The sequence below is a fragment of the uncultured Nostoc sp. genome (assembly GCF_964247315.1).
Classification (GTDB): domain Bacteria; phylum Cyanobacteriota; class Cyanobacteriia; order Cyanobacteriales; family Nostocaceae; genus Nostoc.
On record NZ_CAXTTT010000006.1, the window covers coordinates 1 to 99,963 of the forward strand.

The 99,963-nt window shown below is 41.3% G+C and carries 82 protein-coding genes, 3 tRNA genes and 4 pseudogenes; 53 read left to right on the top strand and 36 right to left on the bottom strand.

Going from position 1 to position 99,963, the window contains the following annotated elements; all coding sequences use genetic code 11:
- Nucleotides 1-920: FecR domain-containing protein (locus ACFE93_RS03300; protein ID WP_375472008.1), on the bottom strand; the 920-nt coding region annotated here is incomplete at its 3' end.
- A gap of 676 nt (nucleotides 921-1,596) precedes the next feature.
- Between ACFE93_RS03300 and ACFE93_RS03305 the strand changes: the two genes are divergently transcribed.
- Nucleotides 1,597-2,898: a hypothetical protein gene (locus ACFE93_RS03305; RefSeq protein ID WP_375472085.1), complete on the top strand. Its 1,302-nt coding sequence runs from the start codon at nucleotides 1,597-1,599 to the stop codon at nucleotides 2,896-2,898.
- 55 nt (nucleotides 2,899-2,953) lie between these two features.
- Here the strand turns inward: ACFE93_RS03305 and ACFE93_RS03310 are convergent, their stop codons facing one another.
- On the bottom strand, nucleotides 2,954-3,775 hold the full coding sequence (locus ACFE93_RS03310) for a sulfurtransferase (RefSeq protein ID WP_375472009.1): 822 nt from the start codon (nucleotides 3,773-3,775) through the stop codon (nucleotides 2,954-2,956).
- Nucleotides 3,776-3,891: 116 nt separating this feature from the next.
- Here ACFE93_RS03310 and ACFE93_RS03315 point away from each other — a divergent pair, with 116 nt between their 5' ends.
- The 4 genes from ACFE93_RS03315 (at nucleotide 3,892) to ACFE93_RS03330 (ending at nucleotide 8,680) form a co-directional block, all read left to right on the top strand.
- Complete coding sequence (locus ACFE93_RS03315; protein WP_375472010.1) at nucleotides 3,892-4,815, top strand: tRNA (5-methylaminomethyl-2-thiouridine)(34)-methyltransferase MnmD; 924 nt, start codon at nucleotides 3,892-3,894, stop codon at nucleotides 4,813-4,815.
- A gap of 504 nt (nucleotides 4,816-5,319) precedes the next feature.
- Nucleotides 5,320-6,564, top strand: coding sequence for an HD domain-containing phosphohydrolase (locus ACFE93_RS03320; protein ID WP_375472011.1), 1,245 nt, complete (start codon nucleotides 5,320-5,322; stop codon nucleotides 6,562-6,564).
- Between the two features lie 202 nt (nucleotides 6,565-6,766).
- The gene (gene glmU / locus ACFE93_RS03325) at nucleotides 6,767-8,146 is read left to right on the top strand and encodes a bifunctional UDP-N-acetylglucosamine diphosphorylase/glucosamine-1-phosphate N-acetyltransferase GlmU (RefSeq protein WP_375472012.1); all 1,380 of its coding nucleotides are present in this window, start codon (nucleotides 6,767-6,769) and stop codon (nucleotides 8,144-8,146) included.
- Nucleotides 8,147-8,257: 111 nt separating this feature from the next.
- Nucleotides 8,258-8,680, top strand: a complete 423-nt coding sequence (locus ACFE93_RS03330) for a DUF29 family protein (RefSeq protein ID WP_375472013.1) — start codon at nucleotides 8,258-8,260, stop codon at nucleotides 8,678-8,680.
- Here ACFE93_RS03330 and ACFE93_RS03335 read toward each other — a convergent pair.
- On the bottom strand, nucleotides 8,671-9,624 hold the full coding sequence (locus ACFE93_RS03335; protein ID WP_375472014.1) for an isoaspartyl peptidase/L-asparaginase: 954 nt from the start codon (nucleotides 9,622-9,624) through the stop codon (nucleotides 8,671-8,673). The two genes, ACFE93_RS03330 and ACFE93_RS03335, sit on opposite strands and share 10 nt — an antisense overlap.
- The gene (locus tag ACFE93_RS03340; protein ID WP_094350216.1) at nucleotides 9,624-9,818 is read right to left on the bottom strand and encodes a DUF2256 domain-containing protein; all 195 of its coding nucleotides are present in this window, start codon (nucleotides 9,816-9,818) and stop codon (nucleotides 9,624-9,626) included. The genes ACFE93_RS03335 and ACFE93_RS03340 overlap by 1 nt, the downstream gene beginning before the upstream one ends.
- Nucleotides 9,819-10,740: 922 nt before the next feature.
- On the opposite strand from ACFE93_RS03340, the gene ACFE93_RS03345 reads away from it, so the two are divergent.
- Together ACFE93_RS03345 and ACFE93_RS03350 are read left to right on the top strand one after the other, a co-directional pair.
- On the top strand, nucleotides 10,741-10,947 hold the full coding sequence (locus ACFE93_RS03345; protein ID WP_375472015.1) for a hypothetical protein: 207 nt from the start codon (nucleotides 10,741-10,743) through the stop codon (nucleotides 10,945-10,947).
- Between the two features lie 107 nt (nucleotides 10,948-11,054).
- A complete protein-coding gene (locus ACFE93_RS03350) occupies nucleotides 11,055-11,303 on the top strand; it encodes a hypothetical protein (protein WP_375472016.1) in 249 nt (82 codons plus the stop codon).
- A gap of 1,160 nt (nucleotides 11,304-12,463) precedes the next feature.
- On the opposite strand, the gene ACFE93_RS03355 is transcribed toward ACFE93_RS03350, so the two are convergent.
- The 5 genes from ACFE93_RS03355 to ACFE93_RS03375 all read right to left on the bottom strand — a co-directional run bounded on the left by ACFE93_RS03355 (nucleotide 12,464) and on the right by ACFE93_RS03375 (nucleotide 25,492).
- Nucleotides 12,464-13,324: a PEP-CTERM sorting domain-containing protein gene (locus tag ACFE93_RS03355; RefSeq protein WP_375472017.1), complete on the bottom strand. Its 861-nt coding sequence runs from the start codon at nucleotides 13,322-13,324 to the stop codon at nucleotides 12,464-12,466.
- A 758-nt stretch (nucleotides 13,325-14,082) separates the two neighbouring features.
- Complete coding sequence (locus ACFE93_RS03360) at nucleotides 14,083-17,139, bottom strand: hypothetical protein (RefSeq protein ID WP_375472018.1); 3,057 nt, start codon at nucleotides 17,137-17,139, stop codon at nucleotides 14,083-14,085.
- A 30-nt stretch (nucleotides 17,140-17,169) separates the two neighbouring features.
- Nucleotides 17,170-19,917, bottom strand: coding sequence for a tubulin-like doman-containing protein (locus tag ACFE93_RS03365; RefSeq protein WP_375472019.1), 2,748 nt, complete (start codon nucleotides 19,915-19,917; stop codon nucleotides 17,170-17,172).
- Between the two features lie 20 nt (nucleotides 19,918-19,937).
- Entirely contained in the window at nucleotides 19,938-21,710 is a 1,773-nt protein-coding gene (locus ACFE93_RS03370; RefSeq protein ID WP_375472020.1) for a VWA domain-containing protein, read from the bottom strand.
- 860 nt (nucleotides 21,711-22,570) lie between these two features.
- Nucleotides 22,571-25,492 carry a GAF domain-containing protein gene (locus tag ACFE93_RS03375; RefSeq protein WP_375472021.1) on the bottom strand — a complete coding sequence of 974 codons (2,922 nt, stop codon included), beginning with the start codon at nucleotides 25,490-25,492 and terminating at the stop codon, nucleotides 22,571-22,573.
- Nucleotides 25,493-25,625: 133 nt separating this feature from the next.
- Here ACFE93_RS03375 and ACFE93_RS03380 point away from each other — a divergent pair, with 133 nt between their 5' ends.
- Both ACFE93_RS03380 and ACFE93_RS03385 read left to right on the top strand, forming a co-directional pair.
- Nucleotides 25,626-26,000, top strand: a complete 375-nt coding sequence (locus ACFE93_RS03380; protein WP_375472022.1) for a hypothetical protein — start codon at nucleotides 25,626-25,628, stop codon at nucleotides 25,998-26,000.
- Between the two features lie 14 nt (nucleotides 26,001-26,014).
- Entirely contained in the window at nucleotides 26,015-27,175 is a 1,161-nt protein-coding gene (locus ACFE93_RS03385; protein WP_375472023.1) for a quinone-dependent dihydroorotate dehydrogenase, read from the top strand.
- A 136-nt stretch (nucleotides 27,176-27,311) separates the two neighbouring features.
- Here ACFE93_RS03385 and ACFE93_RS03390 read toward each other — a convergent pair whose 3' ends face one another.
- Entirely contained in the window at nucleotides 27,312-28,037 is a 726-nt protein-coding gene (locus ACFE93_RS03390) for a hypothetical protein (RefSeq protein WP_375472024.1), read from the bottom strand.
- Between the two features lie 561 nt (nucleotides 28,038-28,598).
- On the opposite strand from ACFE93_RS03390, the gene ACFE93_RS03395 reads away from it, so the two are divergent.
- The 5 genes from ACFE93_RS03395 to ACFE93_RS03415 all read left to right on the top strand — a co-directional run bounded on the left by ACFE93_RS03395 (nucleotide 28,599) and on the right by ACFE93_RS03415 (nucleotide 31,070).
- A tRNA-OTHER gene (locus ACFE93_RS03395) sits at nucleotides 28,599-28,728 on the top strand.
- A 44-nt stretch (nucleotides 28,729-28,772) separates the two neighbouring features.
- Nucleotides 28,773-28,899 (top strand) — tRNA-OTHER (locus ACFE93_RS03400).
- 53 nt (nucleotides 28,900-28,952) lie between these two features.
- Nucleotides 28,953-29,078 (top strand) — tRNA-OTHER (locus tag ACFE93_RS03405).
- 37 nt (nucleotides 29,079-29,115) lie between these two features.
- Complete coding sequence (locus ACFE93_RS03410; protein WP_375472025.1) at nucleotides 29,116-30,717, top strand: TROVE domain-containing protein; 1,602 nt, start codon at nucleotides 29,116-29,118, stop codon at nucleotides 30,715-30,717.
- Between the two features lie 230 nt (nucleotides 30,718-30,947).
- A complete protein-coding gene (locus ACFE93_RS03415) occupies nucleotides 30,948-31,070 on the top strand; it encodes a hypothetical protein (protein WP_375472026.1) in 123 nt (40 codons plus the stop codon).
- On the opposite strand, the gene ACFE93_RS03420 is transcribed toward ACFE93_RS03415, so the two are convergent.
- On the bottom strand, nucleotides 31,063-31,914 hold the full coding sequence (locus tag ACFE93_RS03420; RefSeq protein ID WP_375472027.1) for a peptidoglycan-binding protein: 852 nt from the start codon (nucleotides 31,912-31,914) through the stop codon (nucleotides 31,063-31,065). The genes ACFE93_RS03415 and ACFE93_RS03420 overlap by 8 nt on opposite strands.
- Nucleotides 31,915-32,149: 235 nt before the next feature.
- Here ACFE93_RS03420 and ACFE93_RS03425 point away from each other — a divergent pair, with 235 nt between their 5' ends.
- Nucleotides 32,150-34,477, top strand: a complete 2,328-nt coding sequence (locus ACFE93_RS03425; protein WP_375472028.1) for an NB-ARC domain-containing protein — start codon at nucleotides 32,150-32,152, stop codon at nucleotides 34,475-34,477.
- Nucleotides 34,478-34,806: 329 nt separating this feature from the next.
- Entirely contained in the window at nucleotides 34,807-36,153 is a 1,347-nt protein-coding gene (gene gorA, locus ACFE93_RS03430) for a glutathione-disulfide reductase (protein WP_375472029.1), read from the top strand.
- Nucleotides 36,154-36,347: 194 nt separating this feature from the next.
- On the opposite strand, the gene ACFE93_RS03435 is transcribed toward gorA, so the two are convergent.
- Nucleotides 36,348-38,720 carry a CHASE2 domain-containing protein gene (locus tag ACFE93_RS03435; RefSeq protein WP_375472030.1) on the bottom strand — a complete coding sequence of 791 codons (2,373 nt, stop codon included), beginning with the start codon at nucleotides 38,718-38,720 and terminating at the stop codon, nucleotides 36,348-36,350.
- Nucleotides 38,721-39,206: 486 nt separating this feature from the next.
- On the opposite strand from ACFE93_RS03435, the gene ACFE93_RS03440 reads away from it, so the two are divergent.
- From ACFE93_RS03440 to ACFE93_RS03460, 5 genes are all read left to right on the top strand, one after another.
- Nucleotides 39,207-39,335: a hypothetical protein gene (locus ACFE93_RS03440; RefSeq protein WP_375472031.1), complete on the top strand. Its 129-nt coding sequence runs from the start codon at nucleotides 39,207-39,209 to the stop codon at nucleotides 39,333-39,335.
- 124 nt (nucleotides 39,336-39,459) lie between these two features.
- Entirely contained in the window at nucleotides 39,460-39,981 is a 522-nt protein-coding gene (locus ACFE93_RS03445) for an NYN domain-containing protein (protein ID WP_041565194.1), read from the top strand.
- 91 nt (nucleotides 39,982-40,072) lie between these two features.
- A complete protein-coding gene (locus ACFE93_RS03450; RefSeq protein WP_375472032.1) occupies nucleotides 40,073-41,677 on the top strand; it encodes a 2-isopropylmalate synthase in 1,605 nt (534 codons plus the stop codon).
- 74 nt (nucleotides 41,678-41,751) lie between these two features.
- Nucleotides 41,752-42,048 carry a hypothetical protein gene (locus ACFE93_RS03455; protein ID WP_375472033.1) on the top strand — a complete coding sequence of 99 codons (297 nt, stop codon included), beginning with the start codon at nucleotides 41,752-41,754 and terminating at the stop codon, nucleotides 42,046-42,048.
- Between the two features lie 59 nt (nucleotides 42,049-42,107).
- Nucleotides 42,108-42,377 (top strand): GNAT family N-acetyltransferase, encoded by a 270-nt coding sequence (locus ACFE93_RS03460; protein WP_375472034.1) that lies wholly within the window; start codon nucleotides 42,108-42,110, stop codon nucleotides 42,375-42,377.
- 261 nt (nucleotides 42,378-42,638) lie between these two features.
- Here ACFE93_RS03460 and ACFE93_RS03465 read toward each other — a convergent pair whose 3' ends face one another.
- Nucleotides 42,639-43,850: an alpha/beta hydrolase family protein gene (locus ACFE93_RS03465; RefSeq protein ID WP_375472035.1), complete on the bottom strand. Its 1,212-nt coding sequence runs from the start codon at nucleotides 43,848-43,850 to the stop codon at nucleotides 42,639-42,641.
- Nucleotides 43,851-44,005: 155 nt separating this feature from the next.
- Here ACFE93_RS03465 and ACFE93_RS03470 point away from each other — a divergent pair.
- From ACFE93_RS03470 to ACFE93_RS03500, 7 genes and pseudogenes are all read left to right on the top strand, one after another.
- Nucleotides 44,006-44,278, top strand: a pseudogene (locus ACFE93_RS03470) (IS701 family transposase); the annotation flags it as partial.
- 838 nt (nucleotides 44,279-45,116) lie between these two features.
- Nucleotides 45,117-45,779 carry a SnoaL-like polyketide cyclase gene (locus ACFE93_RS03475; protein ID WP_375472036.1) on the top strand — a complete coding sequence of 221 codons (663 nt, stop codon included), beginning with the start codon at nucleotides 45,117-45,119 and terminating at the stop codon, nucleotides 45,777-45,779.
- 673 nt (nucleotides 45,780-46,452) lie between these two features.
- The gene (locus ACFE93_RS03480) at nucleotides 46,453-46,848 is read left to right on the top strand and encodes a hypothetical protein (RefSeq protein ID WP_334825908.1); all 396 of its coding nucleotides are present in this window, start codon (nucleotides 46,453-46,455) and stop codon (nucleotides 46,846-46,848) included.
- 331 nt (nucleotides 46,849-47,179) lie between these two features.
- On the top strand, nucleotides 47,180-47,341 hold the full coding sequence (locus tag ACFE93_RS03485) for a hypothetical protein (protein WP_375472037.1): 162 nt from the start codon (nucleotides 47,180-47,182) through the stop codon (nucleotides 47,339-47,341).
- Between the two features lie 190 nt (nucleotides 47,342-47,531).
- The gene (locus ACFE93_RS03490) at nucleotides 47,532-48,518 is read left to right on the top strand and encodes a hypothetical protein (protein WP_375472038.1); all 987 of its coding nucleotides are present in this window, start codon (nucleotides 47,532-47,534) and stop codon (nucleotides 48,516-48,518) included.
- An 83-nt stretch (nucleotides 48,519-48,601) separates the two neighbouring features.
- Nucleotides 48,602-49,108, top strand: coding sequence for a DUF4365 domain-containing protein (locus ACFE93_RS03495; RefSeq protein ID WP_375472039.1), 507 nt, complete (start codon nucleotides 48,602-48,604; stop codon nucleotides 49,106-49,108).
- Nucleotides 49,105-49,656 carry a hypothetical protein gene (locus ACFE93_RS03500; RefSeq protein WP_375472040.1) on the top strand — a complete coding sequence of 184 codons (552 nt, stop codon included), beginning with the start codon at nucleotides 49,105-49,107 and terminating at the stop codon, nucleotides 49,654-49,656. Before ACFE93_RS03495 ends, ACFE93_RS03500 begins: the two co-directional genes overlap by 4 nt.
- Before the next feature lie 34 nt (nucleotides 49,657-49,690).
- Here ACFE93_RS03500 and ACFE93_RS03505 read toward each other — a convergent pair whose 3' ends face one another.
- Complete coding sequence (locus ACFE93_RS03505) at nucleotides 49,691-52,183, bottom strand: HEAT repeat domain-containing protein (RefSeq protein WP_375472041.1); 2,493 nt, start codon at nucleotides 52,181-52,183, stop codon at nucleotides 49,691-49,693.
- A gap of 173 nt (nucleotides 52,184-52,356) precedes the next feature.
- Nucleotides 52,357-52,794 (bottom strand): GNAT family N-acetyltransferase, encoded by a 438-nt coding sequence (locus ACFE93_RS03510; protein ID WP_334985624.1) that lies wholly within the window; start codon nucleotides 52,792-52,794, stop codon nucleotides 52,357-52,359.
- Between the two features lie 118 nt (nucleotides 52,795-52,912).
- Between ACFE93_RS03510 and ACFE93_RS03515 the strand changes: the two genes are divergently transcribed.
- Both ACFE93_RS03515 and ACFE93_RS03520 read left to right on the top strand, forming a co-directional pair.
- Nucleotides 52,913-54,358 carry a RecQ family ATP-dependent DNA helicase gene (locus tag ACFE93_RS03515; protein WP_375472042.1) on the top strand — a complete coding sequence of 482 codons (1,446 nt, stop codon included), beginning with the start codon at nucleotides 52,913-52,915 and terminating at the stop codon, nucleotides 54,356-54,358.
- A 596-nt stretch (nucleotides 54,359-54,954) separates the two neighbouring features.
- Nucleotides 54,955-56,841, top strand: coding sequence for a S9 family peptidase (locus tag ACFE93_RS03520; protein ID WP_375472043.1), 1,887 nt, complete (start codon nucleotides 54,955-54,957; stop codon nucleotides 56,839-56,841).
- Between the two features lie 175 nt (nucleotides 56,842-57,016).
- On the opposite strand, the gene ACFE93_RS03525 is transcribed toward ACFE93_RS03520, so the two are convergent.
- Nucleotides 57,017-58,042: a tetratricopeptide repeat protein gene (locus ACFE93_RS03525; protein ID WP_375472044.1), complete on the bottom strand. Its 1,026-nt coding sequence runs from the start codon at nucleotides 58,040-58,042 to the stop codon at nucleotides 57,017-57,019.
- 262 nt (nucleotides 58,043-58,304) lie between these two features.
- Complete coding sequence (locus ACFE93_RS03530; protein ID WP_375472045.1) at nucleotides 58,305-58,787, bottom strand: surface-adhesin E family protein; 483 nt, start codon at nucleotides 58,785-58,787, stop codon at nucleotides 58,305-58,307.
- 73 nt (nucleotides 58,788-58,860) lie between these two features.
- Between ACFE93_RS03530 and ACFE93_RS03535 the strand changes: the two genes are divergently transcribed.
- Complete coding sequence (locus tag ACFE93_RS03535) at nucleotides 58,861-59,073, top strand: hypothetical protein (protein WP_375472046.1); 213 nt, start codon at nucleotides 58,861-58,863, stop codon at nucleotides 59,071-59,073.
- On the opposite strand, the gene ACFE93_RS03540 is transcribed toward ACFE93_RS03535, so the two are convergent.
- From ACFE93_RS03540 to pheS, 6 genes are all read right to left on the bottom strand, one after another.
- Nucleotides 59,056-59,397, bottom strand: a complete 342-nt coding sequence (locus ACFE93_RS03540; protein ID WP_375472047.1) for a DUF4926 domain-containing protein — start codon at nucleotides 59,395-59,397, stop codon at nucleotides 59,056-59,058. The genes ACFE93_RS03535 and ACFE93_RS03540 overlap by 18 nt on opposite strands.
- Entirely contained in the window at nucleotides 59,394-59,726 is a 333-nt protein-coding gene (locus tag ACFE93_RS03545) for a DUF6883 domain-containing protein (protein ID WP_375472048.1), read from the bottom strand. The genes ACFE93_RS03540 and ACFE93_RS03545 overlap by 4 nt, the downstream gene beginning before the upstream one ends.
- Before the next feature lie 124 nt (nucleotides 59,727-59,850).
- Nucleotides 59,851-60,426 carry a Uma2 family endonuclease gene (locus ACFE93_RS03550; RefSeq protein ID WP_375472049.1) on the bottom strand — a complete coding sequence of 192 codons (576 nt, stop codon included), beginning with the start codon at nucleotides 60,424-60,426 and terminating at the stop codon, nucleotides 59,851-59,853.
- A gap of 171 nt (nucleotides 60,427-60,597) precedes the next feature.
- Complete coding sequence (locus tag ACFE93_RS03555) at nucleotides 60,598-60,774, bottom strand: type II toxin-antitoxin system YafQ family toxin (protein WP_375472050.1); 177 nt, start codon at nucleotides 60,772-60,774, stop codon at nucleotides 60,598-60,600.
- Entirely contained in the window at nucleotides 60,771-60,986 is a 216-nt protein-coding gene (locus ACFE93_RS03560; protein WP_375472051.1) for a hypothetical protein, read from the bottom strand. Before ACFE93_RS03560 ends, ACFE93_RS03555 begins: the two co-directional genes overlap by 4 nt.
- A gap of 44 nt (nucleotides 60,987-61,030) precedes the next feature.
- A complete protein-coding gene (gene pheS / locus ACFE93_RS03565; protein ID WP_375472052.1) occupies nucleotides 61,031-62,023 on the bottom strand; it encodes a phenylalanine--tRNA ligase subunit alpha in 993 nt (330 codons plus the stop codon).
- Nucleotides 62,024-62,379: 356 nt separating this feature from the next.
- Here pheS and surE point away from each other — a divergent pair, with 356 nt between their 5' ends.
- Complete coding sequence (gene surE, locus ACFE93_RS03570; protein WP_375472086.1) at nucleotides 62,380-63,186, top strand: 5'/3'-nucleotidase SurE; 807 nt, start codon at nucleotides 62,380-62,382, stop codon at nucleotides 63,184-63,186.
- 144 nt (nucleotides 63,187-63,330) lie between these two features.
- Here the strand turns inward: surE and ACFE93_RS03575 are convergent, their stop codons facing one another.
- The gene (locus ACFE93_RS03575) at nucleotides 63,331-63,465 is read right to left on the bottom strand and encodes a hypothetical protein (RefSeq protein ID WP_292870888.1); all 135 of its coding nucleotides are present in this window, start codon (nucleotides 63,463-63,465) and stop codon (nucleotides 63,331-63,333) included.
- On the opposite strand from ACFE93_RS03575, the gene ACFE93_RS03580 reads away from it, so the two are divergent.
- The 9 genes and pseudogenes from ACFE93_RS03580 to ACFE93_RS03620 all read left to right on the top strand — a co-directional run bounded on the left by ACFE93_RS03580 (nucleotide 63,464) and on the right by ACFE93_RS03620 (nucleotide 72,795).
- Nucleotides 63,464-64,360 (top strand): MBL fold metallo-hydrolase, encoded by an 897-nt coding sequence (locus ACFE93_RS03580; protein WP_292870886.1) that lies wholly within the window; start codon nucleotides 63,464-63,466, stop codon nucleotides 64,358-64,360. The two genes, ACFE93_RS03575 and ACFE93_RS03580, sit on opposite strands and share 2 nt — an antisense overlap.
- Before the next feature lie 105 nt (nucleotides 64,361-64,465).
- Complete coding sequence (locus ACFE93_RS03585; protein ID WP_292870884.1) at nucleotides 64,466-64,720, top strand: hypothetical protein; 255 nt, start codon at nucleotides 64,466-64,468, stop codon at nucleotides 64,718-64,720.
- A 132-nt stretch (nucleotides 64,721-64,852) separates the two neighbouring features.
- A complete protein-coding gene (locus tag ACFE93_RS03590) occupies nucleotides 64,853-65,917 on the top strand; it encodes a bifunctional riboflavin kinase/FAD synthetase (RefSeq protein ID WP_375472053.1) in 1,065 nt (354 codons plus the stop codon).
- Nucleotides 65,918-65,943: 26 nt separating this feature from the next.
- Nucleotides 65,944-66,948: an AAA family ATPase gene (locus tag ACFE93_RS03595; protein WP_375472054.1), complete on the top strand. Its 1,005-nt coding sequence runs from the start codon at nucleotides 65,944-65,946 to the stop codon at nucleotides 66,946-66,948.
- A gap of 433 nt (nucleotides 66,949-67,381) precedes the next feature.
- Nucleotides 67,382-67,618: pseudogene (locus tag ACFE93_RS03600) on the top strand (hypothetical protein).
- Between the two features lie 10 nt (nucleotides 67,619-67,628).
- Complete coding sequence (locus tag ACFE93_RS03605) at nucleotides 67,629-67,814, top strand: hypothetical protein (protein WP_375472055.1); 186 nt, start codon at nucleotides 67,629-67,631, stop codon at nucleotides 67,812-67,814.
- Between the two features lie 362 nt (nucleotides 67,815-68,176).
- Nucleotides 68,177-68,734: a cytochrome C gene (locus ACFE93_RS03610; RefSeq protein ID WP_375472056.1), complete on the top strand. Its 558-nt coding sequence runs from the start codon at nucleotides 68,177-68,179 to the stop codon at nucleotides 68,732-68,734.
- 286 nt (nucleotides 68,735-69,020) lie between these two features.
- Entirely contained in the window at nucleotides 69,021-71,813 is a 2,793-nt protein-coding gene (gene secA, locus ACFE93_RS03615) for a preprotein translocase subunit SecA (protein WP_375472057.1), read from the top strand.
- 106 nt (nucleotides 71,814-71,919) lie between these two features.
- Nucleotides 71,920-72,795: a hypothetical protein gene (locus ACFE93_RS03620; RefSeq protein ID WP_375472058.1), complete on the top strand. Its 876-nt coding sequence runs from the start codon at nucleotides 71,920-71,922 to the stop codon at nucleotides 72,793-72,795.
- A 24-nt stretch (nucleotides 72,796-72,819) separates the two neighbouring features.
- Here ACFE93_RS03620 and ACFE93_RS03625 read toward each other — a convergent pair whose 3' ends face one another.
- Complete coding sequence (locus ACFE93_RS03625) at nucleotides 72,820-73,758, bottom strand: hypothetical protein (protein ID WP_375472059.1); 939 nt, start codon at nucleotides 73,756-73,758, stop codon at nucleotides 72,820-72,822.
- Between the two features lie 152 nt (nucleotides 73,759-73,910).
- On the opposite strand from ACFE93_RS03625, the gene ACFE93_RS03630 reads away from it, so the two are divergent.
- The 4 genes from ACFE93_RS03630 to ACFE93_RS03645 all read left to right on the top strand — a co-directional run bounded on the left by ACFE93_RS03630 (nucleotide 73,911) and on the right by ACFE93_RS03645 (nucleotide 81,172).
- On the top strand, nucleotides 73,911-74,369 hold the full coding sequence (locus tag ACFE93_RS03630; protein WP_375472060.1) for an aspartyl protease: 459 nt from the start codon (nucleotides 73,911-73,913) through the stop codon (nucleotides 74,367-74,369).
- Nucleotides 74,370-74,725: 356 nt separating this feature from the next.
- Nucleotides 74,726-74,812, top strand: a complete 87-nt coding sequence (locus ACFE93_RS03635) for a DUF3800 domain-containing protein (protein WP_375472087.1) — start codon at nucleotides 74,726-74,728, stop codon at nucleotides 74,810-74,812.
- Nucleotides 74,784-75,419 carry a DUF3800 domain-containing protein gene (locus tag ACFE93_RS03640; protein ID WP_375472061.1) on the top strand — a complete coding sequence of 212 codons (636 nt, stop codon included), beginning with the start codon at nucleotides 74,784-74,786 and terminating at the stop codon, nucleotides 75,417-75,419. The genes ACFE93_RS03635 and ACFE93_RS03640 overlap by 29 nt, the downstream gene beginning before the upstream one ends.
- Before the next feature lie 239 nt (nucleotides 75,420-75,658).
- Entirely contained in the window at nucleotides 75,659-81,172 is a 5,514-nt protein-coding gene (locus ACFE93_RS03645; RefSeq protein ID WP_375472062.1) for an AAA family ATPase, read from the top strand.
- A 106-nt stretch (nucleotides 81,173-81,278) separates the two neighbouring features.
- Here the strand turns inward: ACFE93_RS03645 and ACFE93_RS03650 are convergent, their stop codons facing one another.
- The 4 genes from ACFE93_RS03650 to ACFE93_RS03665 all read right to left on the bottom strand — a co-directional run bounded on the left by ACFE93_RS03650 (nucleotide 81,279) and on the right by ACFE93_RS03665 (nucleotide 86,636).
- The gene (locus tag ACFE93_RS03650; protein WP_375472063.1) at nucleotides 81,279-83,819 is read right to left on the bottom strand and encodes a penicillin acylase family protein; all 2,541 of its coding nucleotides are present in this window, start codon (nucleotides 83,817-83,819) and stop codon (nucleotides 81,279-81,281) included.
- A 126-nt stretch (nucleotides 83,820-83,945) separates the two neighbouring features.
- Nucleotides 83,946-84,776: an ABC transporter permease gene (locus ACFE93_RS03655; RefSeq protein ID WP_375472064.1), complete on the bottom strand. Its 831-nt coding sequence runs from the start codon at nucleotides 84,774-84,776 to the stop codon at nucleotides 83,946-83,948.
- A 52-nt stretch (nucleotides 84,777-84,828) separates the two neighbouring features.
- Complete coding sequence (locus ACFE93_RS03660; RefSeq protein ID WP_375472065.1) at nucleotides 84,829-85,581, bottom strand: ABC transporter permease; 753 nt, start codon at nucleotides 85,579-85,581, stop codon at nucleotides 84,829-84,831.
- 62 nt (nucleotides 85,582-85,643) lie between these two features.
- Nucleotides 85,644-86,636, bottom strand: coding sequence for an ATP-binding cassette domain-containing protein (locus ACFE93_RS03665; RefSeq protein ID WP_375472066.1), 993 nt, complete (start codon nucleotides 86,634-86,636; stop codon nucleotides 85,644-85,646).
- A gap of 137 nt (nucleotides 86,637-86,773) precedes the next feature.
- Here ACFE93_RS03665 and ACFE93_RS03670 point away from each other — a divergent pair, with 137 nt between their 5' ends.
- The gene (locus ACFE93_RS03670) at nucleotides 86,774-87,661 is read left to right on the top strand and encodes a VOC family protein (protein ID WP_375472067.1); all 888 of its coding nucleotides are present in this window, start codon (nucleotides 86,774-86,776) and stop codon (nucleotides 87,659-87,661) included.
- 103 nt (nucleotides 87,662-87,764) lie between these two features.
- Here the strand turns inward: ACFE93_RS03670 and ACFE93_RS03675 are convergent.
- Nucleotides 87,765-88,116 (bottom strand): annotated as a pseudogene (locus ACFE93_RS03675) (transposase); the annotation flags it as partial.
- A gap of 140 nt (nucleotides 88,117-88,256) precedes the next feature.
- On the opposite strand from ACFE93_RS03675, the gene ACFE93_RS03680 reads away from it, so the two are divergent.
- The 5 genes from ACFE93_RS03680 to ACFE93_RS03700 all read left to right on the top strand — a co-directional run bounded on the left by ACFE93_RS03680 (nucleotide 88,257) and on the right by ACFE93_RS03700 (nucleotide 92,308).
- Entirely contained in the window at nucleotides 88,257-88,547 is a 291-nt protein-coding gene (locus ACFE93_RS03680; protein ID WP_375472068.1) for an NAD(P)H-dependent oxidoreductase, read from the top strand.
- Between the two features lie 53 nt (nucleotides 88,548-88,600).
- A complete protein-coding gene (locus ACFE93_RS03685; protein WP_375472069.1) occupies nucleotides 88,601-88,900 on the top strand; it encodes an HNH endonuclease signature motif containing protein in 300 nt (99 codons plus the stop codon).
- Nucleotides 88,901-89,027: 127 nt separating this feature from the next.
- Nucleotides 89,028-89,768 carry an RNA methyltransferase gene (locus ACFE93_RS03690; RefSeq protein WP_375472070.1) on the top strand — a complete coding sequence of 247 codons (741 nt, stop codon included), beginning with the start codon at nucleotides 89,028-89,030 and terminating at the stop codon, nucleotides 89,766-89,768.
- Between the two features lie 173 nt (nucleotides 89,769-89,941).
- Entirely contained in the window at nucleotides 89,942-91,516 is a 1,575-nt protein-coding gene (locus ACFE93_RS03695) for a serine hydrolase (RefSeq protein ID WP_375472071.1), read from the top strand.
- Between the two features lie 147 nt (nucleotides 91,517-91,663).
- The gene (locus ACFE93_RS03700) at nucleotides 91,664-92,308 is read left to right on the top strand and encodes a hypothetical protein (protein WP_375472072.1); all 645 of its coding nucleotides are present in this window, start codon (nucleotides 91,664-91,666) and stop codon (nucleotides 92,306-92,308) included.
- Here the strand turns inward: ACFE93_RS03700 and ACFE93_RS03705 are convergent.
- On the bottom strand, nucleotides 92,300-93,253 hold the full coding sequence (locus ACFE93_RS03705) for a DNA-methyltransferase (protein ID WP_375472073.1): 954 nt from the start codon (nucleotides 93,251-93,253) through the stop codon (nucleotides 92,300-92,302). The genes ACFE93_RS03700 and ACFE93_RS03705 overlap by 9 nt on opposite strands.
- 101 nt (nucleotides 93,254-93,354) lie before the next feature.
- Nucleotides 93,355-94,473, bottom strand: coding sequence for a DNA-processing protein DprA (gene dprA, locus ACFE93_RS03710; RefSeq protein ID WP_375472074.1), 1,119 nt, complete (start codon nucleotides 94,471-94,473; stop codon nucleotides 93,355-93,357).
- A gap of 295 nt (nucleotides 94,474-94,768) precedes the next feature.
- Between dprA and ACFE93_RS03715 the strand changes: the two genes are divergently transcribed.
- Entirely contained in the window at nucleotides 94,769-95,848 is a 1,080-nt protein-coding gene (locus tag ACFE93_RS03715; protein WP_375472075.1) for an alpha/beta hydrolase, read from the top strand.
- Nucleotides 95,849-95,945: 97 nt separating this feature from the next.
- Here ACFE93_RS03715 and ACFE93_RS03720 read toward each other — a convergent pair whose 3' ends face one another.
- The 3 genes from ACFE93_RS03720 to ACFE93_RS03730 form a co-directional block, all read right to left on the bottom strand.
- A complete protein-coding gene (locus tag ACFE93_RS03720) occupies nucleotides 95,946-96,635 on the bottom strand; it encodes a YdcF family protein (RefSeq protein ID WP_375472076.1) in 690 nt (229 codons plus the stop codon).
- Nucleotides 96,635-97,291 carry a DUF2301 domain-containing membrane protein gene (locus tag ACFE93_RS03725; RefSeq protein ID WP_375472077.1) on the bottom strand — a complete coding sequence of 219 codons (657 nt, stop codon included), beginning with the start codon at nucleotides 97,289-97,291 and terminating at the stop codon, nucleotides 96,635-96,637. Before ACFE93_RS03725 ends, ACFE93_RS03720 begins: the two co-directional genes overlap by 1 nt.
- A gap of 331 nt (nucleotides 97,292-97,622) precedes the next feature.
- Entirely contained in the window at nucleotides 97,623-98,426 is an 804-nt protein-coding gene (locus tag ACFE93_RS03730) for an S-adenosyl-l-methionine hydroxide adenosyltransferase family protein (RefSeq protein WP_375472078.1), read from the bottom strand.
- A 108-nt stretch (nucleotides 98,427-98,534) separates the two neighbouring features.
- On the opposite strand from ACFE93_RS03730, the gene ACFE93_RS03735 reads away from it, so the two are divergent.
- A complete protein-coding gene (locus ACFE93_RS03735) occupies nucleotides 98,535-98,690 on the top strand; it encodes a hypothetical protein (protein WP_375472079.1) in 156 nt (51 codons plus the stop codon).
- Between the two features lie 824 nt (nucleotides 98,691-99,514).
- Here the strand turns inward: ACFE93_RS03735 and ACFE93_RS03740 are convergent.
- Nucleotides 99,515-99,963 (bottom strand): annotated as a pseudogene (locus ACFE93_RS03740) (hypothetical protein); the annotation flags it as partial.

The following is a 99,963-nucleotide window of genomic DNA, read 5'->3' on the forward strand; positions in this document are numbered from 1 at the left end:
GGTGTTGGTTCTGTTGAGGTTACGGGTGTTGGATTTGTTGGAGTTACAGGTGTTGGATTTGTTGGAGTTACAGGTGTTGTCTCAGATGAGGTGTTTGATGTTGTCTCAGATGAGGTGTTTGATGTTGTCTCAGATGAGGTATTCGATGTTGTCTCAGTTGGGCTATTTGAAGGACTAGGAGTTAGCTTCATTTCAAATACTCCCTCGCCTTTTATCGGTGGCTGTGCTTCCAAAGCCGCAGCAGTTTCGGCTTGAACACTGGTGATTGCAGGATCGGGTGTAGGCACAGGACTCTGCCTGTTCAAATCAAGTTCCCGAACCATCTGGCTCGTTTCATAAAAATTTCTTAGATCAAAATCATATAATTTCTGAAATTCCCCTTTAATTAGAATTATCATCTGCCCTGCTTCCAGCACCTTAGTTTCACCTTCCTTGTTAGAAACTTCAATGCCACTATTTGTCAGCGCACCCACAATCGTGGTGTCTGTTTGTTGGTCGTAGCGTACAAATAATGCTGAACCACGAATTGCTGCTGCTGCACTTGGTGTTTGTATACGTGTTTGCCCCTTTCCTGGTGGGATGAGCAACAACACAGTCCCCTTTGTCAGTTTAAAGTCACGAGTCTTCGGCAAAAATTGAAATAACGCCTGTTCTCCAACTCGTGCCAAAGAGCCATCATTAAAACGCAAATCCGCTAGGGAAGCTCGACCAGTTGACAACCCGTCCCCAGGAGTCATTGCATCTAATTTGCGTGCAGGACGTTTCTTCAATTTATCTTTGGGTATCAGTTGTACGATATTGCGGAGGTTCTGAATCTCTGCTCGCGTTAGAGGAGTTATAGCGCTTACCCGATTTGGCAGAGGCAGTACTATAACTCCCCATAAACCAATCACTAATAATGGAAACGATTTATAAAACATAGTTTGATAAATTTTGACCTTCAACTAATATGATAAAAATTAAAGTTTAAGCTAAGGCTAATTGTTGTAAGAGTTTTTTTAAGTAAATTATTTTAAATTTTAATTTAGATTTAATGCATAAAATAGATAATAAGTGAAATAAATGTCTCATCTTTTATTTTTGAAAAAACTCAGTACACATCTATTCTCTTTTTTCGTATCCACCTGTTCCTTATCTATGCAAGCAAGTTCATGAATCAAATTGGATTACTATATGATGTATTTTTGTTGATTTAAGTTTTCCTTCCAAGACTGAAATTGTATGCAATAAAGTCTATAGCAGATTTAAAATTTAGTATTTGATAGAAATAATTAAATGATAAGTACATTACATATAATCCTTTATAATCAGTTCAGCCAGAGGGTCATTAATTATAGGAAACAATAACTTGCTAAGGATTTGTTGTGAAATTATCCACTGGCTGTATTTCACTAAATTTAAGCAGCAATGTTATCGGAGCCTCTCAGTTTTACAAAAAATCTGGGAAAAATCCGAAAAGCAGCAATTGTAGTTTGTAGTTTCAGTATATACCTACAAAGCGAAAATAGATGCAATCAACTGTATCTTTGTAGTCGGAACTTCTGATACAGCTTGTGGGTCTACATTTGCCAAACGCAATCAATGCGATCTAACCAGATGCGACTCAAGAACTGGAAAAATTTGTTTTTTTGTATTTTGTTAACGTTCAGTGGTGGAACCTGGTGTTGCATTAGAGTAAATGCGACAGAATCTGCAATTACAGATGTTTGGCATCCTAATAATTTAGCAACTACACAGGTAACTCATGAGCAGTTATGTCATAAATTGGAGCAAAAGGCAATTAACTCTTTGTGCAAGCTGTCGAGTGAGTCACGTACTTTAGATTCTCGGATGCCGTTAAATCTGGTACAGCAAACACCAGAAACTACTCAAATCCCAGATAAAACCGAAGAACCTACAGATACTCAAAATCAAAATGACCCGCCACAGCTAGAATCGCAGCCAAATAATGTGCCCATATCTCCTTCAGACTCAAAAGAGCAACTATTAAATTTACCTGAGATAGAGTATTCCCAAAGGCTAGAGAGGTTGATAGAACTCCTACGATCGCCAAAACAACCGTTTGAATCTAATAGCGGCGAATTAGGGTTACGGGTGCGGTTACGACCTCTAGAACAACAGCTACCACCACCGACAGAACAACCCGTACCTAAATTTATTAAACCTATCGGCTATCTACAAGGACGTGTCGGCTACTTCCAAACGAGTAACATTTTTTCCTCAAATGATAGTCCCATAGAAGATGGTTTAATTATTTCTGGACTGACACTAGCCTCTACATATTTTCCTTTGGGATCTAAGACTTTTGTAAATGGCTCAATTGATGGCAATCTGATTCGTTATATAAATCAGTCAGAATATCATTACAACCAAGTGAGATTCAATCTCAGTATTTACCAGCAGCTATCCCAACGAATGTTTGGAGAAATCAGTTGGAGCAATCAACAGTTATTTTATGCCAACAGCAGCGATCGCTTCGATAGCTTCAAAGCAGGCGATCGCTTTTTAAATGAAAATTCCCTACAACTGTCTTTGGGACGCCGAGATCCCTTAACTTCAAGATTAACCCTAGATAGCTTCTACCAATTGAGTGTAAATTTTGCTGACCCCCAAAGTCGTAATCGGATAATCAATTCCTTTTGGGTATCTCTGAACTACTACTTGCAAAAGCCTCTTCAGGTTGGTATTGACTACCAAATGAATTTATCAGACTTTACACAGCGCGATCGAGAAGACGAATTTTATCGGCTATTCGGACACTTAAATTACCAAATATCCGACACCATTAATATGAATATGGAGGCTGGAGTAAGTTTAGGTAGTTCAACCGCCGAAAACATTGATTTTGATGGCTGGTTCTTCACTATTAATTACAGTTTCCAATTAGGTAGGTTTTGAAATTTGTCATTTGTCCTTTGTTAAAAATCAATGCCCAATGCCCAATACCCAATGACTATAAATAAGAAATCCAATCACTCCAGCTACCAGCATAAAGTTTACCCTTAGTAATACTAGCTAATTCTAAAGAAAGTAAATTCACACAAGCAGTAACGCCAGAACCGCAATATACCAATATTTCTTCGGCTGTTTCTAGCTTTTCCCACCGACGGCGTTGTTCTTCTTGAGAAAGTAGGTAGCCGGAAGAGTCTGTAACTTCTTGCCAGGGATAGTTGACTGCACCGGAAATATGTCCGGCAATTCGATCGATTGGCTCTCGTTCGCCTCGGTAGCGATCGCTCTCTCTTGAATCTACCAATGCTACCTCGTGGTTATCTTTCCGGTTTTTTACCTCTGTAATATCTACTACCTTTTCTGTTTGTACTTGAGCGACAAACGTACCCATTCGGGGAGGAGGAATAACATCTGTAACAGAATACCCAGCTTTTTGCCATCCAGCCAAACCTCCATCTAGTACTGCTACTTGCTCGTGTCCTAGATAGCGCAACAGCCACCATAGACGAGCTGCAAAGGCAAAGCGCGAATCATCATAAACGACAACTAAACTTTTTTGGTAATTTACCCCAATCGTCGCCAATTTGTTAGCTATATCATTAGGGTTAGGTAAAGGATGTCTCCCGCCATGCTTACCCACTGGACTGGAAAGATCCTGATTCAAATCTAGGTAATACGATCCTTCTATATGACTTGTCTGGTACTGTTGTTGTCCTAGTTGTGGATCGGCTAAAGAAAAGCGACAATCCACAATAACGACTTGCGGATCTTTCAGATGTTCAAACAGCCAAGCTGATGAAACAATAAATTGAGGATTGGGCATGGGGCATGGAGCATTGGGTAAAACAGTTCCTTTTTGCCTAATACTGAATAAATAAGTTTTATTTATTACTCAGTATTAATGAAAGGTATCGGTCATTATTTAGTTTTTTTGTTAAGATGTCAAACTTAGAAAATTTTACACCTAAGTTAACAGCAGATGGTTCTTTCACCTTTGTCTCTCAAGAGTTTGGTGAATCCTTTCACAGCCATTGTGGAGCGCAGCAGGAAAGTTTTTGCAAGTTTGTGGAACCTACTCAACTGGCTATAGCAGCGCAAAAACCAGTCTTGCGACTATTGGATGTTTGTTATGGTCTAGGATATAACACAGCTGCTGCTTTGCAAACAATTTGGGCAGTGAATCCTGGTTGTTGTGTTGAAGTAATCGGTTTAGAACTGAATCCAGCAGTGCCACAAGCGGCGATCGCTCATCATTTGTTCGACAATTGGAACTGTAACTATATTGAAATTTTAAAAAAGCTAGCTTTTGAGCATCAAGTACAAACACCTTGCCTGAAAGCGAAACTACTAATTGGCGATGCTAGAACTACGATAACGCTAGTACGTCAGTTGGGCTTCTGGGCAGATGTAATTTTCCTCGATCCCTTTTCACCACCACAGTGTCCTCAATTATGGACTGTTGAATTTATTAAACAGATGTCATTGTGCTTACATCCAGATGGTTTATTAGCCACCTATTCTTGTGCTGCTGCTGTACGCACAGCACTTTTGTCTGCTGGCTTAGTGATATCTTCTACCCCACCCGTAGGAAGGCGATCGCCTGGTACCGTGGCAACACATTCTAAAAATGCTGAGTCTAAAGACCACTTTCCACTCACTACCCTCTCAGAAGTTGAAAAAGAACACTTGCTAACTCGTGCTGCTATTCCCTATCGCGATCCTCAATTGAGCGATCCAACCGAAGTCATAGTCAGGCGGCGACAACAAGAGCAACAAACCTCTTGCCTGGAACCTGCTTCCCATTGGCGAAAAAGGTGGCTATTGGGAACACAAGTTAGGGATTTTATAAGAACTAGTTTGTAGTTTGATTGCAATATCATACAATATGCTACGCCTATGGACTACAAGCCTAATTCAACGAGTTTTTACGAGCCGAATAGCTTATCTATATGTTAGTATACAATATTACATATTGTTTAACAGTACTGGAGTATTGCTATAACTCGGGTAAAAACATTTATATCTAAGTGATTACTATAAAAACTTGAAACTCAAAATCCGATATCTCAATATAAAGGAGTTAATTATAACGCTTTCTGACGCCACAAGGCGAAAAAATCTCCGTAAAAAACCTGATTTAACATTTGTGAGAATTTATCATACTGGAATTAGAAGCAAAAAATTTGACAACAAGATCCACCTTGTTCGTAACATAAAACATACATGCTGCGAAAAATTCCGAGCGGCAGCTTGACATCATGCATAATAATCCATATCGAAACTCTGACTCAGATACAGTCAAATCTTAAATTTGTTTTTAAAATCTGACACTGTTAACTAACTTGTGCAAAAACTTGGAGTGCCTTTGTGATTCAATGGAAATCCAACCATACAGGCTTTACAGAAAAAATTGTTAATGGGGCAAACCCCATTAGCACAATGAAGAGTATCGGTTCAAATCATGCCGTGGAATCGCAAAATGCGGAGGGTTATTCTTTAGGCTTATCTCAAGGATATCTTATGCTTGAAGATAGGCAAGCAATGTCTTCTTGGATAAAATCTGATGTTAATTGTGGTGATGATTCATTGGTCTCTAAAACACTACAAGCCAAAGGTTCTAAAGTGAATGGGTTTGATTTAGATCCGCCGAAGATTTTAGTAGTTGATGATCATGCCGCCAGTCGGATGACTGCTGTTGCCCTCTTGGGGATGGAAGGATACGAAGTAATTGAGGCGGACAGTGGTTCTATTGTTGTTGGATTGGTAACTCAAAAACAACCAGATTTGATTTTGCTGGATGTAATGATGCCAGGAATGGATGGATTTGAAGTGTGCCAATTGCTTAAACAGGATGAGCAGACTAGGTTAATCCCAGTAATTTTTATTACAGCGTTAAATGACAGGCGATCGCGCATTCGGGGAATTGAAGTTGGGGCAGATGATTTTCTCACCAAACCCTTTGATCGGGTAGAACTAGCGGCGCGTGTAAAGTCCTTGGTGCAGCAGAAGCGTCTGAACGAAGATTTAGACCATGCTGAACAAGTACTATTTTCTATTGCCATGTCCATTGAAAGCCGCGATCCCAATACAGGCAACCATTGCGAACGTCTAGTAAAACTGGGACAAGTTTTTGGTGAATACCTCAACCTCTCACGCTATCAAATTCGAGATTTGATGTGGGGTGGTTATCTCCACGATATCGGTAAGGTAGGTATTCCCGATGCTGTGCTGCTAAAAAAAGGCAAACTCACCCCCGAAGATTGGCAAATTATGCAGCGGCACGTTTTGATTGGAGAAAAAATCTGCCAACCACTACGGAGTATGCGCGGTGTAATTCCGATTATTCGTCATCACCACGAACGCTGGGATGGCTCAGGCTACCCCGATGGACTCAAGGGGGATGATATTCCCTACCTAGCGCAAGTATTTCAGTTAATTGATATTTACGATGCCCTAACCAGCGAACGACCTTACAAAAGAGCTTTTACTTCAGCAGAAGCCCTTTTAGTGATGCAAGAAGAAAGTGATTCCGGTTGGCGTAATCCGAAACTAATGCAGCAATTTACAGAGTTTATTTGCTCTTGTCAACAAAAAGGGAAAAGTGGGGAATAGGGAGTAATGATTTGTAGCTGCTGTAATAAACGCTAATTTGCATTATCATAATCTCTGCTTTTTATGAGCGAAGTTATACGGGCTCCTGAATTCTGACTCCTTTGATATTTTCAGTCTTTTATAATTAGCTGGTATGATTTGAGCCGAGATTTTAAAGTACCAACAGCATTAATCACAATTCACTGATAGCTGATAGCTAATTATGGTAGTTGTAGCAATTCTAGCGGCAGGACGCGGCACACGGATGAAATCACGCTTACCCAAGGTTTTACATTCTTTGGGTGGGCGGTCGCTAATAGAGAGAGTTCTCGAATGTGTAGAACCACTTTCGCCCTCACGGCGAATCGTGATTGTGGGATATCAATCCGAGGAAGTGCAAGCCGCCATGCATTCAATTCCCAGTTTGGAGTTTGTTGAACAGACTGTGCAATTGGGGACAGGTCATGCTATCCAGCAATTACTTCCTCACTTGGAAAATTACACTGGAGATTTGCTGGTACTTAACGGCGATTTACCGTTAATACGCAGCGAAACTCTTAAGCAGATGTTACAAACTCATGTCCGAAATCAAAACTCTGCCACTATTCTCACCTCGCACCTACCTGACCCCACAGGCTACGGGCGCGTTTTTTGTAACGATGAAAATATTGTGCAGCAAATGGTCGAACACAAGGATTGTACGGCTGCTCAAAGACAAAATCAGCGGATTAACGCTGGAGTTTACTGCTTTCGCTGGCCAGATTTGGCAAAGGTGCTTCCCCATCTCCAGGCAAACAATGCCCAAAAAGAATACTATCTTACCGATGCCGTGACTCAGGTGGGCCAAGTAATGGCAGTGGATGTGGAAGATTACCAAGAAATTCTCGGCATCAACGATCGCTTGCAACTAGCAACAGCATACGAAATTTTGCAAAAACGAGTCAAGGAAAAATGGATGCTGGCGGGTGTGACCCTCATCGACCCCACAAGCATCACCATTGATGAAACAGTGGAATTGCAGCTGGATGTAATTATTGAACCCCAAACTCACCTGCGGGGAAATACAGTGATTCAAACAGGAAGTCACATTGGGCCGGGAAGTTTAATTGAAAATAGCCAGTTGGCTGAAAATGTCACGGTGCAGTATTCAGTGGTGACAGATAGCACTGTGCAGGCGGGAAGCCGAATTGGCCCTTATGCTCATTTGCGCGGTCAGGTAGAAGTGGGTGCTGGTTGCTGTGTGGGGAATTTTGTGGAATTGAAAAATACGCAGTTAGGCGATCGCACAAATGCTAAACATTTGTCGTATATAGGTGATAGCGTTGTTGGCAATCAGGTGAATATTGGTGCCGGTACAATTACTGCCAATTATGACGGCGTGAAAAAACACCGTACAAAAATAGGCGATCGGACAAAAACGGGTTCCAATAGCGTTTTAGTGGCTCCACTCACCTTGGGAGATGATGTCTATATTGCTGCTGGTTCCACTATTACAGAAGATGTGCCTGATGATTCTCTGGTAATTGCCCGTAGTCGTCAGGTGGTGAAACCAGCTTGGCGTAGGAAAAGTGTTGACAATAAAACCACAGATCAACATAAATAATTCATCGGTGTTAATCGCGGTTGATTTGTGGTTTGAGAGCATAAACCAGGATTTTTGCGAGTTGTCTAATCTAGCTAGATTAGTGGTAAAGCCAAAATCTCAACATATAACATGGAAGAACTGCTAGAACTTAGGCAATTTCTAGAACAAGGCAAAATCCATGAGGCGCTGCTGTTGGTGGATGAGTTAGAAGAAATGAGCCTCAGTGACAAAATCAATAAAATTGATAGTTATGGTGTGATTCTGCTCATCCATTTAATTAAACAAAAGTCCGAAAAACGTTCTACTCGCTCTTGGGATGTTTCAATAGAAAATACAGTGCGTGAAATCAACAAAATAAACAAGCGCCGCAAATCCGGTGGCTTTTACTTGAATCAAGCAGAATTACTCGATATTCTGGAACAAGGATATCAAGTGGCACTGAAAAGAGCGGCGCTAGAAGCTTTTGAGGGGCGTTATGAAGCCGAAGAATTAGCTGCAATGGTTGACCAGCAAGAAACTTTAGCCGAAGCCCTGAAACTGATTCAACAATAGCCGATCAGTTCGTTGCCAGTCCATTCCAAAGTATCACCAATTTTTTCGCCGTCGTGGTAGGCAGCGAGTAAGATTTCACTAGTTTTTCCCCAAGCGATCGCTCCACTAGCATCTAAGGCGATCGCTCCCAAATCGCGTTTGTTCTCGTGCGCTTCCCCAAAGGATCGCTGCATGGCCTCCTTCAGTGACATCCCATCAGTGACACGCACTACAATCCGTGCAGCTAAACACTCATCGATGATATCTTCGCCAATGCCAGTACAGCTAACACCAGCATTACTAGTAGCATAATTACCTGCTGGCATCGCCGAATCACTTACCCTGCCAATCCGCTCAAATCCCTTACCACCAGTAGAAGTGCCAGCAGCTAGCTTACCAGATGCATCTAAAGCTACTACACCGATGGTACCGCGTCCGGCATTGCTGGTTTCTAGCAGTTCGGGTTCTGCTACCACGCCAGCCATTATGCTTTTAAAATTATCCTGACGCTCTTGTATCCACTCTTGTAACCGCAAATCAGTTAAAGCGTTATAGCTGGGAATTTGCATTTCCCGCGCCAACTCAGCCGATCCGAAATCTGATAGCACTCGGTCTGGCGAGCTTTGTAAAAATTGCGCTAAATCAATAGGATTTTTCACCCGCGAGATATTAATCACACCACTAAACCGCCCTGATGCACCATCCATCAGGGAAGCACTCATACGAATTTGTCCATCAGATTGCAATACTGAACCAGTACCAGCATTAAAGCGGGGGTTGTCTTCGAGCATTTGGCAACCCTGCACCACAGCCTCTGAGGCAGTTGCTCCTGACAATAGTAGAGAATAAACTTCTTCTATTACTGTATGCAGCGATCGGCGCACCGCCTCTAATCCGCCTTTACCGTGGAGAGAACTACCAGCCCCTCCATGAATAATTAATTTAGGTTGCACCTGTAACTCCATTAATCTCTTGCGCTATTTGCGTCTGTATTGCGGTTGGTTTCATTTTGAGCTTCAGAACGGCGACGACGACAACGTTCTGAGCAATATTTCACATCGTCCCAGCAATCTTGCCACTTTTTACGCCATGTGAAAGGACGTTGACATACCGGACAGATTTTTGTAGGTAGGTCAGATTTAGAACGAACACGTCCCATATAAATACTGTGTAAATGAGAATTTCATTTCCGAAGGAGATGGAAGATAATTATAACCAGTTTGCTACGAAGGCAGGATATATTCAACGAACAAATATATTGTCAATCTATCCTTAGACCTATTTGCAACATCTCTGCTAAAACAAGAGAGGCTTTGAATCTTACTATCCTGCTCTTTTAGGGACTTGCAAAAATAAATTATCCCAAATTATTTCTAGATTTGTAGAGGCGCAAGGACTTGCATTGGTGTCAACTTAAGGTTAAAGCTTTTATTATCTCGCTTTCTATCGGAGACTGGGAATGCCTAATGGGAGGCAGCATTTCCAGTCTCCGATAGGCAATGAGATTTTAAAGGAATTTTAGTTAGCTTAAGTTGACTGATACCAATGAAGGCCATGAAACACCCCTGACGGGTTAGGGCAAGGCTGTTTCATTGCCTAAAAGGTGCTGATTTACAAGCGTTTCAAGCAAACAAATCAGGTGAATAAAAAATCTGATTGCACCAGAAAATGGTGATGCCTCCAGCAAGGTTTCGCTAACGCACTGAAATTGACTCTTTGAGATAGTAATTTTTCGATTACTAACTTCCCCATCCTTAATAGATCGAATGAAACAGCCCTGGAGTTTAGGGGGATTAAAAACCCTAAAGTCATATCAAAATACTTTTAAAACAATCTCTAAATACTAGAGGTTGAAAATAGCTTGATAATACATAGCAAAGTACTTTTCAAACCATTTATAAATATTAAATACTGTAAATAACTTGATAGTAGAATGTTTTTTCTTTTTTAAAATAAAATTTACGTAAAACTACTATTCATTGAATTCTAATAGTGCTATTCTTTGTATGTCACTAAAAAACAAGTTGTAGTGGCACGACAACAAACAAGTTGACCTTACTAATTCTTAGGAAAGTAAAATCATGATTATCAACGATCTTTCTCATGTAGAAACCGTTCTTGAAAATGAAAATGTTCAAGGTGGAATAGCTTTTGCAGATGCTAATTCAAAAGCATTTGCTTATGGTAAAAACATCGCTATCACCAGCATTACCACTAGCACCGTTGCTGTCTCCAAGAAATACAGCCTATCTGCTAGTACCGGTTCATCTAGTTCTGCTGCCGGCTAAATATGCCTTAGTACCACAGTGTACTACAGTGCATTTTAGATAGAAAAATTGCTGAAAGTTTTCAAAAACTTTCAGCAATACATTCGTTTTTCAAAGAGAGCTTTTTTATGGAACGATTAAGAATTTCCGATCTCAGTTTTTGTGAAGATGAAGTTTCCGATCTTAGTCAAGTACAAGGGGGAGTTGCATCTGCTTACGCACGTAGTTATTCTACTGCTAACAAGAGCAGTTATAAAGTAGGCAAATACACTATTGAAGGTATTGTTGCAGGTGCTCTTGGTGGCGCTCTTGCTGGCGCTATTACTGATGGTGATAAGGCTATTGCATCTGCCAATACATCGGCAACAGTTTCCTAAAGCTGGCATAACCAAATTGTAGGAAGCTTTTATGGGCGATGTCCATAAAAGCTTGTTAGGAATATTTTTATACCTCTATCTTATACCACATATAGCAGTATAAGACAGTAGGTAAAAGCGACACTTCGGTGTTGCTCAATGACTATGCTTGTTTTTGAGTTCAAAGCTTATGAAAAGTTAGCCCAGATAACAGCAGTAGATAATGCAATTCTGACTGTAAAATTCATTTGAAATAGCTGTATTTTGCTATAGATAAATGTTAAAAATGCAGCTAAAAATGATTTGCATAAATATTTAATTCATTCTGCTGTATTTGCAGCTAACTTTTCTTTTGCTAATGAATTTAACTCAATGGCAATTGCCAGTGCAGAATGAGCATGGTCTTTTATCTCTCAGTTTTATGACAACTGTAAAAAGAGTACTCTGGGCTTAAAACGATATTTACAGTATCTTGGCATTAGTTCCGTACTTGAGTTGAGTATTTTGGGAAAGTTTTTTTAAGTCATTGTTGCGTTAAACCCATAATATACAAGCCAGAAATGCTCATAGTTGCAGTGAAATTGTCAAGATTACACTATCCACTAGAACACACGTTTGTAAGTGTGTTTGTGTAATCAATAGGGACGAAAACACATCTATAAAGTGTGATTCATTCAGTCGAAACCAAATAATTGGGAGATGACTGGCTTATACAGAGTAATCGATAAAGACTAAGTTCGCACTTTAATCCCTTAGAGATGACAAATTCATTGTTATAGCTATTTATTTGCATTTCTTTAATGCTTGCTTGTCAGGGTGCAAAATTACAAAATCATTTGCATACCTAATGACTTGGGGTTTCTATAAATGCCATTTCCCCTTAATTTTTATTTTTCAGGGAAGACGCTTTTTATAGCAGTTCTCGTTTATGTGAGTTACACCCGTAGTGGTATGGCAAGCCATACCCTTACACTTGTGATATAAAGTTGTGTAACGCATCTGAATAGGAACCGCTATATTATGGTTTCTAAACTGTGCAGAGCAATATTAGCCAAAAGTACAGAGAATAGAGTAGTTTTGGTCTGACTTATCAGTGTCTTTTAGCCAGTTCACTTTTACGATGGATTAATGTGACTTTGCTTTCGCTATCCATTACCTGAATTTTCCTCAGTGCAAACATACTAAACAGACCTTAAATCCTTATTAACCAACAACGCAGCCGAAGAAGCTCTTTTACGCTTGCGTATCGAGACAGCACCAAACATAGTGCAACTAAACAGCGAACCTAGAATTGTTGAGGGTTCTGGGACAGTATATACGCTCACCTGATTACTTTTAGATTCTATTAATAATAAACGAGTTGACTTATCGAAAGTACGGGAATATTTACCCTTAAAGCTAGTCGAAGCAGATTCCTTTGTTGCGCCAAAAGATTTATCAATAGATGAATCAAGAGTTATGTTACTACTCGGTTCAAATACAAAAGCATCATTGTTACCTATAGTTGATAAATTTCCAGAAATCTTGAAAGAGTCTAAAAGCTCAAGAGTCTCGCTGTCGTATAACTCATATAAGAACTCTCCACTAGCATTTGCACGTTCAGTCAGTGCATCATCAATGGATGTTTTAAGGTTAAATAAGCCACTGAAATCAAAAGAAAACTCTTTGTCTTTGTCTACTATAAAATCATAACCGATAATCCCAGCCAAGCTTTTCGCCGACCCTGTATAGACATCACCCTTACCTTCAGCTTGGCTCAAGGACAAATTGGAGGCAGAGTTGTTTGTATCGATATTAAACTTAGCCTCAGCGTTAGCATCAGCAGTTACTTGGCCACGTCCACTTGTGCTAATTGCTTTAGTCTCAGTATCAATGAAAGTCCTAACATCTAAAGTGTTGCTACTAAAGTTGTTGATGTTGAATGTTGACTCAGAACGTGCAAAGGTAGCAGCTTGGCTCGGTAAGGTAGCCAATATCGAAGTAGCGATCGCTGGAGTAGCTAGTGCAAAAAAACGATTGACAAATTTGATGTACTTTTTCATACAAGTTTCCATTTTTCTTTTTATGATGATAGTGTTGTAAATTTGCCATACTTACTGACTCCTTACTAATGAGCAGGAGTAAAATATAGGCAAGTAGGATGAACAACTTGGGAAATTCTCAAGCTGGTTTTGTCTTATGCAGAAGAAACCTTCTATATAAAAACGAATACTTTTTTACCGTTTATACATTAAAACTAAGTAATAACCATATCAGTAATTTACTTATATTTTCTGTACATTCGGTAATTCCTTACATACTTATACTAGCCGTGCATCGATTATATCGTTGTAAAGTTTGAGTAAAAAGGAGAGTTTTTTTATTGGTATTTACGTAAGGATTTAGATAGGCAGAAGTTTACATAAGTGATGTTGATGCCAGAGCATCCTTTAATGGCAAGCAAGTCACTGGAAAATCAAGCGACGATCGCCTGTACCAATTGTCGAAGTCAAAATTGGTAGCAATATGGTTTGGTTAAGGTGCATAGTCTAAAGATCGTCCTTAGTGCCTCTTAAAAAGCTACAGTGTACACACAAGTCCTAAAAACCTAGCTTGATAAGACTTTTCTTGTTCCCAGTCAGAACTGGGAATGCATTCATTGAGTCTATGACTTAATATCTGACTGGAGGCACAAGGTCTTGCACCCCTACGTTCGCGGAGCGTCCCGCAGAGATGGGATATTTTTTTACTGGAAGCCGTTTAGGGGTTGGGTTAGGTCGTATATTAAGTTTCCAGAGAAGTAAAAAAGGTGATTGAATGCCTAATTCAGAGGGTTATAGTCTGAAAGTAGACGATCCAAAAGCTTACGTTCGTAAAGATTTAAATATGAGGCCGATGTTCCGAATTCCTGTAGTTTATGGTAGATAAAATCACGTTCAAATGTTTCAAGGCGTTTTTCTAAGTCTCCATAGAGTTCCTGAAGGGTAAACTCAGTTGCTAAAGCTAAGGCAATTTGTTCTCGGTCTTTACCAAGTGACCGACTCTTAAATTGATAATCGCCTTGAGAATGCTGGGATAGTAGCCCAAGAGCGATCGCTAACAGTAGGGTTTGATAAGCTAGTTTTAATTCTCTACCAGAACCAATTTCTTCTGGGATTAAATCGGGAATGTTTTCGTCTGGCTCGATTTGTTCGCTCTGAGTCCGTTCGTAGCAGTCTCGATAATACTCAATTTGACTAAGAAAATAAGCCGGAAAACCCAACGAACGAGTCAAAATACACAATCGCTGCTCATCTTCAGCTACCAAAGCGGTTAAAGTACGACTAAATCGACTGTAAAATGCAAAAATTTGTTCTTTATCTTTTGCTCCCACCCAGAGGGTAATCTCCCGTTGAGAGGTTGGGTTTAAGTTAGTGTCAATATCTTGAATTCGCAGTAACAAATTAGCGTTATCATAAAGTTGATTCAAACGCAAATTAGCTGTATTAGCGGCAATTAAATCTGATTGCTTTAATACTTCGCCAATAGACAAATTACCCAATTGCTCGAATTGCTGGCGAGCAAAGGGCATAAGTTGGTTCTGAAATTCTTCAGCAGAAATTTTCCACGAGTGAGAACGGCTAACCTGTTGTTGAGTAAACTTTTCAGTTGGTAATGTGGAAAGGAAACTTTGGTAATAAGTATCAATATCCGCATCAGTGAGAACTGTAAGCCGAATTTCGGAGAACTTTGTTGTAGCTCGATCGCGTTGAGCAACTAAATTATTGTATATCTCAGAGAAATCGGACAGAGTTTGACGTAAGGTTTCAGTTCTTTGTTTAGCTGTTTTAATCAAATAATTTAACGCCTCGACACGGAGATTTTGGGCGTATAAATCGTATTCTAACTTTAATTGTTCATTATAACTGCGACGCAATTCTACAGCGGTTGCTTTAATAGTGCTTTCTAGGCGTTTAATTTGTTTCTGAACCTTCTGAATCCGATCGCGAATATTAGTGCTGTACTTGAGCCAAACGATACCTAAGTAAGTCAAAATTGTTACCGCAGTCCAAAGCAGATAAGTAACTAAGTTAGCCCAAAACTTTTGCAAAAATAGCCATAGTGTTGATTGGCTGAAAATTCCGGTCAGAATTAGCAAGGCTAATAAAGCAGCAGTAGCCAAGGTAGGATAAACGATCAGATACTGCGATCGAAAACGGTTTTCTTCTGTTAGTAGTTCATCTAAGTTATCTGTGGCTTTTTCGAGTTGATTTTCAATAGCCGTTAAGTGGTTCTGAGCTACAGCGATCGCAGCTTCGGCTTGTTCACGAGCACGAGCGATCGCCGTAAAGCGAATTTGTCGAGCTTGTTCGATTTCGGCATTTAACGCTTGACGGTACTCAGCAATTGCCGTTTCTAACTGTTTCTGAGTTGTTTGTAGCTCTTGCAGTTGTTCTTCAGATTTTCTTTCAGCTAAAATATCTTGTAATTGTTGCTGCCGCAATTTTAAGGACACAACTTGGTTGAGTAGCTTTTGGGTGGCTTCTTTATCAATTGTTACCTGCAATCTTGAGTCGAGAAATGCTTCAGCCGCACGCAGTTCTGTAACCAGATTCTGGGATTGATCGCCTACGGCATCCGTTTGCAGTTCCAAATACAAAAAGGTCAATATGTTTAATAGCCTAGTTGCTTCATGCAAGCCTCTAGGTGTAGCATCAGCATAGCGATTAATGGTGCGGTCTAAGAAGACGGTTAGTGTTGCCTGTAATTGTTTGCAACAATTTTCCAGCGTGCGCTTATAGGAAAGTAGCTCTTTATTTTCAAATTGCCGATAAGCACGCTGTAATTCCATCCCATATTCCTGAGCCTGGCCAGCACGCATCTCAAGGCGCGGATTAAAATCTTGCCAAACTGGTTTGCCGTTGTCTCTTTCTAATCCGAGAAAAGCATTACTGAAATCTTCGCTGAGTATAAATCCTTTGGCATCTAACAGGCATTTGCGAATTGCCTCTGGAGTAAATTCTGCTTTCGGTAAAAACTGCTCGATCATAATATCAGCAGCTAAGGCAGCACTCAAACGGTTAATAGTTGTTTCTCCTGCGAAAAACAGTTCTCCATAACCAAATGAACTATAGGCGGGTATTTTTCCCCGCACTTTTTGGGCACCAATCAATAAGCCACTGGTTTCCGGTTCCACAGTGAGAAAACCTGCCAAAGCATCAGCATAACTAGGTAAATTATCCCTTAGTCCCCCAATTCGCTCGTCCATCAGCCAGCAGTTATCAAAAGGTGCTGCTTTTTGGGCACCTGTAATTACAACTCCAGTGGTCATTTTGTAATCTAACTCTTTCAGGAGCGTGTAAGCAGCGCCGTAATCAGCAGTTGTAACTTGGGTAAATAACCCTGGCAGTAGCAATAAAGCTTCTAGGCTGTAAGGAACATCTATAAAGTACTTAGAAAATAGCCAACGAATTAAGCGCACTATGTCAAAAACTACTGCCCTAGCAAATTGATTGCTGAGTGACAGCATGAGATATATTCGATGGTTGCTGCTGATTTTCACTCCTTGGCGTTTCGCAGCGATCGCTTCTTTTGATTGACTAGCCGTTTTCAGTAATTCAATCAGTGCAGTTTGCAGTTCGCCAGTCGCGTCGCTGAACTGGGTACGAATTTTGGAGACATAAGCTTGTTTACTATGAGTTTGAGCAAGATCAAAACTCATGTCAGCAAATTGATCTAACTCGCCACTAAATCCAAAAGCTTGACCATCCCAAGTTAAGGTATAAGTTTGAATTAAACAGCTTTCGGCGGCTGGAAATTCTTGTAGTTGCCGTTTAATGGCTGCACAAAAAGCGGCACTGTGAGGATCGAGTGCAAGTAAAATAGTTGGTTTTGGCATGGGGACACTCTCAGAGTGCAAACTATGGGGCTAAATAATCACATCTATATCTTCCAGGTAAGCTTCAATTTCCTGGATTTCCATTTCTACCTGTTCTTGAATCTGGGCATCAACCTTGCCTCCCTTTAAAACCTGATTGAGGTGATTGATGTAGTTTTGCAAAGTAAATTTGGCTTTGTCTTGGTCTTCATGGGTAATACGCTCAACTTTGTTAGCAATTTCCTTGACTAGAGGTAAATTACTTTTGAAAGTTTTAAATGCTGACTTGCGATCGCCTCCCAATGGCAAAACTCCGCCTTCTAATCTTTTCGCTTGTTCTGTAGAAACGAAATATTTCTTACCCTGATTGACAACTAATTTATACGGATCGGGTGCTAGGGCTAAAGCAAACCAACGCAACGCCCCACCGTCGTCTTCTGGAGGAATTAAATTAGCTAAGTTTGTCCAATTGCGATGCAGATGCTTAAAGACTTTATTGGGATCTAGGTAAGCTGACTCCATATCCCTCATGCCGTTGAACGCAAATAAGGGAACACCAATTTCGACTCGAAACAGCATCACCTTATGAGGTTCGCCTGTCGGTACAAAAGAAGGATTATTATTTCCTCTAGGCAAGCGACTAGAAAGAGGCGGATTGCTAAAAACTGTATTGTTACTCTCTACTCCGTAGTAATAAAATTCTGTGATTAGGTGCTGCTGTTGAATGGGAATTTCCGATACTTCATACTGCCAGAGAGGAACTGCAAGTTTGCCAAGTTGTTGCAAATCTTGCCCTGCATCTTCGGGATTGCTATCTGTTAAAACCTCCTCCACAGTCATACTGGTGAGAGGATAGTAAGCTTCATCGACAAATCTCAGAATTTCAATCTCGACATCTTCAGCTTTTTTCTCAGACCAATTCGTTAAAGTTTGAGACTGTTCTCGATGCCAACGGATAAAATCTTCGCCAGTAACTTTGGGGCGTTTTGATTGCAGATTGATGCGCTGAATGGTGTGAATAAAAGGATTATCGTTACTTCCTTGACGGTTGACCTCGTGATAACTCTGTTCTAAATCTCGATAAACTTTATCTAAGTTGCTATGTAAACGTTGGCATTTTTCCTGGATTTCTTCTACCTTAGTCCGCAATACACCATAGAGTTCAGCCGCTTTATCACACCGTTTCCAATGTAAATAAGTCTTCCACTTTTGATCAGCCCGTTCTTTGTATCTCTGGCAAGCAGCTTGAATAGTGTTTTTATTTGGGAACCAAGTTTCTGCGGCTTCTTTAATTTTTTCTTCTTGTGGTTCTAATTTCAAAGCATTGAAACTAGATTGTGCCTCTTGTGACTTGCGTTGCACATTTTGCTGTAATTCATCTAATTGTTGGGAAAGTTTGCTCAAAAAGTCCAAAACATAAGCTAGTCCATTGGGACGGTTAAGACCGCGTTCCCAGAAAGTTGCGATCGCAGCAGTTGCAGTTTGCTCTAAGCGATGAAAATTCAATCCCAATTCTTGAGCCGTCCGTTGTTCAAATTGATCTAACTGCCGTTTGTAAAGTTCTTTGATTGTCGCCAAAGCTGTGCGATCGTGACGGATTTCGCCAATTCTAAATTCGGGTTTCATCTGTCCGCCGCGATCGCTTTCAGTCAACGCATTCAAGACAGTAGTAGCGTCTGCTAACTTGCAATCTTCTAAAAACCGGGCGATGTCGCTTTCTAAATCGATTGCTGGGGTAGATGCCATTAACTCATTCTTCAGCAAGCTTTGAGCATCCTCTAATTTCATCCGCTCGTATTGCTGTACTGGCAGAGTCAGGGTAGCAAAGCCAAAACTACAGTAATTTATATTGCGTCCTCGAACTTTTTCACCAGTTGCCAGATAAGCGCGAATGTTATCAGCAACGTTAGCAGCGTCTAGACCGATTTGAGAACCAATTTGGATGTACAAGCCATCTGCAACTAAATTTTGCAAATCGTCTGGACGACCGACTACGGTTCCATTTTTGTTAACCCCGTCAATTAAAAATACAGCATCAAAAGGAGGGCGATCGGCTTTGATTTTTCTGATACCATAATCAATCTCAATACTATTAGATGGTGACAATCCCCAAAAGTATTCGATTTCCTTAAGAGCACCGTAAGCATTAGACTTGACCAAGTGAGTTTGGGGAATATTGGCAAACACTCTGGGTAAAACAAATACCCCCGTAATGTTGGAAAAATTATTCAGATGTTGCCGTGTTAAAAAAGCCGCATCTAAGAATGTGCCACTGCCCGTCCCACCAGCCAAACTGCCAACAATAAAAACTTCGACACCATCCCGACTGGAAACTTGAAAGTTATCTGTAAATGTTTGTTTGCTGGTGCGAATTTCGCGGACAGAATTAATTGCTTGAGCAATTAAAGCGTCAATATCGCCTACTTTCGCAAATAAGGCGAGCCGTCCCCGGGCCCGAATCTGTCCAGCACCACTGATCAGGCTGGCTGCTGGAATGTCCCTAGGCCACCATTCCGCGATGTGGTCGTTACGTGTTAGGGGTAGGGGATTGGCAACAGAAATTGCATAAAGTTCATTAGGTTCTAAGAAAACCTTAGTGCCATCAGGTGATTTTTCTCGTTCTTGGATATTTTCGGTAGTATCAATCGAAATAAAACGAATAACTTCTGGTACTGAGCCGTAAACATCTATGAATCGCTTTTTAAGTTTGAGTACGACTTCATAACCCGTTCCTCCTAACCCGATAACAACGGTAGGTCGAAAAACAACCGTGGGACGCACAACCGTGGGACTTAACATTCACTTTCCTGTGATATTATTCAAAAGTTTGTCTGCCCACTGCTTGGCTCAGAGGGCCTTTGGTGTTCAATCCAGTTAAACTGCAACTTAACATTGCCAATCTGGATGATGTCCTCGTTGTAGAGTTCATCTGTATTTATCTTTTTAGTATTGACAAAAATTACACCTTTCAAACACCGCAAATCTATATTTTTTTTACCTGCCCGCCAAACTGTGACTAACTCAGCATCAGAATCTGTAGCCACAATGGCTGGTATCAAATCACTCAGGCATACTCTACCCTTCTGTAGGTGAGTGAGACTAATCTCTTCGTCTTCCAATGATTGTGGCAGTGGTTCTAGCACTACCAATGCTCCTTCTAAACGGTTGCGGTTGCGGAAATCTTCGACTAATTCCAAGGGCGTTTTGCGTTGAATCAAGCAAACTACTATCAGGGCAATTAACAACATCAACAGCCCTAAAAGCAACCAAATAACTATTTTTCGTCCCAATGGGAGCAAAATATGTAGATGAACTTCCGCACTGACAGGACTAGCAATTGAGTTATCTGGGGTCAGGACTAGGGTGAAAGTGCGATCGCCTTCAAAATTGCTATCAGCAACCTGCAACTGCACAGGAATACTAGTTTCTCCTGGTTGTAAGGATATAGCTGCTGAAGGTTCTGCTACAGAAATCTTTCTGGAATTGCCTTGCAACTGTAAGCTGGCTGTTCCAGATATATTAGTGCGAACTACCAAAGTTTGGGTTTCAGTGGTTTTGCCTACCTCTGTTGAGCCAAAATCTATTTTTGTAGGTTGTATTTGTAGTTTCGACTGAATGGTTAAAGGTAGGTCAATTTTAATTGGTGCGATCGCTTGGTCTGTGCCGATCAACACCAAGCGCAAGCTACTAGCGCCCCCCTTTGCCTGTGCTGGTATCTGTAAACGCACGGGAATGACTGTTGCTTGATTAGCAACTAAGTCAATGGTGCGATCGGGTGAAATTAAGCGAATACCACTTTGCTGAGGGTCTTCCAGTTGTAAACTTACCTTAGCATTGACATTACTGATGCTATTAATTTTGAGCGGTTCAGTAGTTGCTCCTGGCAATACTGGCAGTAAATTGGTAGTGGGTAGATTAACATCAAGCTTGGGCTTAATTAGCGCTGGTCGGATATTTTGAGCCAGTTGGTTCAGCTGAACTCCTCCAGGATCTCGCAATACTTGCCCCTTACCGCAAAGTGCTGGATTGTTAGCAAAGTCATTCAGTTGCTTTTCGTGTTCTTTTAATCCTAAAGACACAAAAAATATGTAGGGCTTGCATTGTTGCTCACGTAGAAACTGGGTATTCCCAGGAATAGAAACGGGATTAGGAATACCACGCACATCTTCTAATCCGTCCGTCAGAAATACGATACTGACAGTACGACCAAGAGCGTTAGCACGTTTATTTAACAGGGCAGAATGTTGCAAAGCCTTTTGCACAGCTTTACCTGTATGAGTACGCACACCCTCAGCTTGAAGTGAGCTAATTATTTGCTTGAGTTTACCTCTGTCTGGATTACTGTTAATAGTGATATCATTGGCGTTTAGTGTGACATCTCGAGCAAAGCTATAAATAGTAACCGTATCGCCTAATCTAGCCGTATTAACAAATTCAGTAATAGAACTTTTGACTGGTTCAAAAATGTTTTTCGTTCCACCTACACCACGCATTGAAGCAGAAGTATCTACTACTAAAATCCAGTCAATTCCCCCTTTCCTAGTTATCTGAGCCGATGCACTACACAAGTTAGAAATTGATATTATAGCCAAAAAAATAATGCTTCGGACTGAACCAAATTTCAACCAATGCTTGAAGTATCTAAAGCTCATTGATAGATTCCTCCAGACATATAAATTTTATATTGGTTTTCTTCTAAGCTGTAGCTTAAGAGTTGAAATTTAATCCTCTTGATGCTTGTAAATATTTTGTAGCATCTATAAAATTATTTTTGCTGTAAACTTAAAATCCATAAAATGACAGTTATAATTTGATGCACTGATTCCATCTCATTAGCTAAAAAAATTAGGCTTAAGCTGCTATTGCCATTCCAAAATTAATATAAAACTTTGATTAAATATGTAAAAGCAATATGCAATTTCAAAAATTAATATTGATTTAATCATTCATGCAAAGTATTAAATATTGTTCTAATATTTAACCAATAATTAAATACTGACCAATTGCTAGAACTTTCCAGATTATTAATATTTACAAACGTAATTAATAGAAAACTTTTGCCAAAGTTGTCCAGTTAATTATTTTTGTTCGGAATTAAAATTAATAATAGTGCTAATCAGCGTTTTATCAAGTTATATGTTAACTACTATTTAAAAAAATGTCACGTATTTTTCAGATATTCAAGTTATCAAAAGCTACCTGTTGAACTCTTTATAGACTCAGTAAATATATACAAAATAGTTGAGATAATTGCCAATATAATTTTATATTTACGTTTAATTAGCCTTGACAGTGACAAAGATAAATTGTTAAAGCTTGTAGTTATAGCAGTTCTCGTACAAGTAAGTAATTAACCACAGCACATCTGTACTAATCTTCTCTGTGGGAATGCGAAGCGCATCTGCGTTTAAATTTCAACCCTTCATTCGCCGCGATTTTAGGCAAAGTTGTACTAAGAATCATGAACAGCTAACGGCAACAACAAGCGACTGACTACCCGATTATCTGGTAACTGATAGAAATTCAACTCTCCTCCTAGTTCTTGCATGAGGTTTTGGCAGATCACCAGATGTAAAGCTGGTGGTTGGTCGAGGTTGGAAGGAGTAAGCACATCTTTAGGTATATTTTGATATAGTTCTGTGAGTAGCTGTGGTTCGATCGCACCATTATATGTGATCGATAATTCTAGCGATGTCTGATGTTCAGCCCCTTCACTTGTAGAAGAATACTTTATATCTGAGGGTTTTGACGCATCTAAACGGCGACACCAAATATCAATTCTGCTGCAGGTTTGAGAACGGTTACAGGCAGTAACCAATAATTCATGGATAACTAATTCTATTTTGACAATATCACCAGCGATCGCCATTGCAGATTGAGCGCTGGAGGTAGGAACGCCTCTAACTAATGAAGAATTCTTGGGCGCTTCTTGCTCATCAATTGATTGTCCCAAACCATGTACCCCAATCCACAGCTTTTGTTGTTTGAGTAAATTTTCAATCCGTTCGAGCGCTCGCTTTAGTAAACTGGCTATGGACATAGTTTCCCAACTAATATGTAGCTGCCAGTTCTCAAGTTTTAGCATTCCACTCATAGAGGTGGCTGTATGATCTAACTGCCGCAGTAATAGCTGGTAGCGCATCTGAGTCAGTTCATTTGCAGGAATGCCCAAATCGTGTATTTGTTTAAGGGAGTGCGCTGTTATTCTTTGAATTTCCTCTAGGCGACGATGTTTGTACCAATTAAGTTGTCGTAATTCTTGGGTTGTAGATTCTAAAAGTCGGGTAATTTGCTTTTCACGACGCCACCAGGCTAATTGAGAAATCAGAGTTGCTGTTGCACTCAGGTTTTGTTCTGACCAGCGACGCTCTTGATAGTCTACAAGTAACACTACACCAGTGGTTTCATAATCAGCAGTTGTACGTAATGCCATTACCAAAATTTGACTTTTGTCTGGAACATTCAACCATTTCCGCGTTTCTGGAGGTAAATTATCCACCTTCAAAGTCAGGTAACTCTCTGTAGCAAGTGCCCACTGAATTAAGGCTTCAGCCTGGATAGAAATAGATGCATCAGAAAAAATCCCAAATTGGCTATTGTCAATCACTCCAGGGATAATTTCTGCCCAACTTTCACCAGGTGCCCAGGATAGCATTAGCGCTAAGGGACAACCCAAAATTGATGCTATTTGTTCGAGAGATGCACCTTCTAAATGCTTTTTTTTGACCTCAATGCTGTTCTGGGATTGTGTCAGGATGCGTAAGCATTGCTCAAATGCCTGGGAAGTTTTTTGCTGCTGAGTGGTGCGGTTATGTAATTGCCACTGACGAACAATTACACCAATCTGTTGACTGACAGCCCACAGCAATTCCTTTTCTAGAGTTGTCCAAGAACGATGGCTTTCATGAGTAATCAGCAAAAGTGCTGCTGGTATATGCTCATGAGTGCATTTACAAACAAGTAGCGATCGCACATTATTCTCTAACAACGAGGGTCGCCAATTAAAAAAGCGTAAATCTTCATCTAAGTTCTCAATTTCCACCGCTTGAGTTGAACTTTCCAAAAGCTGCCCATCTAATTCTTTGAGAGTATGCAGGGTAAATGTCAACGGTCGGCGATTATGAGGCTGACTTTGATAAGTAAATTGATAATTCTTCTGCTCAGAGTCATACTGCAACAGTAAAAAGCGAGTAGCACCTAATCGAGCTAAAACTCTTTTAGCACAACTATGTAAAGTTATCTGAAGGTCATGTTCGCTATAGATACCTTGGGCAACTTGGCTAGTCAGTTGAGCATCCTCTTGAATCTGTTTAATAGTGCTTTCCATGCTTTCGGTAGGTGTAACTAGGGAGATTAAACCAGCAACACCCTGGACAAAATTTTTGTCTGTGTCCGTCCAGATGCGAGGTTCATTGCTTTCCACCGCCAGAAAACCGACTAAGTTCTTTTGCCAGATAATCGGAGCTGCTAGGAGCGATCGCACCTTCAAGCGTTCCAGCAATTTAGCTGTAAAATGGCTTTTTAAAGAACTGCGGGCATCACCAATCGAGACTATTTGGTTAACTGCCAAAGCATAATAAAAATCGCTCAACTCCTGTACAGTCATTCCCGCTGCTTGCTGACTGCTAGAATTGCGATCCATTTTGACCAGCTGATTGCTCATTCGACACCAAAAGTAGCGCCCTTCTCGCTCAAACCAGTAAACATTTGTCCGGTTGGGGGAGACAAATTTATGAGTTGCTTGCACCGCTATTTCAAGTCTTTGATTCAGGTTGCTGAGGGTGCGTAAATTTTCTAGCAATTCTAATAATGGCTCGTCGGTTCGCCTGGTTTGCTTTTGGTGCTTATGCATTTCATTTTGATAAAGCACTGCCCCTAGTTCACCTAAAACCATCATCAAACGTGCTTTTGCTTCTCCTGTCAGTAGGTAGCCCCAGCGTTCTGAACCCAATAACAGCAAGCCCAAGCAACGGTCTTTGTAGCGAATTGGTAAAATAATCGTTCCTTGGATGTGGAATTTTTCGGCAATTTTTCGCCATTCGGCGGCACGGATTTCAGTTTGCAAATCAGCTACGCCCAAAGGATGCTGTTCAATTACTACTTGTTCTAATAAATCTCCAGGACTTAGAACAACTCTTTGGCGTAAAAAGCTCATGTCACGATCGGGTGTAATGCCTCCTTTGCCGAATAATATGTGATTCAAGCGATCGTAAAGAGCAATCCAAATCAGTTTGTAGTCAAACTCTTCTTTGAGATAAGAAATAGTAGTTTCAATCAGAACGTCAACATCATCTTCTTCTCTGAGGCTCTGGAGGACGCGCCCCAAAGAGAGGATCTGCTGTTCGGCGGCTATAGGTTTTTGCGGCTGCCCCATCTGATTTATTGGTTAACATAACTTGTAATATATAAGATGCCCAGAAAAGCACCCTGAGTAATATTGCCACAGGTGTTTGCTAAAAATTGTAGGTAACAGGTTCGTTAAAGTTAAATTATGGAGTGCTAGGGAAATGGGCGAAACTCCTTCTGATGCTCAAGAGGAGCAGAGACAAGTCTCAGAGGAAAAGCGAGAGTCTGCTGAAGATACCAGGCTCTCGCAAGAGGATGAGCGAGAGTCTGCTGAAGATACCAGGCTCTCACAAGAGGAGCAGCGACAGCTGGCTGAAGAAATGAGAAATTATGCCGAACAAACCCGGCTGCTTGCTGAAGAAATGAGAAATTATGCCGAAGAAATGCGGCAGATTGCTGAACAAATGCGGCTATCTAAAGAAGAACTCCGACAAGCTAAAGAGGAAGCACGGCAAACTAAAGAGGAACTCCGTCAAGCTAAAGAAGAACTCCGACGAGCTAAAGAGGAAACGCGGCAGTTTACCGAATTCGCGTAGTTTTAAGGATTGAAATGGATATTTATCAACTTGCGATTCGTCCGCTTTTGTTCAATGTGGTAAAAACCGATTCAGAGTGGTTACACCAGCAGACGATTCGCAGTTTTAATTGGCTATCGCAAACCCCTGCTAGTTGGATAAACCAACGCCTAAAGCAGTCTTTATGTCTGTACGATTCCCGCCTAGAACAAAATTTGTTTGGGCTAAACTTCCCAAATCCTGTAGGGTTAGCAGCTGGCTTCGACAAGGATGGAGTAGCTGCTGGCATTTGGTCTAACCTGGGTTTTGGCTTTGCAGAACTAGGAACTGTAACTTTTCACGCACAGCCAGGAAATCCGCCTCCCCGTTTGTTTCGCTTACCGTTGGATAAAGCTGCTCTCAATCGGATGGGCTTTAATAACAGTGGTGCAGCAGTAATGGCGGCACGTTTGGCACAAGAAAAGCATGAGTTAACCCGATCCATACCCATAGGAATAAATTTGGGTAAATCTAAAGTAACTCCCCTAGAAGCAGCCGCACAGGATTATCTCGATAGTTTTCATTTACTCAAAGATTTGGGAGACTATTTTGTTGTTAATGTCTCTTCTCCCAATACACCAGGGTTGCGATCGCTCCAAGATGCTTCTATGCTCAGTGCCATCTTAGATTTATTACAACAAGAAAATACTACACATAAACCAATTTTTGTCAAGATAGCCCCAGATTTAGATTGGGTTGCGATCGCTGACATTATAACTCTTGCTAAAACCTACCAACTGGCGGGAATTATCGCCACTAACACCACGATCGGCCGTGATGGACTGAAAACCCAGGTGATTGACCAAACTGGCAAATCACCCCAGGATGAGGCTGGCGGAATTAGTGGTGAACCATTACGCGATCGCTCCACTGAGGTAATTCGTTTTATTTGGCAGCAAACTCAAGGACAAATCCCGATTATTGGCGTGGGTGGCATCTTTTCTCCTGAAGATGCTTGGGAGAAAATTACTGCTGGTGCTAGCTTGATTCAGGTTTATACAGGCTGGATTTACGAAGGCCCAATGATGGTACGCCGAATTCTAGCAGGTTTACTTTCCAAGCTAGAACAAAGCGGATTAAATTCCATCAATGATGCTGTAGGTTTAGAATTCAAAAATCAACGAAGGCAGGAGGCAGGAGGCAGAAGGCAGGAGTAAGACTGTCCGTACTCTAGAACTGTTGCGACCAGAGGGAGCAAGGGTTTAAGACAACAGCACTAAACTCTTGTTCAGGGCAGCCAAATAATTCTCGGTCGAATAAAGGGATAATTTCCCCTCCTGCCTCTTGCCTCCTTCAAACTTCTTTCTCCACTGGGAAAAACTCCTTAGTTTTTTCCGAGTATGACCAGGCAATACCATCAGGGTCTTTGCTACGACTCCACTCAGGAAACTCTGGATCGTTTCGCCGTTTATAAACCGTGCTGGAATAGACATTTAGCCGTTTAGCAAGCTCAGATTGAATGAGAGAGCCAAAAATTAACTGTTTTTCCAGCGATAGTTTAGCTTCCTCATGGGTTTGCTGTGGGAGTGATTCGGTTTCTGGTTCTTCCTCCTGTGTGGTTGGTGGTGGTGCTAGGAGCGATCGCGCTGTTTTAGTAACTGGTTGAGCCGGAAGTTCTTTAACAGGCTCACTACTATCAAGAATATTGCCGAGAATGCTGGCAGTTATAAAGTAATAAGACTGCCCTGCCTCTTCAGAGTTGACTATACTGGCACCAAATTCCGAGGCTTTAGTATCCAAGTAGCGTTTTGCCGTTGTTCCAGGAAAATTGCCTCTGATTGCCAAGTCCATTGGCGTCAGTCTGCCCTGATTTTCACGAACCAATTGATGAAAAATTGGGTTAACTCGCACAGTCCACTGTTGCCATTGATATTCCTGCCAAAGCTTGAAGGCAATTACCAGCACAATTACCGCCAGTAAAATTCTCCAAGTGGTAACTAGGAAAATAATCAAAAACGAGATGGGCAAAAGTAGAACGAGAAAAGCCTTACCGTTACCTTCTATGGATTTCTCACTCATGCCGATTTTTGCCAAGTGAATTTTGGGAAATAATATTATTATATTGGCAAAAATTGAGACACTTTTTTGTATCTTTTGGCAAAGTTACGGCAAATTTTTCGGCAAAATCTTTACTCAATAGGTGTTATAGGTTTATCAACCTTCTGCTTATCTAATATCGTTCTGCGATCGCACAAAAGTTTTTTGCCAGAGAAAATAAGAGGGTTGTGATGAGAGCGATCGCCATACATCTCGGATAATCTGCTCCCGAAATTCTGAGCAATGGCTTGCTTGTACTCCTCAGACTTTTCTTTCCACAGCAATAATCCTAAATTGGTTTGTCAGACCCTTGACAATCGATATTACATGTACTACATTAATAATACAAGTCAACTTTCACTAGGAAGTTAACTTTCAGCAGTAGCGAATAGCTCAAATGGCAGAGCGCCTACCTTGCCCGGAAGGGCGGACGTATTGAGGGTTATCGCATATAACTAAAACACCCTCGATCAAACTTCTGGAGGTGTAGGTAAAAATCCTACTTCGTTACAGCAAATTTAATGCTGAGTTTTGAATTTATATGTGGTGGGTAGCTCAGTGGATAGAGCGCCTAAATATCCTTATTCACACCTTGCCTGAAAAGGCCGACGAATAGAGGGTTATCGCCTGCCAAGCGGGAGGTCGCGGGTTCAATTCCCGCTCCACTACACCAATTAATTTTAGATTTTGGATTGAATTTAAATTCAAAATTTTCATGTGGCGGGTAGCTCAGAGGTAGAGCGCTAAACATCCTTGTTCACCCCTTGCCTGCAAAGGCCGACGAATTAGGGTTATCGATTAGGGTTCGAGAGGTCGCGGGTTCAAATCCCGCTCCGCTACACCAAATAATTTTGGATTAAATTTAAAATCCAAAATCCAAAATCCAAAATTTTTATGTGGCAGATAGCTCAGTTGGTAGAGCGCCGAAAAACATCCTTGTTCACACCTTGCCTGAAAAGGCCGACGAATTAGGGTTATCGCCTCTTAAGCCGGATGTCGCAGGTTCGATTCCTGCTCTGCCACCTTTCATTTTTGCCCGCAAGGGCCGGGAGATGAAACGATGAATTACAATTTTTTTACTAAAAAGAAGACAACTACACCTCAAAATCAACCTATCCCCGGACGAGAAGCAGAAATGGTTCAGGGACGTTCCGGCGGCTGGATGTTTGATGCTGGTATTTGGAAAATGCTGCGCCGTTGTTTGTTGGTTGGCACAGCAAAAAGCACTTACTACGCTGGTAAACAGGAATTAACTGAGGATTTTGTGACAGTTGTCAGACAAGCTGTTGCCGAAAATCCTGGACGTGTCGCAGAAGAAATTCTTTATGCTAGCGATGGACGCGCCATCAATAACAGTGCGCCTATCTTGGCTTTAGTGTTGCTATCAATGGGTGAAGCACCAGAAGCAAAACAGGCGTTTGGTGAAATTTTCCCGCAAGTTGTCCGCACTGGTAGCCACTTCTACGAATGGTTGAACTACACCAAATCTCTGCGGGGATTTGGCAAAGTAGTGCGGGAAGCTGGTAAAAGTTGGCTTTCACGGGAAGATGTCAAGAGTTTAGCTTATCAATTGTTGAAATATCAACAGCGTCAAGGCTTCTCCCACCGGGATGCGTTGCGGTTATTCCATGTAAAACCGCCTACAGAAAATCACCGTCAACTATTTGAGTGGGTAGTCAGAGGCTGGGAAGAATTGCCAGCAGATATCCCCTCAGAAGCGTTGGCGCAGATTTGGTGGTATGAGTGGCTGAAGCGGAATCCAACTCAAACTCATGAAGCTATTTCCCAAGGACGCTTAACCCACGAAATGGCTGCACCTGTGGGCAAAATGGATCGGGAAGCTTGGCATCTACTATTTCAGGAAATGCCAATAGGTGCAATGTTGCGTAACTTGGGTTCTTTGACTGAACTGGGTGTGTTGCAAACAGATGAAAGCGCTAATTTGCAGCAAGTGGAAGCAGTTCTTAATCGCAGAGAACATCTGCGTAAAGGTCGCATCCATCCAATTGATGTTTTGAAAGCACTCAAAACTTATCAATCTGGTGGAACATTAGGACGCAGTAAGAAAACTTGGAACCCAGTTCCTCGAGTTGTGGACATTTTAGAAAAGGCGGTTGAACTGTCTTTTGGTGTTGTGCAACCCACAGGTAAAGTGTTCATGCACGCCGTGGACGTTTCTGGTTCTATGGGTAGCATGGTTGCAGATATGGGACTGACTTGCTGTGAAATTGCCACTACAATGGCACTGGTGACAGCAAAAGCAGAGAAAAACTACATGATTCGTGGTTTTGCTACCGAATTCCGGGAATTAAGTATCACTGCCAAAGATAGTTTTAGTTCTGCGGTTCGCAAAGCTAGCAATCAAAATTTCGGTGGAACGGATGCATCGGTAGCTTATGACTGGATGATTAAGAACAAGTTTAAAGCTGATGTAGTCTGCTTTTGGACTGACTCGGAAAGCTGGGCTGGGTATAAGCATCCAAGTCAAGCACTGAAGGAGTACCGCAAAAAGGTAAATCCCAACGTCAAGGCGGCGTATGTCACCTTGACACCTTACCAAATTACTTTGGTAGATCCTGAAGACTCGCTGTCTTGGGATTTGGCAGGGTTCGACCCAGGTACGCCTCGGATCATCCAGATGCTGGCTACGGGTGAATTGTAGATATTGCTGAAGGGTAAAGAATGAAACACTTTATCCTTCATACTTAATGGCGGGTTATCCTTGTTCGCAACTTGCCTTTCGGGGCCGAAGAATTTAGGATTATCGGTTACGTCTCCACCATTGTGGGGATTAGCGGGTTCAATCCCCGCACCCGCCTTTGTTTTTGATTTTTACCTCACGCAAAGAAGAAGGCGATTTAATTTTTGAATGGTCGTTTTTCTATTTCAGCGATGGGTAAGAGTAGCGTGTCTTCGATGTGCGTAGGCGCAGCCCGTCGTAGACAACGCAAACATTTGACACAGAATAACATAGCGATCGCTCATCATATATTCAACTATCGAATGGTTAATTAAATAATCCCCCCATGAAATTGATAATTGGTTTCCAAAAGATACCAGTTAACACATAGGGAGCGTATTGTAAAAGCGGTAAGCTTGGCTGCTTCGACGGCTTTAACGGTAAACACTCCAAGAGAAAAGGCACTATACAGGTAAGTCCATAAGCAGTTGCTAAGGCTCTTTTCCATTCAGGATCATCACCTGCGATCGGGCTACAGTAAATACCCAGCATAATGAAAGAGATCATTAAAAACTGCTCCCAGAAAAACCAGGATTGAGGTGGTAGAAAATAAACTAACTGGAGAAAGCTGTTGTTCTCTATTTTTTGTCGCATTCCCAAAAGTACAGCCCAAGTTGCAGCTCCAACAATACCATCATCTTTCAGTCCATAAGTTCTTTGAAAGCGTTTAACGCCTCTTTCAGTTTCACGACTAAAATACCCGTCGGGTTCTTTTTTGAAAAATCCTTCTTCATGGAGAATAATTTGCAGTTCCTTAACTGCATCCTGTATTTTTGGAGACATACTTTTTTGATTGCAGTAAAGCCTTGGGTAGAAAAGGCAAGCCCAACTTAATGGCCCAACGATTCCATCTACCTGAAGATTATTGGCTTTTTGAAAATTTATTACAGCCTCTTCTGTTTCTAAGTCAAATTTACCACTAATATCTGAGAGAAAACCCTGGGCTTGCAGTCGCTCTTGCAGTTCATTTATTGATTCCTGTGCAGAGTTGGGCGAAAAGCCTCGGTATAATATAGGACGTTTATTGAATACACAGACTTGTTTTTCTTCTGGAAAATAACGCCGGGATTGTTTTAGTCCAAACAAGAGGTTTAGAAAGCTAAGTATTTTATTTGTCATAGTTTTATTGAGTAATTTGTGAAAAAATAACCTGGCACAGTTTTAGAACTGAGAAGCCAGTAAGTGGGAAGCCTCTACTTAGTAGGGACCAAAATAAACTTATAAATTAGCTTAAGGAATAAATTTCTGACATGCCCTAACACTGTTAAAAAAATGTTAGTGATTTAAAGAACTTCTGTTTGTTAAAATGTTGTGACTAATGCCACATTGATAACCAATTTATCGGGTGATATTTATGTCAGGTCAGTCAGAAGGTTGGAATTTACCTAAAAGTTGGAATCGCAAGATTTTGCAGGACTGGGAGATAGATCGACTACTGACTAACTTGGAGGTTACGCTTCAAAAGCGTTATAGACAAAGTACTAAAAAAGACCTGTTACTTGGGTTACTCTGTGGGTACAGCTTGAAAAAGATTGGTCAAGATTTGCACAAAAAAAACGCTGTTGTCAGAGCAGGGTTAAGCAATATCTATCGGGACATTGAGACTTTGACAGGAGAAACAAATAAAAGTGTCAAGTCCAGTAATCTTGTCTATATTCTGGAAAAACACGGGTATCGCAGAAATTCTGTCGTATCTGCTATCAAAAGCCGCTCCATTCCCCACAATCTGCCAGCACCGACTTACACCCAATTTATTGGTCGGGAAGCGGATATGAAGAAGCTTCTGGAACGCCTTTCACCGGATCATGGTGCTCATATGATTACAGTGCATGGTATTGGTGGCGTAGGTAAAACGGCACTGGTGTTAGAAGCTGCTTACCTATGCTTAAAAGCCAGTAACAAAAACTCTTCTGACGCACCCAGATTTGATGCGATTATTTTCACTTCGGCCAAACAACAGGAACTCATTCCCGATAGTATTTTGCGGCGGCAACAGGGACAGCACAACCTGCGCGATATCTTTCGGGAAATTGCTAATGCCTTAGACGACCCAACGATTATTCAATCTCCTGCCAATGACCAATTTGACCGTGTACGCCAAAGTCTCTCGAAACAGAGAACATTGTTGATTGTGGACAATATGGAGACTATAGAGGACAGGAATGAGGTCATAGAGTTCTTATACAATTTACCCATTTGCGTAAAAGTAGTAATTACTAGCCGTGAACAAATTGCCTTACTGCCGATCCGTCTGCGAAACTTGCCCTTAGATGATGGTTTGCAGTTGATTCAACAACAAGCTGAAGAAAAAGCTATAACTATCAATGATGAAGACTCGAAGCGGCTGTACGATCACACTGATGGAATCCCCCTTGCCATCGTATATGCGATCGGTCAAGTATCCAGTGGCTACTCTTTAAACTCAGTATTGGATCGATTGACTTCGGCTACAAGTGATGTAGCTCGTTTTTGCTTTGAGCAATCAGTGCAAGGAATTAAGGGACAACCACCTCACAAGTTACTGATGTCACTGGCGATTTTTCTTGACTCTCCTATCCAAGCTGCTGTAGCTGAGGTTGCTGGACTAACAGCCGCTCCTGATGCTGTCAATAATGGCTTGGCACGTTTACAGCAACTTTGCTTTGTGAATCTCCACCTAAAGACTAAACGCTTTGAGATGCTCTCTCTGACTCGTGAGTATGCCTTAGCAGAATTAGCTGCTTACCCAGATTTTGAGAAAGAAGCACGGAATCGGTGGGTGAAATGGTATCTGGATTTTGCCTACAGTTATGGCGGAGAAGATTGGGAAAAATGGATACATTACGACAGGTTAGAGGAAGAGGAAGGAAATCTGCGGGCAGTACTTTATTGGTGTAAAAACCAAAACCACTATGCAGAAGTTAAGGATTTGTGGTTGCTCTTGAACCACTACGCCAATCTATATGCTTATTGGGATGATCGCCTCTATTGGTTGCAATGGCTCATAGAACAATCAGAACGACGTGGTGAATGGTCATCTTTAGTGAAATTCATGATCCGTAAAACCTGGCTGCTGATTCGGGAGTGTTCACCTGAAAGTCTGAAAAAAGCAGACGAAATTTTACAACAGGCATGGGTTTTACGTGACCATGCAGATTCATGCGTTCAAGCTGACTTAGCTGAAAGTATGGCTAGACTAAAAATCAGACAGAAAGATTATCAATATGCACACCACTGGCTAAAGGTAGAAGAAAAATTGGTGATCGAGGCAAATCTAGAGGAGCGAAAGCACATTCGCTATTTTATTCCCGTTCTTTACCATCGGGCTGAAATATTTTATTCAGAAGGTGAATATCTTTTAGCAAAGAAGCTATTTCAAGATGTGATGGAAAGTGCAAAAAAAATTAATTGGCATCGGGTGATCAATTCTGCTCAAAATTGGCTTGCCGATATTGCTATCGAACAAGATGATTGCGATGAAGCTCAAAAGCTATTAACTCAAGGCTTAACAGTCGCCAAAAGCACCAATAATAAACGGCGTTTGGCTCGCTACCAACGTTCTTTTGCTCGCTGGGAGAGAAATTGGGGAAGTCCAGAGAAAGCCCGCCAATTATCAACTCAGGCTATTAATGGTTTTAAGCAGTTGGGAATGACAAGGGATGCAGAGGAAATGCAAACTTTACTTGATTTTGATTGCCCATAATTATCTGCAAACAACGCATTTCCAGTTGTTTTTTAGTATGGCTGCTGCCCAAATTAGTCAATGGGCTACACCTTGTCACCAGCGATCGCACTTATAAGCTTGAAATAACAATATGCATTTTTTGTCAATACGATGTAATATAACTTAGTAATGATTGAGCGATCGCTGTTTATTTTCGATCTAATACTATTAATGTGGCAACATCCTACATATCAGCCTGATTTCATCCCAAATTGTCCACCCAAAGACAGTAGATGAAGTTTTGTGTGAATAACTATAAGGTATGAAATAGCTCTGCTTTCCAAACAGTAAAAAAGGAACAGATTTTTATGACATTTGATTATGATTTGTTTGTCATTGGTGCTGGGCCTGGGGGATTGGCAGCAGCTAAAAAAGCAGCTAGTTATGGTGTACGTGTTGCTGTTGCCGAAGAAGAAGCCATTGGTGGAACCTGTGTAAATCGCGGCTGCGTTCCGAAAAAGCTAATTGTCTACGCTGCTGACTTCGCCCTGCAAAATCAAATAGCGCACAGTTATGGGTGGAGTGACTGTCAAACATACTTTGACTGGACATTATTTATTAAGTCAGTACATCAGCATATTGACAGCGTTAACCAATCCTATTTTCAGCAATTGCAAAAAGCTGGAATTGAGTTAATATCTCAACGTGCCACTTTCATCGATACCCATACTATCAATGTTGATGGACGCAAAGTTACAGCCGACAAAATTTTAATTGCTGTGGGAGGGCAACCCCTTAAGCCCAATATCCCTGGTATAGAATACGCCATCACATCCCGCGAAATGTTTCAGCTACCCTATCTGCCGAAACGTTTAGCAATTATTGGCGGCGGCTACATTGGCGTAGAATTTTCTAGCATGATGCACGCTTTCGGTTGTGAGGTGACGGTGATTGAAAAAGACGAGATGATTTTATCGGGGTTTGATGATGACATTCGCTCTGCTGTACAACAGGGGTTGATTAAACGCGGAATTAAGTTTTTCACCAACAGCACTGTTCAAGAAATCAAATACTCAGAAGAGAGTTTGTTGTTAACTATTACTGGTGAGAGCCAAGAAATAATTACAGCAGATACCATCTTAGTTGCCATAGGTTACGTTCCAAATACCAAGAATATGGGTTTAGAAAATGCCCATATTGAACTAGGCGAAGATGGTGCAATCAAAGTAGATGAATACAGCCGCACCAGCCAAGAAAATATTTTTGCTGTGGGTGATTGCACCAGTCGGGTGCAATTGACTCCAGTGGCTAAGGCAGAAGGTATTGCCTTTGCCGATACAGTTTTTGGGAACAAGCCGCAAAAACTAAATTATGATTATGTGCCCACTGCTGTTTTTTGTCGTCCAGAAGCGGCTAGTGTGGGGATAACAGAGGCGAAAGCACGGGAAAAATTTGGTGAATCTGTAGAATGCTACCGCACCCAATTCCAACCACTGTTGTATCAGATGATCGAACAAAATGAGTCAACCACTATGAAGTTAGTGCTTAATGCTGATTCTGGACAAGTTTTGGGTGCTCATATGGTGGGTGAACACGCAGCAGATATCATTCAAAGCCTCGGTGTGGCAATTCGCAAAGGCATTACTAAGGAAGATTTTGATCAAACCATAGCCATTCATCCCACAACAGGAGAAGAATTTCTGTCGTTAAATTAAAATCATGTGCAGGGCTGAGTGAAAAATGCACAAACAGAGAAGAGGGAAATCCTTCTTCTCATCTCCCTATTTTCGTGCCCAATTATACTTTGACAACTCCAAAAATTAAATTATCTAAATTATTGTATCCAATACAATTATCAGATTTTGCTTCCCCTACTCAAGAACAGCTTCCACAGCGATTGGATATTTTTTTATTTGGAAGTCTCTTGTCCTTCTGAGTAAGATTTTGTGGGAATGCCTAAATCGTCTAAAGTATTCATTAATAAGTCATCTTGTGGGATATAGTGTCTGTGTTGGGAATTTACCAAATCGTCAAGAGCTTTAAGAGCTTCAAGATCCTTAAGAGCCTCTGATGCAAACTGATATCGCTCTTTGAAATCAGCCATCACCATTTTATTGAGAATCTGAGCTAGGGAGTGACTCACCTGAGTGCGTAGTTTACCGCCGTAGGCATCGCTCCATTTAATTTCCCCATTAGCATCTCTATCTAGATCACGGGGTGCTACACCAGTCAAGGCTTTAATCCCAACCATGCCAACTGCATAGATATCACTACTGTAATGTGGACGCCCAAAACATTGTTCGCTTGGTGCGTAACCCTGAGTACCAATTCCAATGGTGAAAGGGGTTGACTCTTGACGATCGAGTTGTTTGATGCCGACTTCTTTGACGGCTCCAAAGTCAATCAACACTAGTTTTCCGTCTGAGTGTCGCCGGATGATATTACTGGGTTTAATATCCCGATGAATCACGTGGTTTTCATGGACAAATGTTAATGTTTGCAATAAGTCCCTAATAATTTTGATCGCGGCAATTTCTTCAATTGCTCTACCTGCTAAAAGTTCTTGATTTAAAGGATGACCAATTATCTGTTCTTGCACTAAATAAAATTCTTCGTCTTCTTCAAAATAGGCCAAAAGTTGAGGAATTTGAGCGTGTCTTCCCAATTTTTCGAGTGTTTGTGCCTCTGAGTTAAAAAAACGTCTGGCAAGTTGCAATCCTTCAGGTTTGGTGTTGGCTGGTTTTAGTTGTTTGACAACACATCGGGGATTTCCAGGACGTTGGGTATCTTCGGCAATGTAGGTTTCACTAAATCCACCGCAACCGAGAACTTTGACAATTTTGTAGCGTCTAGCCAAAACTTTTCCTGATAAGGCTAAATCTCGTTGCTGAATTAGGTGTTGGAAGTCATCTTGTTGGCTAATAATCTCTTGGACAACGGGGGAAGTTTTATACTTCTGAAAAATGTCTACTAATTGGCGTTTTCTGATGCTTTCCCTGATGACTGAGGTTGCTAAATAGCAAATTCCAGTCATGGCGATCGCGATCATTGGTACACTGGTGGGAAAAATTAACTGACCATAGACAAATAAACCATAGCTAATTCCTCCCCAAGCGCCAGACAGGGCAAGGCTATAGAAAAATCTATGGATGCTACGCTTACGTCTGCTAATCATCAAGGCTGAACTGCCCACTAGCATTAGCACAAACAAACCCTGTAATGGTGGACTTTTAATTCCTGAGGCGATCGCTTTTCCTGACATCAAAGTTGCGATCGCATTGGCGTGAATTTCTACGCCCGACATCGGTTCAGTGCTATTACTACCAGCGACTGGATAATAATCATTATGTAACTGATCTGTTGCACCAATCAGCACGATCTTGTCTTTGAACACCTTTCCCTGCTGCAAATAGCTGTTCCAGTTTTCTGGGTCGAGTACGTGCCAAAAAGGTTTTTGCTCAAATGTACCCGCAGGTCCCCAAAAATAAATGCGATTGCCTTTTGGGTGAGGATAATTTACTTGTGCTGCTTTCAGCGCTGCTTCATCAAAAGAGAGTCGCTTTTTGGTAAATAAATTATCTTCACCTAATAATTTGGGAAATTCACTCGCTAATCGATGAACTTTTCCATCTACTTCTAAAGGAAAATTAACTGAGCCAATGGATACTGACCCCGTATGAAACATTTGTTGTGGGTCTGTTAGTTGCGTAAAAGACCCTTGGTGCGTTTGGGAATTTTCGTAGACGGCTGCTAAGGCAACTTTTTTGCCATATTTTTGCAATACTGCCTGAAATTGGCGATCGTCTGTAACTCCATAGCTGCTTGGTGTGTCAAAAACTACGTCTAATGCTACAGCGCGGGCACCTGCTTCGATTAATTTTGTGATTACCTGGGAGTATGCAGCCCGTTTATAAGGATAAGATTTTAGTGTTTCTAAATAAGCATACTGTTTCGGATCTGTTTTATAGTACTGTTCGGGAACCGATATTGACTGATCGTCTATTGCTAAAATTACAATGTCTTCTGGAGGCACAATCGGCCCGCGCAGTTGAAAAAAGCCAGAAAGCACCTGATTTTCCATCAATTGAACCAATTCCCCACCAGAAGCACTCAACAGTGCCGCCCCAATTGCCCAAGTACCAGCCAATAGATGACCTAAGCGAACCATCCACCGGGAGTGGCGAGCAGATGCTGTCGAAGTCACTTTTGTTGGTTTACTTGACAGTCCTTTGGCAGTAGAGACATAGTTTTTAGTTAAGGTAGATGTAGGTTCTTCTGCCATATCGTGTTACTGATTGATTTAAGTCCAACACTTTTATTTATTCAGACCGCGTTTTAGTGTAAGCATATTGAAATAAGACTTAAATGATAATCTTATACATTTGTAAAGTATCTTCTATTTATCAACAAACTTTTGTTGGCAGAACCAGCCCCCAAGAAATTCTTACTCAACTACTACTTAATTTATTCTTTTTCTGTTGAATCAGTTACAAGTAGTGATTGTCTCATAGATTGCAGCCGGATATACTCTACCTGTGCATTTGGTTGTGGCAAGATTTTACCCTCACCTAACCAACATACACGTTACTAACTGGGTGCTATACCAGAAGCACTTCCAAGGCTGTCTTCTGTCTTTGGTGCAATGTTGGTAATCTTCACAAACGGTGTTCTGATACTGACAGCTTTACCAAAAGATAGGCATTAATTTATATCTTACCTTAAGCCAATGTTATACCTCTTTAGGAGTAAACTTTAGTGTTATGCAGCGATGAATGCTGTTACTGGGTCAATTTTATGGGTAGATTTTGATCGCTGGATGGCTCTTGCAGTGCTGGAGGTGAATCAGGTTAACACCCTGGATCTCAACTCCAATATTGCAGGCGTTTTTATGTCTTGAAAGAGGTAGGATAAAAGCTATAGATAAAGAACTACGTTATAGATATTAGCAAACAAGGCATTTGAAAATTGCTATAATCTATTGTTCCATCTAAATTCATATATATTATTAGGTGTAAATTTGTATGGGTTCTCCAATGAATCGTCTGTCTATTTTTGTAGATGGAAACAATATGTTCTATGCTCAACAAAAAAATGGCTGGTTTTTTGACCCGCGGCGAGTCTTAGAATACTTCAAACATGAGCAATCAGAAACAACATTAATTAATGCCTTCTGGTACACTGGCTTAAAAGATCCACAAGACCAACGAGGTTTCAGAGACGCTCTAATTAGTCTAGGATATACAGTACGAACTAAAATTCTCAAAGAATATTATGATGATACGTCAGGTCGTTACTCGCAAAAAGCGAATTTAGATATTGAAATTGTTGTAGATATGTTTAATACAGTAGACCAGTATGACCGAGTAGTATTATTCAGTGGTGATGGAGATTTTGAAAGAGCAATCGAACTATTACGCTCAAAAAATACACATATTACGGTAGTGTCAACAGAAGGAATGATTGCTAGAGAACTACGCAATGCTACTGATAGATATATAGATTTAAATGATATCAGAGATCAAATAGAGAAAACTGAAGGTTAGTAGCTTTAACAATTATTTACAAAAATCAAAACTAGAGTTGAAGATATATTAAGCCACAAGTAAACACTAAACACTAAACAACAAACGGCAAATGAGAAACAAAACAGATAAAATCATCATTTTTGATACAACATTGCGAGATGGAGAGCAGTGTCCGGGAGCAACTTTGAATATAGACGAAAAGCTAGTGATTGCCAAGCAATTAGCGCGTCTAGGTGTAGATGTAATTGAAGCAGGCTTTGCTTTTGCCAGTCCCGGAGATTTTGAAGCAGTCAAGAAGATTGCTCAAATTGTCGGGACAGAAAATGGCCCGATAGTTTGTAGTTTGGCAAGAGCGATTAAAGCAGATATTGAAGCGGCTGCTGAAGCATTAAAACCAGCAGTTAATGCCAGAATTCACACATTCATTTCGACTTCTGATATTCATTTAGAGTATCAATTGCGAAAGTCACGGGCAGAAGTGTTAACGATCGCCGAAGAAATGGTAGCTTATGCCAAGTCCTTTATGACAGATGTGGAATTTTCGCCGATGGATGCGGCTCGTTCCGATCCAGAATTTCTGTACCAAGTGTTAGAGCGAACGATCGCAGCTGGTGCAACAACAGTTAACATTCCCGATACTGTAGGTTACACAACTCCTAGCGAATTTGGGGCAATAATTAAAGGCATTATCGAAAATGTCCCCAACATCGACCAAGCGATTATTTCCGTACATGGTCATAATGATTTAGGCTTGGCAGTTGCTAACTTTTTAGAAGCCGTAAAAAATGGCGCACGGCAACTAGAATGTACGATCAATGGCATTGGCGAACGCGCTGGCAATGCATCACTAGAAGAATTGGTAATGGCCTTGCACGTGCGGCGACAATATTTTAATCCTTATCTCGGCAGACCAGAAAATTCTCAAGAATCCCTGACAAATATCGACACCCGACAAATTTACAAAACCTCACGCTTAGTTTCCAATTTGACGGGAATGTTGGTACAACCAAATAAAGCGATCGTCGGAGCGAATGCCTTTGCCCATGAGTCTGGAATTCACCAAGATGGTGTATTAAAGAATAAGTTAACTTACGAAATTATGGATGCCCAATTGATTGGCTTAACAGACAATCAAATAGTTTTGGGCAAGCATTCAGGTAGAAATGCTTTTCGTAGTCGGTTGAAAGAATTGGGCTTTGAACTGTCAGATACTGAATTAAATAAAGCCTTCGTCAGATTCAAAGAAGTAGCAGATAAAAAGAAAGAAATTTCTGATTGGGATTTGGAAGCGATCGTTAATGATGAAATCCAACAAGCACCCGATTTGTTCCGGGTAGAGTTGGTGCAAGTTTCCTGTGGTAGCAACGCCCGTCCTACTGCTACAGTTACTCTGCGTACCCCAGAAGGTGAAGAATTAACTGATGCTGCGATCGGTACTGGGCCAGTGGATGCAGTTTACAAAGCTATTAACCGTGTGGTGAATGTACCCAATCAGTTGATTGAGTTTTCTGTGCAGTCAGTAACAGCCGGTATTGATGCCATTGGCGAAGTAACGATTCGTTTACGATATGAATCTAAAGTCTTTTCTGGTCATGCAGCGAACACAGATATCATTGTGGCATCAGCACAAGCTTATGTAAATGCGTTGAATAGGTTGTATGCATCTTTGCAAACTCAAGAAAAACCACAAGAAGTAACTGCACAGAAAGTCTGAGATCGGATCTGTCAAACTGTCTGTTTTTAGCTGATGCTAACAAACTCCTCTCCAACTTTGGGGAGGAGTTATTTGTGAGTTCCAAAAAATCGTTGGAAATTATGCTGACAGAAAAACATATCACTATCAGAGAAGCCACCACCAAAGAAGATTCACTGATTGCAAAACACTCTTACCAAATGTGGCTAGATATTGGTGTTGATGAGAGTAATAGACCTCTTGCAAAAGTTTTTTTTGCAAGAGTTGGGAAAAGGTTAAAGGGGAAGAGGACAATACAAAACCTTTACCCTTTCCCCCTTCCCCTTTTCCCGACTTATGCAAGAAGTCTAATATCCACCTTGAGTGGCAGAATATTACCCTGCAATTTATAGAAGAGGCGCGTCGAGATTTATTTTACAAGGCTTTTGTTGCGGAGGTTGATAACACAGTTGTGGGTTCTGTAAGTTGTCAACTGTTTGCAGGCTTATACCCGAATGTTTTCAAAGATGAATACCGCAAATTTGGATATATTTGGGGCGTTTACGTTGAACAGTCTTACCGCAGACAAGGCATTGCTAAATCTCTAACTAATAAAGCAATTGAATATTTAAAAGCGATCGGTTGCACGCGAGTGATTCTTAACGCCTCGCCATTGGGTAAACCAGTTTACTCCAGTCTCGGTTTTTCGGAAGGGAATGTAATGCAATTAGATTTGATTTAACCTACATTCCGCACTTCAATTAGTAGTATAAGTAAACTACGTTGAGAGAAAATCTAAAATTATAATTTGGACACCCAAGTAACTATAAAGAAAAATAAATTATGCACTATAAAGATACCCAGCTATGATTTTTTGTGTAAAAAGCTAGTTAGACAAGAATATTTAGTTTCAATGAAGTGCGGAATGTGGGATGTATGATAGCGGCCACGATTGAACACAGGATGCCGATCAAAAGCATTATCATGTCTGTATTCCTTTCGATCAGGCCATTCGGCCGAATACTTCATCCATCCACGCACCGCATTCCTGAGCGAGGCGAAGGCGGTTATTGACTTGGACATGGCCATCGGCGCCGGACGCGGCGTCAAGCCGCACGAAGCTCTTGCATGTCGAAAGGATGTCACGATGCCATGCCTCGGCTTGGCTGGCGAACACCGGGGAGTCACCGGCCCCCAGGATCGACAGGAACGGCAGCGTCACCCGTTTTGGGTCCGCGACCATGTTCCGGGTACGATCGATGAACTGCTCGGCCGTCGTTGCACCAGCTTTCCAGAAGGTGACAGCCCGGCTGCGCTGGGCGGCGGGCGTCGCTTGTGCTGCGGCGTCCCGCAGCGCCGCCTGAACCGACAGTGCAAAGAGTTGCGCCGGATCAGGAAAGGGCGTGCTGGCGATGACCGTGGCGAGGCGCGTCTCGTAGCCAGCCGCGCGGGCTACAAAATAGCCGCCCAAGCTGAGTCCGATCAGCGCAATCCGCCCCGGCTTCCCCTCGAACCTATCCACCAGAACATCAATCACGGCGGAGATGGGCTTTTCGGCTTCCGCTTCCCAATGAAGGCCGTCCGCCTGGGTCAGCCCCTGGCCGGGAAGATCAGCGAGTGCGACGGCGTAGCCGCGGTCAAGCAGGCTGCGGCCGAGCGTGAGAAACAAGTCCTCGAAGCTGGTATCGGCGCCGCCGATTATCAGTGCGATTGGGGCTGCGGGATCAGTAGCGGGCAGAAACACGCCGGGAAGCTGCTTAGCGGCATAAGGCACATCGAAGAATTGCGCCGTGATGCCAAGCTCGGGCAGCGCTTTGCCAAATGCGGCGCGCTGCCGTCCGATTAAAGCGGCGAAGCGCTCGCCCGGACCCGCAAACTGCCAAGCCGAACGATAGGCAGCAAACGCCTTGAGCCTGGTCTCGCCGGTATTGCGGCGATGACCCCGCGCCAGCCAGCCATCAGCCTCGGCATCGAGACGCTCACCATACTCGGTAAAGGCGTGCACCCAGCTATCGCCGTCGCCATCCTTGATCTGGTCGGCAACGTAAAAAATCTGGCCCGCGTCGAGGCCACCTGAAGGTCCCCAGCCAAGGGCTGCCATGAAGAACAGGTCCATATCCGAGTCGGCAAAGCAATAGCGGCGGCCAAGCCGCTGCGCTGGATTGGAAACGGCGGATTCGTCGGCGGTATTGGCAGCCGTCAGTTGCGTGCTCATTCCTCTCTCTCCCGTCTTAGGTAGACCTTGGCTTGTTATCCAGAATGGGATAAATAATATCATCTTTACTCATGTTTTGAAACTCGCGTTCCGGGACGAAAGACCGCTTTATCCCTGTTTTGTCACTTTTGGAAAACAATAATCGAAGCCAAATTCTAGTTGACACTTATGGAAAGAGAAATTGGGTAGAAGTTTTTTATCGAGAAGCTAAAGGATGGTTAGGACTAAAAGAATATCAAGTCAGAGAAAAAAGAAGTCTAACTCGACACTTTATCTTAGTTTTTTGTGCCTATACTTTCATTCTTTGGCATCAAATGACTGGTGGATTAAGGCGAAGGTGGGCTACTAAACCTTTAAACACTTTTACTGAAGCTTTTAGAACAGCTATGTCTTTCCGATTTTTTGATTGGTTAACTCTCAATCGTGACCGAGCAATTCGCAATTCGCAGTTCGCTTTTTCGCCCATTGCGGACTTGCATTGTAAATTGATTCATTTAAGGATACAAGCCCCTCAATTTATTGAGGAAAAAATAAAAAGACGTAGTATCAATGTTCAAGCCCCCGTCGCGAGAAGTGGGGTAATAATTGCGAATTGCGAATTGTCAATTGCGAATTGGTTTGACCTGTTTGCTTTCTATAAAGCCAGTTTAGAGTACATTTGGGCTTGATTTTTGTTTAAGTCCCGCTCACCTTTTTTCTTCTACATTTAGTGTCAATACCTTACTAATTTTGAGCAGTTAGCAAGATTTGCAATACTGCCTATATTAATTACTAAATAAATTAAGTATTTTTATTTAAGGCTTATGAAAAAGTTTCATACTAGTATGTATATTACAAAATGAAGTGCGGAATGTGGGATTTAACAAAACAGAATTTATTTCTGAATTCTGTGTAACTAGCGGATAAATAAACCTAAATCTGATAGGATAAGTTTCTAACTCAAGAAATATCCGTGTTTGCTTGTACTCGGATTTATACAACCCATATTCTGCACCTTAAACTGTCACAGAATGAATTTTGGATGTGTTGAGATTTGGGATTAGCGATCGCTATTGGACATTTATTCACTTACGTATAAAAAGTAGCTTTAATTGTATATGAAAATCCGAAAAAACCGATTGTGACAGGGGGGTGCGGAATGTCGGATATAACAAGCTAAATTTATTAAGTTGATTATGAATATTTTTTACTTTTTTAGATTTTTCGATTTACTTGTATGCATAAAACTTTATTCTGAGAAACGATGTTTATAGTCAGTCAGCTTGTATGAGTAGTGAAAAAACAACACAATTGCCACTCTGGGTACAAGATAGAGATATAGTCATTGCTCATGATGAAGAAGTACAGTGGCGAGAAGGAAAACGCCCGGATTATTCATACACCAATGAATTTCTTCATCAAGAGAGTAAATTTCAGCATCCAGAAGGTTCTTTAGAAGCGATCGCTCAAAACTTAGTCCGCACTTTTGAGATGGAAGCTTCTAATAAATCTAATCCTCAACAGTGGCTTTCGATTGTTACTGATAAGTTTAAGATGAGTACCAATGGCGGACAACAATTCACTGCTGAGGATGTTGCAGTTGAAGGTACATATAACCTGTTTTTGGGTAAAACTGAGCAATATAACTCTGAAACAGAAACCTTTGAATCTTCATTTCAAGTTTTTCATAAAGCCTTTCCCAATGGCTTCCTTTGGGAATTAACAGAAGTCCTTTCGGGGCCGCCTAATGTTACTTTTAAGTGGCGACATTGGGGAACATTTAATGGTTCCTATAAAGACTATACACCCACAGGTGAAACAATCGAAATCGTCGGAGTTAGTATTGCTCGCGTTACTGATGATTTGAAGATTGACTCTTTAGAGCATTATTTTGATAATAATGTCTTTCTTCAGAAATTAACGGCAGGTGGTTGTCCTTTCCATTCCTAAAATCAGTAGATATAGTGTGCGTTACGCCGTAGGCTAATACCATTTCACTATAACCCTGATACATATAGATTTCGCGTAGGGGCACAACATGTTGTGCCCCTACCAACGTATTTGTATCATAATTAAAGAACGCACCTTGAATTGTTGACGGCGCGTTGCAGCAATCTGATTTGTCTAACTCACGATCGCAGCGATCGCCCACCCATCCAGTGTTATCCTAAAGAATATTAGGAATTAATTACCAAGGCAGATGACTATTACTGTCAACCTGACTTAAGCAACTGCCAAAACATTACGATATTAGTGAGTAATATTACCACATTAGTCATCAAACATTACGACATTAGTCACCAACATTACAATATTAGTCACCAACATTACGATATTAGTGAGTAATATTACCACATTAGTCATCAAACATTACGACATCAGTTAGCAACATTACAATATTAGTCATCGACATGAAAGCGATCGTGAATAAACTGAAGCTTGTATGAAGTTCAAATATATTATCTCTATAAAAATCAGCATCTAGTTCTTGACTTCAGCAAAACCACTGGAATTGCCTACAAATATTATTAGAAAAAATATAATGATTTGCGAGTTTTTCTGATACAGAATACAGCTTAATTGAGGCAAGCTAGTTTTAGAAATATCTTCAAGGAGTACATTTATGCCTCGTACAAAGCGGACATCACGGATTCTAGAAAAAGCTGAATTGAGAACGTCTGGATTCAAAGCAGTTGATTCAAACATGGATTTTGGTAATAGTTGCGATTTGGAAAATCTGACTCAATCAATTGAGGAGTTTCGCACTATGCTTGATACTTATAACAACGCTTTAGCTGTGGTTGATTCTACTAAAACTAAAATCGATGAAATGGAAAAAAAGCTAAGTAAACTTTCAGATAAGATGCTGAAGGGAGTTGGTTTCAAGTATGGCACAGACAGCAGCGAATATGAAGTAGCAGGTGGCGTTCGTGACAGCGAACGTATACGCAAAAGCAGGTTAAGTCGCTTGAAAAGTAATGCACGGCAGACATTAGATGAAAATCAGAAATCTGCCTAGTTCTCGGATGGGTAAGCTACAGAAAAAATAGTTAGTCACAGATAAATATACAGCACATTGCAACAGGCATAAGGTACAGATAATCGTAGGGGCACAACATGTTGTACCCCTACTCGTGTACTTAATTTACCTGAAATATGCTGTAGCCGCATTTATCACAAGCGGTGCGTAGCTTCCCGCCGTAGGCATCGCTATAAAAAATTATTACATTAAGTGATTACAATGTATTTCACCCCTTATTATTAAGTATTAATACAGAATTAGAGTAAGGAAATGGATATAGTAACTTTAACTACTTTCTTGACTCCTTTTTTACCGACAATTGAATTTGATGACACCAGAAGAATTTCTGGAATTACTTTCTAATTCTTTAAAACCACGACAAATAAAAGAAGTAGAGAAATCAGAGGCTTTGAAAGTAGCCAAGGCTGTGGGATACCTACCCATCGCGCTGACTTTGGTGGCAGCAAGAGTTAAACGGGGAATTACATGAGTGAAGCTGGAAACGGCTTTGAAACAAGAGGTTGCAAATTTAGAAGTCTTACACGGGCCGCGTCTAATAAAACTCTATAAAAGCAACCTTTAATTTAAGCCTCAAAGCTTTACGAGGCTATGGCCAACAAGCTTGGGAAAATTTTATTTGGTTGGGAGTTTTGCCAGAGGATGTAACAATAGCCGCACCAATGGCAGTTACATTATGGGATATGGAATCTCAGGATGAAGCTGATCAGTGTTTAGAGCTACTTTGGAATGATGCCTTACTTCAGTCTGATTCACCTGTATTTGTTGGGGGTGTTGAGTGGAAAGGCTACAGGATACATGATTTATTGCATGATGTGGCTGGCGATCAATTAATTAAATCTCTGCCTACGGGAATGGATTTAAATTTACTCGACGCTCACAGCCAACTGCTAGAACGGTATCGGCAAAAGACTGAAAAAAACCTTTGGTATACCTTACCTAATGATGGTTACATTCATCAAAATTTAGTTTGGCATTTAGAAAAGGCTCAACGAATAGAAGAAATTTATCAATTATTACGGGAAGAGTCGCAGACATCAAGCAATGGCTGGTTTGAAGCGCGAGAAAAATTAGGACAAGCTGGGGGTTACATCACAGATATTTCTCGTGCTTGGGAATTAGCAGAAGCGAATTGGACTGAATCAATTTTGCCCCAAGTTGTAGGTTTGCAGTGTCGCTATGCTCTGATTACTGCATCTCTGAATAGTTTGGCAGGTAATTTACCAGCAGAACTGCTGGTTGCGTTGGTTAAAAATAATTTCTGGACTCCTGAACAAGGATTAGCTTACGCTCTACAAAACCCAGAGCCAAAGCAGAAAGTCAACTCGCTGACAGAATTAGTTAACTATTTGCCACCAAATCTTCAAAAATTAGCACTGCAAAAAGCCCTTGCTGCTGCCAAGGCGATTCAGTCTGAGGATTATCGTGCTGAAGCCTTGAGTGCCTTAGCTTCTGGTTTGTCGCAAATGCCAGTTGCCGAACTTTTCCCCCTTTGGCGAGATACACTTCATCAAGTGTCTCTTCGCACTCGCCGTAATTTGTTGCAAAATATCAAAGCATTGTTTCCAGTTATCTTTGCATTAGGTGGTGAAACAGCAACGGCAGAACTTGCCCGTGCGATTGTGGATGTAGCGCGATGGTGGAAGTAATTTAACAGGGATTTACAATGCCCCTACTCAGTATCGATTCAAATAATAATTGCTATAAAGAATAAACAATAAATTTCAGTTGAATGTACATCACTACCCAGAAAGAGGAATTTAGCTATGCTTACATCAATGCGATCGCCTCTGCTGCGGGTTATTCATTTCAAATAGCACCCAGACCATTAGATTTAGTGGGGGTTGATATAACCATTACAGGAATTGTCTCACCGGGTTCTAGACGGCGAACTCGAATTGATTTGCAAGTAAAATGTACTTCCCAAAAATTACTTGATAATGACTTTGTTAAATTTCCTCTCGAAATAAAAAATTATGATGAATTAAGAAACGACAATCCCGACGATGACCCCCTGTTGTTAGTCGTTGTCTTGGTTCCTGATTTACAAGAAGATTGGCTACAACAATCGGAAACTAAACTTTGTATGAAACGTTGTGCTTACTGGGTGTCGATACGCGGTCAACCACCAACTGAAAATCAAACCACTGTCACTGTTTATTTACCCCGTCAAAATATTTTCAGTGTTGAAGCGCTGATTGCTTTAATGCAACAAATTACTAGCGGAGAACCAATATGATAGTTACCGTGCGTGACCCGAATATTCTCTCTAATTTAGACCCTCAGAAATTAACATCCTATCTACAAGCACAGGGGTGGTATCAAGAAAGTCAGGTTGGCAATAAAGAATCAGTTTGGATTAAAACAACTGATTTTGGTGATGAATTTGATATTACCTTACCTCTCAATCCCGGAATCAGGTCTTATGCGCTGCGGATGGCTGAGATTTTGTCAATTCTAGAAAAAGTTGAAGTCCGCTCTCAGTTAGACATTTTGAGCGATGTCATTACAATAATCCCGAATACTGAAATCCAGGGGATAGTGATTCGACTAACAGAACGAAATCATCCAGGCAATGTTACAATTATTGGCTTTGTTGTGAGCAAGCCCCGCCAAATCCATCTTTTTTTAAGTGAATCTGAATACAATTTGGCTCTGACTGCTTATCATCAGAGGTTGCCAGTCGTTTGTACTGGGGATTTAATTAAGGAAAATGACACTTTTGTGCTGAAAAAAATTACTAGCTTTGCTTTATATGATACTTTGTCCGAGCGAGCAGCAGTCTAAAAAATTACAGGCAGAATCACAAGCTGGAAATTAATCATGGTATTACTGTTTGCACAGTACTAACTGCTGTGACTGAAGATGTAAACCCAGCCAGTTTACCTAACTTCTGGGGTACAAAGTCCGTTTCTTTGCTACCTTGAACCTCAGATAAGTAGCAATCTCGCACCGCCAACAACAAGCCTTTGATGGCATCTTGTCTGCCTGTTTTGACTAAATCATCTGCCTTTTTGAAAAAATGCGATCGCCATTTGCCATCGTTATTGCCATATAATTCTATTAAATACCAACCTGCAAGATACTCAGCTAAAGGGTCGAGACAGAAACGGATTCTGTCTTTGGCAGAACCAATAGTTTGAATCAGGTGCAGACGCTTTTCCAGATAATTGAGGTGTGCTTCGGGGTCATCAATACCCAAAGCTGCTAATGCAGCTACTGCATCTACACGCTTGGCGGTTCCTGGTTGATAACTTTGCTGCAAGCATTCCCAGGCGATGGTTTTGGCAATTTGATGAACAGTGCGGTCATCAAATTGCTCGTCTGTAACATCACGATTGAGTTCATTGATATAACCCAGCATCAAATTAGGAATATTCTCTGGCAACGCAGAAATATTAGATGCAACTTCTTTACTGGCGATTAACTGTTCAGCATAGAGTTTAGCCAGCAAGACAGTGATATTATTTTGACCGACCATCAGAGAAAGACGGTTACAAGCGTCAAAAAATTCCTGGTCAGTAAAGCGATCGCGTTTACCTCGCTGCATGAGATAAGCTTCCATAAAGGACGATAGTTTATTAGCCTCAATCCGCAAGGGTTTAATTATCGTCTTATTAACCCGTCCCAGCTTTTCCTCAATTCGGGAAGTAATCACCAATGCATTCACCGGAAACTCTGGCGACTCCGGCTCAATTGCTTCTCGTGTAGTCGCATTCATTTCTGAGAACCGATCTACAATTACTAGAATGCGTTTCTTTCTTAACAAACGTAACAGTAATTCTTGACAAATCGGCTCTGGCTCATCAATTAAAGCTTGCAACTGTCCTCTGATGGCTTCTAAAAGCGGCGACTTACCTTCAGTTACCCGAAATTCTTCTTCTAAAAGCACTGGTAACATCAAATGTTTGCAGAGTTGTTGGTCTTCAGTCTCAGCCATTGCCCACCCAGCAATTCGACACGCTAAACTGGTTTTACCTACACCCCCTTCCCCACCAATTACTAGGCAGCTACGTTGTTTCTCGAAAGTTGAGTGCAAATTCTCATTCATCAGTTGCGGAACTGTTGTACCATCCAGAACAACGGGAATGGGAATGTAACAGGCGCGACTGCTAACTGTATCCTTTTTGGGAAATTGTTCGCGGGCTGCTTTAATATATTTAGCTACCCACGCATCTAATACTCTGGGATGGTAATGAAACCACCCAACAAATAGCACATATCGCAGAGGTACATTAACGCTGATAAATGGGAGAGAAAAATCTGTGTAGGGTTTGAGGGCGTTGTTAATTTTCAACAACCATAAAGGGGCTACCCGCAAGAGAATTAACCATACAGAAGGCAATAAGATAACGTAGGCGGCAATTCCCAAGAGTAATTTATGCTTAAATAGCGATTCTAGAACTCTATCAAAAAGGCGAGTTTCTTTTTCTGCTTTCAGGGCATTGAGAGGGCGACGTATCAGCTTAATGTCCGTCTCTGTGAATTTGTCTTTGTATTTTTGTATGGTTATCAACACTTGCTCAAAGTCTGAGATGACTTTCTGCAACTTGGAGGTAGGTAAAGCATTTGCTTTGTCCTGAAAACCTGCGGCTATTCCTCCTAAACCTTTGATCGCACCTAAACGCACGTAAAACTGGTTATCATTCAACAGGGCAATTAAATTCGGGACAGCCGATACTGCATCTGTACCCATTGCACCCAGAGCGTAGGCTGAATTGTAACGTACAGTGGGGTTACGATCTTTTAAGGCAGCAGTTAATACTGGGACAGCTACTTTTGCTTCGACACCAATTTTTCTGAGTGCAGAAGGAACATAAATGCGAACGAATTGCTCCTTGTCTTGTAATGCTGCCATCAACGATGGAACTGCTGCTTTGGCTGCTGTACCAATATTTCCTAAAGCTAAGGTGGCGTACAGGCGGACTTGTCCATCCTCATCCTGCAATGCGGCACTTAAGGCTGGAACTGCTGGTGCTGCTTCTGCACCCAAATCTCCTAAAACCGAAGCGGCGTGCCAGCGAAGATTAATATCCTGATTTTTCAAAGCTTCAATCAGAGACGGCACTGCTGGCGAACCGATATTAACTAATGCATCTGCTGCAAGGCTTCTGATGTGGGCATCGTTATCTATCAGCTTCTCAATCAAAGGATAAATTTTGCTGTCAGTAGTGATTTGCGCCCAACTATTGCTTGTGCATAGTAGGAACACTGTCAGGCATAAGACAACCACCTTGAGCGCACTAAGTAATACTTGTCTGGTATGCTTTGTCATTGAATCGGATTGAATCACCCGATGAACAACTCCAGTCAAAGAAACTATACCTAGATTGTAATCTAACTGTCAATGCAGGTTAGCGATCGCACTGGTACCGCAAGGCGGAAGTCAAAAGTCAAAAGTCAAAAGTATTATGGAATGGGCTTTTTAGGGATTTTAAATGGTTGCTCTTATTTACGCCGTGGCGTACTAGTTTACCCCCGCTTTGCTCAAGCTTGGTTAGCATTGGGATTTAAACGCATCATGATTTTCTCTGGTTCTGTCAAATTTTTAAACCCATAACGGCGATAAAGTCCATGAGCATCTTTTGTGCCTAACAACCACCTTTGAACGTCTTGCAATTCTGGATATTCTAAAATGTATTCTACAAACCATTTTCCTAAACCCTGTCCTCGATAAGGCTCTAAAATAAAAACATCTTTTAACAACGCAGAAGTTGCATAATCAGTGATGACTCTCGCAAAGCCAACTTGTTGATTATCTTCATAAAGTCCAAAACATAAAGAATTGTTTATTGACTTTTCTACAGTGGCTAATGGGATGTTTTCAGCCCAATAAGAAGTTTGTAAAAAATCATGAACCATTTGAATATCTAATTTAGATTTATCGGTGTTGATGTAAAATCGATGTTTTAATTCTTCATTCATCTCACTACATCTTTTATTTAATAGGTTGAAATGTCAAATGATGAAATTACTGAACCATTAGCTGGATAACAGAGGCTATATTCAGCATTCAAGGATATGGGTGCATTTATCATTGATTATGAATCAGTCTACAACCAAATCTTGGCAAGAAGTCCGCGCTGCTTTCAAACAAATCTGGGGTTATGAAGATTTTCGTCCACCGCAGGGAGAAATTGTCAGCAGTTTATTGGCACAGAAAGATGCGCTGATTATTATGCCCACAGGTGGCGGGAAGTCGATTTGTTTTCAACTTCCTGCACTGCTACAAACAGGATTAACCTTGGTAGTTTCTCCCTTGGTGGCGCTAATGGAAAATCAAGTGCAAGAACTACGAGAAAGCCACCAAAAAGCAGCACTTTTGCATAGTGAATTACCTTCATCTCAACGCCGTGCAACTCTGCAAGCTTTAGAACATCAACAGCTAAGATTACTTTATTTATCGCCCGAAACTTTGCTCAGTGCGCCAGTTTGGGAAAGATTATGTCACCCACAATTGCAAATTAATGGTTTGATTTTAGATGAAGCTCATTGTTTAGTGCAGTGGGGTGATACTTTTCGCCCAGCTTATCGCAGATTAGGGGCGGTGCGTCCGGCATTGCTCAAATCAAAACCACCAGGAACAAAAATTAGCATCGCTGCTTTTACCGCTACTGCTGACCCCTCAGCCCAAAAAATTATTCAAACAGTTTTACAATTACAGCAACCAGAGATTTTCCGCTTGAATCCCTACCGTCCAAACTTGCATCCCAGCGTTTGCATCGCTTGGACACCACGAGGTAGAAAACAACAATTATTAAAGTTTATTCAAAATAGACCGCAACAATCGGGATTAGTTTATGTTCGCACTCGGAGAGATAGCGAAGATTTAGCCCAATGGTTAGCAGAGATGGGTTTTGCTACAGCTAGCTATCATGCGGGATTAGGTGCAACAGAACGCCGTGAAGTAGAAGCAAGCTGGTTAAGTGGTAAAATACCTTTTGTGGTTTGCACCTGTGCGTTTGGTATGGGGATAAATAAATCAGATGTTCGCTGGGTTGCACATTTTCACGCGCCACATTTGTTATCTGAATATGTGCAAGAAATAGGCCGCGCTGGAAGGGATGGGAAACCAGCAGAGGCGTTAACATTAGTGAGTGAACCTACGGGGTGGTTAGATCCAGAGGATAAGCAAAGACAGGAGTTTTTTCAACAACAAATGCGATCGCAACAACAAATAGCGCAGCAACTTGTGAAAAAATTACCAAAACAGGGAGAAGTGAATGCCGTAACGCGACAATTTCCCGAAGGTGCGACGGCGCTAGCTTTACTCCATAGCAACGGTCAGCTAAACTGGCTTGACCCTTTTCATTACACCATTGCTCAAAAAGCGGGAAATCATTTACCTATGCAATTACACGCTGCTAAACAGATGCAGCAATACCTAACAACTAAGCAGTGTCGTTGGCAGTTTTTGTTAAATGCCTTTGGTTTTGATAAAGAAGCAGCTAACTTGCGTTGCGGACATTGTGACAATTGCCGTAAATGAGTATCAAAGACTCATCGCCAAGTATCAAAGACTCATTCACGAGTATTAAAGACTCGTCAGCGAGTATCAAAGACTCGTCAGCGAGTATCAAAGACTCATCGCCGAGTATCAAAGACTCATCGCCGAGTATCAAAGACTCATTCACGAGTATCAAAGACTCATTTATGATAATTACTCCCTTGCTGCTTGTTCACCGTCAGGTGTTCTTGTTACAATACCTAAATTGTTTTAATAACTGCGATCGCGCAGCGTCTCCTTAGAGAAAGACGCAAAAGAAAAGATAAATAATCTTATAGCCGACAGAAAGTAAGTTAAAACTTTTTTCTTTCCCCTCCTCTGCTAAATATTCTCCAGCTAGGTTCATCCAATAGGATGAATTGTCATTTTCACCACTAAGTAACAATAAAGAGGTCAACATAATTCGTAATTGATAATTCGTAATTCGTAGTTACAATCAGTGGGGGCTTGAACCCACCACGCTCATTGTTGCACCACCAAATCTGCATATTTGGTGGGGGCTTGTACCCTCTTTAATTACGAATTACGAATTACGAATTACAAATTAGTAATTATTTGGTCAAGTAGAGGATAAAAATATGTCATCTGCTCAAGCACCCTCCCTACCACCGTTGATTCCACGCGAAATCCTGTTTGGGAATCCCGAAAAAACTAGTCCACAACTCTCCCCTGATGGCAAGTACTTGGCATATATCGCTCCTGATGAGAAAAATGTCTTGCAGGTATGGTTGCGAACTATAGGACAAGAAGACGACAAGATACTAACTGCTGACAAAAAGCGTGGTATCCGCATTTTCTTCTGGACTTATAACGCCGACCAGTTGATTTATATGCAAGACTCGGATGGCGACGAGAACTTTCACCTCCACTTGGTTAATATTCACTCCAAGATTGTGCGTGACTTAACGCCATTCCAGGGTGTAAAAGCCGAACTTGTGGAACTAGAACCCAAATTTCCAAATGAAGCGCTGGTAGCGTTGAACTTGAACAATCCTCAAAAGTTTGACGTTTACCGCATCAACCTCAAAAATGGTGCGGTTGAGTTCGACACTGATAACCCCGGTAACATTATCAGTTGGACATCTAACGCCCAGTTACAAATACGTGCAGCAACAGCTAGTACACCCGATGGTGGTTACGATTTATTGTTGCAGAAACCCGATAAACAGTGGGAAATTCTTCGCCATTGGGGGGCAGAAGAAGAAGGAAATTCTGTAAGTTTCTCAGATGATGGCAAAACCCTTTATATTCAAGGGAATCATGATGCTAACGCCAAACGTCTGCTAGCTGTTGATCTAGAAACCCGTCAAGAAACTGTGATTGCTGAAGATGAGCAGTATGATGTCGTGGGGATCATTATTCATCCACTGACGCGAGTTATTCAAGCAGTTTCTTTCTACAAAGATAAACAAGAATGGCGGGTAATCGATCGCAGTATCACCACTGATTTTGAGGAAATCGCCAAGGTGCGTCCTGGAGAATTCTCTATAATTAGCCGCGACTTGGAAGATAAAACCTGGTTGGTAGCTTATAGAACTGACAATGGGCCAGTTTATTACTATGCCTACAACCGAGAGTCCAAAACTAGCACTTTCCTTTTTAGCAACCAACCCAAACTGGAAGCGTTGCAGTTAGCTTCAATGCAACCGATTTCCTACGAAGCGCGGGATGGCTTAACTATCCACAGTTACCTGACAACTCCTGTGGGAATACCGACGCAGAATCTCCCAACAGTCCTGCTGGTTCATGGCGGCCCTTGGGCGCGGGATACTTGGGGTTTCTCTCCCACAACGCAATGGCTAGCTAACCGGGGTTATGCCGTGTTGCAAGTCAACTTTCGCGGTTCCACTGGCTATGGTAAAGCATTTTTGAATGCTGGAAATCGGGAATGGGGTGGCACAATGCACGATGACTTGATTGACAGCGTGAACTGGCTGGTAGAAAAAGGCATTTCTGATCCGCAAAAGATTGCGATTATGGGCGGTTCTTATGGAGGTTACGCCACCCTAGCGGGGTTGACTTTTACACCCGAAATCTTTGCTGCTGGCGTGGATATTGTCGGGCCAAGTAACCTGATTACCCTGATAGAAACTATACCGCCCTATTGGGAACCGATCAAAGCAATGATTTATCATCGCATTGGCAACTTGGAGACAGAAGAGGAGTTTCTCAAATCGCGATCGCCTTTATTTTTCGCTGACCGAATTCAAAAACCTTTACTCATCGGTCAAGGTGCAAATGATCCGCGAGTGAAACAATCAGAAAGCGATCAAATTGTCAACGCAATGCAACAAGCTGGTTTACCAGTGCAATATGTACTTTACAGTGATGAAGGACATGGTTTTGCCAGACCAGAAAATCGCTTGCACTTTTTTGCGATCGCCGAAGAGTTTCTCGCCAAATACATAGGCGCAAGATTTGAACCTTTGGCAGATATCCCCGGTCATTCAGGAGTAGTTAAATAAAGTCTCAAAAGGGTGGTTGGTGAATTACACTAACCATCTTTTTGAAAGTCTTACCAATAAGCAATTTGAGAGGTATGAGCGCTCATCTAGGTTGCGTGATATTGGCTTTCTTAATTTCTTACAATAGAGAAATTACAAGCATTTCTCACTTTTTTCGTGAAAGACATAAATCTTACTAAATTTCAACATCTCTAATAGTCTTTAATATCCTTTCATAATCATCGACGTTACCCTGACTTAAAAAAATATTTGCTGCTTTGTTTAAATCTTGAATACCGCCTTCTAAGTCACATAGTTTAATTCTAATCAAGCCTCGTTTCTCATAAGCTTGTTTATTGTTAGCATCAATTTGAACTACTAAACTATAATTTTCAAGCGCTTTTTTATAATAACTCCCTAATTCATAAATATACCCCCTATATAGATAAGAAGGCACATAACAAGGATCAATTTGAATAGACTTATTAAACTCAATTATTGCTTCTTTTGATTCATTGAGATACATTTTGACTAAACCTCGCCCATAGTAAGCACAAGAAGCATTTGGATTTAATTGTAAAATTTGATTGAAATCTTCAGTCGCTTGTACAAAATTTCCTAGATAGCTGTGTGCTAAACCTCTATTATAAAAAGCTTCTATATACTTAGGGTAGAGTTTTATAGCAAGATTAAAACTTTCAATTGCTTGTAAAAAAAGTTCTGTATAAAAATAAATTAATCCTTTTCCATAGTAAGCTGAAGGAATTCCTGAATCTAGCAAAATTGCTTGTTCAAAATCTTGAATGGCTATTTTGTAATTTCCAATCTTTACGAAAGTTAAACCTCTATTTGAATATATAAATGCAAAATTGGGATTACTATGTAGTGCTTGATTGTAGTCTTCAATTGCCCTTTGGTAATCTCTTATCTGTGTACGAGAAAGCCCTCTGTTAAAATAAGCAGCACCAAGAAAGGGTTTAATACGCAGGGCTTGTGTATAGTCCTGAATTGCAGATTGATGCTCTCCTAAATTAGCAAGAATTACACCGCGAGAACAGTAAGCATCAGCATTGTTAGGATTGATACTTAAAACTTGGTTATAGTCTTCAATCGCCCCCTGATAATCCCGTTGTTCGCTCCTAGTAACAGCACGATTTAGTAGGAACTCCACAGATATATTCTTCACTACGCCTTTAGCTACATCTTTTAATAACCAATCCATTTTGACAAGTCCTAATTACTAAATAATAACTTTTCATTTGCATTTAGCATTCCCTGTTTTTGGCTTGTAATAACTCAATACGGTTCAGTTGGTGATATTTGTCCGTGCAAGAGTCCCCGAACCCCACTTTAAAAGACTTGCTCTAATTTCCTCGTTTTTATGGAGGGAATTAGAGCAAGCCTTAACTGAACCCTATTGTGTAATAACGTAAATGCAAAGCATGATTAAAGGGGTGGGAGGAAATACATGAATTCTTAGCCAATTAAGGGTCTATAAATCTTGCTCTTCCAACAGTATCAACAGCCTCTGTAGCTGCACGAGAAATATCCACAAAGTCTTGTACCGCATCTCTGTGGATTTGAGCTTGACATACAAAGTTGTATTTTGCGTGTCCCAAAGTTCCTGATTCCACTTGTTGCACAGGAGCATTGTTATATTTTTGATTAAAAACAATCATGTTTTGCCGATTGAAAGCTATTGATTCTTGAACTTGAAAAACACCTGAATTACAGTCTGCGATTTCTTGAATTCCAGCTATAACAGCACCAATTTTATCTGGGCGTGGGTATCGCATTCTGATACTATATCCAACTAAAGAACCAGACCTATGAATAGAATTTGTATCAACATCTAACTTAGTACCGTCATTGGAACTAGCAACATTCACCCAATTCATAGATTGTGCATAGGATGGTAGTGCAGTAGATAATGCTAGTATCAATACCAAAGTAAGTTTTTTAAACATATTTTCTCACATCTATACATTCAATATAGATGGGAAGTAAGCAAAACAAAATCCGCAAAAAAACGGAAGTTTTATGAATTTCATTAGCAAGCAAATGTGCCTTAACTGCTACCGGGCAAGAAAACTGCCTGATCGCACCTCTCAAATCACTTCGTTTGTGTACCTTTTAACTGCATTGCTTTATCCAGCATTGAGTACTTGCTCTGCGGTTAGCTGTAATTCTGGAAAAATAGTAGATGCGATCGCAGAAGATTTTCTCGCCAAATACTTAGATGGGAGATTTTAAGCTACTCTGATGCTCAGACTCTTCTTTTTGCAACAGAAAATCGAGATAGTCTTGTAATTGCAACAGCCTCGCTCGAGATAGCTGGCGTAACTTGGCTAAAATCATTTCTTCTTGCTGCCACTGGGCAATGGGGATAATTTGAGATGCTGGTACTTCAATCGTTACATTGGGCAGATCAAACCCTTCCAGACTATACCCGTCCTCTTCCCCTTCTGGCATGGGATAATGTTCCACAATTGTTGCAACACTCCCGCGTTTCAGGTTGTATTCTGGTAAGTCCTGCGCTAAGGCAACTTGGGAGAATAGGGGGTGTTGTACCTTCATGAGTTGGCTCCTTGATCTGGCACTAAGGTGACAAATTTGGTTGTATCGTTTGCAACCATCCAAATGGTTAAGATATTGAGTTCAACGCCATTAATTCCTCGCAGACACGCACGAATGACATACTTTTCACCATAGCGAGTTGTTTCGATCGCCTCGGCAGGTTGCGTTAAAACTTGAGCGCGTAGATCCCGTTCCAGTTGTTGCCAATTGTCTAGTGTGTACCCAGCCCTAGCCAAAAATTTAGATTTATCGTCTTTGGGCAACGCCACAAGCAGATACCTGGTTAGCTTTTCTTCTGCAATTATTGTATCCTGCGGTAAAAAGGCCATCGGCTCATGACATGAATTTTGAGTAAGAATTATTGACTAAATTTTACTTTTGAGATAATGAAAGTTTTAACGGCGATCGCACCTCTAAAATCATTTCCTCTGTCTGCCTTTTAATCGCATTGCTTTATCCAGCATTTAGTACTTGCTCTGCTGTTAGCTGTAACTTTGGAAAAATAGTAGATGCGATCACTGTATTTCCTACAAATCTGGTTTCTTCATAAAACCCGTCAACTAATATCAGTACGGTGACTCTGTTCATTTGTGGATCAACAATCCAATATTCAGCAATTCCCCTGGCGGCATACTCGGAACGTTTGTAGCGATAGTCCCGATCTTCGTTAGCTTTGCCAAAAGAAACAACTTCGACAACTAATGCTGGGGGTGGCATATCTAAAGTGATTGTAGATCGCGTTGCACCTTCTAAAGCTGTTGCAAGTTCATCTGTCAGCACAACTAAGTCAGGAATGCGAGTTGTTGCACGAGAACCAGCAACAACAATTTCAACTTTGTTACTTAACCGATTAACTGGAACAAACTTGAGGAAATTTACTAGCAAAAATAGAGATATCTGGACATTTTTTGGGCTTTCAGGTGGCATGGAAACTAACTCACCTGCTACCAGTTCATACTGGCTATCCGTGTGATCGTCATACTTTAAATATTCCTCAAGCGTTAGACGTTTCCCAGTGATTGCAGTCATTGAATTATTCAATCCTAAATCTAAAATTCGTCAGTAGGAAAATACTAGAACAGCACCTACAACTCAGTAAACTTCATCATGAGTGCCGATATCAATTAGCAAAATTTCCTCTTCACCGGATTCTATATTTTGCACAAAGTTAAAGACAATGCGACAATCATAGGTAACTGTTCACGCCCAAGCTCCAGACAGTTTGCCTTTAAGTTTATGGGTCTGCAACAATGGATCAAATGGATCGGCGGTTAGTAGTGCTAACCGCTCTTCAAATCGCTCTTGTAATTCTGGCTGTCGTCGTACCAATCGCTTAAATGCTCGTTTAAGCGATGATGCCAGAACTACAGTTCTCACTTGCGTAACTCATCCATGATTTGAGTAACAGTTCCACGGAACACTTTACCTGTCTTATATTCTACTTGTGCTTGAGCGATATTAGCAGCAATTTCAGAACACCGCCGATCTGCCAACCGATGACTTATCAGATCAATTAATGTTTCTTGTTCATCTACCGATAAGTTTTCGATGCTTTCTAGAACTTGATCTAATCTGGAAACTGAGGTCATTATTTATTATTACCTTACTTGCAGTACATAACCATTACGTATGCCTAAAATTGCTGCAAAAACCGCAAATCACTAGCATATAACCGACGAATATCATCGATTTGGTGTAACACCATTGCAAAGCGTTCTACACCAAAACCGGCAGCAAACCCTGTATAAACTTCTGGGTCATAACCCACAGACTTAAGTACATTTGGATCGACCATACCGCAGCCCATCACCTCTAGCCAGCGACCATTCCACTGCAAATCCACTTCAGCCGAAGGTTCAGTAAAAGGGAAATAACTGGCGCGGAAGCGAATTGGTAAATCGCCAAATATTGCTTGTAAAAATACTTTAATTGTGCCTTTGAGGTCTGTAAAAGTTAGTCCCTCATCAATGGCTAAAAGTTCTATTTGATGGAAAACTGCTGAGTGAGTCGCGTCTACATTATCTCGCCGATAAACTCGCCCTGGAGCCACAACCCGAATTGGTGGTTCTTCTCTTTCCATGTAACGAATTTGCACTGACGAGGTATGAGTCCGTAAAAGATTACCATCTGGCAGGTAGAAGGTATCCTGCATATCGCGGGCTGGATGGTCAGGCGGGGTATTGAGAGCCTCGAAATTGTAGTAATCTGTTTCCATCTCTGGCCCTTGAGCCACGGTGTAGCCCATACCGACAAAGATATCCAGTGCCCGATCAATAATGCCGTTGAGGGGATGAATGCGACCTTGGGGGCGGTAAATTCCCGGCATAGTTACATCCAGAGTTTCCGCCTCTAGCAAAGCTTGAATTTGCGCGGCTTCTAAGGCAGCACGTTGCTGGTCTAGACTAGTTTGCAGGGATTCTTTGACTGTATTGGCGATCGCTCCAATTTTCGGTCGTTCTTCTGCACTCATTTGCCCCATACTTCGCAACAGTGCCCCCAGTTCCCCTTTTTTACCCAGATAGTTAACTCTGAGTTCCTCCAGACGTTCTAAGGTGTCGGCGGCTGCGATCGCTTTTTCTCCTTCTTGCCGCAGTGCTAAAAGTTGAGCTTCTAAATTGCTAGTCATTAGTTATTAGTCATTGGTCATTAGTCATTAGTCTATAGTCAAAAGCTGTGAACTGCTCGATAAATAAACTTCTAGTCATATCATTAACATCAGCTAAAGGTGAGGGTTGAAACCAACCTCTGTTTATCAATTAGAGATGATTGGGCTAGTACAGCAGACGCGTAAATCCAGCTAACATCTCACTTAACCAGACTTGGGGATTGAGCAACTTGTCTTAAAGGTAAGCAAAATTCCGCCACACTGTCTAGTGAGTATAAATATTTTTTTGCTGCTTGTGACCTTAGACATTGACAAATGGCTAATAACAAATAACTAATAACTAATGACTAATGACCAATGACCAATGATTAATGACTATGAAATTACTAATTAGCAACGATGATGGCATTTCTGCCTTAGGGATTCGTACCCTAGCCAACTATTTGGCAGAGGCTGGTCATGATGTGAGTGTAGTTTGCCCAGATCGAGAGCGATCGGCAACTGGACACGGGTTAACTTTACACCAACCCATTCGCGCCGAAATTGTCGAAGAGATTTTTCATCCTGCTGTCAAAGCTTGGGCTTGTGATGGTACGCCTTCAGATTGCGTCAAATTGGCGCTGTGGGCTTTATTGAAAACTCCCCCAGATTTGGTTCTCTCTGGTATTAATCAAGGTGCGAATTTGGGAACTGAAATTCTGTATTCTGGCACTGTTTCTGCGGCAATGGAAGGTCTAATTGAAGGCATTCCCAGCATAGCGCTGAGTCTTATGAGTCACACATCTAAAGATTTTCAAGCTGCTGCTAAATTTGCCACAGTTCTCGTAGACCAGTTAGCCCAAAAACCGCTGCCAGATTTAATGTTGCTCAACGTCAATATTCCTGCGGTCAAATGGGAAGAAATTGCCGGAGTTACTCTCACCCGTCAAGGCCTACGGCATTACATTGATGTGTTTAATAAACGAGTCGATCCTCGTGGAAAAACGTACTACTGGTTAACCGGAGAGGTAATTGAGGATGTGGAACCCCCAAGCGGATTAAATCTGCCTCAAAATGTACCTACAGATGTGGAAGTTGTACGTAAAAACTACATCAGTATTACCCCGTTACAATACAATCTTACTTACGCAACTGGATTAGAGAAATTATCGGAGTGGGAATTCAATTTTCCTGGAATCATTTGATTTATCAGGACAAAAATGTGGTTATTCAAATGCATCACGGAAAAATGTAGGCTATAACGTAGGGGCATTATTGAAATAACCGATACACATTCACCCCAAAACCTGGAAAATTATAACTGAGGTATTTCATTCACATTTACACAATCAGCCAGAAACAGGATATGCTGTTTTACCAAGAAATCCTCCCTCTAGCAAAATCGGTGAGACAGCATAAACTTCGACAAAATAAGTGACAATTCTTTCATTTATCGCCCGCTCAGTCCAGCAAGCAATACCCATGTCTAGGATAGAGAATCAATTTACCGTACAATTTTGGGGGGTTCGTGGCAGCATCCCCAGCCCAGGGCCACACACTGTTCGTTACGGCGGTAATACCCCTTGCATATCAATGCAAGCGGGCGATAAACGCTTAGTTTTCGATGCTGGCACGGGACTACATGTTTTGGGGAAATCTCTGTTGCACCAAATGCCGTTAGAAGCTCACATATTTTTTACGCACTCTCACTGGGATCACATGCAAGGTTTTCCCTTCTTTACACCAGGGTTTGTAAAGGGGAATGACTTTCATATTTACGGCGCGATCGCACCTGATGGTTCTACCATAGAACAGCGCCTCAACGATCAAATGTTGCACCCGAACTTTCCCGTACCCTTGCAAATTATGCAAGCGAATTTAAATTTCTACGACATTCGACCGGGGCAACCAATCCATATCGATGACCTTACCGTAGAAACAGCACCTTTAAACCATCCAGGTGAAGCTGTAGGATACCGCGTCAACTGGCGTGGTGGTGCTGCTACTTACATCACTGATACCGAACATTTTCCCGACCGACTCGATGACAATGTGTTATGGCTAGCTCGTAATGCTGACATTCTGGTTTACGATTCTACCTACACAGACGAGGAATACCACTCGCCAAAATCCCCGAAAATTGGCTGGGGACATTCTACCTGGCAAGAAGCGGTAAAAGTGGCACAAGCTGCTAACGTCAAAACTCTGGTGATTTACCACCACGACCCGGCGCACGATGATGACTTTTTGGATCGTGTAGGCAAAGAAGCCGCTGAAAAATTTCCTGGTGCTATTATGGCACGGGAAGGATTGGTACTTCAGGTTCCGACGTCAGTTGTATTATCAGAATCTTTTCCTGTTAGCAAGTTTTCTACCTAAAGATTGCGATCGGAGGAATTGGAGATTTTAGATTAGATTGGTGATCAGAAGCTTTCAGCGCGAGAGCGTCCTGTTAGCTGTACGGTGAGACAGCGCTGCCCAAAGTTGTCAAAGCGCCGACCACAGGATTGGGGCGACAACAAGAGGACAAACTTTATAGATTCACCAACACAGCCTACACACCCTAAGATTGCAGCTAACGATCGCACTAAAACCTCGTTGAAGTCTCAACACGGGACTAGAGCCTTTTTACCTCTGGTATTTGGGGTTATCTGGACTTTGCAATTAGCTCTCAAGCCAATAGCACAAGAAACCATCTTGGGCGACTTCCCTTGGGTTAGGCTTTTGGCTGATAGCTAAAAGGGGTGGCATCAACACCCTGGCTGATAGCACAAGACCTCATAGGCAGTTAGTGAAGTCCTCCTTAAGGCGGTTTACCATAGGGTAGCTTCCTGCTGATAGCTAAAATAAACCTAAAATCTCAGAATCCACGTGCTAAATTTGTCTAAAAATGGGTGTTCTGTGCGGGTTGCTTTTTCGAGCGAAGGGCTACTAACGCCGACTGCTGTTGCCCTTGGCAAGTTTGATGGTGTTCATCTTGGGCATCAAAGGGTAATTCAACCAGTCTTGCACGCTGGTGGTCATTTGTCAGTAGCTAGTAGTCCGCAGTCAAAGGAAAATCAACTGACAAATCCAGAATATACCTACTCAACAGTTGTCACCTTTGACCCCCATCCACAGGAGTTCTTTACGGGGCAACCTCGGACTTTGTTAACGCCACTGGCTGAAAAAGTCCAACAATTGCGATCGCTTGGGGTAGAACAACTGGTACTACTACCCTTTGATAAAGAATTGTCTGCGTTGACCCCCGAAGAATTTGTCGAAAAAATTCTCGTGCAACAACTGCGATGCCAACAAATTAGCATCGGGCAGGATTTTTGTTTTGGCGAAAAGCGCAGTGGTACTGCTCAAGATTTGCAATTACTCGCCGCCAAGTACAATATTCCCGTTACCATCGTTCCCTTACAAACTTATACAGGTGATTCGTCCACCCAAACCAATTGCGTCAGTACTACTCCGACTCAAGATGCCCGCATTAGCACTTCATTGATCCGCCAAACCCTTGAGCAGGGAGACATCGAAAACGCAAATCTATTATTAGGACGCCCTTATACCCTCGTTGGTGATGTCGTTCAAGGTCAACAATTGGGCAGAACAATTGGCTTTCCCACTGCTAACCTCCAACTACCAAAAGAAAAGTTTGTGCCCCGCCAAGGAGTTTACGCTGTCCGCGTTTTCACTCTGGATGAAACATCAGATACCGCTCCTAGTGAGAACTTGGGCGTCATGAATATCGGTAATCGTCCAACTGTAAACGGTACTTATTCATCTGCGGAAGTACATTTATTCAATTGGTCAGGTGATTTGTATGGCAAAAAACTGGTTGTGCAGCTAGTTAAATTTTTGCGCCCCGAACAAAAATTTCCTTCTCTCGAAGCCCTGAAAACACAAATTCAACTTGACTGTGTTGTTGCTAGAGAAGTTTTGAGTGCTTAGTGGGAACAATAGATAGGGCATTGGGCATGGAAAGAGGCAGAGGTGCAAAGGGGATAAACTTACTGCAACTTCTCCTCTGCTCCCCTGCTTCCCCAGTCCCCAGTCCCCCCGCCCCCCAAACCAAGAGAGAAAAAAACGACGCTTTAACACAAAATCTGGCTCTTACCATCGTTGGCAAAGCTGAAGCAATACGCTTAGTGCTAGTCGCCTTGTTAGGTGGTGGTCATGCTCTCCTAGAAGATGTCCCTGGTGTTGGTAAAACCCTGCTCGCTAAATCCTTAGCTCGTTCACTGGATGGCAAGTTTCAAAGGCTACAATGCACTCCCGATTTACTGCCAACTGATATTACTGGCACCAACATCTGGAATCCGAAAAGCGGCGAATTTAGTTTTCTTCCTGGGCCAGTTTTTACCAATGTGCTATTGGCTGATGAAATTAACCGCGCCACACCCCGCACTCAGTCAGCTTTACTGGAAGTTATGGAGGAACATCAGGTAACAGTTGATGGTGTCTGTCGTGCAGTTCCTCAGCCCTTTTTTGTCATTGCCACTCAAAATCCTATTGAGTATCAAGGTACTTTTCCCCTGCCAGAAGCGCAAATGGATCGGTTTATGTTGTCGCTGAGTTTGGGCTATCCTTCTGAGGCAGAAGAATTCCTGATGCTGCAAAATCTCCAAAATGGTGTAAAAGTTGCTAATTTGCAGCCTTGTATTACCTTGGCAGAAGTACAGGAATTGCGTTACCTCTGCTCTCAAGTAAAAGTAGCAACTTCCTTGCAACACTACATCCTAGAATTAGTGCGGGCAACACGTCAAGATGAGGAAATCGCTCTTGGTGTCAGTCCACGTGGCACATTAGCATTACAACGGGCTGCCCAAGCGCTAGCTTTTTTATTAGGGCGTGATTATGCCATTCCCGATGATGTGAAATTTCTTGTCCCTCACGTTCTTTGCCATCGCCTTATCCTTAAAGGAGGACGCAATTCAAGGACTGTTGTTGAGCGATTATTGCGATCGGTTTCTATTCCTTAATGCAAAGTGACTTCGACGATCTAAAAAACAGCTATCCGAGGTAGCAGTAACTGCATTTCTTGGTGGGGAAAATATTTTTTTACGCTTTTACTCCGGTTCATTCTGCGTCAGTTTGCACATTGTGTATCAATTCATTCAAACTATAGCAATCCTAAATGAGTCGTGAAAATATAGATAAGGAAACGAACTGCCAACTCTTAGAGAGGCTTCCGCCAACGCGTAGCGTCTCGTTAGAGAAGGACGCAAAGGGAAGAAAGAAGAAAGAGATATATAATTTTCACAAATGATTTAGGACTGTTATATCAGGGAAATTTCTTTGCACCACCATTTTAATAAATATCTCATAATAGTCAGACTTAACTGAACTTAAGTTTTCCGATCCTGTCGGAATTTGGGCGTGTTAGGATATCCTACAAAATCAGGTAGACAATAAATGAAAGCGATTGAAGTTACTGGCAGAATTGATTCTCAAGAAAACCTAGTTCTAGATGAGCCGATTCAGGGAAACACTTATGCTCATGAGGTTCGGGTAATTGTGTTGGTTCCAGAACAAGCAGAAGCAGAAAAGCTTGACCCTGATGATACACCCATTGAGGAGATTAAAGCTAGTTTGAGGAGAGCCTAGCAGCAAGCAAAAGCTGGTCAAACTAGACCAATTAGCGAGCTGTAGGACAGGATTGATGCAGAGTGATAATACAGTTTTAATTCGATTTTCTGATGAGTTTGAGCAGGAACTTTACAGACTATCAAAAAGATTTCGCAATATTTGCTCTGATGTTCAACCGATTACCCTGCAATTACAGCAAGTAAATCTTGTCGGCGATCGCACGCGGACATTGGTGAGGCGTATATTGTTTACAAGCTGAGAGTTCGTAACAGTAGTATCCAAAAAGGTAAGAGTGCTGGATACGAATTTATTTATCAAGTTGAGTCACCTACAAGTATTTTGCTGCTAACGATTTATTCCAAATCTGACCGAGAAGATATTGGTGCAAATGAAATCCGAGATATTGTGGCTGATTTTTCTAGTGAGTCAGGTTAAAACTACTAGAATATTTTTCCTTGCATAGTCAGTGGTGCGTTGAATAAATATTTATATTACTGTTATCGATATCAAAAATGGGTTGCTTGATAAAACTACTTACGCAAAATTTGAAACACTGCCAATACTCTGTAAGTCTTATGATTAGCACAAGCGCCACTTTTAAATCATCTGGGAATGTGAGGAATGTCAATTTTTGTTAAGCGCAAAATCCGCGATCGCCAACTATTACACAAAAGCGCCGAACGTGAATTCAAACGCCAATTTTTCGGTTTACTTTTGGTAATTATAACGTGGAGTTTAGCTATGGGCTGGCTTCTAGCCTTGGCAACTAACGCCCAAAGTGCTACTCCCCCCGCTGAAATTGGTACTGTTGACATAGTACCCGCACAATACCAACTGGGGCAAGAACTCTATTTAGAAAACTGCTCCAGATGTCACATTGCCATACCACCAGCCGTTTTACCTACCCAAACTTGGAAAAATATCCTGCAAGACTCGCAGCACTACGGCGCACAACTCCAGCCTTTAATCGATCCGCCACGCATCTTGGTGTGGAAATATCTTTCGACTTTCTCCCGTGTGCAGCTAGACGACGAAGAAACACCATATCGCGTCAATAACTCGCGTTATTTCAAAGCTTTGCATCCAGGAGTTAAGTTACCACGTCCCGTGCAAGTTGGTAGCTGTGTCAGCTGTCATCCCAGTGCTAATGATTACAATTTTCGCCGCCTGACCCCATAATAAGCAAAAGGGAAAGATACTGAGAAAGTTTCCCCCTACTCCTCTGCTCCTCTGCCCCCCTGCTCTCTCATCTGGGGGCAAAATGATACTATGAAGAAAGAGTAAATATAAGATAAGAGTTAAAACCAATCAGTTTATTAAATGATTGGCTAGTTTTTATCCTGCTTTTGAGGTAATTCTCATTTCACACCCATCCACGACCAAGACGTTTGGGCTGGGTTAAATGTTTATAATCAATGCCGACCCTTTAATTCCCATCCCCTTTGATTCAGTTCTATAACCTGCCATGCTAAAACTTTTGTTGGGCGACCCCAACGCTCGTAAGCTTAAAAAATACCAACCTTCTGTTACTGAAATTAACCTTTTAGAGGAAGAAATTAAGGTTCTTTCCGATGATGAGTTAAAAGGTAAAACCGTCGAATTTAAACAACGGCTCGCTAAAGGCGAAACTCTAGATGATATATTGCCAGAAGCTTACGCCGTTGTTCGGGAAGCAGGACGGCGAGTCTTAGGCTTGCGGCACTTTGATGTCCAACTCCTTGGCGGTATCATTTTACACGTAGGACAGATTGCCGAAATGAAAACCGGCGAAGGTAAAACACTAGTCGCAACCTTGCCGAGTTACTTAAATGCCCTTACTGGTAAAGGTGTACACGTCGTTACCGTCAACGATTACCTGGCTCGTCGGGACGCAGAATGGATGGGACAGGTGCATCGGTTCTTGGGGTTGAGTGTGGGGCTAATTCAGTCAAGCATGACTCCCAGCGAACGTCAGAAAAATTACGACTGTGATATTACTTATGTCACCAACAGCGAAGTAGGGTTTGACTACTTGCGGGATAACATGGCGACATCAATGGCAGATGTAGTGCAACGCCCGTTCAATTATTGCGTGATTGACGAAGTAGACTCGATTTTAATTGATGAGGCGCGGACACCGCTAATTATTTCCGGGCAGGTGGAAAGACCGACAGAAAAATATCTGCAAGCCGCTGAAATAGCATTCACACTCAAAAAAGACGAGCATTACGATGTGGATGAAAAAGCTCGTAACGTGCTTTTGACAGATGAAGGATTTGCCGAATCAGAAAATCTTTTGGGAGTCACAGATTTATTTGACCCAGAAGATCCTTGGGCGCACTTCATTTTCAATGCAATTAAAGCTAAAGAACTTTTCCTTAAAGATGTAAATTACATCGTCCGCAATGGGGAAGTGGTAATTGTGGATGAATTTACCGGTCGAGTACTACCCGGACGGCGTTGGAGCGATGGACTACACCAGGCCATTGAAGCCAAAGAACACGTAGAAATTCAGCCAGAAACTCAAACTCTAGCGACAATTACTTATCAAAATCTATTTTTGCTGTATCCAAAACTTGGTGGAATGACCGGAACAGCAAAAACAGAAGAACCAGAATTTGAAAAAATTTACAAATTGGAAGTTGCGGTAATTCCCACCAACCGCGATCGCAGACGCGAAGATTTGTCTGATATGGTCTTTAAGACAGAAGCAGGCAAATGGGGAGCGATCGCTAAAGAATGTGCCGAAATGCACGAACTCGGCAGACCTGTATTAGTGGGAACCACTAGTGTAGAAAAATCCGAACTTCTGAGTCGGCTACTAAAGCAACTGGAGATTCCCCACGAATTACTCAACGCCCGACCGGAAAACGTCGAACGTGAGGCGGAAATTGTCGCCCAAGCTGGACGCAAAGGTGCTGTGACGATTGCTACTAACATGGCTGGTAGAGGTACAGACATCATCCTGGGTGGTAACTCCGAATATATGGCACGTCTAAAGCTGCGGGAATACTTTATGCCCCGGATCGTCATGCCAGAAGATGAAGATGCCTTTGGCGTGCAAAGACCAGCCGGATTGCCTACAGGACATGGTGGTGGTCAAGGCTTTGTCCCTGGTAAGAAAGTCAAAACTTGGCGGGCTTCGCCAGAAATTTTCCCGACCCAGTTGACAAAAGAAACCGAAAAACTACTCAAAGATGCAGTAGAAATTGCAGTACGTGAGTATGGCGATCGCAGTTTACCGGAACTGGAAGCTGAAGACAAGGTAGCTGTGGCGGCAGAAAAAGCTCCCATTGACGACCCCGTGATTCAGAAGTTGCGGGAAGCATACAACCGCGTTAAGCAGGAATATGAACAATTTACTACCCGCGAACACAATGAGGTAGTAGAAATTGGTGGTTTGCACGTAATTGGTACAGAACGCCACGAATCGCGGCGAATTGATAACCAGTTGCGCGGACGTGCAGGAAGACAAGGCGACCCTGGAACCACGAGATTTTTCCTCAGTTTAGAGGATAACCTACTGCGGATTTTTGGTGGCGATCGCGTTGCTGGGTTAATGAATGCTTTCCAAGTGGAAGAAGATATGCCCATCGAATCTGGGATGCTTACCCGCAGTTTGGAAGGCGCACAGAAAAAAGTTGAAACCTACTACTACGACATTCGCAAACAGGTCTTTGAGTATGACGAAGTGATGAACAATCAACGTCGTGCTATTTATGCTGAACGCCGCCGAGTCCTAGAAGGTCAAGATTTGAAAGAACAGGTGATTAAATACGCTGAAAAAACGATGGATGACATCGTTGACTTCTACATCAATATAGACTTGCCCTCAGAAGAGTGGGAGTTAGAAAAGTTAGTTGAGAAAGTCAAAGAATTCGTCTATCTACTAGCGGATTTACAAGCTAGTCAATTAGAAGATATCACCGTCAGCGAGATTAAAGCCTTCCTCCACGAACAGGTGCGAATTGCTTACGACCTCAAAGAAGCGCAGATTGATCAAGTTCAACCCGGACTGATGCGCCAAGCCGAACGTTTCTTTATCTTGCAACGCATTGATACACTGTGGCGGGAACACCTGCAACAAATGGATGCCTTGCGCGAATCGGTAGGATTACGTGGTTATGGGCAAAAAGACCCGCTGATTGAGTATAAGAGCGAGGGATATGAATTGTTCTTGGATATGATGGTTAACATTCGCCGAGATGTGGTGTACTCGTTGTTTATGTTCCAGCCTCAGCCGCAGCAAATGGTGCAGGCTTCGTCTGAGATGGTGTAAGTTTTTTTCATACAAAGACGCAGAGGCGCAGAGAGCATTTTCTGCGTCTTTGTTGTATACAATTAGACATTTAGGCATCATCAGATAAGCTATTCCAAAAAGTAATATGGTTAATCGGCAATATTATTCTGCACGTATAGGCAAAAATCCCGAAGTTGTTAGTTTCGATTTGTCGATGCTTAGTCGTTTATTTCGAGATATATATTTAGAGTTTATGTCAAACGATTATTTTCAAGAGGCTTTTGGTTATGAATGTATAGATGATGGAAAAGTTTTAGGGAAATTAGGGAGTGATATGGAAGCTCAAATGTTTAGAGCTTTGCGAAAGCCTAACTTATGGCCAATTCAAAATGAGTGCTTAAATTATACAGAAGATGATTTATTCGATGTAATTGAATTATTACACGATTGGATATCCAAGCCTACACATGGTTTTGAGCATACCTGGAATAATTGTGGTTGGCACTACGATAGATTTGATAAAGAAGCTGGTCAAAAAGAATTTCGAGATAAGATAAATGAGATTATTTCCGAATATAAAGATGGCTATGAGCTTTCTGAAATCGGTGAAATCTTAGAACGAGGAGAACAGGGACTAGAAACACTTTTTGAAGCAAATCTACCCACAGATGAGCCAGAAAATATTGAAAAAAGAATAGAAGCAGCGATTCTTAAATTTAGGAACTATCGTTCATCTCTCAATGATAAACATGATGCCATTAGAGACTTAGTAGATGTATTAGAATTCCTCAAATCTAGAATTAAGAAGGAGAAGGTAATCACTTCTAATGATGAGAGTGATTTGTTCAATATTGCCAACAACTTTGGTATCCGTCATCATAATGAAAGACAGAAAACAGATTTCGATCAAGCTATTTGGTACAGTTGGATGTTTTATTACTATCTAGCAACTATTCATGCTTGTCTAAGATTAATAAACAAAGCTGATGTTGACAAAAGCAAAAATTCTGATTGTTTCTAAGATCATAATGACAAATTTTAATATTCACTTTGGAGTTATACACCTCTCTAAAAGTTTGTTTGTCTCTCCTAACAAGTTATAACTAATAATGCGTGCCGTTATCGCTCCATCTAAATTATCATATAAATATGAAGAATGAGCATCTTCAGCAGCAATAACCATTGCCATATCTGATTGACCCATATTTCTTAATGTTAGTTCAGTTCCGTTAGCATCTTGCCAGACATACTGATCACAAAAGAATAAATCAGAACTTATTTCATTTTCTATAGCGGCTTTTAAAGGATAAGCAATTAAATCAGATGAATGGATGATATTTATCCATCTGAGTTTATAATCATTACTAGAATTTTTACTAATAGATTGTTCCATTACAGAATTAACAATAGAAAAATCAATATCTAGCATCTCCTTGAGAAATAATAAAGGAGAGCCTAACGTAGTAATACTGACTAAATCTAGTTTTTTCAATTTTTCTTGAAACAGTAAAACTGAGTCATCATTATAAATAATATTTGAGAAGAGAATATCCCACAAAATAAAACTACCCAAAGAATGGGCAATGAAATGAATTTGAGTTTCTTTAGGGTTGTCTTGGATAAATTGGTTAAATTCCTCAAAAATCCGTTTACGAATAAGCTGACCACGTTTAGGATTTTGATAAATCAAGAAATCTCCTAAAAAGTTACTAATTAGTTCCTTTCTTCTTGCCCTATACCTGTAGATATCATTATAAAAAGATTTATATTCTGGATGTTGCTGACAAGCCCTGGAATAATCTTTATCTATATAATCAATAAGTTGATGTTTCTTGTGGTTAAAAAAACTCCCCCAATAACTTGAATAAAAATATGTTGAACCTTCAACTTTTGTTTTATGAAGTTCCTTTTTAATATTTTTGATAAGTGCATCTGCATAGGTGGACTTCTTTGTACTGACACCGTGAATAAAGAAAATGAGCATATTAAGGTTACCTTATGAGAGAATGTTCAACAATACTATAATTTTATTTTTCAGAGTTGAGTAGTGCCTTTGAGAGGGTAGGGCGGAACTTTTCTTAGGGTTTTTGCATTTGTTCATTGCTCAAAAATACAGTGTTTTCAGGAGTTGCTGAAATGGGTAAGCTGGTACTGCCAAATCTTCAGGGTAAGCAAATGGGGCAAGTAATAGTTACCCTCACTGTCACGAATCGAATAGATCGAGTTCTGGCTCAACGAGGCTTCATTTCTCCAGAGGAAGTTCGCTCTTATACTTTGGATAATGTTTTAGTTGATACGGACGCAACTTTGCTGTGTTTACCTACTAACATTATTAGTCAACTAGGTTTAGTCCAAGGTGGAGAAGCCCAGGTAGAGACTGCTGCTGGAGTGAAGCAGGGGCGAATTTTCCGAGATGTTGAGCTTAGTATTGCAGAGCGTCAAGGAACTTTTGATTGTCTGGAACTCACAGAAGTACCTTATGCCCTTTTGGGTGTAACACCAATGGAAGTTTTAGGGTTAGAACCAGACCTGAAAAATCGGAAGTTGCGGATTTTGCCGATGAATTCTGAGCAAACTTATCTAAGTGTATTGTAAGTGATCGCTTATAGTTCAATACGGTTCAGTTAAGATTCAAACTCTTTCTAAATGTCAATTTTTTGAACGAACTGCAAAGGACGCATTCGCATAGCGTCTCGTAGAGAATGACACAAAGAGAAGAAAGAAATGCTTAACTAAACTGTATTGGCTTAAACTTTGCGTATTTTCGGGTTTGTCTCTGGTGCGATCCCAGAGTAACCTATTTTACTTTAATAACTAAGCAACCAAAGACAAGCTAGCCTATGAAGTAGCTGATATAATATGAATAGCAGTCAAGAGGTCTGACCTTTTCAGATCGCGGAAGCTAGGTCTTCCCTTGACTGATTTTTATTGTCTAAGAATAAAGAACAGCCATGTATTTGCTCTATGCAGATGAGTCTGGCACAACGCACGACTTAAACCAACAATATTTTGTACTGGCTGGTATTTTGTGTATTTGAGCGCCAAGGATATTGGATTTCTGATCAGCTTGACCAAGTTGCTGCTAGATTCGATCCTGCTGATCCGGTATCAGTTGAATTGCACGGTAGTCCAATGCTGAGTGGTAGAGGAAAGTGGAGAAGCTATCCTAAGAGCGATAGAGAGAAAGCTATTGAAGATATTTTGCAGGTTTTCCTACAGTCACACCCAAGTAACCGACTATTTGCAAGTGTGATCAAGAAGACTGTAGTATCACCAAAAGACCCTGTAGAAGTTGCATTTGAACAACTGGCTAGTAGGTTTGATAGGTATTTGATCAGACTGCACAAAAATGATAATACACAAAGAGGCATCATAATTTTTGACAAATCCACTTACGAGACAACAATTCAATCTTTAGCAACTGACTTTAGAACTATTGGATACAGTTGGGGTGTTATCAGAAACTTTTCGGAAGTGCCTTTATTTTTAGACTCAAAAGCTTCGAGACTAATTCAACTTGCTGATATACTCGCTTACACAATTTTCAGACATTTTGAAAAGGGAGATAGCAGGTTTTTCTCTATCATTCAGTCTAGATTTGATTCTGAAGGCGGTATAGTTCATGGATTACACATACAGCAATAAAATTCTATTTGTCTAACACTACACTCTAATGCAACTTTGTGAAGGTGAACAGCATACGATCGCTTATACTTGGCGTAGTTTTGGGGTTGTCTGTGGTGCGGATCGCTTGTCTTTTGCGATCATTAAATAATTTAAAAAATTGTCTATAGAGCAATCTCATCTCACAAAAGCTCATTTGACCCCATAAAATATGTAAGCGTGTATGGGAATACTAAATCTAGCGCTTAAGATTTTGTAATATGATTAGTATTCCTGGATATTACCTTAGCGAAGAACTTTATGATGGTTCGAGAACTCTGGTTTATCGAGCTTTTCGAGAGACTGACTCATTATCTGTAGTCATCAAACTGCTGAAAAATCCTTATCCCAGCTTTAGCGAACTAGTACAATTTCGCAATCAATACACCATCGCCCAAAATCTCAACTATCCTCTAATCATCCAAACCTACAGCCTAGAACCGTTCAAAAATGGCTATATGTTAGTGATGGAAGACTTTGGGGGCATTTCCCTCAAGGATTACTTCGCCAACAATAGTAATATTGTATCTCTGGATGAATTTTTACAAATTGCGATCGCTCTGGGCGATACCTTAGATATTCTCTACCGCCATCGCATTCTTCATAAAGATATCAAACCTGCCAATATTCTAATTAATCCTGATACCAAGCAAGTTAAACTAATCGACTTTAGTATCGCTTCATTACTCAATAAAGAAAACCAAGAAATTAAAAGCCCCAATGTATTAGAAGGAACCCTCGCTTATATTTCCCCCGAACAAACTGGAAGGATGAACCGAGGGATAGATTACCGTAGTGATTTCTATTCTTTGGGTGTGACTTTTTATGAATTACTGACGGGAGAGTTACCATTTATCTCTGATGACCCGATGGAGTTGGTGCATTGTCATATTGCGAAAATACCTACGGTATTAGGGAACAGGGAACAGAGAGCAGCGCAATCTTGGGGTCTCCCCAAGTGGAGCGACTGCGGAGGAACAGGGAACAGAGAAGAAACCCCCCAGGTGCTTTCAGATATTATTTTCAAATTAATGGCGAAAAATGCCGAAGATAGATATCAGAGTGCTTTGGGATTAAAGCACGATTTAGAAACTTGTTTGTATCAACTTAAAAAAACTGGTGAAATTACCTCTTTTGAAATTGGTCAGAGGGATATTTGCGATCGCTTCCTGATCAGAGAAAAACTCTATGGTCGAGAAATCGAGGTTGGGCAATTATTGGCGGCATTTGAGCGAGTTTCTCAAGGTAACAGCGAAGTAATGCAAGTTGTTGGTTTTTCGGGTATTGGCAAAACTGCGATCGTTAACGAAGTTCACAAGCCAATCGTCCAGCGACGGGGCTATTTTATCAAAGGCAAATTTGACCAGTTTAATCGCAACATTCCTTTTTCGGCATTTGTGCAAACGTTCCGCGATTTAATGGGGCAATTGTTAAGTGAAAGTGATGCTCAATTGTCAAGTTGGAAAAATCAAATTTTACAAGCTGTAGGGGAGAATGGACAAGTCATCATTGATGTGATTCCTGAATTAGAACACATCATTGGAGTGCAACCGTCTGCACCAGAACTATCGGGTATCGCCGCCCAAAATCGGTTTAATTTACTATTTCAAAAGTTTATTCAAGTTTTTACCCAGCTGGAACATCCCTTGGTGATGTTTTTGGATGATTTGCAATGGGCGGATTCTGCTTCGTTGAATCTGATTCAACTGCTAATGGCGGAGTCAGGAACAGGCTATCTGCTGATGATTGGTGCTTACCGGGATAATGAAGTCTTTGCAGCGCATCCATTGATGCTGACTTTAGATGCGATCGCCAAAACCGGGACAAAGGTAAATACTATCACCTTGAAACCCTTAAGCCAAAACAGTCTCAATCAGTTGGTAGCCGATACCCTCAACTGTGCGATCGCCTTAGCGCAACCGTTAACAGAACTGGTGTATCAAAAAACCCAAGGTAATCCTTTTTTTGCTACCCAGTTTCTCAAGGCACTGCATGAAGACCAATTGATTACTTTTGATACCAAAGCTAGACATTGGCAATGCGATCTGGTTCGGATACGGGAAGCAGCGCTGACAGATGATGTAGTGGAATTTATAGCTGCTCAGTTGCAAAAGTTACCAAAAACCACCCAAAATATTCTTAAGCTGGCAGCTTGTATTGGCAACCAGTTTGATTTAAATACATTGGCGATCGCTTTTGAACAAACACCCACAGAAACAGCAGCCTGTTTGTGGAATGCTTTACAGTCGGGTTTAATAATTCCGCAAACTGAAATTTATAAGTTTTTTGTTGGTGCAGCAAATCAACAGATGACTTCACCAACTTCAGAAATGATTAAATATAAATTTTTGCACGATCGCGTGCAACAAGCTGCTTATTCTTTAATTCCCCAAGCAAAGAAACAGAAAACACATTTACAGATTGGTCAACTTTTGCTGAAAAGTATACCTGAAATAGAACGGGAATCGAAAATTTTCGAGATTGTTGGTCAATTAAATCGAGGGTACATACTACTAAATAATCAAACACAGCGAGATGAATTAGCTCATTTAAATTTAATTGCAGGGTCTCGTTCTAAAGAAGCTACTGCCTACAAAGCAGCAATTGAATATTTGACTCTTGGTATTGAGTTACTTGATAGCGATCGCTGCTGGCAGAGCCAATATAAGCTGACATTAGCACTCTCTGAAGCCCTAGCAGAAGCTTGCTACATGGATGGAGAATTTGAGCAGATGGAAACATGGGCAGAATTAGTTTTGCAACACACCGATACTTGCTTAGAACAGGTAAAAATTTATGAAGTTAAAATCCAAGCCTGTATAGCTCAAAATCAGCTTTTACAAGGTATTTCTGTGGCTTTACAGATTTTGCAAAAACTGGGTGTGGATGTACCAGAAAATCCCACCCAAGATGATTTTATCCAGGGCTTACAAGAAACGCAAACAATCCTCGCCAACCGTCAGCCCTCTGAATTAGTTGACTTGCCATTGATGACGGATAATTATTACCTGGCAGCATTACGAATTTTATCAGGTATGTTTGGACTCGCCTATAATGGCTGTCCAGCAATGTTTCCTTTAATAGTATTTAAACAAGTTAACTTATCTGTTCTCTACGGTAATGCTAAGTTCTCGCCATGTGCTTATGCAAGCTACGGTTTAATTCTCTCTGCTTTTCTCTCTAAGATAGAGGAGGGATACGAATTTGGACAATTGGCGATCGCTTTGTTAGATCGACTGAATGCCAAGTCACTCAAAGCTAAAACATTTTCTGTTTTTAATACTTTTATTAAACATCACAAAGAACCTCTCAAAAATACCTTACAGCCTCTTTTAGAAGGGTATGCTGCTGGTCTGGAAATGGGTGATATCGAGTGGGCAGTCTGGTGTGCTTTCCCATATACACTTTATCTTTATATGACAGGTTGTGAACTCACAGAAGTTGTAGCAGAAATGGAAACCTACGGGAATGCAATTATCCATTTTAAGCAAATGACCCAATATAATCACTTTGTTTCTTACCACCAAAGTGTTTTAAATCTCCTTGGTAAATCTGATATTCCATTTCAGCTGCGCGGGTACATCTATGATGAAACAATTATGTTGCCTCAGCATCAGCAAGCAAACGATCGCCCTGCGGTTTATCACCTGCATATCAACAAAGTGATGCTTTGCTATTTGTTTGCAGAATATGAGCAGAGTTTGGCTGCGGTTAGTATCTGTGAAGAATATTTAGACGGAGTACCAGGTCTGTATATTATCCCCTTATTGTATTTTTATGATGCCTTAGCCAGACTAGCTTTGTATCCTCATGCTACATCATCTCAGCAGTCAGCATTACTTGAGCGTGTTGACAACAACCTAGCTAAGATACAGCAATGTGCATCTTATGCACCTATAAACTATCTGCATAAATATGATTTGATTAGCGCAGAGCGGTGTCATGCTTTGAACCAAAAATTAGAAGCAATTGAACTTTACGATCGCGCTATTTCTCTTGCTAAAGAAAACGGCTATATCCAAGAAGCAGCATTAGCCAATGAACTAGCAGCAAAATTTTACCTAGATTGGGGTAAAGAGAAAGTCGCCGCAGGCTATATGCAAGAAGCTTACTACTGCTATGCCAAATGGGGAGCATTAGCCAAAGTCACCCATTTAGAACAAAACTATCCCCAACTACTAGCGGCGATTCTCCAAACTCCTAGCCTAGCAATTACCAATCAGGGAACCATCGCCCCAACCTCGATGAGAAGTTCCACTAACGTCAACAACAACCAGAATTTATGGTTAGATTTTCCGGCGGTAATGAAAGCAGCACAAGCCATCTCCCAAGAAATTGAGTTAGAAAAACTCTTAGCCACTTTAATGCAGATTGCCATCGCTTTGGCGGGAGCGCAAATCGGTTGTTTACTTCTGTGCCAAGACAAACAATGGTTAGTAGTTGCTCAAGCCGATTCAAAGCAAACACATAGGTTAGAAATTCCCCTAGATCGATATCAGGAAATTCCCCAGAGTTTGATTTATACGGTGGCGCGGACGCAACAGAAGGCTGTGTTTGAAAACTTGAGCAATTGGACACAATTTGCAGGCGATCGCTATATTATTACCCATCAGCCCAAATCCGTGTTATGTACCCCTATTAGCCAGCAAGGAAAACTAATTGGCATCCTGTATTTAGAAAATAATCTCACTACAGGAGCATTTACGAGCGATCGCCTGCAAGTCATTCAACTCCTTACTGCCCAAGCAGCTATTTCCTTAAAAAATGCTCAGTTGTATTGCCAATTAGAGGGATATTCTCATAGTTTGGAGCAAAAAGTTTCCGAACGCACCCAAGAACTAACACAAAAAGCAACTCAGCTAGAATCAACCTTGCAAGAACTGCAACTGACTCAATTCCAACTAATTCAATCAGAAAAAATGTCAAGCTTGGGACAATTAGTTGCTGGAATTGCCCACGAAATTAATAACCCTGTCAACTTTATTCACGCGAATCTTAGCCATGTTAAAGAATACATGCAAGATTTATTAAACTTGGTCAATCTCTATCAGCAGTCTCAGTTCAACCAGGTGAAAATTCAAGAATTATTAAATGAAATCGATTTAGAGTTTATTCAGTTAGACTTACCCAAAACGCTCCAATCGATGCAAGTGGGGACTGAACGTATCGGTCAAATTGTGTTATCTCTGCGAACTTTCTCACGTATAGATGAAGCTGAATTTAAACAAGTTGATGTTCACGCAGGTATTGATAGTACAATCATGCTCTTACAACATCGCCTCCAAGAAAAACCAGAGCGTCCGGCAATTGAGATTATTCAGGATTATGGCGAACTACCTATAATCGAATGTTATGCCGGACAATTAAATCAAGTTTTTATGCATATTTTAACAAATGCGATTGATGCCATCGAAGAGAAAAATCTTCAACCGAATTTTGAGTCAATAGAAGCGAATTTGCAGCAAATAAAAATTCGGACTTCAGTTATTGATACTAAGTGGATCGAAATTGCGATCGCTGACAATGGTATAGGTATGACTTCCCAGGTGCAACAAAAAATATTTAACCCATTTTTTACCACTAAATCTGTTGGTAAAGGGACGGGAATGGGTATGTCGATTAGTTATCAAATTATTACAGAAAAACACCGTGGCAAATTAAAGTGTGTTTCCATCCCCAATCAAGGGACTGAGTTTGTGCTGCAAATCCCTATTCGTCAATCATTAGTAAACTAAAAAGTTTTTCTGAAAGAGCGATGCCTACCGCGGGCTACGCCTACGCTAATCACAGTTACTTAGGTTAACGTGCTACAAGCTACCTGCCTTAGAATTAAGTTGTGCTTTACTCTCCCAATTTGGGAACTAACTTCAATATTGCAACAGTATTATTTGCAACATTCTTTTGTTCCCAAAGCATCTGGTGGTATTCAATTTTGCGCCAGGGTTCAACCATATCGTTGTAATGGTTATGGAAAGCATGGCCTGATTGCCCAGGGGTGTGAATTGCTACTGAGTTATCTAAATTTCCCAAATCTACAATCATCCGCAGTGAAGGAATATCAGTCACCTCAAAGGATTTATTTGCTATCCAGCGGTTAGCGTTCACTGTTTCACCGTTACCAGATGTAGCAAAAGTACCACGATTAAATAAAGCTTCAATCAGTGTAACCCCAGATTTACCCAAGGTGGCATTCCGAAAAGTAATGGTATGCAGCTTGCCCCAATTCCAATTGTTCGGGTCTTTGCTTTGAATTCGTTCTAGTTCATGCACGGCTTCTGTAAGGGATTGCCGCAGGATTTGGTCGCGGTTCTCAACTTTTGAGGTGTTGCGGTTATCCCACCAAGAACTATTGGGCTGTTTAACCAGATTTGCTACCACAGCATACCAGCGATCGCCTCCATCAGGAAAGTATGTTTCAGGCAACTGATCGTGAAAGGTATCTGCTAGCAAATGTTTCCAGAATACTTCAAACAGAGCAGCAGCAGGCGATGTCATTCCTAACTGCAAATTCCAATCTTGCAGCAGTTTTTGGGCTGCTTGCAATCGGGGGGTATCAACAGTGATAGATTTCAGTAGTGGTACTAATGTTTGAGCATTTAAATTGCGATCGTCACCCTGTATCTGCTGCACATCCTTCAGGGAAATCGGCTGAGTTTGTTGTGAAATCATTTCAACAATCCGCTTTGCTCGGTAGCCATAAACCCAGTCTGCGGTAATCAGGTAAGGATATTCACGGTTAACTAAATTATTGGCAGTAGCAATATAACCTTGGGATGGATTAAAACTTTTGGGCAATTTCTCAAAGTCAATATAGCCTTGCCACTCATATTCATCCGTCCAACCAGGAACGGGATAACGTCCATCTCCCTTAGCTCGGATGGGGAATTTACCAGGCATTTGGTAGCCAATATTGCCATCAATATCAGCGTAGACCAAATTTTGAGCCGGGACATCATAATTGCTGGCAGCAGTGCGGAATTCCTGCCAGTTTTGAGCGCGATTGATTTCGGGAATGGCATACCCTAGTTTGGAAGGTGCTAAGGCTGTCCAGCGCAGGGCTACGGCGTAATTTTGCGGTAATTTTAGCGGCTGACTTGACTTGAATTGCTTCAGATTTGGCGAAACATCAGAGAGAATCGGCCCATGTCGGGTATAGCGCACCGTTTGCACAATCGGTTGACTTCCGGCTACTTGAATCGTCTCTTGCACGAGTTGCATATCAACCCACTTGCCATTGACCTCATACTGATTGGGATTATTTGGGTTGATTTTCTCGATGTATAAATCCATCACATCAGATTGTACATTGGTGACACCCCAGGCAATGCGATCGCTATGACCGATAATCACCCCAATCATTCCTGCAAAGGAAAAACCAGAAACGTTGTAGGGACATTCTGCACTCTTTGGTGTACAATACAAACCAACCTCGTACCATATAGAGGGAATTTGCACACCTAAGTGGGGGTCATTTGCCAAAATTGGCTTATTTGTAGCTGTCCGCTGACCAGATATCACCCAGTTGTTTGAGCCAATACCTATTCCCGTGGGCCCAATGAGTTTTTCTAAAGCCATCATCGGCTTAGTAATTGACTCTAAAGCAGGCAATACATCTGGAGAATTAAGAAGTACTTCATTATTGTCCCTTCCTTCCTCTGCTTCCCCTGTTTCTTGCAGCAACTCAGGTAAAATAACCGGCAAGTCTTGAGGGTATGGTGGAAAAAGTTCCTCTACTTGATTTGGGTTAAGGGTTTTAAGCAAAATAGAACGTTCAATTTCACTCTCGAAATTTCTACCCAAGTCGTAAGCCATTACCTTACCCCAAGTCAGAGAATGCAGTATTTGCCAAGGTTCTGGCTTATACCCAGGATTGAGGAATTTGAGCAGAGCGTATTCTAGACTCAGGGCGCTGCCTTGATACTCTGCCAAATAGGCATTGACACCATCAGCGTAAGCTTCCAGGTATGCCTTCATCTCTGCATTCATTTCCTGAATTTCTTGTTGCACCACTCTTGCCCAACCCATTGTCCGCAGATATTTATCAGTGTCAACTTGAGAAGAACCAAACATTTCTGAGAGTCGCCCAGAACCAATGTGTCGCCAAAAATCCATTTGCCAAAAGCGGTCTTGGGCGTGAATATAACCTTGCGCCATAAATAAATCGTGGGAGTTGGCAGCATAAATATGGGGAATGCCCCATTTATCTCGCTGGACAGTTACTTCGGCTTTCAGTTCAGGTAATTGAATTGTGCCACTCTCTTGCGGAAAGGATTGACGCACAGTGTAGGTGGCAAATCCCACTAACAATAGCCCTAGCACTAACAGGAAAATCAGAGTAATTTTGAGTCTTTTACGTAACCAACCCTTCCTGGAGTTTTTCATTTGAGCTTTCCGTGGCATTGTTTAGTGAAATCAGGCAATCCTACAAGGTATTTAATCAGAATCGTTAAAAAAGTGCGATCTGCCCATTTAAAATACGCCTAAGTACACAGCTAAAATTTTGTTGTCTTAGCTGCCAGTAGAACAATAGTATCGCTCTCCTATTTTCCAAAGCTTCAGCGCAACCATCAGAAAGAGAATGCCTGCGATTGGCGAGACATAACAAAACCACAAAGGCACTAAAAATACATCTTCTTTTTCAAGTACTGCAAGCAAAGGAAAATAACTGACGCAAGCAAGCGGTATCAAAAAAGTAAAAAATCGCTGAAACCACTTGCTATAAATTGCCAGAGGGTACTGAGCCGTTTCGACTCCTCCATAAGTGAGGATATTCATAATTTCGAGAGATTCAATAGTCCAGAATGTCAGGGTTGCTTGCATAATGACAATGCCAACAAAGAGTGCAACCCCACCAATAAATGAAATACCTAAAAGCCATACAATTTTAAAATTTAAAGGAATGTGGAGTGATGAAAGTGACCACCCCATAACAACAATTCCTTGAACAAATCTTCCAATTCGTTTCAAAGTAAACTCTTTACCTAAAAGTTGAAGTGCTGTAGTGCGTGGACGAAGAAGTAAACGGTCGAAGTCTCCACTTTTAATTATTGTTGTAAATGAGTCAAATCCTTTTCCAAGAGCATCGGCACAGGCAAAAGAAATATTAACTATTCCATAAAAAAGAGCAACTTCATTCAAAGTCCACAAACCAATACTATTAAAACGAGTAAAAAGTGCCCAGACTCCAAAAAATTCAACAGCAGTTCCTAAAAGCTGTCCAATGACTTGCAGCCAAAAAGAAACTTTATACTGCATTTGCGACTTGAAAGATACAGAAATATATCGAAGGTAAAGAAAAAAATCATTCATAGCCGCTTTGTGATTTTTATCTAAAATCAATTACCTAACTTAGCTTCCTGCTTGACAAAATTACAAATTACGAATTATTTACTTATCCCCCTTGAATCACAAGCTTTCTGATGCCATATTTCACAAGTAAACGCCCAAGCATAATAATGACAACTATCCAGAAAGTTTGATCCAGCAAAACATTAAACAGGGCGCTTGCTTGAAGATTACCAGTAAAAAGACGAAAAGGTTTGTCGATTAGTCCTGAAAAAGGAAGTGCATTCACAAAAGGCTTGCTCCACTCAGGAAAAAGTGGCAAAGGAACAATCATGCCAGAGAAGATAGTAACAAGAGTAGGTAGAATACTATTAATTCCCTCGCCCGAAATTGTCCACATCATTGATACAGTAAGAAGCATTGTCAATGCAGAGGAAAGTAAAATTGCACCAATAAAAGAGAGAAAAAAGGCAACAAAAGAAGCAAAAGAGGGTGGAACAGAAAGCGACCATTCATAAAACCCAAAAAGGGGAAAAATAAAAATTGTGACACCAAGAAGCGGAATAGCACGAAGTATCAGGGGCGTTGTACGAAGTGCCAAAGCGCGAGTAAACCAAAAATTATAAAGGTCTGTGGGTCGAAGAAGATCGTATCCTACAGCACCAGATCGTATGAGTTCTTGAATATCTCTATCACCTCCCCAAGGGACAATCGCCATCAGAAACGCCTGTCCCAGCCACACATATCCTACAGCCTGTTGAAAAGTTATAGGTTGAGCAGAGGTTGCATGAGTAAAGAATGCCTGTAAAACCATTACTTTCACTAACCCCCAAAAAAGCTGAGTTACAACGCCTGCCAAAGCAGCAGTACGATATTGCAACAGCAGGGTAAATCTAGCAACAAACAATGACCAATATGCTTTCATGTAACAATTCCTGCTGAAATTGCATAAAGTTCAGCAACTATCTCTTCAATGGGTGGATTTTCCACAAAAAGATCCTCTACTTCATGTTGCAAGGTAACTTGGCTAATCAAAGACGCAGCAGAAAGCTTTGTGGGATCGAAGGCGAGAGTTACGGTGCGACCTTCTTTAGAGATAATACTAACTCCTTCTTGTTCAAAGAAGAAATCATCGTTTGCTAGATCGATTCTTAAGTACCGACGCGAGGAAACTTGAGAACGCAGTGCTGCTAGAGTTCCATCACAAAGGATCTCACCTCCACCAATAATAATTATACGATCGCACAATGCCTCGATATCATCCATATCATGGGTAGTCAGGATGGTGGTTACTTGATGAGTTTTATTCAGCGCTTTGATAAATTTTCTGACTGCAAGCTTTGAAACTGCATCAAGCCCGATGGTGGGTTCATCAAGAAAAAGAATTTCCGGTCTGTGAAGCATTGCTGCTGCAAAGTCACATCGCATCCTTTGACCAAGGCTTAACTGCCTCACTGGAGTCGAGAGAAAGCTGTCAAGACCAAGCAAATCAATCATTTCTTCGCGTGTCTGGCGATACTCTGATTGGGGAACGCGATAAATATCGCGCAGCAAATCGAAAGACTCAATCACTGGCAAATCCCACCAGAGTTGTGTTCTTTGACCAAACACTACACCAATACGATTAACGTGCCCGATTCTATCTTTCCAAGGAGTTCGTCCGCCAATTATGCATTTTCCACTGGAAGGTACGAGAATACCGCTTAAAATTTTAATCGTAGTCGATTTACCAGCTCCATTTGGGCCAATGTATCCTACAAGTTCTCCCCGCTCCAAGGAAAACGAAACTCCTTTGAGGGCATAAACAACTCTTGTTTTTCGCTGCACAAGCCCTCGGATTGAACCGAAAAGCCCAGAAGAACGTTCAGACACAAAGAAAGTCTTCCTCAGATTTTCGACCAGAATGTGAGACATATTTTGTTAGTCTATTATCGCTTGCACAAGTGTTTTTTACTTAGAATACATCTACTAACCAGTTTTCAATGCTCTGACTACAAATGAATAAAGCTATTTTGAGGTTGTTGGTGAGGTAAACGCAAAGGAAAAAATAAATGGTACAAGTAGCAAAGATCGGTCATGCTGGATTTAAAACGCCAGACGTAGAAGCTATGCTGGCATACTATACAGAAATTCTGGGGTTTACTGTGACCGAACGAGGCTCTGATGGAGCCGTCTATTTAAGCTGTGCAGTAGATCATCATACAATCATTCTCTATCCCTCGACAGAAAGCGGTCATAATCACTTTGCTTTTGAAATTGATAGTAGTCAGACACTGAAAGAGGCCGCGAAACAACTGCGTGACGCAGGCATCCAGGTAGAGCAAAAAACAGATGCCCAACCAGGGATACCGGAACTGCTTGAGTTTTGCGATCCTGAAGGACATACTCTCCAGCTATATTCAACCATTCAACAAGTCAGTCATGGGTTTCGAGAAACAGGCATCGTCCCTGAAAAATTAGGGCACGTCGCTATGTATGTGCATGATGTCCATAAATGTGTTGATTTTTATCAGAATATGTTGGGCTTTCGCGTGTCTGACTGGCTCGAAGATAGCTTTGTCTTCATGCGATGCAATCAGGATCACCATACTATGAATTTTTTGCAGTCTAAACAGCAAAAAATGTTCCATATTGCTTTTCAATTACGAGACTGGGCACAGATGCAAACTGCTTGTGATTTTTTGGCAAGGCACAACATTACGCCGCTTTGGGGGCCGGTACGCCACGGGATAGGACATAACATCGCTACGTATCATAAAGATCCCGACAAAAACATAGTCGAACTATTTACCCAAATAGATATCATGCTCAACGAAGTAGGATATTTTGAACCCCGACCTTGGCACGAAGATTTTCCTCAAAAACCGAAAGTATGGAAGGATACTCCGCAAGCCGTGGCTCACTGGGGTGGATTACCACCCAAGGAATTAATGGAGTAAGTTGATGGGCAAAAAACACCCAAATATGTGAAGATGCAAGCCCTTCAGCCCTGAAGAAACTTATGCCACGATCTATGCATATAGTTCATCTATAAATATAGGACTAATATTTGATTTTTGAAAAAGTTCCGTACATCTGAAGAGTTGGAAAATCAAAGGTAGTGTGCCGAATAAACCATTCAAACATCCATTTTAAATGAGAGAATGAAGGGATAAAAGCGCAGAAACGTCGAACCCAGCTTTTGGCTTGCAACCAAATATCCTCTATTGGATTTTGTACTGGACAGTTGGGAGCTTTAGCGTTCACAGTGTATTTTCCATTGGTCGGTTAAAAGTTCTTGATTCACTTCATCTAAGAAATTTCTAATTTCTTGGGAACGATGGTAACTAGCACCATCCCAAAAAATTAATAATTGTTGATTAGGAGACTGATCTAGCAAATAAAGTAGATAATCACAGCGATCGCATGTTGTAAGTGCTGCCTTATCATTGTTCTTCGTTATACTTATAGCCTCTCTAAGTATTATCTCTTAGTTTTTTTCACGCAATCAAATATGATTCCTATAGATAACTATATGCGGACTATTCTTGCTGCTTGCTTCTGACAGATGATGTCTTTAAACCCTCTTTTCAAAGTCAAGTCAAAGGACTTGCGAACGGTAAAAAAGTGTTGTTCATCACATCACGAGGCGTTGAATATGGAGCAGGTTCTCCTTATGAAGGATGGGATTGTCAGGAACCTGCGCTCCGGTATGCTTTTCAATTCATGGGTGTGACTGATATTCAGTTTATTCATGCCAATGGTCTAGATATGGGAGACGAGGCACGGAAACGGGCGTTAGACGAAGCACAATCTAAAATTCAAGAATTAGTTAATAGTTGGTAGCGCCAGCCAGCTAACAAGTCGATGAAGCGGACGGGCGAGAGATCCTGGCGGTGATGCTGAACTTATCTGCCGCCGCTTATCTTGGTCAAAAGCACGGCGGTGTAACAAATGCTGATAATTTAGCCTTCACTTGCTGGCGATGTAATCGTCATAAAGGTACTGACTTAGGATCTTTTGATCCAGAAACAGGGGCTTTTAGTTTTTTGTTCAACCCACGTACCCAGAAATGGGCTGAACACTTCACCTTTTCAGAACTGGATCTGGTGGGATTAACGCCTACAGGACATACAACGATTAGATTACTACAAATAAATAGCGACGAACGACTAGCCCAACGGCAAAGATTGCGCTGAACTGTTCAGACCTGACGCAGGCATTCACTTACACAGCTAGAATGATTTCAAGGAAACTCTTCAGCAGAACCACAATGCTGAAAATTAGCCTGTAAGTATTATCTGGTGCGATCGCAGGAGGCAAAAAATGGGCTTGGCTGGATTAAGAATTGTGTTGGTAGAACCAGCTGGGCCGATAAATATCGGCGCGATCGCCAGAGTCATGAAAAATTTTGGGCTATATAATTTAGTATTAGTGAACCCCCAATGCGATCCACTATCAACGGAAGCTTTGATGATGGCTGTTCACGCTCAGGAAATTTTAGAATCTGCGGTATTCGTGGCGACCCTACCAGAAGCATTGCATGGATGTGTACGGGCGATCGCTACCACTGGTCGCGTTCGCAGTTGGGAAACACCCTTAGAAAATCCTCGCACTGCACTACCCTGGTTACTGGAGGAACCAGAAAAACCCACAGCACTGATTTTTGGCAGAGAAGACCGGGGATTAAGCAATGAAGAATTAAATTATGCACAGAAATTTGTTGGGATTCCCACAAGTCAAGATTATGTCGCTCTAAATTTGGCTACTGCTGTAGCAATCTGTTGTTATGAATTGTCACAATGTGCCCAACAACTTGACATTCAAACCTTACCTCAAACTGAACTCGCACCCTTAGATGTTGTGGAAGGATACTACCAGCAATTAGAATCAATATTACTGAAAATTGGTTATGTGTATCCCCATACGGCAGCTAGTCGGATGGGAAAATTTCGCCAATTGTATAATCGCGCTCACTTGAAAACTGGGGAGGTAGCCATGCTGCGAGGAATTTTGCAGCAGGTGGAATGGGCCTTGAAAAACCAGAAGAATAGTGAAAACTTGTAATTATTCGTTTAATATATACGCAATCATCTCCCCAAAATAATTAATATGGCTTAAACTAAACACAAAAATGCTACTTAGTAGCAAAGTTGAATTTGAGTATTAATATTGCTTAAAGATTAAATTGGGTTCAAGAGTCTGCAAGAAAACAGTCAAGTGGGTCACAAGGAGTAACGGTGTCAGAATCAAGTGGCGAACTAACAGCTTTCTCGCGGCGTCAACCCTTAAATCGCCGCCAGCAGCCACAAAAAGTTCAAAAAGTGGTAAAGAAAAGAGTTAAAGCTAACAGTCAGCAGCAAACTACAAATGGACAAGAAGGGGCACTAACACGCCCAAAAAATCAAATCAGTCCTCCCCCAATCCCTGGCGCTACACGTAGGGTAAAATCGGGGTTAGTTATGCCAACGGCAGTAAAACCAATACCTAGTGTCAAGGGAAAAATTCCTCCCTTCCGACCAGGTGCTGTGATGGTTAAAACAGTGCGGATGGAAAAGCCAAAAATGGGTAGGCGTTCATCGCGGAAAACCCGGTTAAAGCCAATGGCCAAAACCATATTGTATGTTTTGCGGTTATTGATTGTGGGTGTAGGGATGGGTGCAATTGTGGGCACTGTATTGTCAGTATTAGACCCAGCCAATCGCATCAACACGAACTCGGCGTCGCAATCTAATAGCAATGTTAGTAATGTGGCGCGATCGCAGCCACAACCTACCCCAACTCCCCCAGCTACCGCTTCGAGTCTATACCTATCTCAGGAAATTACCTCTTTGAAAAATGCCGTGCAAAATTTGGCGACCACCAACCCAAATCTCACACCTGGAATTTTCTTAGTAGATTTAGATACTGGTAATTATGTAGATATCAATGCCTCTACCAGTTTTCCGGCGGCTAGCACGATTAAAGTGCCGATTCTAATTGCCTTTTTCCAGGATGTGGATGCGGGGAAAATTCGCCTAGATGACATGCTGACCATGCAACAGGATATGGTAGCTGGCGGTTCGGGAAATCTGCAATACAAACCACCAGGAACTCAATACGCTGCTTTGGAAGTCGTCACTAAAATGATTACAATCAGCGACAATACGGCGACAAATATGCTGATTGCCCGACTGGGAGGAATAGATGCTTTAAACCAGCGTTTTCGTAGTTGGGGATTGACAACCACAACAATTCGTAATCAACTCCCAGATTTGCAAGGGACAAACACCACTAGTCCCAAGGAACTAGGGAATTTGATGGCGATCGTGAGTCAGGGAAATTTAGTCAGTATGCCATCACGCGATCTCATGCTCGATATCTTGCGTCGCACCCAAAAAGACACTCTGCTGCCAGCAGGTTTGGGAACAGGTGCAAGAGCATACCACAAAACGGGTGATATCGGCACAATGTTGGCAGATGCAGGTTTAATTGTGGTTCCAACTGGCAAGCGCTACATAGCTTCCGTCATGGTACAACGCCCAGCAAACGATCCTCGTGCCGAAAAGTTGATTAGCTCAATTTCTCGTGCTGCCTACCAAGAATTTAGCCAAAATCCTGCCACACCCAACACCACTACAAACACTGTACCCACAAGTGGTTATCAGCCCCAGGTGGCGAATCCTGCTTTACCTAACGGTATAACAGGCACTGCGCCCATGAGCATTTATCAGCCTCCTGTTGTCACTCCTGTACCCAACGGCATGGGAAGTACAGTACCAACAAGTGGTTATCAATCTCCAGTGATAAATCCTCAGTATTATCCTCCAAGATAATTCGTAATTTGTAATTAAAAATGGTTTCAATCCTCTTGTTAATAACGATAGTTTCGTTATTAGCGGGGTTTAAATCTCTATTTAAAAAATAATTATGAATTATAAATTTTTTAATTGCAAGTCCACGATCAACTCAAAAGTATGTAAATGAACGCTGAACTAGAGTTGATTGCCTGTCAACCTCACCCAATTGAGAGTAAAGGTTTTAACCCTAATGCCACTCTGCCGTATAGCTGCACAATTGAACACATTCATTTGGCAATGAATGATTTTGTTGAATTTTTAGGATTCATCAATCAACAGCTTTACAGCAAAGAAATAGAACGTCTTCAGGTGATGATGATGCCAGCCAACTTTAGTAGTATGGTTGGAGAATTTATGATTTCAAATATTCCAAAATACTGCTCTAGCCTGGTAAAAAACCAATATCATAATGGGCATCTTGACTTAATTCCAGCAGGAATGTTTCCGAAAAACTCTGCACAGCATTCTCATATTGGGATTGAAGTAAAAGCTTCTCGTTATCAAAGTGGATGGCAAGGTCATAATCCTGAAGATACTTGGCTTATGGTATTTGTTTTTGATAGTAACCGTCCTAGTGATGCTGTTCAAGATATTGAGCCAAAGCCCTTTCGTTTTCTTAAGGTTATTGGTGCTAGCCTCACAAAAAATGATTGGTCATTCTCTGGCCGTTCAGAAATTAGTCGCAGAACAATAACTGCTAGTGTTACTAAATCTGGTTATCAAAAAATGATTTCCAACTGGATTTATAAAATTCCTAATTTACCATAAAGTAAGCTGCAAATCTGTAATATTCTGGGAAGATGTTTCTAAATTTATCAATTTAGAAATAGCAGTGCAACTCATCTCATAATAATCTAAATTACGCTCAATACCAATGCAGCAAAGACCAATAGCTTCCGCTGCTGCAACTGTAGAACCAGAACCCATAAAAGTATCAACAATTAAACCTTCACCTAGAGGTAATGCAGCATAAACGACCTGACGTAGAAAAGACTGTGGTTTAAGACTTGGGTGATTAGCAATGGCTCGTTCCTTCTGAGGTGTCCTCTCACTGGCAATAACATCACCCAAAGGTGTACCATCTCTATTGCGTCTTAACCCTCCAGTTTGAAACTCTCGTAGACATTCACTGAGTTTCATTCCTACTGGTATCGGCTTTCGTAAAACACCCCACGGCTCATAACATCCTCTGAGCATGGAAGATACATCAGGAAATTCATCTTCAGCGTTTTTGGGGCGTAGCTTGCCGCCGCAGGCATCGCCACCACGAAGTGTTCTCACCAGGCGAATCAATTCTTTGCGAAACTCCAAACCACCCTCCACTAAAGCAGAGAAAACTAACTGAGAAAGAAATGCATTACTTGCAATCAAAACATGAGCACCGGGACGAAGTACACGCACCACTAATTTTGCCCATTCTACAAAGAAATTTTTTAAGGCTAAACGTTCTTTGGTAGTAAGTGCGGTAAATCGTGGTAAAGGTGCGCGTTGATGTCCATCAAATGATGGTGGTATTCTCCAAATACCTCCGTTTCTATTTGCTCTTTTTAGCAGCTGGTCAAAATCATATTCTTTCACGCCGTAAGGTGGATCTGTAACTACTGCATGAATGCTGTTTTCTGGTAGTCTACTCAGCCACTCGAAACAGTCTGCGTACAAAATAACAGATTTACCTATATTTTCTACTTGGTATTCAAAAGCCCACTGGTTCATTATTTTAAGTAGTTTGTTTCTATATAAAAATTGTATTTTTATAGTGCCATAAATCTGATGATGAAATTTCTAAAAACAAAGCTAAATAATGTTGTTTTCTTTTAACTTTTTTGATACCGCATTCCTGGTAGTTGGGAAATGAAACCCATAAGTTCCAACTGTAACAAAGCACTGGAAACCAACCCAGCAGCCATGCCGGTTTGTTGGACAATAAAATCGAAGGGTAAAGCTTCACTTGCCATTGCATTCATTACCGTTTGCAACTCTGGCGATAAAGTTGGCACACTTAACTGTTCTGGTGCTGTAGAAGGCTCAAGCGCATCAATTTGTGGTATCGCTCCTAACATTGTTAACAGTTCGTCTAGTTCCTTAAGAATGAAGGAAGCTCCCTGACTTAGTAACTTTAAGCACCCTTGGGATGGATAATCGTCCAGTCTCCCAGGTAATGCATAGACATCTCTACCAAATTCATTTGCGTAGGTAGCTGTTATTAAAGCACCAGATTTTAACGGCGCTTCCATTACCAGGATGGCGCGGCTTAAGCCTGCAATAATTCGGTTGCGACGCGGAAAGTGAGTGCGATCGGGTGGGGTTTTTGTGGGGTACTCACTTACGACTAACCCAGCCGTCAAAATTTGCTTGTACAAATCCCGATTTTTATGTGGATAGATGACATCAACGCCAGTTCCCAAAACTGCGATCGTCCTTCCACCTGCTTTCATGGCGGCGATGTGGCTTTCGGTGTCAATTCCCTCTGCCATACCAGAAACGACTGTAAAGCCATTTTTAGCCAAAGCTGTACTAATTTGGCGAGTCCAACGGATACCGTATTCTGAGGGTTGGCGGGTTCCGACAATCCCAACCATTGGTTTTTGTCCGAGATTTTCTTGGAGTTCGACTTCACCGCGATAGTACAAAATTGGCGGTGGACTGGGAGTTTCTAGCAGTAAGCGGGGATAATCTACATCTGCTGGTGTCCAGAAATGAGAGTTTTCCTGCTGGTGCTTGGTGAATAGTTCTTCTGGGTGCAAACGCGATCGCTGTTGTACTACTTTTTCTAGTGTTTGGAAACCCAAACCTTCCACCTCTCCCAATTGCACCTTAGTAGCGTTCCAAGCTGTTGCCAGCGTGCCAAAATGCTGTTGTAGCCGTCGCAGTAATACCGGCCCAATTCCCGAAATTTGCGCCCAAGCTAGCCAATATGCGCCTTCTTCTTCCACATTTCTATCCTCACACCACTGGATTGAGTATTCCCAAATTAGGGTTGGCTGTTGATGGAGTGGGGGCAATACTGTTCGGTTAAAGCAAGAGACGCGATGAATCGCCGTCTCTACAAAGAACTTCTGCCTTGTCTACGACACGCTAGGCGATCTGCCTCCTCTTTCCCAATTCCTCTTGACTTTTGACTCTTGACTCTTGACTATTAACTATTGACTATCTATCTTTTTATCTTCTGTGATGAAATATTTCTATCGTCTTCTAATAGGCCTATCCGGGTGCTTAATATTTTTACTGGTGCATAGTGGACTTGGTTTGTTACCTAGTTTGGCAGCTGAAAAAGTTACCGTCAGGTACGGATTGTTTGAGCAATCGATCCCGGTGGCAGATATACGCAACTATGGCGAGACACAAAAGGTTTCTGCCGATCTGCAATCTTTTTTACATTACCTCAGCGCTAAGGACAAACAGAAGTTCCAAGAAGCGCTTCAGGTGAAAATGTCGCTTGATATTGTGGCTTTAGATAAGCTGATAAATACAGGAATGGGCAAGCAAATTTTATCTTTTGCTTCTGGTGCGATCGCTCGTCGCGATCAAGCTAGTATACAAGCGCTACGCTCGGCCATTATCATCGGAGCAAGATCGCCAGAAGGTCTAGGAATAACCAGCTTTCTACAAGCCTATCCCAGTAATCAATTAGTTGTTGATGTGTCAAAAATTCAGAAACTAGCCAGTATGGCAAATTCCTCTTCTAGTTCTGCTGATGCGCCGCCGAAAGATGACGTAAGTTCTTCACCTTTAGGGAAAATTGCACTGCAATATCAAACACTCGCCGCCCAGGATAAACAGTTTTCAGGTTGCTTATTTGGTGATTCTATTTCGGCTGGACTTGGCAATACTCTTGGGAGTGGTACTTTTAATTTTGGATTAAATGGTCTGAGTACAATCTCGTTACTAGAACAACTCAAAAGTTTAATTCCTACTAAGGTGAAATGCGAGAAAGCCATTATTGCTATAGGTGGAAATGATGCTTTGTATAAAATTAGTGATGAATTATTTAGCAAAAACCTCCAAGAGGTGATCGCACTTCTTCGTACAATGGGAACTAAAGAGATTTTTCTGATTCCGGCTTTTTATTCGACAGTGGCAGCAAGCTCAGATCCAACTGTAGCAGCCCCACTTGCTAGAGTTGAACAAATTAATGTTCTGATTAATCAAGTGGCTGAAACAGAAAAAGTACCAGTTGCCGCAGCAGGACTAGCACCATTGTATGAAAATAATGTTCTTAAAGAAAATTTGACCAGTGATGGCGACCATCTGAATGCAGAGGGTCTGAAAATTTATCGGCAAGCATTATTACAAATCCTAGCTAAGTAGGTCAACCTAATTAAACATAAAAAGCTCAGTAAATAGCTCCCCAAATGAGAAGTCGGGGAGCTATAAATTACGAATTACGAATTACGAATTATGACTATTAGGCTTTCCAATTCAAAAATCGTGCATAAATATAAGCGATGCCTTCATCAAGAACCGTCCGCACACCTTCGCTATAACTCCACCATTTGTTTGGATTATAATCTTGCGTTTTAGCGGCGATTACACCAACATTAATTTCAGGAGTAAGTATTTTTTTAAAAAGAAACCAACTCCTACGAGCATGAACGTCCAAGGAAAAAAGATTAATTGATTCTATCTTTAAATTTGAATTGGATAGCCAACGTTCAAATTCAGCAGCAGATGCATAACTACGATCCTTAACTACGAAAGGTGTTGGAACAGCTACCACTTTTTCCGCTTCTAAACCGAGTTTTATGAAGGTAGCAGCTGACACGTCTGCAAAGTTCTTATATCCGGTAAGATAACTTCCTTTTTCTAATGTGCCTCCGGTAGTAATTATTTGATGATAAGAACCGTTTTGAAATTCAGTCAAAGCTTTTTCTATAGCGTAATCTGGTAGCCATCCTTCAACAACTAATACTTCTGCTGATTGTATCGGGGAAGTTACGGCAAGAAATGAGTGTACATGAGTAATAGTGAAAAATATTAAGTAAACAATCAAAGCGATCGCAATCGCCCACCCTTGAGCCGTAAGTGTCCACATTTCTTGGCGTTTGATTAGTTTGATTTTGGGAAATTTTTGACACCGACGATTTCTTATCCGCATTAACCCTTAGCTAAACGTTGTTCTTTCAAGTAGGTAAACACAGACTTATCTCCAATATCAGCAGGAATTGCTTGGACTGTCTTTCGCAGGGCAAACACTAAAAATAATATCGCCCAAGTTCCTAATAAAATACTTTCTCCCTGAGTTGGTAAAATTCCCACCAAATGTCCTAACAACAGTAGCGGTACAATTGGGGTTAATACTTTGGTTTCCAGGCGATTGAAGCAAAAAGCCTCTTTAAAATAAATACCTGTCAAAGCTACGAAAATAAAACCAACTCCAAATAAGGTAATTGGCTGATTGTAAACAGCAAGAGCTAAAGGTTCACTACTAGTGATTGCCAGAATCACTGATGCGATACTACCGATCGCCCAAAAAACTTGCAACGTTCGGTGCAGTGATGCCATGTAAATATGGATAGTAAATAAACTTACACCAAGAGCGAGACTAAAACAAGCATATAGAGGTGTCAGTAAAGTTACAACAGTTGGATTATTGTTGAGTAAAATCAAAGCGCTGCCGATGGCAAAGCTCAGTGCTGCTACCATTAACCCAGCACGGTAGATAATTACGCCAGTGCGATCGCTTTGAGTAATTGTAAATTCCCCAAACTGACCTTGATAAACTTCTGGTGCAGAGAGTGTTTGTGTAGTCATAGCTAAGAATATAATTATGATTTTCTAGTAGAGTACAACAGGAAATTGCTCAAGGGTTACTTTTATTATTATGAGCAATAAGGCGAACTTCATGTCACCATTCCTAAACTTACATGTTTTAGCAGTTACTTTCTGGAAATTTTTGTCGAATTGGCACTGCCTACAGTGAATGAAAATGCTTGTTTTTAAGTGGTGTGCAGTTGCCCAACCTCCGTTTTATATCTAGAATTTTCCCCTTTCTTTGCCTTTCTGACAAATCAGCAACAGGCACTTTGCAGCCTGGTATTTTTTTACTGTCTTAACTTTAGCAATATTCACTGGTCTGATTTTATTAAAAAAACAAGACTTCTAACGCATCTTGTAAATTAATCTGTAATTGTGAGTGAGCATGTCCGCAATTAATGGCAATTTCTACCCAGCCATGACTGCCAACTAAAGCTATTATCTCTCCCACTTTCACCTCACTGTAAGTTTCACAGCCTGGTACACTCAATCCAGCAACTTGCACATACCAATTTTTGTTTTGCACGTAACTCGCTGGAATGTTACTCACTAGGTTGCCAAAGTGGTCAATATATTGAATGCAACCCACTACACCAATGGTTGTCTGCTTGCAGTTGCCTATATCCAGCTTTAGCAAACTTACTGGATCGATTTCTTGTCCTAGCTGTTTGAGTGGGACACCACTAGCAAGATTAGCTGCCACTGGTGCAAAGATATCCCTACCGTGAAAAGTCTTGCTTGGTTGAGGAGTGCGCCAATAATTAAGATTTGTAAGTTCGACCGCTGCGATCGCCAGACTTTGACTAAGTACCCCGCTGAATATACCATTATCTGGCCCGACCAAAAACCCTTGAGAAAATTCTACTGCGATCGCCCGTCGCTTGCTTCCCACACCCGGATCTACTACTGCCAGATGCACTGTCCCAATTGGGAAATGGATATAAGCATTCATCAGGCTAAACCGGGCTACGGCGATGTCTTGCGGCGGAATTTGGTGCGTTAGGTCTACCACCGTCAGTCTGGGGTTGATTTGAGCTATAACTCCCTTGATTATGCCTACATAAACATCGCGATCGCCGAAATCGCTCAGTAAAGTCACAAGTGGTTGTTCATCTATCTGGTTCTTAGACATATTTTGGTAGAATATATAAAAAACTTATTTTCTGTAGCAACAGCTACAAAATGTGTGCTATGTTAAGAATACAAGACATAAATTGAAAGATTAAACCAGGTAATCACTATGAATCAAAATAGACTACAAAGCATAAGCAAATCACGAGAAGCTCACAGAGTCAATATTCAAAGAAGCCTAGAGCATCGCTTGGAAATAGCTAGAGCAAAAGGCGACGAAGAACTGATTCGTCAACTGGAAGCTGAAATGAGGTATTCCAGCTAAATCAAGTTTTCATTGTTCATAGTTTTGTTGTGCAACCCGCTACGGCGGGTTTTTTCTTTTTAGGGGGTTTTCTGGCAGTTTCGCTCTGACAGCATTTTGCAATTATATAATTGAATTATTCCACTCCTTACCCGCATTTCTCACAAGCAGTGCGTAGCTTGCCGCCGTAGGCATCGCTATTACCCAAACCTTTATTGAGCTTAGATTTTGAGCGTTTTAGACACTAATATCCGCTCAATAAATCGGGGTAGTGGAAAAAAGAAAAAATTGAGCCGATACAATAATTTCACATTATAAAAGGTAAAAAAACTCATAACACCCGAAGGCTGGGTTTTGCATATACAGGAAGGTAGAAAAGCCATGACACAGACAGCAACAATCACGGAAGCGATTATACCAGCTTAACCGATGCCCATACTCGCTTCGGTTTAGTCCGAATTGAAGAGAAGTAGTTTTTCCCAGAGTGGTCTGAAGGCTTACCTAAAATTACTGAAGCTGAAAAAATATCCCTAAATGTACTTCGGCCAATAAATTCGATAATCTTGCTTATTTTGGCTCCAAGTTCAGCATTCATTCGCCATTTTTTTAAACTTACATCTGTAAATGTACTTTCAAATTTAATGGTTCCGTTAGCTGGACTATTAGATGTAATGTTTTTAAGTCATTTAGCAAGTGTGGCATTAGCAACAATTTTGTTCAATTACATTTATTGGACATTCGGTTTCTTACGCATGGGTACAACTGGAATGGTTGCACAGGCAATAAGACGTAAATATAATCAATCAGTTGTGTTGATTGGTTTGCAGTCCTATTGGCTATCAATTTCATCCCAAAGTCTGGTTCTTTATATGAGTATCGATACTAGCTAGACCCCCATCATTGAAGACGTTGACTAAATCATCTTTCCCATCTGCGTTAAAATCGCCGACTAGCCATTTTTGAGTATCCCAAAACCCGCCTTGGCCAGTTGCCCATCGCTGGCTATCAAAACTCTCACCATTAGATAAGTGAGTATCGATACTAGCTAGACCCCCATCATTGAAGACGTTGACTAAATCATCTTTCCCATCTGCGTTAAAATCGCCGACTAGCCATTTTTGAGTATCCCAAAACCCGCCTTGGCCAGTTGCCCATCGCTGGCTATCAAAACTCTCACCATTAGATAAGTGAGTATCGATACTAGCTAGACCCCCATCATTGAAGACGTTGACTAAATCATCTTTCCCATCTGCGTTAAAATCGCCGACTAGCCATTTTTGAGTATCCCAAAACC

Excerpts from the sequence above, each read along its gene's own strand:
- ACFE93_RS03305 (WP_375472085.1), top strand. The coding sequence starts at position 1,597 with ATGCGACTCAAGAACTGGAAAAATTTGTTTTTTTGTATTTTGTTAACG.
- ACFE93_RS03310 (WP_375472009.1), bottom strand. The coding sequence starts at position 3,775 with ATGCCCAATCCTCAATTTATTGTTTCATCAGCTTGGCTGTTTGAACAT.
- ACFE93_RS03315 (WP_375472010.1), top strand. The coding sequence starts at position 3,892 with ATGTCAAACTTAGAAAATTTTACACCTAAGTTAACAGCAGATGGTTCT.
- glmU (WP_375472012.1), top strand. The coding sequence starts at position 6,767 with ATGGTAGTTGTAGCAATTCTAGCGGCAGGACGCGGCACACGGATGAAA.
- ACFE93_RS03330 (WP_375472013.1), top strand. The coding sequence starts at position 8,258 with ATGGAAGAACTGCTAGAACTTAGGCAATTTCTAGAACAAGGCAAAATC.
- ACFE93_RS03335 (WP_375472014.1), bottom strand. The coding sequence starts at position 9,624 with ATGGAGTTACAGGTGCAACCTAAATTAATTATTCATGGAGGGGCTGGT.
- ACFE93_RS03340 (WP_094350216.1), bottom strand. The coding sequence starts at position 9,818 with ATGGGACGTGTTCGTTCTAAATCTGACCTACCTACAAAAATCTGTCCG.
- ACFE93_RS03345 (WP_375472015.1), top strand. The coding sequence starts at position 10,741 with ATGATTATCAACGATCTTTCTCATGTAGAAACCGTTCTTGAAAATGAA.
- ACFE93_RS03350 (WP_375472016.1), top strand. The coding sequence starts at position 11,055 with ATGGAACGATTAAGAATTTCCGATCTCAGTTTTTGTGAAGATGAAGTT.
- ACFE93_RS03355 (WP_375472017.1), bottom strand. The coding sequence starts at position 13,324 with ATGAAAAAGTACATCAAATTTGTCAATCGTTTTTTTGCACTAGCTACT.
- ACFE93_RS03360 (WP_375472018.1), bottom strand. The coding sequence starts at position 17,139 with ATGCCAAAACCAACTATTTTACTTGCACTCGATCCTCACAGTGCCGCT.
- ACFE93_RS03365 (WP_375472019.1), bottom strand. The coding sequence starts at position 19,917 with ATGTTAAGTCCCACGGTTGTGCGTCCCACGGTTGTTTTTCGACCTACC.
- ACFE93_RS03375 (WP_375472021.1), bottom strand. The coding sequence starts at position 25,492 with ATGGGGCAGCCGCAAAAACCTATAGCCGCCGAACAGCAGATCCTCTCT.
- ACFE93_RS03380 (WP_375472022.1), top strand. The coding sequence starts at position 25,626 with ATGGGCGAAACTCCTTCTGATGCTCAAGAGGAGCAGAGACAAGTCTCA.
- ACFE93_RS03385 (WP_375472023.1), top strand. The coding sequence starts at position 26,015 with ATGGATATTTATCAACTTGCGATTCGTCCGCTTTTGTTCAATGTGGTA.
- ACFE93_RS03390 (WP_375472024.1), bottom strand. The coding sequence starts at position 28,037 with ATGAGTGAGAAATCCATAGAAGGTAACGGTAAGGCTTTTCTCGTTCTA.
- ACFE93_RS03410 (WP_375472025.1), top strand. The coding sequence starts at position 29,116 with ATGAATTACAATTTTTTTACTAAAAAGAAGACAACTACACCTCAAAAT.
- ACFE93_RS03415 (WP_375472026.1), top strand. The coding sequence starts at position 30,948 with ATGGGTAAGAGTAGCGTGTCTTCGATGTGCGTAGGCGCAGCCCGTCGT.
- ACFE93_RS03420 (WP_375472027.1), bottom strand. The coding sequence starts at position 31,914 with ATGACAAATAAAATACTTAGCTTTCTAAACCTCTTGTTTGGACTAAAA.
- ACFE93_RS03425 (WP_375472028.1), top strand. The coding sequence starts at position 32,150 with ATGTCAGGTCAGTCAGAAGGTTGGAATTTACCTAAAAGTTGGAATCGC.
- gorA (WP_375472029.1), top strand. The coding sequence starts at position 34,807 with ATGACATTTGATTATGATTTGTTTGTCATTGGTGCTGGGCCTGGGGGA.
- ACFE93_RS03435 (WP_375472030.1), bottom strand. The coding sequence starts at position 38,720 with ATGGCAGAAGAACCTACATCTACCTTAACTAAAAACTATGTCTCTACT.
- ACFE93_RS03440 (WP_375472031.1), top strand. The coding sequence starts at position 39,207 with ATGAATGCTGTTACTGGGTCAATTTTATGGGTAGATTTTGATCGCTGG.
- ACFE93_RS03445 (WP_041565194.1), top strand. The coding sequence starts at position 39,460 with ATGGGTTCTCCAATGAATCGTCTGTCTATTTTTGTAGATGGAAACAAT.
- ACFE93_RS03450 (WP_375472032.1), top strand. The coding sequence starts at position 40,073 with ATGAGAAACAAAACAGATAAAATCATCATTTTTGATACAACATTGCGA.
- ACFE93_RS03465 (WP_375472035.1), bottom strand. The coding sequence starts at position 43,850 with ATGAGCACGCAACTGACGGCTGCCAATACCGCCGACGAATCCGCCGTT.
- ACFE93_RS03475 (WP_375472036.1), top strand. The coding sequence starts at position 45,117 with ATGAGTAGTGAAAAAACAACACAATTGCCACTCTGGGTACAAGATAGA.
- ACFE93_RS03480 (WP_334825908.1), top strand. The coding sequence starts at position 46,453 with ATGCCTCGTACAAAGCGGACATCACGGATTCTAGAAAAAGCTGAATTG.
- ACFE93_RS03485 (WP_375472037.1), top strand. The coding sequence starts at position 47,180 with ATGACACCAGAAGAATTTCTGGAATTACTTTCTAATTCTTTAAAACCA.
- ACFE93_RS03490 (WP_375472038.1), top strand. The coding sequence starts at position 47,532 with ATGGCAGTTACATTATGGGATATGGAATCTCAGGATGAAGCTGATCAG.
- ACFE93_RS03495 (WP_375472039.1), top strand. The coding sequence starts at position 48,602 with ATGTACATCACTACCCAGAAAGAGGAATTTAGCTATGCTTACATCAAT.
- ACFE93_RS03500 (WP_375472040.1), top strand. The coding sequence starts at position 49,105 with ATGATAGTTACCGTGCGTGACCCGAATATTCTCTCTAATTTAGACCCT.
- ACFE93_RS03510 (WP_334985624.1), bottom strand. The coding sequence starts at position 52,794 with ATGAATGAAGAATTAAAACATCGATTTTACATCAACACCGATAAATCT.
- ACFE93_RS03515 (WP_375472042.1), top strand. The coding sequence starts at position 52,913 with ATGAATCAGTCTACAACCAAATCTTGGCAAGAAGTCCGCGCTGCTTTC.
- ACFE93_RS03520 (WP_375472043.1), top strand. The coding sequence starts at position 54,955 with ATGTCATCTGCTCAAGCACCCTCCCTACCACCGTTGATTCCACGCGAA.
- ACFE93_RS03525 (WP_375472044.1), bottom strand. The coding sequence starts at position 58,042 with ATGGATTGGTTATTAAAAGATGTAGCTAAAGGCGTAGTGAAGAATATA.
- ACFE93_RS03530 (WP_375472045.1), bottom strand. The coding sequence starts at position 58,787 with ATGTTTAAAAAACTTACTTTGGTATTGATACTAGCATTATCTACTGCA.
- ACFE93_RS03535 (WP_375472046.1), top strand. The coding sequence starts at position 58,861 with ATGAATTTCATTAGCAAGCAAATGTGCCTTAACTGCTACCGGGCAAGA.
- ACFE93_RS03540 (WP_375472047.1), bottom strand. The coding sequence starts at position 59,397 with ATGAAGGTACAACACCCCCTATTCTCCCAAGTTGCCTTAGCGCAGGAC.
- ACFE93_RS03545 (WP_375472048.1), bottom strand. The coding sequence starts at position 59,726 with ATGGCCTTTTTACCGCAGGATACAATAATTGCAGAAGAAAAGCTAACC.
- ACFE93_RS03550 (WP_375472049.1), bottom strand. The coding sequence starts at position 60,426 with ATGACTGCAATCACTGGGAAACGTCTAACGCTTGAGGAATATTTAAAG.
- ACFE93_RS03560 (WP_375472051.1), bottom strand. The coding sequence starts at position 60,986 with ATGACCTCAGTTTCCAGATTAGATCAAGTTCTAGAAAGCATCGAAAAC.
- pheS (WP_375472052.1), bottom strand. The coding sequence starts at position 62,023 with ATGACTAGCAATTTAGAAGCTCAACTTTTAGCACTGCGGCAAGAAGGA.
- surE (WP_375472086.1), top strand. The coding sequence starts at position 62,380 with ATGAAATTACTAATTAGCAACGATGATGGCATTTCTGCCTTAGGGATT.
- ACFE93_RS03580 (WP_292870886.1), top strand. The coding sequence starts at position 63,464 with ATGTCTAGGATAGAGAATCAATTTACCGTACAATTTTGGGGGGTTCGT.
- ACFE93_RS03575 (WP_292870888.1), bottom strand. The coding sequence starts at position 63,465 with ATGGGTATTGCTTGCTGGACTGAGCGGGCGATAAATGAAAGAATTGTC.
- ACFE93_RS03595 (WP_375472054.1), top strand. The coding sequence starts at position 65,944 with ATGGAAAGAGGCAGAGGTGCAAAGGGGATAAACTTACTGCAACTTCTC.
- ACFE93_RS03605 (WP_375472055.1), top strand. The coding sequence starts at position 67,629 with ATGCAGAGTGATAATACAGTTTTAATTCGATTTTCTGATGAGTTTGAG.
- ACFE93_RS03610 (WP_375472056.1), top strand. The coding sequence starts at position 68,177 with ATGTCAATTTTTGTTAAGCGCAAAATCCGCGATCGCCAACTATTACAC.
- secA (WP_375472057.1), top strand. The coding sequence starts at position 69,021 with ATGCTAAAACTTTTGTTGGGCGACCCCAACGCTCGTAAGCTTAAAAAA.
- ACFE93_RS03620 (WP_375472058.1), top strand. The coding sequence starts at position 71,920 with ATGGTTAATCGGCAATATTATTCTGCACGTATAGGCAAAAATCCCGAA.
- ACFE93_RS03625 (WP_375472059.1), bottom strand. The coding sequence starts at position 73,758 with ATGCTCATTTTCTTTATTCACGGTGTCAGTACAAAGAAGTCCACCTAT.
- ACFE93_RS03630 (WP_375472060.1), top strand. The coding sequence starts at position 73,911 with ATGGGTAAGCTGGTACTGCCAAATCTTCAGGGTAAGCAAATGGGGCAA.
- ACFE93_RS03635 (WP_375472087.1), top strand. The coding sequence starts at position 74,726 with ATGTATTTGCTCTATGCAGATGAGTCTGGCACAACGCACGACTTAAAC.
- ACFE93_RS03645 (WP_375472062.1), top strand. The coding sequence starts at position 75,659 with ATGATTAGTATTCCTGGATATTACCTTAGCGAAGAACTTTATGATGGT.
- ACFE93_RS03650 (WP_375472063.1), bottom strand. The coding sequence starts at position 83,819 with ATGAAAAACTCCAGGAAGGGTTGGTTACGTAAAAGACTCAAAATTACT.
- ACFE93_RS03665 (WP_375472066.1), bottom strand. The coding sequence starts at position 86,636 with ATGTCTCACATTCTGGTCGAAAATCTGAGGAAGACTTTCTTTGTGTCT.
- ACFE93_RS03670 (WP_375472067.1), top strand. The coding sequence starts at position 86,774 with ATGGTACAAGTAGCAAAGATCGGTCATGCTGGATTTAAAACGCCAGAC.
- ACFE93_RS03685 (WP_375472069.1), top strand. The coding sequence starts at position 88,601 with ATGCTGAACTTATCTGCCGCCGCTTATCTTGGTCAAAAGCACGGCGGT.
- ACFE93_RS03690 (WP_375472070.1), top strand. The coding sequence starts at position 89,028 with ATGGGCTTGGCTGGATTAAGAATTGTGTTGGTAGAACCAGCTGGGCCG.
- ACFE93_RS03700 (WP_375472072.1), top strand. The coding sequence starts at position 91,664 with ATGAACGCTGAACTAGAGTTGATTGCCTGTCAACCTCACCCAATTGAG.
- ACFE93_RS03705 (WP_375472073.1), bottom strand. The coding sequence starts at position 93,253 with ATGAACCAGTGGGCTTTTGAATACCAAGTAGAAAATATAGGTAAATCT.
- ACFE93_RS03720 (WP_375472076.1), bottom strand. The coding sequence starts at position 96,635 with ATGCGGATAAGAAATCGTCGGTGTCAAAAATTTCCCAAAATCAAACTA.
- ACFE93_RS03725 (WP_375472077.1), bottom strand. The coding sequence starts at position 97,291 with ATGACTACACAAACACTCTCTGCACCAGAAGTTTATCAAGGTCAGTTT.
- ACFE93_RS03730 (WP_375472078.1), bottom strand. The coding sequence starts at position 98,426 with ATGTCTAAGAACCAGATAGATGAACAACCACTTGTGACTTTACTGAGC.
- ACFE93_RS03735 (WP_375472079.1), top strand. The coding sequence starts at position 98,535 with ATGAATCAAAATAGACTACAAAGCATAAGCAAATCACGAGAAGCTCAC.